This is a genomic window from Pseudorhodobacter sp., assembly GCF_034675685.1.
In the GTDB taxonomy this organism is placed as follows: Bacteria; Pseudomonadota; Alphaproteobacteria; order Rhodobacterales; family Rhodobacteraceae; genus Pseudorhodobacter.
Genome location: NZ_JAUCDA010000019.1, coordinates 1 through 115,343, shown reverse-complemented (window position 1 = coordinate 115,343; position 115,343 = coordinate 1). Strand labels below are relative to the sequence as shown.

Genomic DNA, 115,343 nt, shown 5'->3' with positions numbered 1-115,343 from the left:
CCAGCCTGTCGGAACCGGAACCGGCCTATCACGGGCTGAAGTTCCATGAGGCACTGGGAGGCATGGCCTTTACCTTCCATTCCATCGCCATCGGCTTGCGCGATCTTGGCATGACCATGAACCCGCAGGGCGCGCATTATACCCTGATGGGGATTGAGACGCTTAGCTTGCGCATGGCCCGCCATGTGGAAAATGCGCAAAAGGTTGCGGCCTGGCTGGAAAAGCATCCAAAAGTGGCGGCTGTGACCTATGCAGGGCTTGACAGCTCTCCGTATAAAAAGCGGGTGGCCGTGGTGTGCCCCAAAGGGGCGGGGGGGCTGTTTACCCTGTCTTTGAAGGGCGGATATGACGCCTGTGTCAAAATGGTGTCTGGCCTGAACCTTTTCAGCCATGTCGCCAATCTGGGCGATACGCGCAGCTTGGTGATTCACCCCGCCTCGACCACCCATCGCCAACTTTCAGAGGCCCAGCAAGTGGCTGCGGGGGCAGCCCCCAATACCTTGCGGCTGTCGATCGGAATAGAGGACCCGGCAGATATCATTGCCGATCTGGAACAGGCCTTGGCAAAGATTTAAGGCAGGGACTGGCTTTTGGTGGCTGGCTTTTGGCACCATACCGTGCGCGCGTGACAGCGCGCACGGCCTTTTCGGTTAAGGCCTTACACCGCCAAACGCACCCCCGGCCGTTCCATCGAATTGCCGGGCTCGCGCAGATACACCTTGCGCCCGTCAAACGAAAACTGGCCATCGCTTGCAAGCCGCGCAACCACGCGCGACAGGGTTTCAGGCCGGACGCCCAATAGATCAGCAAGATCAACGCGGGTCAGCGGCAAAAGCATTTGCCTGCCCTCCTCACTGTCAAAGCCATGGATTTGCATCAGTTTGTGCAGCAGTTGCGACAGGCGCTCGGTGTTGGAACGGGTTGCGGCGGCAATGATATGCGCATGGCTGCGGTCAATTTCCTGAATACAACGATCAGCCAAACGGCCAAGCACCTCGGGCGAGCGGTCCATGATCTGCCGGACGCTGTGGCGCGGCACCATGCACACGCGTGAAGGCACCAACGCCTGCGCCTCGGTGTGATGCGGTTGCGCGGCCATGAACGACCGAAACCCGATGATCTCACCCGGATAGGCAAGCCGAAGCATCGTCGACTTGCCGTCGCCCTGATAGCTGCGAATACCGATCAAGCCCTTGGAAACGCAGTAAATACCAGAGTTTTCTTCGCCCTGTTCAAACAATATCTGACCCGTGGCAAGGGGGATGCGGTCAAACCCGCGGTTCAGCATGGGCAAGGCGGCACCGCTGACCGGTTGCCAGATGCTTTGATCGTGAAAGCCGCAGTTTCCACATGGGTGCTGAACGTCTATGTAATCGCGCATGGGCTGGCCTTTTTTATGGGCGGTATCATGATTTGTATACTGCGGCACACAGCTTGGCGCTATGCTTTGGGGCTGCGACCCTTCGTAACAGGTCAAAGATTTTGCGCCCTGTCTTGACGACCGTCAATGACATCCGGCGAATTCCCCCCGCATCCTCGCAAAACCTCAACTGCCCCCCCCTATTTGCCCCCCATCCGACAGCAAGTCGCCCGAGGCCCCCCGTGCAAGACATACCCGCAAAATCATGCCCTTACGCCGGCTTGCCCCTGCCACCGAAACCCGGCGGGCGACAGGGGCGCGTCGGCGTTCTGGCCTATTTCCGGCTGTTCCGGCGCGATATCCTGTCTGCACAGCCGCGTCATTTGTTCCGCGCGTGGATGGCCGAAATGCGCACGCCGTTCTTTCGCTCTTATCTGTGCAATGACCCCGAGCTTGTGGACCTGGTGCTAAAGCAGCGCCCCTTGGATTTTCCCAAATCCGAACGCTTGCGGGTTGGGCTGAAACCGCTGCTGGGCGAGTCGATCTTTATTACCAATGGTGCGGTTTGGGCCCGCCAAAGGCGCATCATTGACCCGGCGTTTGAGGGGGGGCGGCTGCGCCTTATCTTTCCGGCAATGTGGGATAGCGCCGTCGCCGCCGTTGCCCGGTTGCAAACAGTGGCCGATGGCCGCCCGGTAGAGGTTGAGGCCGAGGCCAGCCACCTGGCAATGGATGTGATCTTTCGCACCTTGTTTTCCGTGCCGATTGAAGATGAGACGGCAAGTGCCGCCTTTGCGGCCTTTCGCGCCCATCAACAGGCACAGCCTTTGGCCAATATTGCCGCGATCCTGCCGTTTCCGCGCTGGGTGCCGCGTTTTCATTCGCGCAAGACCCGCGAAACCGCGCGCACCATTCGCGACCTGATGGCGCAACTGACCCGGCAACGCGCAGCGCAGATCAAGGCAGGCACAGCCCCCGGCGATCTGGCGACCAAAATCATGACCACCCCCGACCCCGAGACTGGCCAGTGCTTTACAGATGAGGAAATGGTTGATCAGGTCGCGATCTTCTTTTTGGCGGGGCATGAAACCTCGGCTGCGGCCCTGGCCTGGGCCTTGTATCTTTTGGCGCTTTATCCCGATTGGCAAGACAAGGTGGCGGCCGAGGCCACCACCGCGATCGACCCGGCCCGGATCTATTTCTCCGCCCTGTCCAAGCTGCGTATTTCCCGCGCGGTATTTCGTGAAACCCTGCGGCTTTACCCGCCGGTGCCGATGTATGTGCGCGAGGCAGCGCAGCCCGAAACTTTCCGCACACGCGCTGTCAAACGCGGGTCGCAGATCATCCTCAGCCCATGGCATTTGCATCGCCACGAGCGGCTGTGGGACAATCCCGACGGGTTTGACCCCACCCGTTTTGACACAGCCGAAGGCAAGCAAAGCCAGCGTGACGCCTATATCCCGTTTTCTGCCGGTGCGCGCGTCTGTCCGGGGTCGGCCTTTGCGATGGCCGAGGGCACGTTGCTGTTGTCGATGCTGGTGCGCGCCTATCGGTTTGAACTGGTTCCCGGCCGCGAACCGATGCCCGTGGCGCAGCTTACCCTGCGGGCCCGCGACGGGATTTACCTGAAATTGACGCCACGTCTGCCAAGGGAAACCCCAGAATGAACCCTGACGCCCCTGCCCCGCCCGAAACCCAAAACCAAACCCTGCGGGCCTGGCCCTATTGGATAACACTCACTTTCGTGCCGCTGGTCTATCTGGCCGTTACCCAGGGCGGCTGGACGGTATTGCTGATCCCGGCCTATGGCTGGGTGCTGATGCCCGTGCTGGATACGGTTCTGGGCCGCAACCTGCGCAACCCCGATCCCGACACCCCCGAGGCAGATCTGTTCTGGTTTCGCCTGTTGACGTGGATATGGTTTCCGATCCAGTTTGTTCTGGTCTTTGGCACCTTGTGGTATCTGACCCATGTCGGCAGCTATTCGACACTGGAAACCTTGGGGATCATGTTTGGTATCGGGGTGACAACCGGCACCGTGGGCATCGTCTATGCCCATGAATTGATGCACAAGCCGCAGAAATTTGAACGCAACCTTGCCGATTTGCTGCTGGCGCTGGTGCTTTATGGCCATTTCCGCACCGAGCATCTTTTGGTACATCACCCCCATGTCGGCACGCCGCGCGACACCGTGACCGCGCGCTATAATGAGGGCTTCTTGCGGGCCTTCGTGCGGGTCTTGTGGACAGGGCCGGGGTCGGCGTGGCGCGCCGAGCGGGCCAAGCTGGCACGGGCCGGGCGCAGCCCTTGGCACCGCTCCAACCCGATCTGGAAATATACCGTGCTGCAATTGGCCTTTCTGGCTTTGGCCTGGGCGATTGGCGGCTGGATTGCCGTTGGCTGGTTTGTGTTTCAGGCCTTTGTGGCGGTCTGGCAGTTGGAATTGACCAATTACGTCGAGCATTATGGCCTGACCCGCCGCCATCTGGGCAAGGGCATATATGAGCCGGTGCAGCCCCATCATTCATGGGATTCGGCGCATCGGGTATCGGGCGCGCTGCTGATCAACCTGCAACGCCACGCCGATCATCACCTGCATCCGATGCGGCGCTTTCCCTTGCTGCAAATCTATGACGCAGCCCAGGTGCCGCAACTGCCCACCGGCTATCCACCGATGACAGCCCTTGCGATGGTTCCGCCGCTTTGGCGCCGCATGTTCAACCCCAAGGTCCGCGCCTGGCGCAAGCAGTTCTACCCCGATATCACCGATTGGACGCCCTATAAAAACGCCAGCAACCCTTCCCCCAAAGGCGCTGGCTAGGGCGGTCAGCCCCCTTTGCCCCCGCAGGGGCAAAGGGGCATTTGCTTTGGCTCAGGCAGGCACCGCCCCCGACCAATCCGCCCCACGCGCGCCGCGGATAAACCCGTCCGAAAGGCGCAGCCCCTGGGTATCAGCGTGCAGTTTTGCAACCATATCAGCGCCCGAAAGCCGCCCGTCCAGCAGATCCCGGAACAATGTGCAGATCAGCCCGAAATCGCCGGTCTGCGGTGACAATCGCAAGGCGCCAACCCCGGCCTGCGCCAGCGCCTCGGCCTGCAATGCCATGCAGGCATGCGAAATCCGACAGGGTTTGCACCCCGTTCATCGCCAGAAACGGCTGGCCTTCGCCGGTTGATACCGGCAGGCCATCGGGGTCATCCTCGCAGGCAAATTGGCAATTATCTTTGGGCCGCGCGTGCAGGCGCGCATGATAGCAGCGCCCCGAAATCGCAAGCGGCACGCGGCCGTAACCCCAAACCTCAACCTCCACCCCCACATCTTTCGCCGCTGCCGCCAGCGTTGCGATCAACTCCAGTGGCAATTCGGGGGGCAGGCAGATGCGCACCGCACCGCGCGTTGCAAGCCAGCGCAGGGTGCTTTCATTATAGACGTTCACCAAGGGCCCGACGCTGAACGGTGTGCCGGGCGGCAAATGCGCCAGCGCGGTCAGGTCATTGACCTCAACCTCTACCCCCATCTCGGCCAGTTCCGCCGTCATCTTGCGTTCGCGTTTCAGCGTGACCAGCGCAAGACTGCTAAGCGCCACGGTCTTGCCCGCCGCTTGCAACACCGCAATCGCATCGGGAATTCGGTCTTGAAAAAACGGCAGCCGCTTGGAGCAGACAACCTCGCCCAAGCTCACATGATCCACCGGGCTTTGTGCAAGATCGTCGTAAAACGCCGCCCAGGCATCGGCTTTCCAAAAGAACTGGTTCGGGCCAACGGTAAGTTTCATCGACTTATCTCCATATTTTCTTATAGGCGCCAGTGGTGCTGGCCTGTCCTTCGGACAATCGCGCCAACATCCCGGCGGGCATCGGGCGCCCTTCGGCCAAGGCATCAACCGCAGCGCGGAAATTCTGCACCACCTGCGCCACATAGGAGGCCGAGCGCTGCCGGCCCTCAATTTTCAGCGCCGTCACCCCGGCCTTTTGCAGTTGCGGGATCAGTTGTTCGGCGTTCAGGCTGACAGGGTCTTCAAACAGATAGCCGCTTTTGTCACCAGCGGTGAAATGGCCCTTGCACAGGGTCGGATAGGGGGCCGGTTCACCTTTCGCCGCGCTGTGAATCAAATAGCCGCCCAGGCGCGCATTCAAAACACCGCCTTCTTCGCGGTAATCGACATGGCTGGGCGGGGAACAAACACCGTTCATATTGGGCGATTTTCCGGTGGCATAGGACGAGAGCGAACAGCGCCCCTCGGCCATCACACACAGCCCGCCAAAGACGAATACCTCGGTTTCCACTTCGGTTTCCGCGTTGATCGCGGCGATTTCTGGCACTGACAGAACGCGCGGCAATACCACCCGCTTTACACCAAAAGCCGACGCATAGAAATTGACCATATCGGCATTGGCCGCCGCCGCCTGCACCGACAGGTGCCGCCGCAATTCGGGATGATTTTTCGCGGCATAATCCAGCAGGCCCAGATCGGCCAGAATCACCGCATCCGCCCCCAGATCAGCGGCATCTGAAACCGCATCATGCCAGATACGCTCGGCCCCGGCGCGGGGAAAGGTGTTGATCGCGATCAGCACTTTCGCACCGTGGCCATGGGCAAAGGCGATGCCTTCGCGCATTTCAACCCGGTCAAAATTCAGGCCCGGAAAATTGCGGGCATTGGTTTCATCGGCAAAGCCACAATATATAGTATGCGCGCCAGCCTTGACTGCGGCGCGCAAAGAGGCGGGCGTTCCCGCCGGACAGACGATTTCCATCAGTAAAACTCTCCATATTCCGGTCGTGTCAGGCACAGCCCGGTACGGGCCTGTGCCAAGCTGATCGCGCGCCCAAGCAGGCCCGCAAAGGGGCCAGACAGCGCTTGCAATTCCGCCCCGATATCCAGTTCCGCGTCATCAATCGCATTGCGCAGGGCCAAAACCGCCTCGGTGTTGCCTTCAATCACCAGATCGCGTGAGAAAAACAGCGCATCACCATCAAAGGCCCCATGCACCATCCCCAGCAGCGCCGCCAGGGGCCCGGCAATTCTGGCATCACCTTGCGGTGCGCTGCGGTGCATCGTCACATGCGGCCTGTTTGCGTTGGGACACAGGCAAATGACAAAGGGCAGATCGGTCGGGTCCAGCACAAAGCGCGCGTCGGCATAGGGGCCAAGCCTGCGAAACAGCGACGGATGGCGTTTGGCCACGCTGCGGGTCAGCGCAGAAAGCGCCAGTGAAAGCAGGGGCACCGGCAAGGGCCGCAAAGCAAAAGCCAGGATCGGGGGCATCGTTTCAATTGCCAAGGGGCGGGGCTGCATCAAATTTCCTTCACGCGGGTCGTTGCACCCGTCTAGCAAGCCCAAACCGCAAAGGCTTTGATATCGGTCAAGTTCTGGCACGCGACGCGCTTAAAACCGGATGTGGCGCCGGTTTTGCCAAATTGCGCAAGGCCGGCCACAAAAACAGCGCCCAGCCAAGGCTCCATGCCGCGACAGACCACGCCAGCCCTACAAAACCCAACACCTCGGCATCGGGAAAAACCAGACGTATGATCGCCGCAAGGCCAACCGATGCAAAACCGGCCACCTGCACCGCACTGGCCTGCAACCGCCCCGGCGCACGCGCCATGAAAGCGCGCCCGGCCACGGCCATGATCATCGCGCCCATAGCGCCCATGGTCAGGCCATGCAGGGCCATGGCAACCGCCATCACATCCGGCAGCAGCAGCGCGCCGCCCAGCACAATCAACCCGGTTGCCAGCCACGCCCAGGCAAGCCAAAGCAGCATCAAATCCAGATGCGCAAACACCCCATTCCTGAACCACGCAAAGCCACGAAAGGCTTGCAGCGCCCCTGCCGCCAGCACCGCCGCCCCGGCCAGCGCTGACATCCCCATACCCAGCCCCCCAAGCGCCAGCAGAACAAGCCCGCTGGCCAGCGCCCCAAGGCTGCGGTGCGGCAAGACGCAGCCATCCGTTCCCTGAAAGCGGCTGTTGATGAACGCCGGCACTGCCCGCCCGCCAACCACAGACAGCATCACCGCGAATCCCAAAACCAGCGCCAGCCCGAAACCTTGATCCGATACCCCCGACTGGCGTCGCACCAGCCATGCCAGATCGGCCACAGCCAAAACCACTGGCACCCCTGCCAAGGGCAGTTTTTGCCATGACCGGGTGTGCCACAACGGCGGCAGCACCAAAACCGCAAGCCCAAGCGGGTAGAGGCTGACGCTCAGCAGCAAAACCGGCCCCTGCACCTCGGCCAGCATCGCGCCGCGCCCAAGACCCCAGGCCAGTACCAAGAGCACAAGCGGCAATCGCCCGATCCGGTGGCGGCTTTTCGGCCCCGTCCAACTGGGCAAGGCGATCAGCAGATAGCCGCCCAGCGCCGCCCCTGCCATGCCGAAAATCAGCTCATGCGCGTGCCAGAACATCGGGTCATTTACCAAACCCGGCCAAACCCAGACCCATGGCACCAGCATCGCCCAAACCCCCATAAGCAAGAACAAAGGCTTATGGGGGGAGGCCGGGCGCCTATGCGGTTTGGGTTTCAAAGCGCGGAAACAGCACGTTTTCTTCCAGATGGATATGCGCGACAACATCGTCGCCCAGCTTGCGCAGGCCAGTATAAAGGGCGGTCCACGACCCGCAGGCGCCTTCGGGCAGGGTCAGGCCATGGCTGGCATGTTCAACCCCACGCAAAAGATCAGTCGCGGTGTGATGATCGTCGCGCATCACCGCCAGCGGCGCGGCCAGTGCGGCGGTATTACCCGCCCGCATCAAGGGGAACAGAACCCGCTCTTCTTTCATCATGTGGCTGTCCAGCTCATCATGCAACGCGATCAGTGCGGCGGTCAGGCCAAGCGGGGCCTCGTCATGGTCGCCATGCACCGTCTCAACCCGCTGCGCCAAGGGAATAAGGCTTTCCAATTCGCGGCGATGGGTTTCGTGATAGCGGGCCAACACATGGTCGATCAGGGCCAGCGTTTCCGTCGGGGCATCGCGGTTCGCGGCCTCTTGCAGCGCAAAAAGCTGTGCCAGCAGGGTTTCGGGGTCAAGGCCCTGGCCCTTTGCCGCTTCGGCCAGTGGCATCTTGCCGCCACAGCAAAAGCTGATACCGGCCTGGCGGAACAATTCGGCCGCACCGGGCATTTCGGCGGCGATGTCGCGGACTTGGGTTTCCAAGGTTATATTCATCATGGGTTTCCTTCTTTTGGGGGTGCCCAGGCTTGGGCTTGGGCAGGGGCAAGGCGCAGCAAATCCACTGCGCGGGCGGCGATTTGGGCGGTGATTTCTTCGGTGGTTTGCGGGCGCAGATAAAAGGCGGGCACGGGTGGCATAATGATGCCGCCCATCTCGGTCACCGCCGTCATATTGCGCAGATGTGCCAGCGTCAGCGGGGCCTCGCGCGCCAGCAACACCAAGGGGCGGCGTTCCTTTAGCTGCACACCTGCGGCGCGGGTCAGCAGGTTGTCATCCAGCCCGTTGGCAATCGCCGCCAGGCTGCGCATCGAACAGGGTGCCACGATCATGCCCGCCACAGGGTAAGAGCCGGAGGCGATTGTCGCCCCCAGATCGGTGATCGGGTGCAAACGGTCCGACATTGCCACCAATTCAGCATGCGCGCCCGCGCCGATTTCAAGCGTCAAAGTGCGCTCGGCCATGGGCGACAGCACCAGATCAATACCCACACCCGCGCCGCGCAGCACCCGCGCCGCCGCCAGCGCCAAAGCCGCGCCTGACGCGCCGGAAACACCCAGAATCACCCGCCCGATCATCGCGCCCCCCCCAGATGCCGCGCCATCAACGCGGCCGCGCGCGCCTCATGCGCCGGATCAAGCGCCATCACCCGGCCCCATTCGCGCGTGGTTTCCGCCCCGATCTTGTTGGTGGCGTCAATGCCCAGCTTGCCCGCCAAACCATCACGCGGGCTGGAGAAATCCAGATAGTCCATCGGCGTATTTTCCAGCAGCATGACATCGCGCGACGGGTCCATCCGCGTCGCCATCGCCCAGACCACATCATCCCAATCGCGCGGGTTGATATCTTCATCCACAACCACAATCGTTTTCGTATAGGAAAGCTGCGCCAACATTCCCCACAGCGCCATCATCACGCGCCGCGCCTGCCCCGGATAGCGTTTGGAGATTTGCACCACGGCCATGCGGTACGAACAGGCCGCAGGTGGTAACCAAAGGTCGCGAATTTCAGGGATTTGCGCGCGGATCACCGGCAGGGCCAGCGTGTTGAACACCTCGCCAATCACCGACGGCTCATCCGGCGGGCGGCCTGTGACCGTGCTCAGGTACAACGGATCGCGGCGATGGGTTATGGCCGAAATCCGCATGACGGGGAAATTCTCAACCGAATTGTAATAGCCGGTGTGGTCGCCAAACGGGCCTTCGGGGGCGGTATCATTGGGGTGAACCCAGCCTTCAACCATGATCTCGGCATGGGCTGGCACCAAAAGCGGCACGCTGCGGGCGGGCACAAGCTGGGTCCGCGCGCCGCGCAACACCCCGGAAAACGCCAGTTCAGACACGGTTTCGGGCAAGGGCAGCGCCGCCGCCAGCAGCGTTGCCGGGTCTGCCCCCAAGGCAATCGCAACCGGCATCGGCTCTCCTGCCTGGGCCCAGGAACGGGCATGGGCGGCACCGCCGCGATGCGCCAACCAGCGCAGAATAAGGCGGTCCGGCCCGATCACCTGCGCACGGTAAACCCCCAGATTATACTGTGCCACGCCGTCCGGGGCTGACCCATGCGGCCGCGTGACAACAACCGGCCAGGTGATCAACGGCCCCGCATCCTCGGGCCAGGGGGTTTGCACGGGGATCTTGCCCATATCGACTTCGGCATCCACCTCTTGCACCGGCGCGTGGCGCAGCAGTTTGGGGCGTGTTGCCAGGGCCGCTTTCAGCATCGGCCAGCGTGACAGGGCATCGCGCATCCCATCCACTGGCGGCGGGCTGCGCAGGGCAGCAAGGAACGCGCCAAATGCCGGCACCTCATCCAACATCAGCCCAAGACCTGCCGCAACCCGTTCCGGCGTACCGAACAGATTACCGATCACGGGCATGGCAGCGGCATTGCCATTCGCGCCCAAAGCCGCATCAAAGCGCAAGATCGGGCCTTTGGCGCGCAAGGCGGCCAATTGCACCGCGGTCATTTCATGCTTCAGGTCGATCTTGTCAGGCAGGCACAGAAAATCATCCTGTTCCTTGGCCCAAGCCAGGAAGGCACGCAGATCAATAAAGGCGGGCAAACTGCGGATATCGGGCCTCAAGGTTCACTGCGGCTGTCCTAGCAGGGCCGATCGCTGCGGGATTTGACCTTTGTCAATACGACACAGAATTGTTGTAAAAAATCCAGCCCTGCCCTTCGTGGCAGGGTCGACAGCAATTTGACCCTTGGCAGGGTCTGCAACGGCTTGACCCTTGGCAGGGTCTGCAACAATTTGACCCTTGGCAGGGTCGGGCCAGTCAGAACACTGGCAATCTGTCAAACCACGTGCAAACCCACAGTCAGGCCCCTGGGCATTTCGGGCGGCATATCGGGCAAGGCAAGCGCAAGCTGCGCAAGCGAAAAGCCCCAACCCTGCGCCCCGACCGTCAGCATCACAGTGCGCGTTTCCGGCAGATCGGCAAGCGTATGAGAAAGGCAAAGCTTTGGCTTTCTTCCCTGCCAGGACGCCTCGAAGCAGCGCGCAAATATTACCAATTGCGTCACGCTATAGGCCATGATCGCCCGCTCGCGGGCGCGGCCTTTCAAACGGATCACATCAATACCGGCGCGCGTGGGGGCAAACTCACTGATCCCTGCCAACAGGTCAATCCGGCCGTGCTGGGTAACCTGCAGCGTCACCGTTGAATGGTCCTCGGCCATGGTCAGCGCAAAGGCGGTCTGCATCGGATGGCTTGCCCCTTTCAGGCGCTGAACAAAACGGGCAAGCCTTTGATCGGGCGGCGGCAGGCTTGAAACCTCGTCCAGCGCATCAAAACCTGCAATCGCCGCGTCCAACCGCTGCAACGCCCGATTTCGATCAAGGTTACGTTTGCGTTTGGTGCTGTGGTTGGACTGCAAAATCGGCCATTTGACCCGGCCCCGCAGCCAGCCCAGCGCCCGGCCAAGCTTTCCCCTGGCCGGGATCGGCCAGTTCATTTCCGACAAAACCGAGGTCGCAAGGGACGGCGCTGTATCGGGCAATGCGGCGCGCGCGACCGGAATCGCCTGCGCCACCGCCCTGTCAATCTGCTGCGAAACGCCGGTGATCAGGGCTTGCGCCTCTGGCACCTTGGCCCAGTTTGCAACCGCCCCCCCCGATGACCGCAACGCAAGCGTGGCCATATCCAGCTTTATCTCCGTCAGGACAAGCGTTTTGAGATCATCCAGCTTTGGAAGCATGGCTGTTGCCTCTGCCATCCGGGGCGTTTTCATCCAAAGATGCCCATCAAGACAAACCCAATCGCCCCCGCCCTTTGCCCCCCCGCCCTTTGCCCCCTCAGGCAAGGCCGAGCGCAGCCCCCCCGAGGCCGCGACGACAAAGCGCATTTGCGGTTCGGTTTCCATCATTGCCCCCCTTCGGCAAGCAGGGCGTCAAACTGGTTTTGCGTCAAGGCGCCTGTCGGCTCCAGCCCCTGTTCCCTTTGCCACTGGCGCAGCGCGGCCCGCGTGATCGGCCCAACCGCACCGTCAATGCCACCTGTATACAGCCCAAGTGCCGCCAGCGCCGCCTGCACGGCCCGCGCATCCGCCTTTGTCAGGGGCTTAAGCGGGCTGTTATCGGCTTTCCCCAAGGCTGGGGCAAGCTGGGGCGAAAACGCAGGATCAGCCGCAGGGTGCGGCGCTTGTTGCGGCACCTGTTGCGCGTCGGGGCCCGAACCCGGTTGCGCTGCATCTTTTTGAACCGCAGGCGCAAACGGGCCTGCCAAGGGGGCGATCGGGACTGCCTCTTGCGCAACAAGCCGTATCGCGTGGTCAGTATTGACGCGGTAAAAATCCTGCTCGGTAAGCAAAAACACCGACCGACGGTTGCGCCCTGCGAAAAGCGCGATTGGCCGCCCCTCGGTCAGACCCGAGACCGAAACACCAAGCGCGCCCCCCGCCCCCAGATCAAACCCTTGCGCCGTCACGGCAACGGCCAGTTGCCCCGCCCTGTCCGGCCAGCCCGCCGCATTGGCAAGAAACCGTGGTCGGTCGGTCACATCCATCACTTCGACCCAGGTCAGCGCCTTTTCAACCTCGGTGCAAGGCACCACTATCTGCACGCGGCCTTTCTGGCCTTGCAGGGTCAGCGTGGCCTTGTTCGGGTCGCGCATTTCAATCCGCAAGACCGGCATCCCCTCTGGCAGCCGCGCCGCAACCGCCTGCACCGCAGGGCATTGTGGCGGCCCAGCGCTGGCCCCGGCCAAAAGCGCCGGGCCCACAGGCAAGACCCCGTCCGCATCCACGATTTGCGGCGCGCCGCTGGCGCTGCGCATCAACGCCACCGGCTTGTCGCGCGCATAAAGGCCCTGCGCCCCCCGCGCACCGATCACCGTGGCCCCGATCCGGGTCGGAACGATAATTTCCCCGCTTGCCATCCCCATTGGCGCGCCGGTGGCGATCAGATCGGCAAAACGACCGGCCTCCAACACCCTGCGCATTGCCACGCCATTTGCGGCGGTTCCGCTGGCTTGCGGGCCGCTCTTGCCCTGATGCCATTGCCAGATCGTATCGCCGCCGGTCCAATCGCGGCAGGCTTCTGCCCGGCGCAACGGCCCTGCAGCGGGCATCACCTGATTGGTTGCACCCTCAAGGCACAACAGCCCTGCCCCATCCGCATCCCGATCCGAGGTCAGGCCCGTTACCGCCCCCGGCTGCTGCCCCGCCCCGCGTGTCGCTGCCTGCACTCCGATTTCGCCTGCGGGATGGCGCCACCATCCGTCAAGCGACACCAGTTCAACCTTGTCGCCGAACGGGGCGGCGATATGCATATAATCATCCAGCGACAAGCGCCCGCCATCCAACCCGATCGGTTCGCCCTTGAAGACAATCTCAAGCGCGCCGCGTTGGCCCGGCACAGCCCCCGTGCGCGCCCAGGTCCAGAACTCTGGCACGTCGACCAAAACACGGTCTTCAAACGGGTCATCCGCCAGCCGGGCAAACGCAGCGCGGTCCACCGATGCCGCCGGGTTGCCCGCAAACACCCGCCCATCGCCACAGCGCAGGGCGATCGGCCTATCCGCCTGGCGTGGCGCGGCCTGCACGGTGCCATCCCACATCTCGATACGGTCCAGCGTGCAATCGGCAAATCCGGCCCGGTCATCAGGCGTCGCCAGCATCAAGCCAGCGGGATCAATCGCCAATGCAGAACGCCCCACCATCCCCGCGACCCCGGCAGCGGTAAAAGCCTGCACCCCGCCACCCGCCGCCGCCAGCCCCTGCACCGTATCCACCGGCAACCGCCCCGCCCCCCACGGCAGCAGATGCCAGACATCATCCTGCCCCCGATAGTGTGCCACAGGCACGCCCTGTGCCAGCCCGATCCGCAGCCGGGCCGCATCCATTGGCAAGAAACCGCGTGCCCGCTCGGTCAGGCTTTGGGCCTGCGCCATGCCCTCGGCGTTCCAGCCGGCTGGGGTTGCCAGCAGCGCCCCCGTGCCGATACCGTGCAGCCCCTTGGGCAAGCCTTGCCCCTGCCCTAAAAACGCATCCGCCGTCTGGCACTGAAAGCCTGTCACACCCTCCACCGGGTCCAGCCGCACAGGGTGCCCGCCTTGCAGCCGGGTTGCGATGGGCGCATCGGCCCACAGCTCTGCCTCGATGCCTGCGCACCGCGCCCGGTCGCGCAGGCGGTCATGCGGCAGCCCGCCCCGCAGCGGCAGGCTTATGCCCCGCGTCGCCCCATCCGAAAGCAGATATTGCCCATCCACCCGCCCATCGCCTTTGGTCCAACGCCAAAAATCATTCTGCACAACGCGGCGTCTGGCCAGCCCGCCCGCATCGGCGCAGGCCTGCGGCGCCGAGATCGCATCGGGCAGTTCAAGACAGCCCCCGCGCGCGGTTTGCGCCAAAAGCTGCCGGGGCAAAGCATCTGGCCTGCCCAGCACCGGCACCGGGTCTGCTGTGCCGGGACCCGTGGCAAAAACAGCATCAGAGGTGGCAAGCCCCGCCGTTTCGGTCAGCCTGCGCAGGCCAAAATCAGTACCCAAAAGCAGCTTTCCCGCCTCGACATGCAGCGCACGCACCCGGTCAAACGGCAAAACCTCATCACGCGCCCAGTCAAAGGCCGCCGCGTGCGGGGTGCCATCAAGCCCGGTCACATTCATCACCGCCTCGGCAAGGCCGTGCCGAAACGACAGCGCAATCGGGCCAAGCTCGGCTGCGCGCCTGTCTGCCCAGGGTTGCCGGCCGGTTTTCGGCGGCACCCAGCGCTTTGCGCTGCGGTCCCATTCCAAACGCCCGGCGGCCGTGTTGGCCCAGATCACCGATTGCCCTGCCGCCACCGCCAGCGCATCCAACACCGCCGCCCCGCCGGGGTCGGGCGCCTGTGGCGGCGCAAGGGTGGCTGCGGCCAAAAGCCCGCTGGCCGTATGGGTGCCGCTGCCCGTCACCAAAACCACGCCCGCGGTATCGGCGGCCATCGCAACCAACCTGTCAGCCTCAAAGGCAAGCCCATGCCCGGCCACGCGCCAACCTTCGGCGGCGTTGATCGGCACCACCTCGGCCCGCCCGGCCACCCGCTGCCAGCGCCGCCCGCTTTCTTGCGCCAGCAGGCGGGTGCTATCGGGCGGTTGCGCGGGCTGCCATGTGCCATCGGGCGCACGGGCCTGCCAAGCGGCCCCCTGCGCGGCAAAAAGCTGTGCCCCCTGCTGCCCCAGATGATCGGTTCCCACCGGCACCCGGTCCGCGCCTTGCAAGCTGTTGACCGGCACAAGGCCAAGCGGGGTCAGCAGCACCGCTTGCCCCGAGCTCGCGCCGATCCCCGCCCGACTGTCAAAGGAAAACCCGCGCGGGCCAAAGGCGGGCACGGGCTGCGCCCCCACATCCAGCGTTGCCGTAACGCCACCACCGCGCAATCGCTCGGCAAAGGTCAGCGGCCCGCTGGCGGCCTCGAACCGGTCCATATCAGCAGAAATCGCCCCGGTAACCGCATCAACCCCCACCCCCGGCAACAAGAAACGCCCATGGGCCAGACCGTTTGCGGGGGCAAAGGGCTGAGCCAGCACAGGGGTTATGCTTGTGCCATCCTGAACATGCCACAGCCCATGCCCATTCAGCCAGGCAAAGCGCTTGTTGCCCAGATAGGCCGCGCGCCCCGGATGTGCGGGCAAGAAAAGACCATCGACAAGTGCCTGTTCCAATGGCAGGCGAAGCGCTGTCGCACCGGTCCCGAAACGCACCTGGCGCGCCGCCTTGTCCCAGCCAAGCCAACCCAGATCGAACGTGGCCCAGGGCTGCAACAGGGTGCTGCCCTCAAGCGATACCGAAGGGACAGGGCCACGGATCAAAAGCTGCCCCGATGGGCTGTTGTCAATAACCGGCGGTGCCAGCCATGACCTGCCCCCCAGCACCGCGACCCGCTGCCGCATATCCGAAAGCCGGGCCAAGGCTTGCGGCATGTCGGGCAGCATTTGGCGCAATGGCGCGCGCGACACTTCGGCCAAACCGTCATCAAGCGTGATTTCACCTGCGGTCGTTATCAGGGTTGGCGCAGATGGCAGGCCGTCAACCTGCAACAAATGCACAGCGGCAGGCAGGCGCAAGGGGCTGTGTACAGTGGCCTGACAGGGCTGCGGCACAGGTTTGGGCAGCGCAGCAATCGCGCGGGCCTCATTGGCGCTGCCGCCACTGCCACCAACGGGCAAGCCATTGGGCGCCAGCAAGGGCTGCGGCAGGGGCGCGGTGCATTGCGACACCCAATCAAACCGAAGCGCGCCAGATCTGGCCAGCGCCCACCAGCCGCGCCGCACAGCGCCCTCTATGGTCAGCTCGCCCGGATGCAGGGCCACCGTATCAAGCGGCAGCCGCAACACGGGGTCGATGCTGCGTGCAGCCTCATGCGCCCAGATGCCACCCTCGGGGGTCAGGGCATAAACCTTGCCGTCCCGTGCCAGCGACGGGGCAAGCAGCGCGTCACCTGTGGGGGCGAATACCTTGTTTTCACGCAGCCGCAGCCCCTCGGGCGTGGTCAGCGCCAGCCCGGCCCTGTAGGGCTGTAGCGCCTGCACCTGCGGCAAAACCTGTTCGGCCTTGCCATTGGCAAGGCGCCACAAGGGCCGGCTCGGGCCTTCCCACAGCAGCACCTCGGCCCCGGTCGTGAACAGCCGTGCCGCATCGGTAATCAATGGCCCGGCAATCTGGCCCAACAGGCGGGCATCCGCCCCCAGATGCAGCAGGCGGTCAGGCTGCAACAGATAGCTGTCAGCGCCCCCAGCCGGTTCCCCAGCCGGTTCCACGGCCCGAATGGTGTCGGCCGTCATGGCCAGCGGCGCTGCGGTGGTCAGGCTGCAACGGGTCTGATCCGCAGCGGTACAGCGCCAGAGCGCCAGATCGGCGTCGATGCGCCACAGGTTGCCATCGCGGGTCAACGCCCAGTCAAAATCGGTCCCCGGCACATAGCGCCAGCTTGCGGCATCAAGCGCAATCCCGCCCCTTACCCGATCGGCGTTGATACCATACACGGCCAAAGGCGCCGCCGGATCGCCATCGACCAGCAGCAGTGGGGCCGCGCCCTCGGCACGCGCCAGTGACCAGGCCTGTTGCGCCCTTGGCAGCGCGACCCGGCCCAGAAAGGTCATGCTGTCCTTGCGAAACACTTCCAGATGCTGCGTGCCCAGCACCGCAAACAAGCCACCGCTGACCTGCATGTCGATCACTGTTTCGGGCGGCACCGATATGATCGGCAGGGGCGGAAGGGCCAGCCGGGAAAACGCAAGCCCCTCTGCCACCCTTTCCCCGCGCCACCCTGCGCCATCGCCATCCCAAACCGTGGCAAAGACGCCGGCCGCACCGGCAGACACATCAACGTCAACCTCGGCAATCTGCGGCGGCGCATTGGCAAAGGGCAGACGGCCCCATGACCGCGCCCCGGTATCATAGCGCCACAGATCGGTTTCGCCTGCAAAGACCACCTCGGAGATTTGCGGATACACCCGGCGCAGCACCGCCGGGTCGGGGGCGGTGTTCGGGGCTGCCAGAACCGGGCGCACGCTGCCGCCCTGCCAGCGCTGAACCGCGCCATTCGGCAGCAAAACATGCACGGCACCCGCCACAGTATCCACCGCCAGCGCCCTTGCCGCAAGATCGGTTTGCCACCGGATCGCCAAGGGATTCGCCGCGCAGCCCGTCTGAAGCGGCAGGTCAGCCAGCAAAATCGACCGCAGGCGCCCGCCATCCAGCCGCAGCAAATGCCCGTCCAGAACCTCTAGCCGGCTGTCGGCCCCCCCCGCATCATCAGTCAGACCGGACCAGCGGCGCTGCGCGGGATCATAGATCGCCGCCGCCGTCGTGGTCAGCACGAACACCCGCCCATCCGGCAAATCACGCGCGTCGATCAGCGCGCCGCCCGGTGCCTCGCCGCCCAGAAACAGGCAACTGCGCCCGTTGCCCAATTCCACCGCGTGCAAGCGGCCATTTTGCCGGGCAAGGTACAGCGGCCCATTCGGCCCGGCCCATGCCCCCAAGACCGTTTCGGTCTTGGTTGACACCACGGTTTCGCCGAAAAGCAATTGCCCACCCGAGGCCCAGATCGGTACGCCGCCCTGCACCGAAACCATGCGCACATCGCCGCGCCCCCCCGACCATGCCGCCGTGAAGCGGCGCAGATCCGGCGCATAGCGGATCACCTTGCCATTGCCCGCCAGATAAAGCTGACCCTGCGCAACCTGCGCATCTGTCACCTCATCGCGTGCGATGGGTGCGCCCGGCCCCACACCCGACACGGGTTCCCAATCGGGCCCATCCCGCTGATACAGCGCCCCCGAAGGTGTAAGCGCGTAAAGATGCTGCTGCCCCAGCGCCAGATCGCTTATCTGGCTTTCCGGGCCTTCAAACGGCCCGAACCAGCCGCGCTCCGCCAGATCATAGCGCCAGATCGCATTCGCCTCGGCAAAAAACAGATTGTCCTGGGTTCCGGCCATTGCTTGCGGTGCCAGCGACTGTGGCAAGGGGCGCCCGGTCAGGGGTTCGGCGGCGTTGGGCGTGCCTGCCAACACCCGAAACGCGGCACCGTCCTGGGTCACCACATCAAGGCTATCACCTTGCGCCTGTGCAGATCGCAACGGGGTTTGCATCGTCAGATGGGCCGAAAACAGAACCTGCCTGTCGGGCCAGTCGCCCGCAAAGACGCCCAGATAAACCTGCCCCTTTGCCATATCAATCGCCCAGATCCGGCCATGCGCCGCAAGCACCCTGACCGAACGCGCATCCGCCAGCCCACCCGCCAATGCCGCCACCAATGCAGGCGGCAGGCTGGCCGGGTCTTGAAATGCATAGCGCCGCGCCTTTGTGTCATGCAACAGCGCGCCCTGTGGCCCCAGCATCACCACCGTTTCCCCCACCTGAGCGCCCGCCACAAACCGCACACCGACAGGCAAACCGGGGTCCGCAAAGGCAAGCGTAACCGGCACGGCGGGGGCCAGATCAAGCACCGCCCCGTCGCGGTTCAAGCCCAGAACCTGCCCGCCTGCGATTGGCAACACCTGCCTCAATGGCACCGATAATTTGCGGTCGTCACGCAGGTTTCCGCCGCTGATCGTCGCAAAACGACTTGCTGCGGCGAAATGGATCACCGTTCCATCGGCACTGGCGTGATAGGCATCAACCGGGCGCGTTTCCAGCGCCTGCCAGTTGCGGCGCACCGGATCATAGACATGCACCCCGGCCTCGCCCAGCACAACCAACCGGCCCGCCTGCATTGCGGCATGGTCAACCCGGGCCTGCGACAGGCCGGGCGACAGCGCCGTCTCACCCGCCAGCACCGACAGCACACCGCGCGGGCTGACCGACAGGATCGACAAGCAGCCGTCACCTTGCGCGCAGCCCCCACGGCGCAGGGCAAGCAGGCCGCCATCAGCCGTCAGGTTAAGATCATAGATATCCCCCTCGCCGCCCGCCACCGCCTCACGCAGCGGGGGGGTAGAGGGGGTAACGCGCTCCAGCCCGGCAGGGCCGCCCAGCCAGAACGCACCGGCGGCAAAGTGGATGCGCGTCGGCGCCATTTCGGCAGAGCCGCGCGCGGGCAACGGGTACCAGCCCCCAGCGTGCTGATCAAACAGCCCAAGCCCCTTTGCCCCAGCCGCCGCAAGCATCCAGCGCCCATCTGCCGAAACCGCCCAGGCCACAAGATCGGCCTGCGCGACCGCCGTGCCGTCCGGGCCAATCCAGCCCGCATCCGCCAGCACCACCTGCCATTGCCCGGCCTTGCGCGCCGCAAGCCCGCCGCGATCGGTCACGGCAAAAAGCGTACCGTTCAAGGCACAGGGCGGCAAAGCGGCCCCCGGCTGATCGCCGCAGCCCTGCGACAGCAGCGACAGCGCCCCTGTCAGCCGGTTGTCTTGTGGCAGCGCTTCCTGGGAAAACAGTTCCGTTTCCGTATCATAGCGCAAATCGTACCATCTGTCCGGCCCAGAAACGCATCATCACCCAGCATCACCGCATCGGCAAAGGGGGCCGCCGCCCTGCGAAAATCCGACAATATCCGAGGGTCAGCGACAGGGGCCGCGACCGGCGGGTCAAAAAAGCCGCGCGTGCGCTCTACCGCCGCCAGCGTCCAGCCCAGCCCAGCCAACCCCAGCCCCGCCGCCGCCACAACCCCAAACAGCACCGGGTCCAATCGTTGCAAAGGGCGCGGCCAGTTCACCCGGCGTTGCTTGCCAGCAACCCACAGCTTTGCCGCTGTCTGATCCAGACCGCGCCACCGGGTCATGCGCGGCCTGCTTTCATCGGGCGTTCACGGCCGGTTAGCGCAAACACCTCGCCCCTGATGCGGGGGCCGATATGGTCGGCAAATGCCTCGGCCAAAAGATCGTTTGCGCCGGGGTGATGGGTTCTTGCCTCGGCCTGCGCCGCCCAGAACTCAAAGGCGATCAGCGACTCGGCCTCGGCCAGCCTGATCGTTTCGGCCGGGTCCGCCCCGGCACGCCGTCGCGCCCAGACATCGAACCAGACCAGATAACACGGCTGACCCGTTTGCACGGCGGCCAGGGCGGCCAGCAAGGTGTTCACCGCTGCCGTGGATGCATCGCAGCCCCCGCCCGCCAAGCCATCAGCAGCCGCAACGGATGCGCACGGCCCCAGCGTTGCCCTGCGGCAATCCTCGGCCAGCGCGCGCCATTTTGGGGCCGCAAGCCCCGATTTCCGGGCGATGGTTTCCACCAAGGCGTCATCACTAACCCCACCGGCGGCAACACCGCCTGCACCTGCCCCCATAACTGCGGCAAGACGCAGCAGGCACAGCGTTTCCAGCGCTGCAACCAGATCGGCCTGCCGCCCTTCGGATAGCTGCAGCGCCACCTGTTCGCGCCTCAGTAAAGCCGCCAGAGGCCCGGCACCCTGACCAGCCTCGATCGCACAGATCACGGCAATTCGCGCCGCATCGCGCAAGTCCACGGCCACGCTGCGCACTTGCCCCGCCCGCAGCCCAACCCGCCGCAAGCTGCCATCCCACAACACCAGAACCGGGGCCGCCTTGCTGCGCAGCAACAGCCCGATACCCGCCGTCTGCGCCCGCCGCAAAGGTGCCGCCATGCCCAGATATTCAACCAGCACAAGCGCCGACAGCCCCAGAACCGGAACCAGCCAGACCAGCCCCCCCGGAAAAGGCGCAACCCAAAGCAAGCCCCGCAGCGGTAGCCAAACCGTGTCATGCATCACATATACCAGCCGGGCCGGGCCATCGGGCCGAAACCAGACCGTAGCCACAGCCGCCACCAGCAGACCGGCCAGGCCCAGCATGGCCGCCACAACGCTTGCACGGCGCAGATAGGGCCGCGCCCGACCGGGCACGCGCAAACCTGCACGCAACATGCTGGACCGGCCCGCAGCCGCCACCTGATCGCCCAGCTTCGGCTTCGCCGCCAGTTTGACAGCAGGAACTGGCAGTAAGGGGGGCCCGGCAGTCATTGCGGGCCCCACTGGCCTTGCAAGGGGCCGGGTGCAGCGGGCGCAGGCGATACTGGCTGGGTTTGCGCCAGAGACAGGAAGAACCCGACAATCTCAACCCGCCAATGCCACAGCGCCCAGCCCCCCCCCCGCAACAACGGCAAGCCCGAACAGCCCCCAGACCACCGACCTGTATTTTGCCCAGACCAGTTGCCAAAACAGCCGACGGCGCAAACGCCGATGCGCGGCCTCGACCGGCTGTATTTGCGCAGCCGCATCCGAAGTCAGACGCCGCGCCGAAACACGCATGGCGCCATAGTCAAGCCGCTTGGCAAACTCTGCATCAATACGGTCGCCGGCGCGGGTGATATGCGCCGCCCTTTGGCGCATATCGGGTACCGATGGCAGAGCCGCCGAAAAGGCCGCCTCGGTTTCGGTAAATGCCTGATCAAGGCGCGCTATGGCCGCGTTTGCCCCCCTTTGTGTCATCGGCTGCGCAACCCTTGCAGCAGCCGCTCAATCTCGGCGCGATGCTCGGCTATGCGCGATTGCGCATCGACAAGTGTGCGCTCGCCCGTCTCGATCTCGGCCAGGACATCGCCTACGAATGCAAGGCGGCGGGCCGCCTGCGCGGCGGGCACATTTGCCAGATGCTGTGCCGTGCGCTCGGCCTTGGCCAAAACCTCATGCGCCTCGGTGACGACAGCGTCAACACCCTCGATCCGGTCCCTGGCCGCAACCAGAAACGCCAGCGCCCGCCGAATACGGTCATGGCTTTGCGTGATTTCATCCGCCACTTCGTCCATCAGGGCGCCGATCTGCGTTGACAGATCTTCTTTCCCTTTGGTCCAGGCCCCTGCAAGAGTCGCAAGATCGCCCTGCACCCGGTCGGTCAACTGGCGCGCGGCCTCGCCTTCATACAGATCCTCGGCAAGGCGCGTCAGCACCGCCGCATCCGCCAGACGCGGCGAACGGACCAGCATGTGATCATTGATCCAGCGCAATTGCAGGTGCAGGGGCGCGAACCACGCCGCATCCAGCAGGTCCACCTCCATATCAAAGCCAGCCTCGGCGGGGGGCGAAAAGACAAAAACCGGGCGTGCCGCCTTGTCCTCGAGCACGGGGGCCGCGTCAGCGAACAGGTTGCCCAACACCAGCCGCATCGTCTGGTCAAGCTGCCCGCCGAACGAGGCGACCGGCGGGTCAAGATGGCTGCGCAGCGGCACAAAGATCAGCGGCTCACCTTCGGCCCCGGTCATGGCGGCGGCAGAGGGGGGGTCAACCCAATAGCAGATCGGCCTGTCTTCGGTTTGCCCGCGCCAGTAGAATTCCGGCAAATGCCCCTCAATCGCCACCACAGCCGGGTCATACATCACGAAATGCGCAGGCCCGGCGCGGCCTGCGGCATGGGCGGTGGCAAATGTCAGGCCCGCGTCAAGCTGCATCGCGGGGGGCATCCGGCGCAGCCCGTCAACAAGGGCGGGCAATTGCGCATCGCTGAACCGCAACAGGCGCAACTGCGGCGCGGCCAGGGCGCGGATCAGTGCAATCTCGGCTTCTCGTTCCTCGATTTCCTCGCGCAACTGTTCCACATCGGCATCTTCGCGCATCCGGTCTGGCAAGGGGCGCAGCGCCATGCGGTAGCCAACCGGGAACCGACGATCCGCGATCTGGGCTGCAAGCGACTCGGCGGCGGCCTGTGAAGGCTGCACATCAAGCAAGCGCAACGACAGCCAGTCGCCCGTATCCGGTGCGGTTACCAATGTTTCAGCGGGGATAAACGCGGCCTCATGCGGCAAGGCATAGGCCGTCACCCCGGCAAACAGCAGCAAATCGGCATCGGCAGCAAGCTGCCCGGCCGCGACCAGCCCGCGCAAAACATGCCCGGCAAAGGCGCGGGCTTGCACATTCAGCCCCCGCCCATTGGCAAGGAACAGCGTACCGCCCGGCGTCTCTACCGGGGCCAACAACGTCAGGCCTTGCTTTTCGGCAGCGATACCCGCGCGCAAACCGTCCAGCGTTGCACCATCCTCGGATATATCAGACAGCCGCAGGATGGCGATGGTCTGCGTTGCATCCGTTCCCACGATCAAAGCCGCGTGACGGCTGCGGCGGATGGTGGTTGCGGCCAGGTCTGCGACTTGCTCTGGCGGCCCTGCGATGACCGCCAGTTTTTGCACCTGCAACGGCTGGGTGCCATCGGCAGGTTCTGCCGCCAGATACAGCACCGTCATCGCCGCAGCCACCACATCCAGCGTTTCGGCAAGATCACGCGACGCGGCGCCGATCTTTGACAGATCACGCGACTCTTGTGTGGCCGCCTGCAACGCCACCGCAATGGCGTCACGCAGCGCGCGAACCTTGGCCTCGGGGTGATGGGGGGGGCTGTTCCAATGCGGCAAGAACAGGGTCATCGTGCCATCTGCACTAATGGCACAGCGCAGGTTCGCTGCCTGCGCTGCCGCAAATTCCGGGGCCAAAGCGGCCATGAAGGCCAACGCTTCATGCGAGCGCAGGGCCGCAAGGCGCATGACTTGGCGGTTATCGGCCATCCAGCGTCTCCAGCGTCAGGTCGATCATCCAGGCCGACAACAGGCCCAGGGTCTGCGACAGGCAAAGGGCGGCGTCTGCCTCATCGGGGGCTGGCAGGTCAATCTGGCTGAGGGCAGGCGCGTCGCTGATCGCGGTAAAGACCGCGCCGCGCGTCAGGCGTTCGGGGTATAACAGGGCTGCAAACAGCGCGCCCTCGCCTGCATCTTGCCGCAAACCGGCCCGCAACTGGGCCCGCAGCGCGGGCCAGTCAGCCAAGGCACGCGCGCCCTCAAGGCCAGCGGCAGGAAGACAGACCAGCACCAGATGGCGCGCATAATCAGCCGGGCGCGGCACGGGCGCAGGCCCCGTGCGCTTGCGGCGCATTCGGCGCGCGCGGTCTTGCAAGCGCCCCAGCCCCAGCCCGGCAAGTGCGGGCAAATGCCCGGCAAACCCATCGGCCGCCGCAAGCGCATCCGCGCCCGGCAGCGTATCGACAAAGCCCGGCAACAGACCCGAGCGCATCAGCATATCGGCGCGCTGCGGCCCTGCAAGCTGCATCGGGTCCAGCCCCGCACGCAGACTGACATCTTCGGTCCGCAGCACCGCGGCCATCGGGCAAACCGGCCCGGCCTCGGCCCAGATCAGATCGCTATGCGTCAACCCCAGTTGCGACAGGATCAGCCGCAGCCGCAGCCCCGCATCGGCCCAAGCGGCCTTGACCAGCGCGCCAGCGCCACTGGCGCCTTGCGCATCGCAAAAGCACAGTGACAACAGATCGCGCTTGGGGTCGCGCAATGGCGGGCGGTGGCGCACCAGCACCCCTTCATGCAGCAGCCGGTTGGCAAGCACGGGGATCGGCATGATCAGTTCCGAAAACACCGCATCCGGGAAATCTTCAATCCGGCGCGAGGCGCGGATGCCCGCAACGCCGCCTTCTTTCGGGCGAATCCCTGACCGCTTGCGCATGGATTTTGCCCGCGCCCGTTGGCGGCGCTGCCGCGCAAGGGGGGCCTCTTGAAATTGGGGTTCTGTCTCGAACAGCAAGCGGCACAGGGCGGCGTCAGGTTCGGGCAACAGGCGGCGCGCTTGCCCGGCCACGGGGCGTACAAGCCCTGCCCGCACCTCGGTTGCATGGGTGGCCGCAGCGTGCAACGCAACCCCGGCCACCACCCAAAACCCGCGCCCCATAACCGCAGCATCGCCAAGGGCGGCGTTCACCGCAGCCTCGATCTGCCGTGCCTGATCGCCCGGCGGCGCCTCATCCGCAAGGCCAAGGTCGGCGGCCCCGAACAGGGTAATCTGCCCGACCCGCCGTGCCGCATGGCGCAAAATGGGTTCGGCCACGCTTACGGCAAAAATCGGCATGGCTGCCGCCCAAAAGGCGCTGCCCACCTGCCCCGCAATCCCCAGCGCCTCACCCGCCCGCACAAAGGCGCGGCCCCAGTCCTGATCGGCACCGGGGGTCGGGGTGCTTTCAAGCCGGGCCAAAGCCCGCGCCAGCCGGGGGGTAAGTGGCACATGCCGTTCATGGAATGCCGCCAACACCCCCTGCGCACGGGCAGAGGTGGCCCGACCAGCCCAGCCATTCGGCCCTGCTATGCGCATCCCGACAGAAGGCATCACTTGCCCAACAAATGGTTGCGCAGCTTTGTCACTGTGCCGGTATCTTCGGCATCCAGCCCGAAATCCAGGATCACGGCCAGATCAATCGGTTCGATGCTTGGCGCCTCTCCCTTGGCGCGGGCTTGGCGCATCAAACTGTTTGCAAGGATAACGCCCGAAAATTTCACCAGCCGCCGGTTCGACATTTGCGACAGGTCCTTGCGGCGCAGCTCTGCCACGATATCGGCAAGGCGGCTGAACAGCGGGCTGTCTTGCTGAATGGTCAGCGCCCCCGAATGGGTCAACGCATCTACCGTATTGCGGTAGCTGTCAAAATCTTCCAACAGGCTAGAAAACTCATGGTCTTCGGGGCCGCGTTTGGGCGCATCATGTGTTTCTTGCCAGGCGGCACTCACCAGCGCCGCAAGCCTATCGGGCTGTGGCCCGACATTGTCCAACCGGCAACGCAGCAGAAATCGGTCATAGACAGCGCCCAGACCTTCTTCGCGCGGCGGCTGGTTGGTGGCGGAAAACAACAACCGCATCGGCGTGCGATGCACCATGCCCCGGTCATGAAACTTGCGCTCGTTCATGAAGGTCAGCAGCGCGTTCAGAATGGCACTGGAGGCATTGAAGACCTCGTCCAGAAAGACAACTTCGGCTTTTTGCATCATGCCGGCATCGGCGCGCAGCATCGTATGGTCATTGAACAGCTTGCCCAGATCGTAATAGCCAAACAGCTCTGACGGTTCGGTGAACTGGGTCAGCAGATATTCAAAATACCGGGCGTCCTTTTGTTCTGTTCCAGTCTTTTCTCCGGTGCCGCCGGCAAGTGTCAGCGCCTCATCCTCCAGCACGCCAACCAGATTGCAAAAGCTGCGCACCAGCCGCGATTTCGCCGTTCCGGGCGGGCCGATCATCACCATCGCCTCGCCGGTCAGGGCCGCAAGAATCATACAATCAACCGCAGATCCCATCCCGTAAAACCGCGCGTTCAGCCTTGTTTCAAGGTCGACCAAGGCCGCAAACGTCGTGCGGTGGCGGCTGTAGATTTCAGAAAGTGTTTTGGGATCAAACATATGCAAAGACTCAAAAGGGTGCGGTGATCATAGGAGGCCGAGGCGCAGGTATTGGCAATAAGCGGGCAAGCCATTTGCCCAATCAAGGGCAACTCTGGGGTCGTTTTCTGTGGCCGGTTGCGCAAATACAACAGCCCCCTGGCGCAGCAAAGGCAAGGTACGGATTGCATCGGGCAGTGTGAACGCGGCATTTCCAGCGGCCTGCTGCAACACCCACTGATCCCAGAATGCCGCCCAGCCCGCCTCGGCGGCAAGCGCCCCGGCAAGGCCCGCCACGCCTTGCGCGACCGCTGTGGGCTTTGCCAAACGCCTGTGCGCGGCAATCAAGATCAGGTAACAGGCAGGTGACAGAACCGGCACGGGGGCCGGATCGGGGTGAAACAGAACCCGCGCGCCCAGATGATCGCGGATCATGGTCACCGCGCTGCGGCGAAACGCAACATCGCCAAAGGCAAGACCTGCGAGTGCGGGACCAAACGCACCAATGCCCGGCGGGGCCAGCGCGCAGCCTTTGCGCCGCCAGCGCCAGACAAGCCTGTCACGCAGGCGCGCAATCCGCCCGACCGGCACAGCCCCCGCCACCAGCGCACGGCTGACAGCCAGATCTTCATTGATCTGGCCAAACAAAAAGCGGCGCTGCAGCAGACGCAGGGATTTGCGGATGGTCCTGCCCTGCACCTGCGCTTCACCGAACCAGTCTGCCAGCGGATCTGCCGCAGGCCGCGCAGGATATGGGGCTGGCGGTTGGATGGCACCCAAAGCCTCGGCAAGCGCCATCAGCGCCAGGTGGCGAAGCACCGCCGCCGCCGGGGCCGGATCACGCCCCGCAAAGGCCGTGCGAAAGGCATCATCGCCAAAATTCATGGTCACTGCTTGCCCCCTGTCATGGCCGCGTTCCGCCCCCCCAAAATGCGCCCGCAAGCGCTATCAGCGCAAGGGCAATCAGCCAGGGGTGCAAGGCAACCGACGCGCCACGCACCTGCGCAGGCGCCAATTGCGCAAAAGCACCGCTCAGCATTTGCCCGCCCGTGGCTTGGGCAATGCGCGACAGGGCGGAATGGTTGACCCCAAAGGCAAAGGCTTCGGTCATGCTGCCCGCCTCGGCGCCGGGGCGCGCAGGCAAAAAGAGGGGAATGCGCTGGGTGCTGCGCCCCGGTTCTTCCAGCACAAACGTAGCGCGCGCCGCTTCGGGGCCAAGGCGCAGCTCTACTGTGCCTTCAAACTGGCCCGGCTCTCGGACGGGGCGCAGCCCCAGGCCCTGAACCGTGCCTGCCCCCCCCTGAATACTTGCCGACAGGGTTTTCGGCAAATCCCCCGCCCCTGCAAGGCCCGCCCCTGCAAGAATAGCCACCGAAACCGTCAAACGGCTGTCTTGCTGGGTCAGCCGGATGTCATAACGCTCGCTCTCATTCCAGCCTGTCAATCGGTCCAGCATCGCGGTTACCGCCGCTTGGCCCTGCGGGTCGCTGGCCCAGGACGGCGGGATCGCGGATAAAAACACACCGGTCGCAATTGCCGGCCTTATGGCATCCCGCCGGAATGCCAGCACCGGATCGGGTGGCGGGCTTGCGTGAAGGCTTTCCACCACCGCATCCACCCGCGCGAACGCGATCGCCACCCCCGCAAGCGGCAGTGGCGGCGCCAATACGCCCGCGCCTTCGGCCCCCCGAGGGGTAAAACTTTCGGGCCGGAAATACTCATCACGCTCCTCAGGTTCGAAATAGCGCAGGGTCAGGCCACTGGCCGCGCTGCCTTCGCGCAACACGATCTCTTCACCCCAATCGGCCACCCCATTCGGAAAGGCCATGCCAGCCGTTGCAATGGCAGTGGTAAAGCATTTCGGGCTGGTCTTTGGTGGATCAAAGTCACCATCCGACAAAAAGAAATAGGCGCAATAGTTGGTGGCAAGCCCCGCCGCCTGCTGCAAGGTGCGCTCGGGGGCCGTGCCGCCCCCGGCGCCAAGCGCCGCCACAAAACCACGGGCCGCCGTCAGGCCGGCAGCATCGGCATTGCGCCTGCCGAACTGCGGGTTTGGCCCGTCAGAAAACGGCAAGATTGCCAGCGTATCATGGGGGCGCAACTGATCCATCACCGCGAAAGCCGCGGTTTTTGCGGTGTGCAGCGGGCCACCCGCCATCGAACCCGACACGTCAATCATGATCACAATATCGCGGGGAGGTGGCTCTTCGATGAACTTGCGTGGGTCGCTGTCAACCGGCAAGACAGGCGACAGCACCGAGGCATTCCAATCGGCAATCCGTTGCGGCCTGTCGCGCGCCCCGCGCACCGGACCATTGACAATAAAAATGCCCGTGCCTGCCGCTGCGCGCAACAAATCCGCGTCAAACCCCGCCGCAAAATCATCCGGCGACAGCGAGTCGATGACCACCACATCAAACCCGGCAGCATCAACCGGGGCCAAAGGATCGCCGCGCGTCACCTGCCACAGCGCCCGATCAAGCCCTGCCACAAAGGGCGCAGGGCCGTAAACCAACACCCTGGCAGGCCCGCGCACCAAGGTATAAAGTGTTCGCTCCTGCTGGCCATTTGCCGCGTCAAAACCCACGCGCACATGCCGCAGACCACGGCTGGCAAAAACGGTTTCCAGCCGTGCCGGGCGCAGGGTTTGCCCTTTTGCCACAGACATCTCGGTCTGCGCCGCGCCATTGGAAAACATCAGCCGGCCCGCGCCGGAAAGTGTCGCGCGCAGCACCGCAGGCCGGCCCACCTGCTGATCCGGGCCAAGATCGGCGGCAACCAGCCCTGCCCCCGGCGCAGCCGCCCCCGCCGCCATCACATGCACCGGCACGCCCATGCTGCGCGCCTCGGCCAGAAGCGCCTCGGGCACAGGGGCGTCAAAATGGCCATCGGCAAGCAGATACACCGCCCCCCGCCCGCCCGCAGCACGAATCCTGTCCAGCGCCGCTTCCAGCCCGGCGACGCCGTTGCTTTGCGGCGCGCGCGAAACGGTGACACCGCTGCGCAGCATACCGGGCAACTGGCCCAGCGGTGCCGCCGCCCCGCTGGACACCGCACGGCCAAAATGCAGCACCTGCCCCTGCCATTGCGCAGCGGTTTCGGGCGGCAGTGCCGCTATCACCGGCTCCAGCCCGCTGGCAAGCTGCGCCAGGGCGGCGCGCGCCACAGGCTCATCACGCCAGACGCTTTCCGAGCCGTCGATCAGGGCAATCGCCAGCCCGCCCTCGCCCGCCGGGGCATCGTTGCGCCATTCTGGCCGGGACGCGGCCAGCGCAAGCGCCGCTGCGGCCAGAATGAAAAGCGCCGCGCCAAAGGGCGCACGGCGGTTTCCCCGGCGCCATTCCAGAACGCAGACCAAAAGCACGGCCAGCCCAACAGCGCCCCCGGCAGCGGTCGCCAGCACCTCACCAGACCATCCTGCGCGGCAACTGACTTGCCCGCCAAACAGCGCAACCCGCCCCGCCAGATCACACAGCATGCCGCATCCCCCGCCACAGCATCAGCCCCCGTTCAGCCAGCAAGGCGGCAAGGGCGGCAAGCGCCAGCAAGGGCCAGACCGGCGCGTCTTGCACAGGCCTGGGGCGCGGCGCGATCCGGGCAAGCGCGGGGGGGGGGGGCAAGCGCCCGCGCGGTATCGCTTTCTTGCGCGGCATTGGCGATGGTTTGGCCCTGCGCATCCAGCCATTCCATGCCCGGCACCACGCTGCCCCGGCCCGCAAGATCGGACAGCGCCGTAAAGAACAAGGTCAGCGACAAGGCTTCGATCTCGGCGCCATCGCGCATCGGGGCGGGAACTATCAAACCCGGCGGCGTTGCCCGGCGCGCGATATAAACCGCACCCGCCGCATCGGTCAGAACCGGGGCAAACCCCGGCGGCAAGGCCCCTTGCAGCGGCCGGGGGGCGAGCCGTTCGAATGTATCAAGGTTAAGCGCGGCCAGAACCGCCGTATCTTGCACGAAAGCCCCGATCCGCCCCGTTGACCCCGCGTTCGGCCACCCCGGATAGACGGCCAGCAGCGGATGGGCAAAATCTTTGGGGGTCAAGCCTGCCAGATCAGCCACCAGCACCGCATCCCCCCCCCCCCGCCTGCGCGCCGCGCGGCGCAGAAAGCCCCGTCATGCGCCAGTCAAGCGCCATGCCCTGAAACGCGGGCACATCAAAAGCCAAACGGTCGTCACCGCCATATGCGCCCCCCGTGCCAATCACCGCAACGTAGCGCCCGGCCCCCTCTGGCTTTGCCTCTCCCAGCCAGACCTGATCGCGGTCGAGTGACGGGTGCACAGCCACCGGCACACGGCCCCCCGGCCCCTCCAGCCACACAACCGGCGGCGGCACGGTGCCAAAGCCTGCCACAACCAGCCGGATCAAGGCGCTTTTGCTGCCCAGCCCCGGCGGGGTGAACGACACACCGCGCAGACCTGTGTTGGGCATCGGGGCCCCGATCTGATGCCACAGCAGATCGGGGGCATCGGGTGGCGCCCCGATGACAGGCCAATCCATCGCAGGCTGGCGCGCATCGGTCAGCACCAGCACATGGGTCAGCGGGCAATCGCCCTCGGCCCGGGCGGCCGCATCGACAAGCGTGGCCACCTCGCCGCCCTCGGGCTGAAGTGTCGCGCGGGAAACGGCCTCGGTCAGGCCGGTTGTGCCAGCCGAGGCCCCCACCAAAATCACCTCGGCGCAGGTATCTTCACCGCTTGCAGCGGCAAGCTGCGCCAAGGCCGCATCGGCCACCGCCCGCGCCGCATCAAGCCTTGTGCCCCCCGCCTCGGGCAAGCCCATGCTATGCGTGACGTCCAACACAATGCGCAGCCCGATACCCGCCCCCGCAGCGCCCATGCCGCCAGCCCAGCGGCGGTCCATATCCAGCATCAACGCGGCAAGGGCCGCCAGCACGGCAAACATCCGTATCCAGAACCCGGCCGATCGCAAGGGAACGGTCAGCGCAAACCGCTGCTCGGCCTGATCTGAAATCGGCGGTTCGGGCAACAGCCGCGCAAAGGACAGCTTTACCGCCACCGGCGCACGGCGCTGCATGTGCCAAACCAACAGCCCCACACCCGCCCCGGATGCCAATAAAAGTGCCAGCATCACAGGCCCCCACGCGCGGCCACGCCGCGAAAGATCGCCGAAGGCGGGAAGCTTTTCACAAACAGCGCTGCCATTCCGGCCATGTCCACCCCTTGCGGCCAGATCACCGGGTCAGGCCAGACGAGGCCGCCACGGGCCCAAGCCTGACGCAGACCTTGGTGGTGATCGGCCACCCTTGCCCGCAGACCGCCAAGCACATCAGCCCCCAAAAGCCGCGGTGTGTCGCCATAATCACGGCCTTCCACAGGTGCCAATCTGACAGGCACAGGCTTGGCGGCTGCAAATTTGGCGGGCCCCAATTCAACAGCCCCCCCCAGGCCCAGCGCCGCAGCTTCCATTGCCAGCGTGTCCAGCTCCATCACGAAAAACGCGCGCCGCGATTGTTGCGCGGCCAGCGCCAGCCGCGTCACAGCGCCCGGCGCATCCGCGAACAACAGGTCAGACAGCAGCACAACCGCACTGGCCGGTTTCAACCGCGCGACCAGCGCCTCGACCTTTGCCACCGGCTCGGCCGCCAGCGGGGCGCTGACGCTTTGCCATATCTCATGGGCAAAACGATGCGCCGCTTCGGGCACGGCGCGGCCGCGTGCCTTGCGCGGGGCGGCATCTTGCGGCCCGAACAGCGTCGACAAGATCACATCATCCCCGGCCTCTGCCGCCACCTGCGCCAGACAGCGCATCGACCACAGCGCATAAAGCAGCTTGGGGGCCGCCACCGGCAGGCGCATCGCGGCGCGCACATCGACGACAAGGACCAGCGTCATCCGTTCCTCGGCCTCGAAGGTCTTGACGATCAGGTCGCGATTATCGCCGCGCCGCAGCGAGGCCCGCCAATCCACCGCCCGGATATCATCGCCCCGCTGATAGTCGCGGTAGTCGCGAAATTGCAGGCTTTGCCCCTGTTTGCGCCGCAAATGCGCGCCAAGACTTTGGGCAGGCACCGTCTTGCGCAGGGCCAGCCGCAGCTTTTGCAGGCGATCGACAGACAGCGGCGGTTCGGTTGGGTCCGTCATGTCAAAGCGGGTTCAGCGCGCGCATGCTGGCCAGATCGGCGGCAAATCGCGCGTCATAGCCGCGCGGTTCGTCGCCATGGCTCAGGTCTGGGGCGGCGGCCTGGGCAAGCGCTGCGATGTAATCATCAAGCGCGCGCGCCTCGGCCCCAGCCGATCCCAGCTCAAGGTCTTGGTAATCATGCCGAATTTTCAAGCGGTGTCGCAGCACCGGCACCACGACAGCCGCAAGCCCGCAGCGCTCCAGACCCGGCAGCAGTTCAATGCTGTCAGGCCGGGCCAGATCAACAGCCGCCCAGCCCACAGCCGCCTTTGCCAGCGACGCGGCGGCGCGCGGGCCAAACGGATAGGTGATCTTGGTGCCCACAAGGGCACGCAACGCCGTCATGCGCTTTTCGGACAGGTTTGCAACATGGTCAAAGCCGCCATTGCTGGCCTGTACGATGTTCACGATATGGGTTTTCACCACAGCCGAAAGTTTAAGCGACATCACGGCGCGCGATGCAAGATGCAACCGCGCCAGGGCCGCATCCGCCTGCAGGCTTGCCACCGCCTCGGCCATCGGTTCATGGGGCGGGGCCAGCTCTTTGTCCATGATCTGGCCGATGACGCCGGCACCCGGCATCTGCATCAGGATCTTGAACATGAAACGATCAGATTGCGCCTCGGGCAGGTCATAGGTGCCATCTTGATCTATCGGGTTTTGGGTAGCCATCACCATGAACGGGCTGCGCACCCGTTCGCGCCGCCCGTCAAAGGTCACATCTGACCAGGCGCGCAGCGGCTTTGTTTCCCCCAGAACGGTAACCTGATACTCGGCCATCGCCTCCAGCATCGCGGCCTGGGTCTTGGGGGTCGCGCGGTTGATCTCATCCGCCAGCAGCAATTGATGAAAGATCGGCCCGGCCTTGAATTCCAGCCTGCGGCTACCGTCTTCGGCGGGCATCAGTGTGCCGGTGATATCGGCAGGCATAAGATCGGGCGTGAACTGGATGCGCCCGACGGCGTCGCGGCCCAGCCCCAGGGCCAGCGACAGCGCCCGCACCAGCGCCGTCTTGCCAAGGCCGGGGTTGCCCTCAAGCAGCACATGACCACCTGACAACAGCGCCACCAGCAGCGCCTTGACCACGGGTTCCATCCCGTACATCTGCTGGTCATGCACGGCGGCAGGAATGCTGCGCAGATAGTCTATATCGCCGCGCCGAAGGTCATAACTCATTGGTGTCACTTTCCTCAATCAACTATCAGGTCCGAAATCCAGGCGGGCAGTCTTTGCCGCAGCAAAGGGCTCGCGGGCAGATCAGGCGGTAAAGTCGCGTCTTCGTCAAGCCGGGTTTCGACCGTGTCGGGCGCATGGCCCGGCGCGGCAAACAAGGCTTGCTGTGATCCGACGGTCAGGGCCTCACCCGGATCAAGGGGCGTGGCGGCAGCGGTCACCCCCCGGTTGACCGGAACCGCATCGGGGGGAACCGGCCCGTCAGTCGCCACCCCCATCTCAGATGCCCCTCCCCCGTCCGGCAATACATCAGATAACGGCGAGGCATCAAGGCCCGCCCCATCGGCCTGTGGCCCCGCTTGCGGGCCTGCGCCCCCCTCGGCACCCTCGGCATCAGCCTGCCCGCCCGCGCCGTCAGAGCCCGGCTGTAACGGCGCTGCACCCGCTGCGCCCTGCTCAGCCCCCGCCCCATCGGCCTGTGGCCCCGCTTGCGGGCCTGCGCCCCCCTCGGCACCCTCGGCACCCGCGGCATCAGCCTGCCCGCCCGCGCCGTCAGAGCCCGGCTGCGACGGCGCTGCACCCGCTGCGCCCTGCTCAGCCCCCGCCCCATCGGCCTGTGACCCCGCTTGCGGGCCTGCGCCCCCCTCGGCACCCTCGGCATCAGCCTGCCCGCCCGCGCCGTCAGAGCCCGGCTGTGACGGCGCTGCACCCGCTGCGCCCTGCTCAGCCCCCGCCCCATCGGCCTGTGACCCCGCTTCCGGGCCTGCGCCCCCCTCGGCACCCTCGGCATCAGCCTGCCCGCCCGCACCGTCAGAGCCCGTCTGCGATCCTTTGCCGCCCGCGCTGGCTGGGTCAGTGCCTTGCCCGCCCTCGTTGGCTGGCCCTGAAGTTTCGGCGTTATCCCCGCTGTCGGGCTCGTCGGGGTTTGAACCATCGGTCCCCGAACCGCCCGCCGCATCCGGCCCCGTCTGGCTGGTTTCGGAAGGGGGCGGTGGCTGGTCTTGTGCTTCTTGGGGGGGCGGCGCGTCTGCGGGGGCGGGGGGGGCATCCAGCCCCAAGATGACACCCGGCGCGGGCAAACGCGGCACCCAACTGTCGGGCAACCATGCCGCACACGCCCAGGCCACAAGCGCAAATGGCAAAGACGCCGCAAAAACCGGCGCAACCGACCAGAGCCGCCACCGCGCATCCGCCGCCACCGATGGGCCGCATTGCGACAGGTCCGGGCGCACCAGCCCGTCACTGTCCACCGCATTCAAATAGGCGGTTGCAACGCTGTCCGCGGCGGCGGCGCCCCGCGCCGTAGCAATCCGGGCCCCGAAAACCCAACCCGCCTTGGGTCGCCGCCAAAACCCAACCGCCTGCGCCAGCCTGCGCTGTGCGCCCCCCGCAACAAGCCGTTCCAGCATGCCGCCAAGGCTGTGCCCGGCCACAAGCTGCACTTGCACAGCCCAAAGCGATGGCGTCAGCAGCGCGGCCACGAACGCCGCCTGCACCGCCATCCCCGGAAGAACAAAGGCCACACCCGCAGCAACAGCAAGCAGCGCACCGATCGCCAGGGCCTGTAGCCCGGCAAACCGCAAAGCCGCCAGCCGGCTGACCCGGTGGTCAAGCCTGCCAAGGGTCAGCGCCTCTGCACGATAGGCGCGAAAGCTGCGCCACAACTGAACGATAGCACCAGCAGCCAAAATGGCACCAGACAACCCAAACACAGCCGAGGACAGCCCAAGCCAAAGGCCCGCGCCAAAGCCACTGCGCGCCAGAATGACTGACATCACAGCCGCCAGACAAGCAACGCCCCAGATTGCCCGCAGTAGTTCACCCAAAGGACAACCCTCATTTTCGCAGCCTTTTGCAAACTCAGGGTAAGACCTAAAACCCACAAAACCTCAAGGGAATTTGTGGCGGCCAAAGGTCATTGCTGCGCGTTGCGCTGCGCCAAAAGGCAGTAACTACTTTGGGCCTGCGGGCCAGACCCAAGCCGTTTGCGCCTTTCTGCGGCTGCGGCCCAGCCAGCCTTTTATCTGCGCACCGGGTCCGCGCGATGACCGCACGGCATTTTGCAGACGGCAGGTCGGGTTGCACCCGGCGCTGCGCCTGAACGCCGCGGCTATCTGTGCGGCGGGCTATACGGCGGGGCTTGCACGCCGCTTTGCCCGGTAGGCCGAGCGTATGAATGCTGCGATGAACACCGCCGTCAAAACCAGAATTACGGTTGGGGCCGGGGCGCTGTCGATGAAAAAGCTAAGGTAAACCCCCAGAAAACCCGAAACCAGCGTCACCGCCACCGCCACAATCAACATCCGGTCAAACCGTTTGGTCACCAGAAACGCAATCGCCCCCGGCGCGATCAGCAAGCCAATGGACAAGATGATCCCCACGGCGGCAAGCGTGGCGACAATGGTCAGCGAGATCATCGCCAGCAGGCCGTAATGCAGCGCGCGCACAGGCAGGCCCACGGCCTGTGCCTGAATGGGGTCAAAGGCATGCAGCATCAGGTCGCGCCGCTTGGCAAGAAGTACCACTGTAACCCCCAGCCCGATCAGGCCTGCCGTCCACAGATCATTGCTGCCAACCCCCAGCATGTTGCCAAACAGAATATGATCCAGATGCACATCGGTCTGAATTTTCGTATACATCACGATGCCAAGCCCGAACATGCCCGAAAAAACGATGCCCATGACGGTATCTTGTTTGACCCGGCTGTTCTCTTTTAGAAAGCCCGTCGCCAGCGCGCAGAACATGCCGGCTGAAAACGCGCCGATAATCAGCGGGATATGCAGCAGATAGGCCAGAACCACCCCCGGCAGCACGGCATGGCTGATCGCGTCACCCATCAGCGACCAACCCTTGAGCACCAGATAGCATGACAACAGCGCCATCGGCACCGATATCATCGCCATGATCAGGAAAGCGCTGTTCATGAACGCAAATTGAAACGGTTGGATCAGCGCGTCGATCATGCTGCCCCCTCCAGCACCTTGGCGGCGCGACGCCGGGCCGCCAGATAGCCATGTTTAGGGGCAAAGGTGAAGGCCAGCAGAAAGATCAGCGTTTGCAGCACCACGATCAGCCCGCCGGTTGCCCCATCCAGAAAGAAGCTCAGATAGGCACCGACAAAGCTGGTGATCGCGCCAATGGCCACGCTGAGCATCAGCAAACGCGGGAAACGATCGGCCAGAAGATAGGCCGTGGCCCCCGGCGTCACCACCATCGCAATCACCAAAAACGCGCCCACGGTTTGCAGCGCGGCCACACAGCAGGCCGACAGCAAGGTAAAGAAAACCAGCTTCAACCTGCCGGTATTGATCCCGATAGAGCGCGCGTGGTTTTCATCAAAGAACGTCACCATCAGGTCTTTCCATTTCGCCAGCAGCACCGCCAGCGACACGAAACCGATGATCGCCAGTTGCAGCGTATCTTGCGGGGTGATCGCCAGAATATTGCCCATGGTAATGGTCTGCACCGAAACCGACATTGGCGACAGCGACACCATGAACAGCCCCAGCCCAAAGAATGAGGTGAAAATCAGCCCGATGATCGCGTCTTCCTTCAGGCCCGAACGCTGGTTCAAAAACAGCATGGCCCCGGCAGCAAGACCGCCAGCGGCAAAGGCACCCAAGGCAAAGGGCAGGCCCAGCATATAGGCCCCCGCCACCCCCGGCACGATGGAATGGCTAAGCGCATCGCCGATCAGCGACCAGCCTTTCAGCATCAGATAGACCGACAAAAACGCGCAAACCCCGCCGACAAGCGCCGAAACCCACATCGCATTGGTCATATAACTGTATTGAAACGGCAGCAGCAGGGTTTCCATCATTCTGCCCCCCGATCTGCGGTTTTTTCATAAATCACGAACGGCTTTTCATCATCGGTAATCACCGAAACCGAACGGGCATCATCATCATCATGCAAATCGGCCCCGCCCAGAACGAAATGCCGCAGCACACCGCCAAAGGCCAGTTCAAGGTTTTCGCGGGTAAAGGTGGTTTCGGTCGGGCCGTAGGCCAGCACCGTGCCTTTCACCAAGACAGTGCGGTCGCAAAACTCGGGCACTGACCCCAGATTATGGGTAGATACCAGCATCACCCGCCCCTCGTCGCGCATCTCGCGCAGCAGGGTTATTATGGCGTCTTCGGTTTGCACATCAACGCCGGTGAACGGCTCATCCAACAAGATGACCTTGCCATCTTGCGCAAGGGCGCGGGCCAGAAACACCCGCTTGCGTTGCCCGCCCGACAGTTCACCAATCTGGCGCTTGCGGTAGTCGGTCATGTTCACACGGGCCAGCGCCGCGTTGACGGCGGCATGGTCGGCGGCGCTGGGAATGCGAAAAAACCCCATCTTGCCATAACGGCCCATCATCACCACATCTTCAACCAGAACCGGAAAAGACCAGTCCACCTCCTCGGCCTGCGGAACATAGGCCACAAGATTGGCCCTCAGCGCGTCTTTTACCGATCGGCCCAGAATTTCAATCTCGCCCCGCGCCACCGGCACAAAGCCCATGATCGCCTTGAAGATCGTGGATTTTCCCGCGCCGTTCACCCCCACCAAACCAGTGATGGACCCGGTCGGCGCCTCAAAGCTGGCATCGCGCAGCGCGGTCAACCCATTGCGATAGGTAACGAATACCCCCTTTGCAGAGATGCCGATTGTGGCGGGACTGGCAAGTTGCGTCATGGGGTGTATCCTGTTGGGCGGTGTGACGATTCAGAGGCATTTTACCCCGCTGCGCCAGCGCACAGCGGGGCCACGAGATTGGTTATCGGGACAAACCATCGACAATTGTCTGCGAAGTGACGCGCAGAAGATCAATATAGGTCGGCACCGGGCCATCGGCCTCGGTCAGGCTGTCTACATACAACACCCCACCATAGCGCGCGCCGGTTTCGCGCGCGACCTGTTTGGCCGGGTTCTGGCTGACCGTGCTTTCGCAGAAAATCGCCGGAATGCTGTGTTCGCGCATGGCGTCGATTACCTTGCGCACCTGTTGCGGCGTGCCCTGCGCATCGGCATTGATCGGCCACAGATACAGTTCTTTCATCTGGAAATCGCGGGTCAGATAGCTGAACGCACCCTCGCAGGTGGCAAGCCAGCGGTGCTGTTCGGGCAGCGCCATTACCGCATTGCGCAGCGGTTCAATGGCCGCGGCAATCTCGGCCTTGTAGGTTTCGGCGTTGGCGGCATAGAGGGCGGCCTGCGCCGGGTCATATTTCGACAGCGCGTCGCGGATATTGTCCACATAGATCAACGCGTTTTCAAGGCTCATCCAGGCATGCGGGTTTGGCTTGCCGGTATATTCACCCTCGGCGATACTGACCGGCACGATGCCATCGGTCAGCGTTACACTGGGAACATCTTTCAAATTGGTAAAGAACTGCTCGAACCACAATTCAAGGTTCAGCCCGTTCCACAAGATCAGATCGGCGTCATGCGCCCGGATGATATCGCCGGGCGTGGGTTCATAGCCATGAATTTCGGCCCCCGCCTTGGTGACGGATTCCACCACCGCCGCATCCCCCGCCACATTGCGCGCCATATCGGCGATGATGGTAAAGGTTGTGATCACTTTGAACTTTGCCTCTTGGGCAAGGGCCGCCTGCCCCATCATCGCCGCCATTGCGGCCCCCAAAAGCAAGGTTCGCACGTTCAGTCTGACCATTCCCGATCTCCGCATGGTTGAACATATGCAAATGAGTATGATAATCACTTGCAACTGTAAACAATAATGATAATCATTCGCAAAGATAGTTGCAGGTGAGAATGAGGAGGGGAAAATCTGGCATGAGCACAGCGAAAAGGGCGACAAACAGCCGGGCGGAAAAAATGGCGGAAAAGCATGTCGCAGACCTGCAAGATGCGGGCCTGCGCATAACGCCACAACGCATCGCCATATTGCGGGTTCTTGCCGAGGCCGAGGATCACCCCGATGTCGCAGAAATTCACCAGCGCGTTCAGGGCGATGACCCAAAGATTTCCATCGCGACGGCGTATCGAACCGTCGCGGCACTTGAACAGGCGGGCATGATTCACCGGCATACCTTTGAAGGTGCCAGTGCGCGGTTTGAACGGGTGAACAAGAAACATCACGATCACATTGTCGATCTCGACACGGGTGAGATCGTGGAATTTCACTCTGATCTGATCGAGCAATTGCAAGCCGATATTGCTGCGGCCCTGGGGTATGAGCTTGTTCATCATCGGTTGGAACTGTACTGCCGCAAACGCCCGCAAACGCCCTGACGCGGCACATCACCAGCGGGAAAACACACCGGCAACAGGCCCCACAGGCGATGAACGGCGGGGCCTTTGTGACTGCCTGTCGGGCGTAACCGCCTGAAACCGCACCAAGGCCCTTGCCGTTGGAACCGCCCTTGACCGTATGCGCCGGCGGTCACATGATCGCCGCAGGCCTGACCCGGCTTCAAATTGGATTTTGGCACCGGCGGGCAGGCACATCAACAAACAAGGCACCAGAATGAACGCTACGCGCCCCCCTATCGCAGATCCCGTCAACGCGGCCTTTGCGGGCCAAAGCGCGACGGTCGCGGCCCGCAGGCAAAGCTTTGGGCTTGGTGCACGCCGCGACGCGCTTGGCCAGCTTGGCACGGCGATACGCCGGAACGAAGCCGCGCTTGTTGCCGCATTGGCTACCGATTTCGGCAAACCCGAAGCCGAAGTGATCCTGACCGAAATCTTGCCGGTGATGCAGGAATTGCGCCACACATCGCGCCATCTGCGGCGCTGGATGCGACCGCGCCGGGTCGTGCCGACGCTGGCAACCTTTGGCACCTCGGCCCGCGTGCGGCCAGAGCCGCGCGGCGTCTGCCTGATTATCGCGCCTTGGAATTATCCGTTCAGCCTTGCGATTGGTCCATTGATCTCGGCGCTTGCGGCCGGCAACAGTGCGATTATCAAGCCGTCGGAACTGACACCTGCGACCTCGGCCCTGATTGCGCGGCTGATAGCCGAAACCTTTCCGCCCGAGCTTGTTACTGTTATCGAGGGCGGCGTTGATGCAGCCGAAGCGCTGCTGGCCTTGCCATTCGATCACATCTTTTTCACCGGCAGCCCGGCCGTCGGCAAGATTGTCATGGCCGCCGCTGCGAAAACGCTGGCCTCGGTCACGCTGGAACTGGGGGGGAAATCGCCAACGATCATCGGCCCGGACGCCGATTTGAAGGCTGCGGCGAAATGGGTCGTGTTCGGTAAATTCGTCAATGCCGGCCAGACCTGCATCGCACCCGATCACCTTTTTGTCCACAGCTCGGTCAAAGCGGCGTTTGTGGCCGAATTGCGCAGCCGGATTGACGCCACCTATGGCAAGGGCGGCCGCAGCCCGCATCTGGCGCGCATCGTGAACGAAAAGCATGCCGCGCGGCTGTCAGCCCTGCTGCGCGATGCGGCGGCCAAGGGCGCGCGGGTGATCCTGGACGGCGGCGCGGATAGCCGCCACATAGGGCCAACGCTGATAGAGGCGATCACCCCCGAAATGCAGATCGACCACGAAGAAATCTTTGGCCCGATCCTGCCAATCCTGCCCTATGACGACCTTGACGGGGTGATCCGCCAGATCAACGCGCGCCCCAAGCCACTGGCGCTGTATATCTTTGACGGGCAGCGCGCGCGGGTTGACCGGATCATCGCCGCCACCAGCTCCGGCAGCGTGGGCGTCAATCTGACAGTGGCGCAATTTTCCCATACGGGCTTGCCGTTCGGGGGGGTCAACGCCTCTGGCATCGGGGCGGCGCATGGGCATTACGGGTTTCGCGCCTTCAGCCATGAAAGGGCCATTCTTGCCAATCATTTCTCGGCGCTGCCGCTTGTCTTTCCGCCCTATACAGACCGGGTGCAGCGGCTGATTACCCTTTTCAAGCGCGTTCTGGGGTAGGCCATGTTCGATTACATCATTGTCGGTGCCGGCTCGGCTGGCTGTGTGTTGGCCAACCGGCTGTCCGCGAACCCAAAGACGCGGGTTTGCCTGATCGAGGCGGGGGCGGCGGACAAAAGCCCGTTCATCCATATTCCGCTGGGCCTTGCACTTTTGGCGCGCATCCGTTCGGTGAACTGGGGCTATGATACCGCGCCCGAGGCGGCCCTGAACAACCGCCGCCTGTATTGGCCAAGGGGCAAGACGCTGGGCGGTTCCAGCTCGATCAACGCGATGATCTATATCCGCGGCCACCCCGCCGATTATGCGGGCTGGGAAAGGGCCGCCGGGCCGGAATGGGGCTGGGACCGGGCGCAAAAGCTGTTCTTGCGCATGGAGGGCAATACCGCCCTGTCAGCCCCGCATCACAACAAGGGCGGCCCCCTGACCGTCAGCAATCTGCGCGATGTGAACCCGATGAGCCGCGCCTTTATTGAGGCAGGCATCCAATGCCAGTTTCCAGACAACCCCGATTTCAACGGTGCAAGCCAAGAGGGTGTAGGCCTGTTTCAGGTCACACAACGCGGCGGTAAACGCCTGAGCGCCGCGCGGGCCTTTCTGGACCCGGTGCGCCAGCGCCCCAACCTGACCATTGAAACCCGCGCACAGGTTGAACGGGTGCTGTTTGACGGGCGGCGCGCGATTGGGGTTGGCTTGCGCGGGCGCGCGGTGCGGCTGAACCCCGGTGGTGAGGTGATCTTGTCAGGCGGCGCTGTCAATTCGCCGCAGCTTTTGATGCTGTCGGGCATTGGCCCTGCGGCAGAGCTGACACGCCACGGCATTGCGGTGCTGCAAGACGCGCCCCAGGTCGGCGAAAATCTGGCCGACCATCTGGATATCTCGGTCATGGCCGCAACCCTTGGCCGCGCGCCCATCGGCATCGCGCCAAGCTTTCTGCCCCGTGCTATCCGCGCGGGCTGGCGCTTTGCCACGCAAAAGGCAGGAGAGCTGACCTCTAACGTCGCCGAGGCCGGGGGCTTTGTCAAATCTGATCCCTCACAGCCCCGGCCCAACCTGCAATTCCATTTTCTGCCCGCCTATCTGCGCGACCACGGGCGCAAAACATCCTGGGGATACGGCGTAACGCTGCATGTTTGCGATCTTTTGCCCAAAAGCCGGGGGCGAATTGGCCTGACCAGTGCCGACCCGCTGGCCCTTGCCCGGATCACCGCGAATTACCTCGACCATCCCGACGATATCGCGGTCATGCTGAACGGGCTGAAGATTGCCCGCCGCGTCATGGCCGCCCCCGCAATGGCCTCGCAGATCAGGGCCGAGGTTTTGCCCGGCGCCTCGGTGCAATCGGACGCCGATCTGATCGCCGACATCCGGGCGCGGGCCGAAACGATTTATCACCCGGTGGGCACCTGCCGGATGGGGCAAGACGCGGCCTCTGTCGTTGACCCGCAAGCGCGGGTGCGCGGTGTCACAGGGCTGCGGGTGGTTGACGCCTCGATCATGCCCGCACTCATCGCCGGAAACACCAATGCGCCAACGATGATGATCGCGGAAAACGTGGCTGACATGATGGTGGGGGCGCGGGATGAGGGCATCAGCGCCGCATAGGCCGACTACTTCCAGCACGGCTGGCGCTGCTGTTTGCTGGCAGATGTGATGACTGGCAAATCTGAAAAAATACCGCCTTGGAGGGGATCGGGGCCTTCTGATAGGGTGGTGATCAAGGCAATTCAGCCCCTGCCCACAAAACGCAAAGGCCTGTGATGACAGCATTCCTTGTTTCCGAGCTTCGTATCGGCCAGATCCGGCCTCTTGGCCCGAACGGCGTGGCAAGCGGCATTTTCAAACACCCTGTTACGGGCGGCGTCATGGCGCAGACCTTGGGCCTGCAAGGCGATGCCCAAGGCGACACCCGCCATCACGGCGGGCCGGACAAGGCGATTCATGCCTATGCCGCGTGCAATTACCCGCGTTGGGCAACCGATCTGCCCGATCTGATGCCGCATTTCACCCCCGGCGCCTTCGGTGAAAATCTGGTTGTTCAGGGCGCAGATGAGGCTGATATTGCGCTGGGTGACCAGTGGCAGATCGGGGATGCGCTGCTGCAGGTCAGTCAGGGGCGGCAGCCATGTTGGCGGTTGAACCTGCGCTTTGGCAGGCCGGACATGGCCGCACGGGTGCAAGGCACGGGGCGCACGGGCTGGTATTTTCGGGTTTTGCAGGCGGGTATGATTGCGGCTGGCGACACCGCAACCCTGAAATTGCGCCCACATCCAGACTGGACGATCACGCGCGTCTCGGACCTGCTGTATCAAGATTGCCTGAATACCGAGGCGCTGGCTGCATTTGCCGCCCTGCCCGGCCTGACCGAAAGCTGGCGCATGCTGGCCCAGACGCGCCTTTCAACCGGCACGGTCGAAAGCTGGTCGCGCCGCATTGAAACGCCAGCGTAATTGGCGAAGTTAGCGGCCGCAACGGGCCATCCCCCCGGGTGGCGAACAGGCTAAGCGGATGTCTTGCAGCGCAGGCCGCGCTTTGGCAGGCGGGCCATGCCGAACCATAGCCAAAGGCAAGCCCCCCGGCCCAGGCGGCGCTGTAGACCCGATCCAAACTTATATCAACCTGATATTACGCTTGAAATTGCGCCGCATATTGGGTCTTGTGGTCGCAATCCATGGGGAACGGGGGAGCCTATGCTAATCAAAGCGATCGACGGCCTGAACGAGGCCATCGGAAGGGTTGTATCTGTCGTTGCAATCATTTTCGCCGCGATCATCATTTTTGATGTCGTGATGCGCTATGTTTTCAACGCGCCGACCCGCTGGGCGTTTGATGTGACCAAACAGCTTTACGGTTTCTATTTCGTCATGTTGGGCGGCTATGCCCTGCGCCATCAGGCCCATGTGCGCGTCGACCTTGTGACCGAGCGGCTTGGCCTGTTTGCACGGCGCTGGGTTGAAGTGGCCGGATATGCCATATTCTTCTTTCCCTTCGCCTGGGTTTTCATGACCCGTTCATGGGATTTCGGCCTGACCTCGTGGAACCAGGGTGAAACCACCTATGGCTCGGTTCAGTTGCCGGTCTATCCGCTTAAACTTGCCATGGCTGCGGCTGCGGCGCTTTTGTTCCTGCAAGGCATCGCCGAAGTGCTTAAACTTGCCCTTGGCCATAAGGTTCCCCACCATGACGCCTGAAATCATTGCGCTTTGCATGTTCGGCTTGCTGCTGCTGGGCCTGTTCATGGGCCACCCGCTGGCTTTTGTTCTTGGCGGTACTGCCGTATTGGGAACCCTGATCGCGGGCAAGCCGATGGTGCTGGGCATCGTTATCAACCGGATTTTTGGCGATGTGCTGGAAAATTTCGCGCTGATTGCCATTCCGCTGTTCATCTTGATGGCGCGCTTTCTGTCTGACAGTGGCGTGACCGACAAGATGTTTGAAAGCCTGCGTTTGCTGCTGTCGAACGTGCGCGGCGGCCTTGCGCTGGCGGTGGTGTTCATCTCGATCCTGCTGGCGGCCACCACCGGCATCATCGGCGCATCCATCACCGTGATGGGCGTCATGGCGCTGCGGCCGATGCTGCAATACGGCTATTCGCCAACGCTGACGACCGGCGTCATCGCCGCCTCTGGCTGCCTTGGTATCCTTATCCCGCCGTCGATCATGCTGATCTTGATGGCCTCTTACTCGCCTCTCTCGGTGGGGGAACTGTTCGCGGGGGCGATGATCCCCGGTGTGCTGTTGGGCCTGCTTTATGCGGTCTGGGTGGTGATCGTGGCCATCTTTGACCCCAAATCCGCCCCGGCCGTGCAACCTGATGAACATATCTCTCGCGCGGCCTTGCTGCGGATGCTGGCGATTGAGGCAGTGCCGCCGCTGTTGCTGATCCTTGGCATCCTTGGCTCGCTTCTGGCCGGTATCGCCACGGCGACCGAAGCCTCGGCAATCGGTGCCGTGATGGCCTTGCTGATCGTGATCTTGCGTGGCAAGTTTGAGCTGAAGACGTTCTATTCCGCCATGCTGGAAACCGGGCGCACCTCGGCGATGATCTTGTTCATTGTGGTTGGCGCCACCGCCTTTACCGGGGTGTTCAACATAACTGGCGGCCTGCGCGCCACGCAAGAGATCATCCGTGGCCTGGATATGGCGCCCTGGATGCTGATCGCGATGATGCTGTTCATCGTTTTCATTCTGGGCGCGTTTCTGGACTGGACCGGCATTGTGCTGCTGTCCTTCCCGATTTTCCTGCCGATCATTCAGGAAATGGATGTGAATCTTTTGTGGTTCGTGGTGCTGATGGCGCTGGTGCTGCAAACCTCGTTCCTGACGCCGCCGTTCGGCTATGCCCTGTTCTACCTGCGCGCCATCGCCCCGAAAGAGGTGCGAACCGGGCAGATCATTGCGGGCGTCGTGCCCTTCATCGGGCTTATCATTTTGATGTGCCTGACCGTTGCTGCCTTGCCGCAACTGGTCCTGTGGCTACCCGCAACCCTGTATAACAACTAACCAACAGAGAGGACTTTACCATGAAAACCACCCATATGATTGCGGCTGCGGCCATGTCGCTTGGCGTCGCAAGTGCGGCTGTGGCGCAGGAAAAATGGACCATGACCACCACTTGGCCAACCTCGCTTGAGCTGATCGAGATTGACAAGCACTTCGTCGATCTGGCCAACAAGCTGACCGGCGGCGACCTGAGCATCGAATTCTTTGAAGGTGGCGCGCTGGTTCCGGCCGGTGAGGTGTTTGGCGCGGTTGAATCCGGCACCATTCAGGCCGGCGCTGACTGGCCGGGCTATTGGGCTGGCCGCAACTCGGCTTTCTCGCCTTTGGCAACCACGGCTTCGCTGTTCAACGCGGTTGATTACGTCAACTGGATTCAGCAATGGGGCGGTGCCGAGCTGTACAACGAAATCTATGGCAAATTCGGCATGGTCTACCTGCCCTATGGCGTAACCAATAACGAAATCCGGTTTCCGCACCAATAAAAAGATCGAAACGCTTGACGATCTGCAAGGCATGCGCCTGCGCCTGTCCGGGTTGGAGCAGGGGCGTTTGCTGGAAAAACTTGGCGGTAGCCAGGTGTCCATGGCCGGTGGCGAGATTTATCAGTCGCTGGAGCGCGGCGTGATCGACGGTGCCGAATTCTCAACCCCGAACGTCGACTTCTCGGGCGGCTTCCAGCAGGTCACCAAATTCTGGGCGACACCCGGCTGGCATCAATCTGCCTCTGTTTTTGGCGTGATGATCAACAAGGCGTCTTGGGATGCCCTGTCGGCTGAAACCCAAGCCACGCTGAAAGTTGCGGCCGATGCCAACCTGATCTGGTCACTGGCCTTTACTGAAAAGCGCGCGACCGAGGCCTATCAGCAGTTCAAGGATGCTGGCATCGAAATCACCCGTTATGACGATGCCGCACTGGCAAAAATTCAAGAGATGGCAAATACGGTCATCGAAGAAACCGCCTGCGAAAACCCCGACAGTGCCAAGGTCTACCTGAGCCAGGTTGAGTATCTGAACGATTACGCCAAGTGGCGCGATGCATCGGCCCCCTTCAACCTTGGCCGCACCCCCAACGGCCCCGACGTTGAAAAACTGCGCGCCTGCGCCGCCAAGTAAACCGACAGCCGTATGACCCAACGAAAGGCCCGCCATATGCGGGCCTTTTGCATTTTTGGCCGCATCTGTCGTATTGCGCGGAGCCGCTATTCGTGGCAAGCCGCCTGACAAAAGCTAAACCAAGGAGTTGCCATGCGCGTATTTGCAACAGCGGTTCGGGCAATCTGCGGATTGAACGCGCTGGTTGGCCATGTGTTTTCCTGGCTTTCGCTGGGGATTGTCGTGATTTGTTTTACCGTTGTGGTGCAACGCTACCTGTTTTCGACCTCATTCGTCTGGATGCAAGATCTGTACATCTGGCTGAATGGCGCGATGTTCACGGCGGTTGCCGGTTTTACGCTGATGCGCAACGACCATGTGCGCGTTGACATTTTTTACCGCCCCGCAAAGGCGCGCACCAAGGCGATTGTCGATCTGGTTGGGGCCGTGGTGTTTTTGCTGCCGTTCTGTGCGGTTGTCTATGTCTATTCCATGCCTTTTGTGATGCGCGCCTGGGGCTATGCCGAGGCATCGGCGAATGTGGGCGGCATGCCGGGGCTTTTCATCCTCAAAAGCTTCATCATCGTTTTCGTCGGCTTGCTGGCCCTTCAGGGGGTTGCGATTATCCTGACCTCTTTTCTGGTGCTTGCGGGGCGGTCTGATTTGTTGCCTGTCGCGCAGCGCTATGACGGGGCAAGCCCGCTGTCTGACAACGAAGGGGCTGCCTGATGGATCCTGTTCTGATCGGAGAGCTTTTGGCCGGGCTGATGTTTTTTGGCATCATCGGCTTTTTGCTGCTGGGGTTTCCGGTGGCCTTCACCTTGGCGGGGGTTTCACTGTTGTTCGGCGCTGTCGGCATGTTCTTTGGCGTGTTTGACCCGTCAAACTTCGGCGCGCTGCCCAACCGCTATATCGGCTTCATGACCAGCGAGGTTCTGGTCGCCGTGCCGTTGTTCATCTTTATGGGGGTGATGCTGGAACGCTCCAACATCGCCGAGCAATTGCTGCTGACGATGGGCAAGCTGTTTGGCAGCCTGCGCGGCGGGCTTGGCATTTCGGTGATCATCGTGGGCGCCATGCTGGCCGCATCAACCGGCGTTGTCGGGGCTACGGTGGTGACGATGGGCCTGATATCGCTGCCGGCCATGCTGCGGGCAGGGTATGACCCCAAGCTGGCAACCGGCGTCATCTGCGCCAGCGGAACCCTGGGGCAGATCATCCCGCCATCAACCGTGCTGATTTTCATGGGCGACATGCTGTCGGGCATCAACAGCCAAGTGCAGATGGCCAAGGGCAATTTCGCGCCCACGGCCGTTTCGGTGGGCGATCTGTTTGCAGGGGCCTTGCTGCCCGGTTTCCTGCTGGTCGGGCTTTACCTTGCCTATACGATTTTCAAGGCGATAACCGATCCGCAAAGCTGCCCCGCCACACCCGTTCCAGCCGAAGAAAAGCAAGACCTGCTGCGCGAGGTTGTCGTCTCGCTGATACCGCCGCTGCTGCTGATCCTGTCTGTGCTTGGCTCTATCCTGGGCGGCATCGCCACCCCAACCGAGGCGGCGTCGGTCGGGGCCGTCGGCGCCATGATCCTTGCCGCGCTGCGCTGGCGCTTGTCCTTTGCGACGCTGCGCGAAACCACCGTGGCCACGGCGACAATCACCTCGATGGTTTTTGTGATCTTGCTGGGCGCATCGGTGTTTTCGGTCGTGTTCCGGCTGATGGGCGGCGACAATCTGGTACATGAGTTTCTGCATAATCTGCCCGGTGGCACGCTGATGGCGGTTGCCGTGGTGATGGCGATCATGTTCGTGCTGGGCTTTATCCTCGACACATTCGAGATCATCTTTATCGTGATCCCGATCACCGCCCCCGTGCTGTTGATGCTGGATGTCGATCCGGTCTGGTTGGGGGTGATTGTGGGGGTGAACCTGCAAACCTCATTCCTGACACCGCCCTTTGGCTTTGCGCTGTTCTATCTGCGCGGTGTTGCCCCCGATGACCTGCCGACTTCGGCAATCTACAAGGGCATCATGCCGTTCGTGGCGCTGCAAATCCTTGCCATCGCAATCCTGTTCATCTTTCCCGGCATCGTGACATGGCTGCCACGGCTGATTGCGGGCTGAGAGGTTTTGCCTGTGATCTGAAGCAACAGATCAGCGCCGGTTTTGCCAAGAACAAGAAAGGGCCCGGCGCATTTGCCGGGCCCTTTCCTTTGGTGCAAAGCTGGCCTCAGTACTTGAGGAATTTCTCACGCGCCACAGTATAGGGCATGTCAATCTTTTCGGTCCGCTCGCGCACAAGGCCCAGCGCATCGACAAAGCTTTCCGCGGTCTTTTTGACCAACGGGTCATCACTGGCCAGCAATTCCTGGATCACCTCGACCGAGGCTTTTGCCCCTGCTTCCATGATATCATCGGGGAAGTTGCGCACGATCACGCCATGATCATTGACCAGCGTGCGCAACGCGCGCGGGTCGTTGGCAAAAAAGTCAGACGAGACCTGATCGTATTCCGCCTGTGCAACATCGCGAATGATCGCCTGCAGGTCTGCGGGCAGTTCCTGATATTTTTTCTTGTCGACGACCAGTTCGGTTGCCAGACCGGATTCCACGAAAGACGGCATGTAGTAGTTCTTGGCAACCTGATGGAAACCAAGCGCCAGATCGTTATAGGGGCCAACAAATTCGGCCGCGTCAAGCGTGCCGGACTGCAAGGCCTGAAAAATCTCGCCCGCCGCCATGTTGGTCACTGTGGCGCCCAGCTTTTCCCAGACACGCCCGCCAAGCCCCGGTGTGCGGAACCGAACGCCTTTGATATCTTCCAGGCTTTTCAGTTCATTGCGGAACCAACCGCCGGTCTGTGTGCCGGTGTTGCCCGACAAAAAGCCCTGAACGCCGAACTGATCATAGATTTCATCCCAGATTTCCTGACCACCCAGATAGCGCACCCAGGCCGTCAGTTCGGGCGTGGTCATGCCATATGGCACGCCCGTAAAGAACGAGAGCGCGGGCGATTTGTTCTGCCAGTAATAGGCGGCACCATGGCTCATCTCGGCGGTGCCGTCGATGACCGCATCAAGCGATTGCAACGGTGGCACCAGTTCACCCGCCGAATAGACCTGAACCGTCAGCCGACCGCCCGACGCGGCGGTCACACGGTCAGCAAGCCGCTGCGCCCCCACACCAAGACCGGGAAAGTTTTTTGGCCAGGTTGTGACCATCCGCCATGTGATATTACCCTGCGCGATCGCTGGCGCAGCAAGCCCGGCAGCGGTAGCGCCGACACCAGCGATGCCCGCGCGTTTGATAAAAGAACGACGATCCATTTGACCTCCCAAGAAAAAATAGCACACCGGATCGGTTTAAGACCGCTTGCGGCATGGCGGCTTTGCGGCCTGCGTCCACAGCTAACGGTTTCACCGTCGAAATGTCCAGATGCGCGGATGCGGAAAGTCACGGGTGCGCCGCCCAAAGCTGCGGCGAATGGGCGCGACACTGCGGCGCGCCCATTTGTTCAGATGATGCCCATGGCATCCATTGCCTCGGCGACACGGACAAAGCCGGCGATATTGGCACCAAGCACATAATTGTCCGGTGCTCCGTATTCTTCGGCGGTTTCGTGACAGATTTCATGGATACCATACATGATCTCGGCCAGTTTCTTTTCGGTCTTGTCAAAGCTCCAACTGTCGCGGCTGGCGTTTTGCTGCATTTCCAGCGCCGAGGTTGCCACCCCCCCCGCATTCGCTGCCTTGCCGGGCGCAAACAGCACGCCGGCGGCCTGAAATATCTGAACCGCTTGCGGCATGCATGGCATGTTGGCCCCTTCGGCAACCGCAATCACACCGTTTTCAATCAGGGTTTTGGCAGCTGCTGCCCCCAGCTCATTTTGTGTGGCGCAGGGCAACGCAATCTCACAGGGCACATCCCAGATTGACCCGCCTTTGACAAAGCGCGCAGCGCCGCCTTTCAGGTCGACATATTCCGCAATCCGCCCGCGCCGCGTTTCCTTGATCTGTTTCACAAGGTCCAGGTCGATGCCGGCCTCATCCACGATATAGCCGCCCGAATCCGAGCAGGCGATGACCTTGCCGCCAAAGGCCATGATTTTTTCCATCGCATAAATCGCCACATTCCCCGACCCCGAGACAACGCAGCGCTTGCCGTCAAAGCCAGTGTTCCGACGTTCCAGCATGGATTGCACAAAATAGACCGTGCCAAAGCCCGTCGCCTCTTTGCGGGCGCGTGACCCACCATAAGACAGCGCCTTGCCCGTCAGAACCCCCGCCTCGTAGCGGTTGTTCAGCCGCTTGAACATGCCGAACATAAAGCCGATTTCACGCGCACCGACGCCAATATCACCCGCCGGCACATCAACATATTCCCCGATATGGCGGTGCAATTCGATCATGAAGGATTGGCAAAAACGCATCACTTCGCGGTCGGATTTTCCCTTGGGGTCAAAGTCTGATCCGCCTTTGCCGCCCCCGATGGGCATCCCGGTCAATGCGTTCTTGAAGGTCTGCTCGAACCCCAGAAACTTGATGATCCCCACATTCACCGACGGGTGAAACCGCAAGCCCCCCTTGTAAGGCCCAAGCGCCGAGTTGAACTGCACCCGAAAGCCGCGGTTGATCTGGACCTGATTTTTATCATCAATCCATGGCACGCGGAAAATGATCTGGCGTTCAGGCTCGCAGATCCGCTCGATCAACGCCTCGTCAGAATATTGGGGGTGCCGCTCGATGACCCGACCAAGGCTTTCCAGCACCTCGCGGGCGGCCTGATGAAATTCGACCTCGCCTGCATTTCGGTGTTCAATCGTGCGAAGGATCGGTTGCAGTTTTTCAGCGATATGGTCCAAGGGTCACTCCTTCGTAAGTTGCTGCCCTTGACTTCGCGCAAGATCATCGAAAATGCAATGGCGCTTGCGCGACAGCGCATAAAAACCAATCCCGCCGCCGCCTGCCCCGTTAAGCGCGCAAACCAAAACGCGGCGACAGTTGCCTGTCGCCGCGTGGCGGATCAAAACCCGTGGGCGGCATCGCGCCGCCCTTTTTCATCTGTTGCTTGTACCGCGAAACAGCGATTGGGCGGTATAGACAAGGATAGCCGCGCCAATCGCCCCCATGACGGCCACCCCCAACAGCACGATCAAATCCACCGGCCCGCCGATGTCACGCAGATGCGAGTCGGTCATGGCCTGCACGAACATGACGGCGGCCACGGCACCAAAGGGCATCGAAAGCTGGGCCATCAAGAATTTGCGCATCGACAGTTCCCGGTCACGGATCAGCACATAAAGATAGGCGGCGGTAATCAGCACAGCCGCCGCGACCATTCCCCAAAACAGGCCGCGCCCGAAAATATCTTCAAACACGGCGATCATTGTTTCTAATGTCAGGTTTTCCATTTCATTCCCCCTCAGGCCTTGCCGCGCAGCATTGCATTATAGGTGGCTTTCAGCGCCACCTCTTTCATCAGCCAACTGATCCACAGTTCCTCCAACGGCGCTATGATGCCCGGAAAAGAGGGTTTGAGGTTGTTGTGATAGTCAAACTCCACCAGCATCGCGCGGCCAACCCGCGTGATCAGCGGGCATGAGGTGTACCCATCATAGGCCGCAGTTCCCTCTTTGCCCTGAAGGGCCGCGATCAGGTGATCTTCGACCACAGGCACCTGCCATTTCACCGAAGCGGCGGTTTTGCCCTTGGGCACGCCCGCGACATCGCCCAGCGCAAAGATATCGGGAAAGCGCAGATGGCGCAGGGTTTGTTTATCCACCTCGACCCAGCCCTGATCGGTCCATTTATCGGCCCAGCTCAGCCCTGATTGGCGGATCACATCGGGGGCGCGCTGCGGCGGAACGACGTGCAGATAATCATAGCCCATCTCCTTATCGCCTTCGGGCGTGGCAAAGGTGGCGATCTTGCGGCCGGCATCAACCGCTTTCAGCACATGGCTGTAATGCGCCGCGATGCCGCGATCCTTGAACAGCATCCGCACCTTTTCCGAAACGATCGGCACACCGAACAGCGCGCCGTCATGGGCGGCATAGTGCATTTCATGCTTGCCCTTGCCCGCCGTGCGCGTCGCAATATCCTCGATCAGGAAAGTATGTTTCAGCGGCGCACCCGCGCATTTCATTTCTGTACCGGGGCGGGTGAACAGGCCAACGCCCCCCGATGACGCAAAGGCGGATGCGGCCTGCCAGGTCTTGGCGGCATAGTCGGGCCCGGCATAGAGCGCGCCAATGCCATTGGCCCCGACCATATCCAGCGAGAACCCCTCGATCGCGCCATGGTCCAGCACAAGACCGGGGGCGACAATCAGAAAATCATAGGCCAGCGTCTGGCCGCCGGATGTGGCTACGGTTTTGGCAATCGGGTCAATGGCCGCTGCTGCCTCGGCAATATAGCTGATGCCTTTGGGCAGCCAATCGGTGGTGCGCGATTGGGTGTAGGAGGCCGGTTTCAGACCCGCTGCAACCAAGGACAGGCCGGGCTGATAGCGATGCTCGGCGCTTGGATCAACAACGGTGATTGCCGCCCCGTCCAGCCTGTCAACCAGCCTGTTGACCAGCGCCGTGCCCGCAGCCCCTGCGCCGATGATGACAATCCGTGCCTTGGTTTGCAGCTTTGCCGCCGCAGCAGGTTGCACCGCTGCGGCCAGGGCAAGGCCGCCAATACCCAGCCCCAGAAAGCCCCGGCGCGAAGCCAGAAATTCATCACGTTTTGTCATGTCTCATCTCCCCTATTGTTTGTCGCAAGCTTTTGGAAATCAGTTGCCAACCTTCTTTCAACTCCTGCCTCAGCGCGTTTATCACCGCAACAACACCGACCCAAAGGCAGGCGCGCCAAGATCGCCCACCTGCCTTCGGGGCAAAGCGTAAAAGCGCCGTCTGCCCCTTTTTGTGCGCGCAAACCCGGCAAGGTGCTTGCCCGCCCCCCGCATCAAGTCTTTCGCGGGGATGCCAGAATATCAAGCCATGCCGTGCCGTAGCGCTCAAGATTAAATTCAATTATCAGAATATATTCAGAAATCAAGGGTGCAGCATTGATCTGGGTCAATCTTCACATAATTTTAACAGGCTACATGGCCGCCCCACAGTGGCGCCGCCAAAGCACGGGCCCAACAGGACAGCCATTGGCCACCTTGCGTTTGCCTTGAGTCGGCGCAACAGACAAAGCCTTGGAATGCGGGTGTTTCATACACAAGAGAAGTAATCTAAGGCAATGAAAATAATATCGAAAATATAGATCCCTTTCAACTCTACCTGCCATATTTCAAGCTCGGCTGGGCTATCATGTCAGGCCCTGCCGAGCATGGCACACCTTCACGCCTTGGCGCGGCGGCACGACACGCGGGCCTTGCTGGCCAAATGTTCGGCGGCCCAGCATTGCCCGGTCTGCGGCAAGCGGTGCCTGCGGGCAGACAGTATCGACTGTTTTTGGCTGAATACTTGCCGCATACCCCTTCCATTAAGGCTATATCAGGTCAATTCGCCCGATGAATGACCAAATATGGGCCATTTGAGCCGCACGCCTGCTGAAATCGCGGCAAAGCCCCTGGCATGTCTCTGCCCCCTTGGCATCCGGGCGGGCCGCGCGTATAGGCTTTGGCCGGACACGAATGGAGCCCCGGCATGCAAGGCAGCGCGAACCTCAACCTGATGAAGAAGGCGGCCCGCAAGGTTGGGCGCGCCCTGGTCAAGGATTTCCGCGAGGTGGAGAACCTTCAGGTATCGGCCAAAGGGCCTGGCGATTTTGTGACGCGGGCCGACCGCGAGGCAGAAAAAGTGCTGCGCGAGGAGTTGCTGGGCGGCCGCCCGACCTATGGCTTTCTGGGCGAGGAAAGCACCGAAACCGAGGGCGCAGACCCGACGCGCCGCTGGATCGTGGACCCGCTGGACGGCACCACCAACTTTCTGCACGGATTGCCGCATTGGGCAGTTTCGATCGCGCTGGAGCACAAGGGCGAGATTGTCGCCGGTGTGATCTTTGACGCCGCCAAGGATGAGATGTTCTGGGCGGAAAAAGGCGGCGGTGCCTGGATGAACGAAAGCCGTTTACGCGTTTCGGGCCGGCGCAGCCTGATTGAAAGCATTTTTGCGACAGCAGTACCGTGCAGCGGCAAGGGCACATTGCCCGCAACCTTGCAGGATTTTGCCCGCCTGGCCCCCGTAACCGCCGGTGTGCGCAGTTGGGGTTCGGCCGCGCTGAACATGGCCTATGTCGCAGCAGGCCGGTTTGATGGCTATTGGGCGCGTGGCGTCCAGCCCTGGGACATCGCTGCCGGCATCGTGCTGGTGCGTGAGGCGGGCGGTATGGTGTCGGCCATCCGCGAGGGTGACGAGCCTTTGGTGAAAGGGTCGATCATTTGTGGCAACGCCCCCCTGTTTGAGGGGTTCCGCAAAGTTATTCGCGGGGAATGACAGGGCCAAGGTGCCTCTCCTTGAACCGCGCTCAGATATCGCGGCCTGACACACAGGATTTCAACATGGTATGGGGTGGGCTGTGTTTCACGTCAAAGTCGAACCGCTTTACTGCATGCCCCAATGGCCAATGACGGTTTCAGGTATTTTGTCAGGATAAAATCCGGGGCGCTGTTTTGCGATAGCCGACGCGAAGGGGGGCGGGGCGAATGAACAGGTTTCACTGGCACCCCGAGGCGCGGCTGTTTGGGGCCAATGACCATGCGGCCCAAGGGTTTGCCCCTGCTTTTGACGCAATCTCTGAAACAAAGGGTGTGGCGGTGCCGCGCCCTTTTGGCGTTCTGGGCGGGTGCCCCGAGCGGCCCGTGAATACGGCCTTGCAGCGTGCGTTCGGCCCAGCCCCGTTTCGGATTGGCGCGCCCGATGCCCCTGCCCCGGCTTCAGGATTTGAGACGTTGACCTCTGGCAGCACCGGCGCGCCACGCCGGATTGCGCGAACCGTGGGGTCTTGGCAGCGCAGTTTTGCGGTAAATTCAGGGCTGTTCGGCCTTGGGCCGGGCGCGCGGGTGGCGGTGCTGGGGCGATTGGTGCAATCGCTTTCGCTCTATGGCGCGGTCGAAGGGCTGAGTCTGGGCGCCGCTGTGCATGTGTTGGATGGAATGCGCCCGGATCGGCAGCGGGCGGCCCTGGCTGCGCGCAGAATTGGGGTACTTTGGGCCTCGCCGCCGCAGTTGCAATTGTTGCTAGAGGCGGGCGGGCCAGACTTGCCGGATCTGCGCTTTGTGCTGGTGGGGGGGGCAAAGCTGGATACCGGGTTGCGGGCGGGGGTGGCGCGGCTATGCCCAGGCGCCAAACTCCGCGAATTTTACGGCGCGGCCGAGGCCAGCTTTATCAGCCTGGCAGATGATGAAACGCCGGACCATGCGGTTGGCCGCCCGTATCCGGGCGTAGAGATCGGGATTGGTGGGCCTGCCGGCAGGGCAACACAGGGCCGTGTTTGGGTTCGCAGCCCCTATCTGTTTTGCGGCTACGGCGGCCCGAATGCAGGCGTGGCCGAGTGGCGCGATGGCTGGCTTGGGCTTGGCGAGGTCGGTCGGATCGAGGCCGGGCAGTTGGTGCTGTTGGGCCGGATTGACCGGATGGTGACCGTGGCAGGACAAAATGCCTATCCCGAGGCGATGGAGCTGTTTTTGCTGACCCTGCCGGGGCTGATGCGGGCCGCTGTGGTGCCGCGCGCCGATGGGTTGCGCGGGCATGTGCTCGAGGCTGTTTTGATGGGCGTGGGGGATGAGACGCAGATCCTGGCAGCGCTGCGGGCGCGGTTTGGGGCATTGGTTGCGCCAAGGCGTGTGCGCTGGCGCCAGGATTGGCCGGTTCTGGCCTCGGGCAAGACCGATTTGGCGGCATTGGCGCGCGGGGATTGCACGGGGATTGAATGAGCAGCGCTTTCATCATCGCCGCACGGCGCAGCCCGGTAATGCCTTTGGGCGGGGCCTTTGCCCGGATGGCAGTGCACCAGTTGGCGGCACCGGTAATGCGTGCCTGTCTGGCTGATGCCGGGATCGAAAGCGGGCGCGTGGATGAGGTGATCTTGTCCAATGCGCTGGGGGCGGGGGGCAATCCGGCGCGGGTGGCGGCGTTGGCGGCAGGCTTGCCCGAACGCGTGGCCGGGTTGAGCATTGACCGGCAATGCGCAGGCGGCCTGGATGCGGTGATCCTGGCACGGGCCTTGGTGGAAAGTGGCGCGGCCGAGGTGGTGCTGGCTGGCGGCGCCGAGAGCTATTCCCGCCGCCCGCTGCGGTTGCGTACAGACCCTGACGGCGGCGCGCCCGTACCTTACGATGCGCCGCCGTTCACGCCCTGGCCCACGCGCGATCCGGGGATGCATAGCGCAGCGGCGGCCCTGGCAACGCGTCTGGGGGTGCCGCGCGCGGTGCAAGATGCGTTTGCGGTTGCGTCACATGCACGGGCCATGACCGCACTGCATCCCGAGATTGTCGCGATTTCCGGCCTGGCGCGGGATGGGTTTACGCGGGCCATGACGCCCGCACTGGCTGCACGGGCAAAGACGATCGAGGGCAGCATCACCGTGGCAAATGCGGCTGTAGCAGCGGATGGGGCAGCGTTTTGCCTGGTGGTCTCGGCGCGGATTGCCGCATCGGCGGCGCGCAGCCTGCGGATTCTTGGCGGCGCGACCGTGGGCGGCTGCCCACAAGAACCCGGGCTTGCCCCCTTGGGGGCGATTGCCCGGGTTCTTCCCCCCCGGCTGCTGCTGGCGCGCAGTGAGATCATGGAGGCCTATGCGATTCAGGCCATTGCCTGCATTCAGGGCGCGGGGCTGGACCCTGCGCGCGTGAACATTGGCGGTGGGGCATTGGCGCGCGGGCACCCGATCGGCGCGTCGGGCGCTGTGCTGGTTGCACGATTGTTTGCGGATTTGGACAGCGGCTTTGGCCTGTGCGCGATTGCCGCCGCCGGGGGGGTCGGGTCGGCGTTGCTTCTTGCGGCGTAACGGCAAAGGCGCGCGCCATTCAGGCCCCCATCTCTTTGACCGCCTCCATCGCGACATGGGTCGAGGTAGAGGCAACATGCGGCAGCGAAGATATCCGCTCGCCCAGGACCCGCCGGTAATCCTGAATATCTCCAGTGCGCACTTTCAAAAGGTAATCAAATCGGCTGGCCATCATATGGCACTCTTCGACCTCGGGAATCGCCAGCACGGCCTTGTTGAACGCTTGCAACGCGCTTTCGCGGGTGTCCGACAGCCGCACCTCAACAAAGGCCACATGGGCCTGCCCCATCTTGATCGGGTCAAGCTGGGCGCGATAGGCCGTGATAACCCCGGTTTCTTCCAAGCGTTTCATGCGGGCCTGGGTCGGTGATTTTGACAGGCCGATACGGCGCGCAAGCTCGGTCGCGCTGATGCGGCCTTCGGTGGCAAGCACCCGCAGAATCGCCTGATCAAAGCGATCCAGTTCAAACGGCGCTGATGGCATCTGCATTCCCCCTGCAATCGGCCTGCAATCGGCCAAAACGCCTGCCGATTGACGCAAATCGGGACGAATGGCTTTTGATTCCCGCGTATATTAGGAGAAAGAGGAGAGTTTGCCCATGCCCCGCGATTCTATTGACACTGCCTGGACCATTGTAGACCAACACGCCCTGCGCCCCGAGGCCGCACTGGTGCGCGAGATGATCGCCGAGGCGGGTTTGACACCCGATGACCGCGCCCGCATTGCCGCACAAGGTGCAGATCTGGTCCGCGCGATCCGCGCCAGTGCCAAGCCGGGGCTGATGGAAGTTTTTCTGGCCGAATACGGGCTGTCAACCGATGAGGGCATTGCGCTGATGTGTCTTGCCGAAGCGCTGTTGCGGGTGCCTGATGCCGATACGATGGATGCGCTGATCGAGGATAAGATAGCCCCGTCCGACTGGGGCAAGCATCTGGGCAAGTCTGCCTCAAGCCTGGTGAATGCCTCAACCTGGGCGCTGATGCTGACGGGCCGCGTCCTAGACGACCGTCAGCCCGGTATCGCAAACAGCCTGCGCGGAGCGGTCAAGCGTTTGGGAGAGCCAGTGATTCGGACCGCCGTTTCGCGGGCGATGAAAGAAATGGGCAAGCAATTCGTTTTGGGCGAAACCATTGAGGCCGCGATGAAACGCGCGCGGGAATTGGAGGGCAAGGGCTTTACCTATTCCTATGATATGCTGGGCGAGGCCGCGCGCACCGAACAGGACGCGCGGCGCTATCATCTGGCCTATACGGCGGCGATCACGGCAATTGCCAAGGCGGCAAAGTCGCAAGACATCCGCGACAATCCGGGAATTTCGGTAAAACTTAGCGCGCTGCATCCGCGCTATGAGGTCGCAAAGCGTGGGCGGGTGATGGAAGAACTGGTGCCACGGGTGCGCGCACTTGCAGGTCTGGCCAAGGCTGCCGGGCTGGGGTTCAACATTGATGCCGAAGAGGCAGACCGTCTGGCGCTATCGCTTCAGGTGATCGAGGCGGTGCTGGCGGATAAGGCCCTGAAGGGCTGGGATGGGTTCGGCGTGGTGGTGCAGGCCTATGGCAGGCGTGCGGGGCCGGTTATCGACTGGCTTTATGGCACAGCAGAACGGCTGGACCGCAAGATCATGGTGCGTTTGGTCAAAGGTGCCTATTGGGACGCCGAAGTAAAGCGCGCGCAGGTCATGGGGCTGGAAAGCTTTCCGGTCTTTACCCGCAAACAGGCGACCGATGTGTCTTACATGGCCAATGCCAAAAAGCTGCTGGGCATGACCGATCGGATCTATCCGCAATTTGCCACCCATAACGCCCATACCGTTGCCGCCATTCTGGATATGGCCACCGACAAGCGCAGCTTTGAATTTCAGCGCCTGCATGGCATGGGCGAGCGGCTGCATGATATCGTGTTGGCGCAAGACGGTACGCGCTGCCGGATTTATGCCCCGGTGGGGGCGCATCGCGATTTGCTGGCCTATCTGGTGCGGCGCTTGCTGGAAAACGGCGCGAACAGCAGTTTCGTGAATCAGATCGTGGACGAGGCCGTGCCCCCAGAAGAGGTTGCCGCCTGCCCGATTGCAGCAATGGAGGCGATGACCCCGGTGGAAAGCCCGATTTTGCGCACGCCGCCACGGCTGTTTGGCACGCGCGACAACTCGCAGGGCTGGGATTTGACCGACAGCCGCGATCTGGCGGCAATCGAGGCGGCGCGTGGCCCGTTTGAGACCACGTTGTTCGAAGCGCGCCCGATGCTTGCGGGATCGGTTGCGGGGGGCAAACGCTGGGCGGTGACCAACCCGGCAACCGGCGCTGTGGTGGGGCATGTTTTGCCCGCCGCCGCCCCCGATATCGAAACCGCTTTGGCAGCAGCGACCCCTTGGGATGCAGCCCCGGCCGAGCGGGCTGCAGTGCTGCGCCGTGCCGCCGATCTGTATGAGGCCGAGTTTGGCAAAATCTTTGCCTTGCTGGCGCGCGAGGCAGGAAAAACCTTGCTGGATGCCGTGGGTGAATTGCGAGAAGCGGTTGATTTCATGCGCTATTACGCCGATCAAGGCGAGGCGCTGACCACGCCGGCGCGCGGTGTTTTCACCTGCATCAGCCCGTGGAACTTCCCGCTGGCGATCTTCTCGGGGCAGATTGCGGCGGCTTTGGCGGCGGGCAATGCGGTGCTGGCCAAACCGGCGGAACAAACCGGGTTGATTGCTGCCTTTGCGGTGGAATTGCTGCATAAGGCGGGCGTGCCAGAGACGGCCTTGCAACTGTTGCCGGGCGAAGGTGCGGTTGTGGGTGCAGGGCTGACGGGCGATGCCCGCGTCAAGGGCGTGTGCTTTACAGGATCAACCGAGACCGCCCAGCGCATCCGCCGCAACATGGCCCAGCATATGGACCCGACCGCACCACTGATTGCGGAAACCGGGGGCCTGAATGCGATGGTGGTCGACAGCACCGCGCTGCCGGAACAGGCGGTGCGTGATATTCTGGCCTCCAGTTTCCAGTCGGCAGGGCAACGCTGTTCGGCGCTGCGCTGTTTATATTTGCAGGATGATATTTCTGACACCGTCAAGGAAATGCTGTTCGGCGCGATGGATGACCTGGAAGCGGGCAACCCCTGGGATCTGGCGACCGATGTCGGCCCGGTGATTGATGCCGAGGCACAGGCCGAGATTCGCGCCTATATCGAGGCGGCACGCGCCCAGGGGCGGGTGCTGAAAGAGGGTACGGTGCCAGAGAATGGCACATTCATTCCGCCAACGGTTATTCAGGTGACGGGCATTGCGGATATGCCGCGCGAAATCTTTGGGCCTGTGCTGCATATTGCGCCTTGGCGCGCCGGTGGGCTGAACAAGGTGATCGACGATGTGAACGCGATGGGCTACGGGTTGACCTTTGGCCTGCACAGCCGGATTGATGACCGGGTAGAGCGGGTAGTGGCCCGGATCAACGTCGGCAATACCTATGTGAACCGCAACCAGATCGGCGCGGTCGTTGGCAGCCAACCCTTTGGCGGCGAGGGCCTTTCTGGCACAGGGCCAAAGGCGGGCGGGCCTGATTACATCGCACGGTTTACGCAGGTGGCGGCACCTGTGCTGGATGGCGTTGCCGCCACCTGCACGCAGGCCGATGTCGAAAAGTCGTTGCACGCCGAGGCCACTCCGCGCCGAAGCTTGCATGTGCTTGACCTGCCGGGGCCAACGGGCGAATCAAACCGGCTTTCGGCCTTTGCCCGTGCGCCGCTGTTGTGCCTTGGGCCAAACCGCGCACAAGCCTTGGCACAGGCCGAAGCCGTTCGCGCACTTGGCGGTGAGGCTGTCGAGGCTGCTGGCCTGCAGGCCACCGCCTTGACCCAACTGGACGGCTTTTCAGGTGCGTTGTGGTGGGGCGACAAGGATCAGGGCCGCGCCTATGCGCAGGCTTTGGCAGCCCGCAAAGGGGCAATCTTGCCGCTGATCGGGGGCATGCCCGATGCCGCGCATGTCCGGCTGGAACGTCATGTCTGCATCGACACCACCGCATCGGGCGGCAACGCGCAACTTCTGGCCGAAATGGGAGAAGCGTGAGCCGGGTTTGAACAGGGCTTGACCTGTGGCTGCGGATCGGGAAGTTAGAAGCGATGTTTCCGATCCGCGATCATAACCCTTCGGGGCGGGTGCCCTATGTCACTTATGGCCTGATCCTGTTGAATGTCGGGATTTTCGCAAGCTATTGGCTGACCGTTCCGAATGAGCCCCGGCTTGCCATGTTCTTTATTGAATGGGGCGTGGTGCCGCGCCGCGTGATGGCGGGGCATGGCGTGCATGGGCTGTTCACCTCGATGTTTCTGCATGCGGGGTTGATGCACTTAGCCGGTAACATGCTGTTTTTATATATCTTTGGTGACAATCTGGAAGATATTCTGGGGCATGCCCGCTATCTGGGGTTTTACCTGTTGTCCGGGCTGGCCGCAGCCGGATTGCAGATTTTTGCAGATCCAGCCTCGGGGGTGCCGATGATCGGGGCCTCGGGGGCGATTGCGGGGGTGATGGGCGGCTATCTGCTGCTGTTTCCCCGCGCCAAGATTGATATCTTGTTGATTATTGTAATCTTTTTCCGGATTTTCCCAATTCCGGCCTGGGTGATGCTGATCGTCTGGTTCGGGTTGCAACTGCTCAGCGGGTTTTCTGTATCCGGTGATGACGGCGGCGTCGCCTATTGGGCACATGCGGGCGGCTTCAGTGCCGGGCTTTTGATGATGATTCCAGTGTGGATCGGGCTTGGTGGTCCGGCGTTCTGGAACCGAACGCGCGGGCAACCGCCGCACCCGGTCGCAAAATATCAAACCGTAACATCCGGCATCCCACGCGTTGGACGACGCAAATGAGGGCTGGCAAATAAAAAGGGGGCGGATTGCGCCGCCCCTAAGGTTCCAGGGTCGTTTCAAAAACCTGTCTGCCGCAGCCTCAGGCCACGTTCTGCAAAGCCACTTGTGGCGTTACACCAAGGGCGTGGCAGACTTCACGGGTCAGGTGCGGCTTGTTCAGGGTGTAGAAATGCAAATCCTTCACCCCTTCTTGCATCAGCGTATCGCACAGCTCGGTGCACAGGGCGGTTGCCAGCAATTCCTCGCGGCCGTCGCGCTTGGCGGCAGCAAACGCGTCATCCAGCCATGCAGGAACTTGCGTGCCGCAGCGGGCAGCGAATTTCTTGGTGCCCGCCCATGACTGGATCGGCAAGATACCCGGAATAATGGGGGCGGTGATCCCTTCTTTGGCGCAGGCATCGCGGAATCGCAGGAAAGTTTCCGCCTCAAAGAAAAACTGGGTCATGGCGCTGGTCGCCCCCGCGTCGATCTTACGCTTGAGAAAGCGCACATCGGCAAGGCTGTCGGCGGCATCGGGGTGCGGTTCGGGGTAGGCGCCGACGCGAATGGTGAATTTTCCGGTCTTGGCCAGCGCCGAAACCAGCTCTACCGAAGAGGCAAAACCATCGGCATGGGGGGTAAAGCGCGGCGCCCCTTTGGGGGCATCGCCACGCAGGGCGACAATTTCTGTGACCCCTGCCGCAGCATAGCTTTCGGCGATCTCAAGCGTTTCGGCGCGGGTCGCATCAACGCAGGTCAGATGTGCCGCCACGTTCAGCCCGTAATTATTGGCAATCGCGCCCACGGCCTCATGCGTCAGTTTGCGCGTCGTGCCGCCTGCCCCATAAGTCACCGATACGAAACTGGGGTTCAGGGGCGCCAGCGTTTGCACTGTGTCCCACAGCCGGAACGAGGCATCCAGCGTTTGCGGTGGGAAAAATTCGAATGAGATGTTCGGTGTCTGGGTCATTATATAAGCTCCTGCTCTGACCCCTCTTGTCGCCGATTTTGCGATGTGAGACAAATTCATTATACTAATCATGTTTATGAGGTTGACCACATAATGCACATAGAGTTCCGCCACCTGCGTACCATCCGGGCCATTCATCAGGCCGGCGGCCTTGCCCGTGCTGCCGATATGCTGAACATGACGCAATCCGCGCTAAGCCATCAAGTCAAAGGGTTGGAGGATCAGGCCGGGGTGGAATTGTTCGTGCGCCGCTCCAAGCCGCTGAAACTGTCGGCGGCGGGAATACGGATGCTGCGGCTGGCCGAACGGATTTTACCCGAGATTGACGCGCTGGAAGAAGAGTTTCGCGGGTTGCGATCGGGCAAGACCGGGCGGCTGCATATCGCGATCGAATGTCACGCCTGTTTTGAATGGCTGTTCCCGGTGTTGGAACTGTTCCGCCGCGCCTGGCCCGAGGTGGATGTGGATATTCGCGCAGGTCTGGCCTTCGAGGCCCTGCCAGCCTTGCAGCGCGAGGAAGTGGATCTGGTAATCTCCAGCGATCCCATAGCTTTGGCGAATGTGGTTTTTAACCCGCTGTTTGATTATCACCCGATGTTCGTTGCCAGCGCCCAAAACCCGCTGGCGAAAAAACCGATGATCGAGGCCGAGGATTTTCGCGACCAGATGCTGATCACCTATCCGGTAACGCGCGACAAGCTGGATGTGTTCACCGAATTGCTGACGCCGGCCAAGGTGGAACCCCGCGGCACACGGGCGGTAGAGCTGACCGCCGTAATCTTGATGCTGGTGGGGTCGAACCGGGGGGTTTCTGTGCTACCTGATTGGGTGCTGCGGGATTTGCGCAGCAACGCAGATTATGTGACGCGTCCATTGGGGCCGCAAGTGATCACAAAGCGCCTTTATGCGGCGACGCGCGACGAAGACGCGACCAAACCTTTCATGGCACATTTCCTGAAACTTGGGCGATCTGAGCCGGTAAAGCTGCAACGCGGCTGATCAGGCCGTGCGGCGAACTCTTGCTGTTACGGCGTTTCGTCTTTGACTTGAAACGCTTTGTCAAGCTGCGTTCCAGCCCCCATCGCACCGTCGGCATTCTGTGGCGGCAGGGTCAAGCCAAAGCCTGCGGTATTTCCTGCAAAGGCTGTTTCGGGGCATCGGCCAAAATCCAGTCGCGAAACTGCCGGAATGCCGCAATCTCAAGGCTGCGCTGCGGATAGGTCAGCGCATAGGGCGTGCCCGAAATCATCGACCGGGCCGAGGCCAGCCGCAATCCCCCCGCAGCAAGGTCAGGCGCTACAAACAATTCCGGCACCAGCGCCAGCCCAAGCCCCGCCCGTGCCGCCGCCAGCACCATGCCGAACTGTTCAAACCGCGCGCCGCGCAAAATGGTGATCGGGTCCAGCCCCGCGTTCAAAAACCAATCAAGCCACAGGTTCGGCCGCGTTGCCTGCTGCAACAATGGCAGGCGGGCCAGATCGGCATCTTCCAGCTTTCCCACCTTGGGCAACAGCGCCGGGGCGGCCACCACGACCAGCCGCTCCTCGGCCAGAATATCCATCTGCGCGCCCCGCAGCGGGGGTTGCGCCCGGATAATGGCAACATCGCGCGGGTCACGTTCAAAATCCAACGGGGTCAGGGTGGCGGTCATGTCAAAGGTGACCTGGGGCGCAAGGGCGGCATAATCTGACAATCGCGGGATCAGCCAAAGGGCTGCAAAGGTCGGCAACACCGCCAACCGCAGCACATCACGGTGCCCGCCAAAGGACATGACGGTGAGCGCTGCGCGGTCCAGATCGGCCAGCAGCCGCTCGGCCTCGGGCAAAAGCGCGCGGCCAGCATCGGACAGCACAAGACGCTGGCGGATACGGTGAAACAGCGCCACCCCCAGCCGCGCCTCAAGCGTGGTCAGCGCCCGGCTGATCGCGCTTTGCGTCAGCCCAAGGGCTGCGGCGGCGCGGGTGGCCGTGCCGGTGCGGGCGGCTTGGACAAAGGCCTGAAGTTCGGGCAAGGTGGGGGTATAGGCGTGGCGCATCCCCTGACTTTATGCGCAAAGCTCATCAACTTGCAAAGCTTATTCATTTGAATACGGGTCGGTTTGCGGCTATTTACAGCCAGACCCTGCTGAAATGGAGCCGCGCGATGGACAAGCCAAAACTGAAAGCCAAGGATGCCCCCGATCTGGGCCGTTTCGATTGGGAAGACCCCTTTCGTATCGACGACCAATTGACCGAAGAAGAACGGATGCTGCGCGATGCTGCCCGCACCTATGCCCAGGAAAAGCTGCAACCCCGCATCACGGCCGCCTATCGTGACGAATCCACCGATCCCGGCATTTTCCGCGAGATGGGCGAGATGGGCCTTTTGGGTGTGACCGTGCCCGAGGAATACGGCGGCATTGGCGCCTCTTATGTGGCTTACGGCCTGATCGCGCGTGAGGTGGAGCGGGTGGATTCGGGCTATCGCTCGATGATGTCGGTGCAATCCAGCTTGGTGATGTATCCGATCTATGCCTATGGTTCTGAAGAACAGCGCAAGAAATATCTGCCCAAACTGGCAAGCGGCGAATGGATTGGCTGTTTTGGCCTGACCGAGCCTGATGCAGGCTCTGACCCCGCCGGGATGAAGACCGTCGCCAAGAAAACCGCCAATGGCTATGTTTTGAACGGCGCCAAAATGTGGATTTCCAACTCTCCCATCGCCGATGTTTTCGTGGTCTGGGCGAAATCTGACGCGCATGGCGGCAAGATTCGCGGCTTTGTGCTGGACAAGGGCACGAAGGGGCTTTCGGCACCGAAAATCGGTGGCAAACTTTCTTTGCGCGCCTCGATCACCGGGGAAATCGTATTGAAGGATGTGGAAGTGGGCGAAGATGCCTTGCTGCCACATGTCGAAGGCTTGAAAGGGCCGTTTGGCTGCCTTAACCGGGCGCGCTATGGCATTTCATGGGGTGTTCTGGGCGCGGCAGAGTTTTGTCTGCATGCCGCCCGCCAATACGGGCTGGACCGCAAGCAGTTCAACAAACCCATTGCGCAAACCCAGATTTACCAGCTGAAACTGGCAAATATGATGACTGATATTTCGCTGGGTATGCAGGCCAGCCTGCGCGTTGGGCGGCTGTTGGATGAGGCGAATGCCGCACCAGAGATGATCTCTATCGTCAAGCGCAACAATTGCGGCAAGGCGCTGGAAATCGCCCGCCATTCCCGCGACATGCATGGCGGCAACGGGATTCAGGAAGATTACCAGATCATGCGCCATATGGTGAACCTTGAAACGGTGAATACCTATGAAGGCACCCATGACGTGCACGCCCTGATTTTGGGCCGTGCGATCACCGGCTTGCAGGCGTTTTTCTAAGACCATTCCCCCTCCGCCGGCTACAATTCGGCGGAGGGCCCCTTGCCTGCGATGCGCAGGCATAGCGCCGCCAAGGGGCGCGCACCCCATCTGATCACCGCAGATTTTGTCCGATCCCCGAGTGGTTCATCAAGCGTGAAACCGCCAAAGCGTTTCGCCTTGAATCTGGCGCATCTATCGCGGCCTTAAGTCTTGGATTTCAACGCGGTATGTGATGGGCTCTGTTTCGGGTCAACATCAAAACGCCATGATGATATCGGGCCCAGATACCCGATCATTCCATCAAATAGCCCCCATGCGCCCAACCCGCCACGCCATTTATCATCTCGACCCGTCGCCATGCGCCTTGCGCATCCAGCAGGCGCACACGGTCGCCGGGGTACATGCGGCGAATGATATCATAGCCCGCCCCCGGCCCGGCGCGCAGGTTCAGATAGCCGTCATTGGTTTGCGTGACGGTAAGCAATTGACCGAATGCCAGACGCGCCTCAAGAAATTTTCCCGAAGTCCAGCCCATGCGCCCGGCTTGGTGCTGCACGCGGTACCATGTGCCGCTCACCTCCAGCACGTCAACCGCATCACCGGGATACATGCGCTGCAAGATGTCGAACTGCACCCCCGGCCCCGTGCGCAGGTTCAGATAACCGTCATTGGTTTGCTTGACATACAGCGTTTCCGCCGCTGCGCCACAGGTCACAAACACGGCCATCGACGCCACAAGGAACGCCGCCGCAAACATGGAAAAAATGCGCTTCTGCATCCTATGCCCTCCTCAACGGTTCCCCCTATCACAGCAATCTGCGTAGCAAAAAACAAGCTGTCATTTTGGAAAGGGATAAGGTTTCGGGTCAGGACGGCTTTGAAAGCGGCGGCCTTCGCCATCGCGCAGCCGCGATTTCCCAACGGTTCTCATGGCGACTGCGATAACCCTTTGCCTTTGGGCGCAACCGCCGCGCCCCTTTTCAGGGGTGCGGCCCGGCCCAACCTTGAGGCGCTTTTTGCCTTGGCAAAACGCAACGAATGGCGGGAGAGGCCCCTTACATCTTTTCCATCGCCTTGCGAATATGCCGGTTGCCGCCATGGGTCAGCACCCAGCGACCCATACGGCGGGCAAGCTCTGGGTGGCCTTTGTCCAAGGCCCGTTTGAACAGCTCTTTTTGATAGCGGGCAAACCCTTTGCGCGCCCGCAGCTTTTGGTAAAACTCCGCTTCGCTCAGGGTGCCATTCAACGCGGCCAGCACGATGGGCGACAGAATTCCCATCTGTTGCAGGCTTGACCCCAACCGATGCCCCAACAGCGGCGCGCGCAGTTTCACCACGTTCGCGGCGTTAAAGCGGTTCACATGGCCTGCATCCAGCGGCTCATAGGGGTCATAGATCAGCGTGACCCGCCCCGCCGTGGCCGACACATGGGCCGCATCGCCATACGGCCCCGAAAAATCCCGGCCCCAAGCGGTTTTATACCGCGTCTCGAACGGCACCAGCGTTTTGTCCAGCGTTGATTGCGGTGAGATTGCCACCACATCCGCCCCAGGACAGGCGAGCGCAAAGGCGCAGGCCCCATAGGCGCCCATTGATGCGCCGTAAAACACCACGCGCTTGAAAGGCTTGAAAAACCCATTTTCTTTCAAGTCATCAAACTGCGCATACACCCAAGGGTCACGAAACCAGGTCCAGCCCGCCGCCGTCACCCCCAGCATCGACCAGCCCTGTTTCTCAATAAAGGCAAACCCCCAAGGCCGCTTGTCATCGCGTTTTTCCATCGCGATATCAAGGTTGTCAAACGTCACCACCAATGTATCCGAGCGCTTGATGAACAGCATCGCATGCTCACCCCCTTCGCGGTAAAACCCGTCCTTGCCCGCCAGGCCAGCAGCGATTTCGGCCCAGCTTTCTTCGGCTTGCGCGACCATCGGAACGATGACATCCGAAGCGGTAAACAAAACCCGATGAATGTCTTTGCCACCCTCATTTCGGCTGCTCAGTTGCGCAACCGTGCCGCGCGGTCTTAAAAACGGATATGCGCCCGAACCCTTGCGGATATCGGTAATCAGGCAGCCCGACGGGGCAAGGCCACGGTTCAGAACCACGTCCAAAGGGCCAATCTTGTGCACATCGCCAAACCCCGACAGGTTGGTGACAAGCTGCGCTGGCACAAGATCTTCTGGCTTGGCCACCACCCGAATCCGGTCAAAGGGCACGCCGTTATCGGTCAGGAATTGCCGATAGGGGGCGACCCAATCGGATGGGGTTTCCGGCCAACCGCCCTTGGGGTCAATATCAATCAGGTCAATCGCACAGCCCCATTTGCCCCAGGCCGCCAGCGCTGTGGCCTGCGCCGTGCCGCCGATATCGGCAAAGCGCCCCACAGCATCCAGTGGCACCAGCCCCACCAGCCCCGCATCAAACACATGCCGCCCCCGGCCCGTGATCGGCGCGGTTTCGGGCTGGATATCATGGCGGGCCAGCAAGGCGGCCAGATAGCTGCCCTCGGGCGGCACGCCACCATGCCGCCGCCCCAACTCGCGTTTGTTCGAGGCCCAAAGATGCAGCGCCGTGGTCCGGGGCGACAACAGCTTTTCCAGCTTGCCTGCGGGGCGCAGGAATTTCAGCCGATCGGGAAAGGTGATCGGATAAAACGCGTCGAGCGGCTGCACCTTGTCCAAAATCTGATGTTTATGGGCAAAATGCGTTACCATCAGCGGCCCCCAGACCCCCCAGGGCTGCTGGCTGACATGCACCGGCGCGCCTGCTGCGGCTGCGGCGCGGTATTCCTCTTGCAGGCTTTGTTTCAGGAACGGCGGCACCGCGTGGCGATCTTGCATGAAATCCAGCATATCGGCCAGCATCGCGCAATCCGCAGGCAGGCCCAGCACCGCATTATTCACCCGGTGTTCGCCCGGCAATTCAAACCCCAGCACATAATCGCTGTCATAGGCCATGGGCCGGTGGCAATACACATCGGTATCAACCCAGATCATGCCGGGGTTTTGCGCGATCATATGAATGCGGAAATAATCGGCAAACAGCGCGAAACTGTCTTTCTTTTCATATTTGATAAAATCATCGGTATCGAGAATGTCGCGCCCATCGCGACAGATAACCCCTTCCGGCACATTCGGAATATCTGCATAGGAAAAAAGCGTGATCTTCTGGCCTTGGTCCACAAAGCTTTTCAGGCAAAGCTGCTCCATCCAGCTTAGACTGCCGCCGATCCAAACTGTGCCAACCTCGCGTATCCGTGCCATTCTTTGCTGCCTTGCTGTTGTCTGGCCACACCCATGGCCTGATTTTTTTCTGGGCGTCGTTGCGGTGGTCTGCGCCCGGTCACTGATGCAGATATCGCGTTTCGACTTTGACTTGAAACATAACCTACCACATAACGCGTTGAAATCCTTGATTTCAGACAGCGATATGTAAGAAAGGCCTCAAGGCAAACAGCCATAAAGATACAATCTGTCGAAATTATGATGATTTGCCAATGGCTAGCGGTGATTATCCTCAGGGTTTGCTTGGCCGGTGCATCATTTCCGTGATAAACCCATCGGGCAAAGGTGGCATAAGGTCGCTTTTCAGGGATGAATGGGGCAAGTTATGGGCAAGAAACCCACAAAACCGGCTGAGGAAATTGGCCAGATGCTCCACCGCCAATTGGGCGCGCGGGTGTTGGGTGCCGATGGTTTGGGCCTGCTTTTGGAAACTGTGCGGGTTTCATCCAGCCGTGTGCATCTCTTTTTCGGCAATGGCACCAGAATTGACAGTTTTGCCCCCGACCCGGTTGCGGGCTGCGCTGTGCCGCTGGATTTACGCGATGTCTCGGGCGCGGCAATGATAGCCGTCGAGGCCGAGGGCGCGGTGGTTTTGGCGCGGGCCGATGGCACAACGCTGGAACTGGAGGCGACACCAGCGGAATATGCGTATCTGGCGGGGCGCAATTGCCTGCTCGGCTTTCGGACCGAGGAAAGCCCGGCGCAGATTGCCGAATGGCTGGGCTATCATGCCCGCCATCACGGCGCGACAGGGGCGTTGATTGTGAACCGCCTGCCCGATGCCAACCCGGCGCGTTGGGCGGCAAAGCTGGCCAACGCGATGAAAGATATTGATATCCGCCTTGTGCTGCTGGATTGTCCGGTGCCACTGGGCAAGCCGGGCTATGGGCCGGAAAACCACCCTTTCCTTGCCCCCGATGCCCCCGGCAAGGACCGCATGGAGCCGCCAGCGCCCGACCCGTGGCGCGCGCCTTTGGGCGAAGGCCTGATCTTTGAGGCGGTGAAATGGCGGTTTTTGGCCGCTGCCCGCGCGGTGCTGACGCTGGATGTGCCAGATATTCTGGCCCCGCCCCCCGAGGGTACAGAAAATGCCTTTGACCAATGCGTCACGGCCAGAAATGGCGTGATCTTGCTGGCGGGTCAGCGCATTTACCCGTGGCGCGTGCGCAATGGCGCAGAGGCGCTGTTTGGTGACCATATCTGCGCGCCGTTCGATATTGGCAAGCCGGTGATGCGCTGGGGCGTCGCCCCGAAAAAGGCGGGTTTGTCAAACACATGGCGGATGATGCGGGTGGCCTATACCAACCCGGACCCGCAGTCGGCCCTGCCGTTTTTCCGGGCGATGGCGATCAAGGTGCCGGGGCGCAATGCCTCGGAACTGGCCCCCAAGACCTCATTGGTTGAAAGCGCCGCGCTGGTCGCCATGGCCGAACACGTCTTCTTCCATAAACCCGTTCGTGCCCCCGTTTCGGAAATGAAGGCCGCGCCCAAAGCCGCAACCCGCGCCGGGCGCACGGCGATTGTGACAACGATGAAAAACGAAGGCCCGTTTATCCTTGAATGGCTGGCCTATCACCGCGCGATCGGTGTCGATGATTTCCTGATTTATACCAATGATTGCACCGACGGCACCGATACCATGCTTGATATGTTGCAAACCAAGGGCATCGTGCAGCATCGGGTAAACCCGTTCGTTCCGGGCGGCCAGCTAAAGCCACAGCACGCGGCCTTGCAGGCGGCGGAATCCGAACCTGTGATGCAAGACTGCGGCTGGGGCATCTGCATGGATGTGGATGAGTTTATCAACATCAAGATCGGTGACGGCACTTTGAACGCGCTTTACAAAGCGATGGGCGAGGCGAATATGATCTCGCTGACCTGGCGGCTGTTTGGCAATAATGATGTGCACGGCTATAAAGACCATTTCTTGCTGGAGCAGTTCACCGCCTGCGCGCCCGAGGTGATCCGCAAGCCGCATCAGGCTTGGGGATTCAAGACGCTGTATCGCAATATCGACATCTATAAAAAGCTGGGGGTGCATCGGCCCAAGGGCTTGATCCCTGATCTGTGGGACCGGGTAAAATGGCTGAACGGGTCAGGCAAGCCCCTGCCCCGCACGATGTTCCGCAATGGCTGGCGCTCTACGCTAGAAACTTATGGCTATGATTGGGTCAGCCTGAATCATTACGCCGTTCGCTCGGCTGAAAGTTTTTTGGTCAAGCGTGATCGGGGCCGGGTGAACCATGTCGATCGGGATCAGGGATTGAACTATTGGTTTCGGATGAATCATAATCTGCAACAAGACCAATCCATTCAACGCATGATCCCCTTGATGCGGGCCGAATATGACCGGCTGATGGCCGACCCCGATATCCGCGCGGCGCATCAATTTTCTGTGGCGTGCCACCGCGCCAAGATTGCGGAGCTGCTGGAGACGGAAAACTATCGCACCTTCTACGCCGAGCTGACAGGCGCGCGTATGGAACGGCTGTGCAAATTGCAGCAACATTTTGGGTCGGCAGTGTTTTCTGCCGGCCCGGCCGTTATTCCCGAGGATTTGCATGAACGCGACCTTGCCCCGGATTTTTTCTTTACGGTAGAACATGATGGTGAGGCCGGGCATTGAGCGGGACAGGGTTTCCAAACACCGGCTTTGGCGGCCTGCCGAAGCGCTGCCGTGCCTCAGGGGCCGTGGCGAAAGGGGGGCCAGCCAAAGCTGACTTGTCACTATACCGCCGCACCGCAGGCAGCGGGCGCCTGGATCAAGGGAAATATCCAGCGCTTTTCCAGAAACGCCTGATAGAAACGCGGCCCACTGGCGCGCGCCTACAGGCAGACCCGGCAGAAAGGCTGACCACATGCGCGCCCTCGCCATTCTGACACTGCGCAATGAAGGCGCATTCATTCTGGAATGGCTGGCGCATCACCGGGCCTGTGGCTTTACCGATTTTCTTGTATTTTCCAATGATTGCACGGATGGCACCGATGCAATCCTGGACCGATTGCAAGAAATGGGGCACCTGACCCATATCCGCAACGATGGCCCGCACAATGAGGGGCCGCAATGGGCGGCGCTGAAAGCGGCCGACAAACACCCGCTGGTCAAAGCGGCCGATTGGATCTTGGTTTTCGACATTGATGAGTTCGTCAATATCCATGTGGGTGACCACCGCTTGCCCGCGCTGCTGGCCGCCCTGCCCCAGGCCACGGCAATTCCGTTGACGTGGCGGCTGTTTGGCAATGCGGGCCTCATCGGTTATGAAGATCGTCCTGTCACAGAGGTCTTTACCCGGACCGCCCCTGCCGTGCTGCATTGGCCTTGGCGGGCGGCGCTGTTCAAAACGCTGTTTCGCAATGATGGCAGCTATGAAAAGCTGGGCGTTCATCGGCCACGCAGCCCGCGAAATACCGATGCCCAGCGCTGGTTTGATGGGACGGGGCGCGAATTGCCGCCCGAGTTTCACCGCGGGCGCATTTTCTCACCTTTTGGCCGTGACAATTACGGGCTGGCGCAGTTGAACCATTATGCCTTGGGGGCGATGGAAAGCTATTTGGTGAAATGTGACCGCGGGCGCGCCAATCGTGACGCCTCAAACTTTGATCTGGGCTATTGGGCAGAACGGAACTTCAGCGAGGTGGAGGACCTGAGCATTCAGGCCCTTGCCCCCCGCAGCAAACCGCTTTTGGCCGAGTTGCGCGCCGACATTGTCCTGAATGACCTGCACCAAAACGCGGTGCTTTGGCGCAAACAGCGCTTTGCAGATTTGATGCAGGATGAAAACTGGCGCGAGTTGTTCGGGCGGCTTATGCTGTCACGCCCAGCCCGGTGCTTGACCGAAAGTCAGGCGCGGCTGATCTGGCAGCACGGGGCCAAACCGAACCCCAGGGTTTGACCCCAGCTTGGCAACAATCCTGACTGGCTGTTTCGCAAAAACCCGTTCATGCCACCGTATTGCCCAGATCTGCGCCCCTTTTGTGCCACGTCACGCAGGCATATATATCTTTACAGTCAAATTGTGCCGAAACCCGAATAGTGTGAGTGGTAAATTCCCTATGTCCCAAATTGAAGAGACCAAAGCCTCTGCCCCCAAACCTGCCCAGCCCTTTGACCGCGCGCGATGGCTGGCTTTGTTGCGTGAAATGGGCGAGGGTTCCGGGGCGTTCGAGGCGTTGGGCGAACATCACTGGGCAATCTTGAATGAAGACGGCAGCACGCTGGTTGTCAGCTTTGATCGGCTGGAAGATATACAAGCGCTGGAACCGGGCCAGATGCCGCATATTTTTGGCCAGGCCACGCAAAACGGCTGGTCACATCTCAGCCTGATCAGCGAAGGCGAAACCTGGTATCGTGACAAGGCGGTCTTTGCCTATCTGGACAGGCTGGTGGATACATCGTTCTTTGACGATTATGACCGCGTGGTCTTTTATGGCACAGGCATGGGCGCCTATGCGGCGGCGGCCTTTTCGGTCGTGGCCCCTGGCTGCACCGCTTTGCTTGTGCAACCCCGCGCCTCGCTCGACCCCGAGATCGCCGGTTGGGATACCCGATTCATGCACGCCCGCCGCCTGAATTTCAATGATCGCTACGGCTATGCCCCCGATATGATAGAGGGGGCCAACCAGGTGTTCACCCTGCATGATCCTTATATGCGGCTGGATGCGATGCATGTAGCGCTGTTTCGCAAACCCCATGTCATCAACCTGAAGGCACGCTTTCTGGGCGACAGTGCAAGCGCGGCTTTGTCTGAAATGGGAATTTTGCCAAAGTTGGTGAAGGCCGCCTGCGAGGGCAAGCTGACAGCCAGAACCTATAGCAATCTTTGGCGCGAACGCCGCGGCTTTGGCAGCTATCTGCGTTGGATTTTACGGGCCTGTGGCGAGGCGGGCCACCCCAGACGCGAAGCCATGATCTGCCGATCCGTGACCAGCAGGCTACGCGCCCCTGGATTTCGTAAATATCTGGAAAGGCTTGAAAAAAGCGGCTCACTAGAGGAACAATAACCTGCCCCGTTTGTAAACCCGGCCTGTTGATACACCGCAACAGCAAACAAAAAGCGCCGGGCACGGCCCGATTGTGCCTGTGCGCGCCTGGCTTTACCGTATTGAAACGCAGCCACCCCCCCTGCCTCGGGATTGGCGGCGCCAAGGTGGTTTCAATCGGAACTGGAGGCGCTACAGGCCCAAGCCCTGTGGCAAAAGAGGCGATCAGGGCATTGCGCGATTTTCGGCTTTTGTCTCTGGAAAACGCGCGGCGAATAGGCTAGCGCTTGGCGCCATGACACATAGCCTTACCATGCCCCGCCCCGATGACTGGCACCTGCATTTGCGCGATGGCGCAGTGCTGCACGGCGTGCTGCCCGAAACCGCCCGCCATTTCGCGCGTGCGATCATCATGCCCAATCTGGTGCCGCCGGTGGTCACGCTGGCCGATGCGACCGCCTATCATGCCCGCATCATGGCAGCCTTGCCAAAAGGCATGACGTTCGAGCCGTTGATGGTGCTGTACCTGACCGAAGGCACAGACCCGGCTGATGTCGCCGCCGCGGCTGCATCCGGGCTGGTCAAGGCCGTGAAACTTTATCCTGCTGGTGCCACCACCAATTCCAATTCCGGTGTGCGCGACTTTGACAAGGTGCGCCCCGTGCTGGAAAAGATGGCCGAAATTGGCCTGCCGCTGTGCGTCCATGGCGAGGTGACCGACCCCGAGGTGGATATTTTCGACCGTGAGGCGGTGTTCATTGACAGCGTGCTGGACCCGCTGCGCCGCGCGACGCCCGGCCTAAGGGTGGTGATGGAACATATCACAACAATGCAAGGCGTCGCTTATGCCCGCAGCGCTGGCGATGATCTGGCGGCGACGATCACCACACATCACCTGATCCTCAACCGCAATCATATCCTGGCCGGGGGGATCAAGCCGCATTATTATTGCCTGCCGGTGGCCAAACGCGAAACGCATCGGCTTGCCCTGCGCGCCGCCGCCACGTCGGGCGAGGCGCGGTTCTTTTTGGGAACAGATTCCGCACCCCATGTTGACGCGCTGAAAGAACATGCCTGCGGCTGCGCCGGTTGCTTTACCGCCACCAACACCATGGCCCTGTTGGCCCATGTGTTTGAAGAGGAAGGCGCGCTGGACAAGTTGGAACATTTTGCCGCCCGCAACGGTCCCGGCTTTTATCGCCTGCCCGTGAACGAGGCAACGATCACCCTGACAAAAGGTGAGCCCGCCAAATGGCCTGATAAAATCCTGACCGAAGCAGGCCCCGTTACCGTTTTCAACCCCGGCTTTCCCGTGCACTGGCATGTGGACTGCTGATCCCGCATCTGTTCCCCCACACCCGCCTTGGGCACACGACCTGTCCGCACAGCCCTTGGCGGGGATAATTGAAAACAGATGCGGCACAAAGGACCAAAGCAATGATCCCCACAAGCTTTCCGCCCGCCGCTGAAATCTCTCGCTTGACTGCCAAGATGCTGTTGGAAATCAAAGCGGTGCACTTCAATACAGCCGCGCCGTTCACGCTGGCCTCGGGCCTGCCAAGCCCGACCTATATTGATTGCCGCAAGTTGATCAGCTATCCGCGCATCCGGTCCACCTTGATGGATTTCATGGCTGTCACCGTCATGCGCAATGCCGGGTTTGAGGCCTTCGACAATATCGCGGGCGGCGAAACCGCGGGCATTCCCTTTGCCGCTTTGGTGGCCGAACGCATGGCGCTGCCGATGACCTATGTGCGCAAAAAGCCCAAAGGTTACGGCCGCAACGCCCGTATCGAAGGGGTGATGACCGAAGGCCAGCGCGTGCTTTTGGTCGAAGATCTGACCACCGATGGCGGCAGCAAGCTGTCCTTTGTCGATGCCATCCGCGAAACCGGCGCAAGCTGCGCGCATACCGCCGTGATATTTTATTACGATATTTTCCCCGATACGGTGCAAAAGCTGGGCGATCATGGCGTGACATTGCATCATCTGTGTACATGGTGGGATGTGCTGGCCGAGGCCCGCGCCAGCGCCGCCTTTGATGAGGCAACCCTGACCGAGGTTGAAAGTTTCCTGACTGCGCCCCGCGCCTGGCAAGATGCCCACACAGCGAAACCCTGACGCCAAAGTTACCCCCAGATATTTTTTTGCGGGCGCTTTGGGGACAACCCGGCCAAGAATCGCCGATCTGGCGGGGGCCTTTGTGGTTTTCCGCAAGATATGGTAGGGTTGGGCGTGTATTCTACAAGTCTTGCGGTTTTCCACAGGGTTTCGCTATGGTTATCCACAGAGTTATTGGCCTTTCAGGCCAGCACATTCATGGCGTAGAAGACAGGCGGGCAGATAAAGAGGTAGGTCATGAACGAAATCGCCGCGATCAAGCACACACTTCCAGCACAGGTTGAAACGGCATCCCTGCCCCATAACATCGAGGCCGAGCAGCAACTTCTGGGCGCGATCCTGACCAATAACGATGTCTATGACCGTATTTCCAGCCTTGTGAAGGCCGAGCATTTCTATGACCCGGTCCACAGTCGGATATTTGAGATTGCCGCCGCGCGCATTCAGAAAAACGCCCTCGCCTCGCCCGTCACCCTGAAGGCGTTTCTCGAAGATGATGCGGGGCTGAAAGAGCTTGGCGGGCCATCTTATCTGGCGCGGCTGGCGGGTGCTGCGATTTCCAGCTTTGCGGCGCGCGATTATGCGCAGATGCTGTATGATTTGGCCGTGCGGCGCGAATTGATCGGCCTGGGGCGCGATATTGCCGCCAAGGCCGCCAAAGTAGATGTCGCATCCGAGCCCAAAGAGCAGATAATCGAGGCCGAACAGCGGCTCTACAAACTTGGTGAGCAGGGCGTTGCCGAACGCGGATTTCAAAGTTTTCTCAAGGCGGTAACCGAGGCTGTCAATGTCGCCAACGCCGCCTATCAACGCGATGGCGGGCTGGCGGGCACGTCAACCGGGCTGATTGATCTGGATAAGAAACTTGGCGGTTTGCACCCGTCGGATTTGCTCATTCTTGCCGGGCGCCCGTCGATGGGCAAAACCTCGCTTGCCACCAATATCGCGTTCAATATTGCCAAGGCCTATAAGCGCGGCCGCCTGCTTGACGGTTCGGAAGGCGCGGTAGAGGGCGGGGTTGTCGGCTTTTACTCTCTGGAAATGAGCGCCGAACAGTTGGCGGCGCGGATCTTGTCAGAGGCGTCCGAGGTGCCTTCGGAACAAATCCGGCGCGGCGACATGACCGAGGCCGAGTTCCGCCGCTTTGTCGAGGCCGCCAAAAGCCTTGAGGCCTGCCCGCTTTACATCGACGACACGCCAGCCCTGCCCATCTCGCAAGTGGCCGCCCGCGCGCGCCGCCTGAAACGCACCCATGGTCTGGATGTTTTGATAATCGACTACCTGCAACTGCTCAAAGGGACCGGCAAGGGCGAAAACCGGGTTAACGAAGTGTCCGAGATTACCCAGGGCCTGAAAGCCATCGCCAAAGAACTGAACATCCCCGTCATCGCCCTGTCGCAGCTCTCGCGTCAGGTCGAGTCGCGCGAAGACAAACGCCCGCAACTCTCCGACCTGCGCGAATCCGGCTCGATCGAACAAGATGCCGATGTGGTGATGTTCGTCTACCGCGACGAATATTATAAAGAGCGTGAAAAGCCGGGCGACCATGAGTTGGAAAAAATGGCACAATGGAAATCGGTGATGGAAAGCGTCTATGGCAAGGCCGAGGTCATCATCGGCAAGCAGCGCCACGGCCCTATCGGTTCGGTGGAACTATCCTTCGAAGGCAAATTCACCCGCTTTGGCAATCTTGTCAAAGCCTGGCAAGAAGGCAGCGACCAAGGCTATTGACCGCAAAAGAGGGGCGTGGCATTGGCTCGGCCGCAGCCCCGTCTTTTTTCATCTTGGCTGAAATACCTGAATCGGCCCACCCCAAACGCATGCCATCGCGGGCCTGTACCGCCCCTTGCCACAAAGCCACGGCAGTGCCGCGCGCAGGGGCCTCAATGGCCCCAAGCGTGGCTCCCCGCCGCCGCCCATCCAAAGGCCTGCGGCAAGGGGGCCAATAGCTGCGGCAAACGCCGATTCCTCTTGACCTGAAACCACAAGCAGTCAAAACAATCTTATGTCTACAGCAACCCTCTCCATCGACCTCGACGCAATCGCCGCCAACTGGCGCGCGCTTGATCGTTTATCCGGCGCCCACACCCAGACAGCGGCTGTGGTCAAGGCCGATGCCTATGGTTTGGGCGCGGGCCGGGTTGCACGGGCGCTGGCCACGGCCGGCGCGCGGCGCTTTTTCGTGGCCTGCGCCGAAGAGGGCGCCATCTTGCGCCAGGCCCTTGGCAATGGCCCGCAAATTTCGGTGTTTTCCGGCCATATGGCTGGCGACACCGATATGATCAGTGACCTTGGCCTGACGCCGATGCTCAATTCCATTGAACAGATCACCCGCCACCTTGAGGCTCTGCCCGGCCATTCCTTTGGCATCCAGCTTGATACCGGAATGAACCGACTTGGCATGGAAGCAAGCGAATGGGAGGCGGTTGCGGCTTTTGTGCTCGACGCGGGTCCTGAAATCCTGATCAGCCATCTGGCCTGCTCGGATGAGCCAGAGCATGAGATGAATGCCTTCCAACTTGCCGAGTTTCACGCAATGACCGATGGCATTGATGTGCCCCGCTCGCTTGCCGCAACCGGGGGCATCTTTCTTGGCCCGGAATATCACTTTGATCTGACGCGCCCCGGCATTGGCCTATATGGTGGTCTGCCCTTTGAAGAGGCCCTGCCGGTGGTCGCCCTGTCGCTTCCCGTGATTCAGTTGCGCGAATTGACCATCGGCGAAACCGTCGGCTATGGCTGTACCTGGGTCGCCGAGGGCCCGTGCCAGATCGCCACGGTTGCGGGCGGATATGCCGATGGCCTTTTGCGCGCCCTTGGCAATCGCGCCGTGCTTTGGGCGGGCGATGTGCCCTGCCCCGTGGTTGGCCGGGTGTCGATGGATATGATCACGGTTGACGTCTCACATCTTGAACAGGCGCCGCGCACGCTTGATATCCTTGGCCCACAGCAATCGGTTGATGATCTGGCCGAGGCCGGCGATACAATCGGCTATGAGATTTTGACAGGTCTGGGTGCGCGCTATACCCGTCGCTATATTCAGGGCGCGTCCGGCTAGCCTGCTCTGGGCCCAAGGGCCAGCCCCACTTTGCGTCCTTGCAGCCCAGAACGCGGCCGCAAGGCCGCAGGCGACCAACAAAGGAACCCGCACACCATGCAAGGATTCGCCCCGCCAGCCCGCCCCTACGCCAAAACGCCGCCAGCAGCCCTTGCCGCCGGTCTTGTCTGATGGGCGCGGGTCAGGCGATTCTGATCTGGTTCATCGGTTCCGGCATTGCCTGCGTTCTGCTTCTGGCTTGGGCGGCGGTCGTTGGGTTGGGCGCAGGGCGTCACCGCGCCCTTGCCATGACCCTGCTTGCCCTGACCGGGGCCTTGGCAATACTTCCCAGCGGTCTGGACCGTTTGCGCAAAGACATGATGTTTCCCTTTTCACCAGCCCTGTTTATCGGGGCGACGCTATGCCTGCTTGCCGCCGGGATTTTGCTGTGGAAAATGCGGCGCACGGCCGAGATGCGGCGCAGCGCCGATCTGGGGCTTGCTGCCTGCCTGAACCTTTGGCTGGCCCTTTGGGTGGTATTGACGCCGCTGTCGTATTTCTGAGCCTTGGGCCAAAGCAACCGACGCATCCCAGCTCTGGCCCGCAAAAGCAGTAAAGCCACCTTGACGCCCCGCCGTGCCTTGCCCAAGTTGCGGCAGGGTAGCAAAGGGCAAAGCTGGTGAAACGAATACGCGCGGTCTTGATTGCCGTGAACCTGTCCTTGTTGGTCCTGTTCCCGCTGTCCTGGTTTGCGCCGATGCTGCGGGCGGGTTTACTGCCGTTTTTCGGGCTTTCGGAAATTTCCGTAGTCTCGGGGCTGCAGGCCCTATGGCAAAAGGATGTGGTGCTGGCGCTGCTTGTCACCTTCTTTGCCATCTTTGCGCCCTATCTCAAGACCATCGGGCTGGCCTTGATGCAGTTTCGGCTACTGTCGCCCCGTGTGGCCCCGGCGCTGCATATTTTGGGCAAGCTGGCGATGGCCGATATTTTCCTGATCGCGCTTTACATCATTCTGGTCAAAGGCATCGGGGTGGCGCGGGTTGAAACGGCCTGGGGGCTGTATCTGTTCAGCGGCTGTGTTTTGGCCTCGCTTGCCTGTTCATTACTTGGGTCAAAGCGCTGAACACCGCGGTTTTTCCACATATCGCCCCTGCGCAACCGCCAAACAGCTTGCACCTTGGGCTGGGGCATTGCATCAAGGCGTATGGCAAAATCATCCGCTGCTTTCACCTGTACTGCCTGCGGCGCCGCCCATAAAAAATGGGCCGGGCGCTGCGAGTCGTGCGGCGCGTGGAATGCGGTGATTGAAGAAGCGCCGCTATCGGCTGGCCCGAAATCGCTTGGCGGCAAGGGCCGCACCATCGCGCTGACCGATCTTGCCACCCAATCCGCCCCGCCCCCCCGCGCAATCTGCGGTATGGATGAATTTGACCGCGTTTTGGGTGGCGGTCTGGTCGAGGCCTCGGCCATCCTTGTTGGTGGCGACCCCGGTATCGGCAAATCGACGCTGCTGCTGCAAGCCACCGCTGCTTTTGCCCGCAATGGGGTGAAATCCATGTATATTTCTGGCGAGGAGGCTACGGCTCAGGTGCAGATGCGCGCCCAACGGCTTGGCCTTACCGATGCCCCCGTGATCCTTGGGGCCGAAACCAACCTGCGCGACATTCTGACCACGCTGGATGCAGAACGCCCCGGCCTTTGCGTCATCGATTCCATTCAAACCATGTGGCTTGATACGGTAGACAGCGCCCCCGGCTCGGTTTCGCAAGTGCGCTCTGCCGCGCATGAACTGGTGACTTTTGCCAAAAAGCGCGGTGTGGCGATTATACTGGTGGGCCATGTCACCAAAGATGGCCAGATCGCAGGCCCGCGCGTGGTTGAACATATGGTCGATACCGTCTTGTATTTTGAGGGCGAGCGCGGCCACCACTTCCGCATCCTGCGCGCGGTGAAAAACCGCTTTGGCCCGGCGGCGGAAATCGGCGTGTTTGAAATGACCGGCGACGGGCTGGCGCAGGTCACCAACCCTTCGGCGCTGTTTTTGTCGGACCGCGACAAGCCCGCCCCCGGATCAGCCGTTTTCGCCGGGATAGAAGGCACGCGCCCGGTGCTGACCGAGATTCAGGCGCTGGTTTCGCCCTCGCCCCTGGGCACTCCGCGGCGCACGGTTGTCGGGCTTGATAGCGGGCGGTTGTCGACGATTCTTGCCGTGCTGGAGGCGCGCTGCGGCATCCCCTTTGCGGGGCTTGATGTCTATCTGAACGTGGCTGGCGGTATGCGTGTTTCAGAACCCGCCGCCGATCTGGCCGTCGCTGCCGCCCTGCTTTCGGCGCGCGAAGATGTTGCAATTCCGCCAGATATGGTGCTTTTCGGTGAAATCAGCCTGTCGGGCGCGTTACGTCCCGTCTCTCAGACCGAAAACCGGTTGAAAGAAGCGATGAAACTTGGTTTCACACAGGCAATAGCGCCCTCTCGGTCAAAAATGGCCGGGGTTGATGGGATGACTGTCCGCCAAATGCCGGATTTGACGGCTTTTGTGGGCGAAATGTTCGGGGCTGGTTAACGCACCCCAAGGGAGAATGTGATGGAAGGCTTTACCCTGATCGACGGTGTGGTTGCACTCGTCATCGTCTTGTCGGCGGTGCTGGCCTATTCGCGGGGCTTGGTACGCGAATCGCTGGCGATTGCCGGTTGGGCGGGGGCGGCGGTGCTGGCCTATGTCTTTGCCGCCCAAGTGCAGCCGCTGGTCAAGGAATTGCCGGTGGTTGGCAAGTTTCTGGCCGATAGCTGCGAGCTGTCGATCATCGCAGCCTTTGCTGCGGTTTTTGCCATTGGTCTGGTGATTGCAGCGCTGTTTTCACCGCTGCTGTCGTCACTGGTGCAACGCTCGGTGCTTGGTGGCCTTGATCAGGGGCTTGGTTTCCTGTTCGGCGTGGTGCGCGGCGTGCTTTTGGTCGCGGTGGCCTTCATCGTTTATGACCGCGCTGTGGCGGCAAACACCGTGCCGATGGTTGACAATTCGCGGTCGGCCAAGGTCTTTGCCTCGTTCCAGTCCAATATCGACGATACGATCCCTTCGGACGCGCCGGGCTGGATTGTGGCGCGGTATGAGGCGCTGACCAGCGTTTGTTCGGCCCCGGAAACACCTGCCCCGGCACCCGCCACCGGCAACTGACGCATTGCGCACGATCAAGACGTGACACTCCGCGCCAGAGCGACTAAACGAGGGGCATAATTTGCCCTTCGGATTCGGAGCCACCCTATGCGCCCATTCCTCGCCCACCCGTTCGACAGCGACAAGTTGCACGAAGAATGCGGTGTGTTCGGTGTGATCGGTATGGCAGACGCCGCCAGCTTTGTCGCCCTTGGTCTGCACGCCTTGCAACATCGTGGACAAGAGGCGGGCGGTATTGTCACCTACCACCCCAACGCAGGCTTTTGTTCAGAGCGCCGCTTTGGCTATGTCCGTGACAATTTCACCAAAGCTGATGTGATGCAAACCCTGCCCGGCACCATTGGCATCGGCCATGTGCGCTATTCCACCGCCGGGTCGAAAGGGGCCACCGCGATTCGGGATGTGCAGCCGTTCTTTGGTGAGTTTTCGATGGGCGGTTCGGCGATTGCCCATAACGGCAATATCACCAATGCCATCGCCCTGCGCAAAGAGTTGATCGAACGCGGGTCGATCTTTCAATCTTCGTCTGACAGCGAATGTATCATTCACCTGATGGCAAAGTCGATGGGCCGCACCATCCCCGACCGCATGGAAGAGGCGCTGCGCAAGGTCGAAGGTGCGTTTTCCATCGTGGCAATGACCCGCACCAAGCTGATGGGCGTGCGTGATGCGCTGGGGGTGCGGCCCTTGGTGCTGGGCAAACTGGGTGAAGGCTGGGCGCTGGCGTCGGAAACCTGCGCGCTGGATATTATCGGGGCCGAATTCATCCGCGAAATCGAACCGGGTGAAATGGTGGTCATCTCCACTGAAAAAGGGGTCGAAAGCCACTTCCCTTTCCGCCGCATGAAGCCCCGTGGCTGTATCTTTGAACATGTCTATTTCTCGCGCCCCGATTCCATCCTTGGCGGTCGTTCGGTCTATGAAACCCGCCGTCAGATCGGCGTAGAACTGGCCCGCGAAGCCCCGGTTGACGCCGATCTGGTCTGTCCCGTCCCTGACAGCGGCACCCCGGCGGCGATAGGCTATTCGCAAGAAAGCGGCATCCCCTATGCGATGGGCATCATCCGCAACCAATATATGGGCCGCACCTTCATTGAGCCGACCGAACAGATCCGCAATATGGGCGTGCGCCTGAAACTGAACGTCAACCGGGCGCTGATCAAAGGTAAACGGGTGATCTTGGTGGATGATTCCGTGGTACGCGGCACCACGTCGCGCAAGATCAAGGACATGATCATCGACGCCGGCGCGGCCGAGGTCCATTTTCGCATCGCATCGCCGCCCACCGCCTGGCCTTGTTTTTACGGGGTCGATACGCCCGAACGCGCCAAACTTCTTGCCGCCACCATGACCGAGGAAGAAATGCGCGAATGGATCGGCGTTGACAGCCTGAAATTTGTCTCGCTCGATGGGCTTTACCGCGCGGCAGGCGAGGCTGCGGGCCGCAATGCAAAGCACCCGCAATATTGCGACGCCTGTTTCTCGGGCGAATACCCGGTTGCGCCATCCGACATGATCGAAAAAGGTTTTGAGATGAAAACGGCAGACTGACCCTTTTCATCTGGTAGAACTATCCAACGCGCTTTGCGGCGCAAAACTCTATGCCGGACGCTCTGCCATGAGCCCCCTGCACGCCCCTCGAAAGTCCAGACCATGACCCAAAAAATTGCCCTCGTCACCGGTGCCTCTCGCGGGCTTGGGGCCGCCATGGCCGAAGAATTGGCCATCAGTGGCTGGCATGTGGTCGCTGTGGCCCGCACCACCGGCGGGCTGGAGGACGTGGATGACCGCGCCAAAGCGGCAAGCGCCCCCGGCGGGCTTACGCTTGCCCCGATGGATATCACCAATGATGACGCCATGCGCCACCTCTGCCGGTCCATCTTTGATCGCTGGGGCGGCATTGACCTGTGGGTTCACACCGCCATCCACGCCGCCCCCATGGCCCCCGCAGGCCATATCGACGTGAAGGATTGGGATAAATCGGTTTCCATAAACCTGCGCGCAACCGGCAGCCTGATCCCGATGGTGGAACCCTTGCTGCGTGCGCGCCCCGGCGGCACGGCCTTGTTTGTCGATGACCCACGCGCCGGCGAGAGCTTCTTTGGCGCGTATGGCGCAACCAAATCAGGGCAAATCACACTGGCACGGTCTTGGGCTGCCGAAACCGTGAAAACCGGTCCCCGCATCGTTATCGCAGCCCCTGCCCCCATGGCCACCGCTATCCGTGCCCGGTTTTTTCCCGGCGAAGACCGCAAAGCGCTTGCCACCCCCAAAAGCGAGGCAAAGCGCATCTTGGCCGCCCTGTGAGGTGATCCCGTCCAGCCACGGGCTGTTGGCGATCACCCGCCAAATCCAAATCGTCAAAATATCCCCCAGCAGCACAAAGCCAGCACCAACCGGGGTCGCAATCGCCCATTGCGGGCGATTGCAAACCTTCAGCGGGGGCCGGCTTTAGCCCGGCAGCCCCTATGTGAAGTATATTTTATACTGTGACCGGATCAGGGCATCTATAGCCGGGTCAATCTGGCGCCCAGCCTTGGCCAGAATTGCATTTTTCCGCTCTAATGCCTTATCCAAAAGCAAGGGCTTCCCCGCCTCGTTCCACTCTTTCGGTGACATGCGGTTGCCAACAGCCGGGTAGATATATTCCGTCTGCATAAGCTTCAACGTCTGATCCGACCCCAGATAATGCCCCGGCCCGCCCAAACACACCTCTTTCATCGCATCTATCGAGGTGCTGTCCGGCGTCACGTCAATGCCCCGAACAAGCCGCATCGCCTGGCCCAGCAAATCATCCCCCAAGACAAGGCTTTCCATGCAGAACCCCAGCAAGGATGCATGCATCCCCACCGCCTCATAGCACATGTTCAGCCCCGAAAGCCCCGCCAGCGCGTTGGTGATGCCCTGCTCCCAGCCCGCCTGCATATCTGGCAGTTTGCTGTCCGAAATCCCAGAGGCCGCCCCGCCCGGCAGGTCATAGAACCGATGCATCTGCGCACAGCCCGCCGTCAACAAGGCCTGCTCTGCCGATCCACCCGACATCGCCCCGGTTCGCAAATCCGACACAAACGGCCAGGTGCCGAAGATGCACGGCGCACCCGGCTTGATCGCATTCGCATAAACCACGCCCGCCAAACATTCCGCCACCGCCTGCACAATCGTCAGCGCAATCGGTGCCGGGCTGGTCGCCCCCGCCTGCCCCGCGCTCAACAGCAGCATCGGCATCCCCCGGCGGATACAATCCTCCATCGTGATGCAGCTTTCTTCGGCGAACTTCATGGGCGGAACCACAAAACAGTTGGAGTTGGAAACAAACGGCCGCTCCAGCCATTTTTCTTCGCCCCCCGCCACGGTGTAAAGCATATCAAAACAGGCTGCGACATGGCTGGGATCGCTGAACGACGTGCCCACATGTTTGCGCGTCCCTGAAATGGCACCATACAGCGTGTTCAGGTCCATCTCCAGGTTGTCAACCACATCGCGGCATACCATAGTGCGCTGATAGAAATGGATATTATCCAGATTATCGACCAAACGCGCCGCATCATACAAGTCTTGCGCAGTACTTTCCCGGTACTCCAGCGTGAACGGATCCACGATATGCACCGCCGCCCCCGCCGTGCCAAAATGCACATTGCTGCCCGACAAATGCAGATCATGTTTGGGGTCACGCGCATGCAGCGTGATGTTTCGCGCCGCCTTGGCCAACATATCCTCGACCAGGGCCCGCGGAAACCGCAGCCGCCCGTCATCCCCCTGCACAGCCCCCGCCGCCGTCATGATCTCAACACCCGAGGGCGGCGCCTGACTTAGCCCGATCTGCTCCAGGGCCTGCAATGCACTTTCATGAATCTGCGCGACCCCGGCCGCACTCAGCGGCTTGTACTGGCCCCCTGGCATGCCTGCCCGCACCGGGCGTAGCCCCTCTGCCAAGGGTGCCGAGCGCAACGCCACCCGGTTCGCCCGGCCACCAGCCCGCCCGCTCCGCGCCCGCGCAGGCTCACAAACTTCTCCAACCTCAACCATCCCCTTGCCCTTTCTTTACGGCAAAAATACCCTGGGGTTGCCCATTCGGCGCCATTGGTTCATGCCCAATGGACGACGGGCAGCGCCCCAGCCCCACCTCAGGTCACATCCGCACCCGCTCTGATTTCGGGTCATACATCGGCACCAACGATGCATCGGCGGCAAAGCGCCGCCCCGCCACCTCAATCTCATAGCTTGATGCCAAAACCGCCTCCGCACTCTCTCCCACGCAAGCCACATAGCCAAGGCCCACAGCACCGCCCAAATGATGCCCGTAATTTCCGCTCGTGATCGGCCCAATGATCTGCCCATCCCGCACAATCGCCTCATTGTGGTACAGCATCGGCACCGGGTCGCGCAGCTTGAACTGCACCATCCGCCGCGCCAGCCCTGCTTCGCGTTTGCGCAAAACCGCCTCACGCCCGATAAATTCGCCCTTGGCGGTTTTCACGGCAAAGCCAAGCCCCGCCTCCAGCACATGATCCTCATCCGTGATATCATGGCCGAAATGGCGATAGCCCTTTTCAATCCGGCACGAATCCAGCACATGCAACCCGCACAGCTTCATGCCCAGATCAGCCCCCTCCAACGCTTCAAACACATGGGCGGCCTGATCGGTTGAAACATAAAGCTCCCAGCCCAACTCGCCTACATAAGTCACACGATGCGCCCGGGCGAGGCCCATGCCGATCTCTATTTCGCGTGCTGTCCCAAAGGGATGCGCCGCATTGCTAAAGTCCGCCGGGCTTACCGCAGCCAACAGATCGCGGCTTTTCGGCCCCATTACGCACAGCACCGCCTCACCCGCCGTCACATCGGTGATCACCACAAATTCATCCGACAAATGCCGCCGTAACCATGACAGGTCGCGCTGCAACGTCGCCCCCGGCACCACCAGCAGATAGGCCGTTTCCGACAGCCGTGTCACGGTCAGGTCACTCTCAATCCCGCCGCGCGCATTCAACATCTGGGTATAGACAATCCGCCCCGCGTCCACAGCCACATCATTCGCGCAAAGTCGTTGCAAGAAAGCACAGGCATCGCGACCCTCCACCCGGATTTTTCCAAAGGAGGTCATATCGAACAGGCCCACACCTTCGCGCACGGCCTTATGTTCCGCCGCTGCATTCTCAAACCAGTTCTGCCGCCCCCAGGAATACGCGTATTCACGCGCCTGCCCTTCAGTGGCAAACCAGTTCGCCCGCTCCCAGCCTGCAACCTCACCAAACACCGCGCCGCGTGCGGCCAACGCCTCATGCAAAGGCGAACGCCGAACCCCGCGCGAGGTTGCCATTTGCCGATACGGAAAATGATCCGCATAAAGCAGGCCCAATGTTTCCGAAACCCGCTCCTTCAGATAGCTGCGGTTGCGCTGGAACGGCTGCGCGCGCCGAATATCCACCTCCCATAAATCAAACGGCGCTTCGCCTTCTGTAATCCAATGCGCCAGCGCCATCCCCGCGCCGCCAGACCCTGCAATCCCGACCGAGTTATAGCCAGCCGCAACCCAATACCCGCCCAGTTCCGGTGCCTCGCCCAGATAATAACGATCATCGGGGGTAAAGCTTTCCGGACCATTAAAGAAGGTATGGATTCCGGCAGCCTGAAACAGCGGCATCCGCTCCATCGCCGCCTCAAGAATCGGCTGGAAATGGTCCCAATCCTCGGGCAAAGTATCAAACTCGAAATCCTCGCGAATCCCCTGCATGCCCCAAGGCTTGGCTTTAGGCTCGAACGCGCCAATCATCATCTTGCCTGCATCGGATTTATAATAGGCACATTCATCCGGCACCCGCAAAACCGGCAAATGCCCCAGGCCCGCAATCGGCTCGGTGATCAGGTAAAAATGCTCACAGGCATGCAGCGGCAGGGTCACGCCACTCGCCTCGGCCAAATCCCGCCCCCACATCCCGCCGCAGTTGATCACCACATCCGCCGCAATATGGCCCGCCTCGCCCTCCACCACATAGTCCACCCCCGTCACCCGGCCCGATGCTTGCCGAACCCCGGTCACCTTCACCCCCTCCAGCACCTTGGCCCCACGCATCCGCGCCCCTTTGGCCAGCGCCATTGCGATATTGGCCGGGTCGCATTGCCCATCCAGCGGCAAATGCACCGCCCCCACCACATCCGAAACATTCAGATGCGGATACATCGCCTTGACCTCGGCAGGCGAGATTTCCGCCACCTCCACCCCGAAAATCCGCGCCGTAGTCGCCTGGCGCAGCAATTCCTCATGCCGCGCTGCCGTCAGTGCCACCGAAATAGACCCAACCTGCCGCATCCCCGTCGAAATTCCGGTCTCTGCCTCCAGATTCACATAAAGATCTGCCGAATATTTCGCCAGGCGCGTCATATTGACCGAGCCGCGCAATTGCCCGATCAGCCCCGCCGCATGCCAGGTTGTCCCCGATGTCAGCCGCTTGCGCTCCAGCAGCACAATATCCGTCCACCCCGCCTTCGCCAAATGATAGGCAACCGAGCAGCCCGAGACCCCCCCGCCAATAATCACCGCCCGCGCGCTCTTCGGAACCTCAACCATCCCTTTGCCCTTTCTTTTCGGCAAAAATATCCTCGGGGGGTCCGGGGGGCAGAAGGCCCCCCCGGCTCTTGTTCTGAACGGCGGGGCAGAAAGCCCCCCGGCCTTCTACGGGCAAAGGCCCCCCCCTCTTTTCTCGCCCCCCGGCAATGTTTTCAAGCGCGAATCCGCGTGTTCTTGGGGTCCCACATCGACACGTCCTCTTGCACTACGGCCCGATGCCGCTGGCCGAAAATTTCGATCTCCAGCTCAACACCCGCCTCTGCCAAATCGCTTCGCAACATCCCCAGCGCCACACAAGAGCCGACCCGATGCCCGAAATATCCGCTGGTGGTTTCACCAACCACCATACCGTCATGCCAGATCGTCGACATATAGGGCGGATCATAGGGCCCTGCGTCCACCTTCAGCGCGACAAACTGTTTGCTCACACCGCGCTGCTTTTCTGCCTCCAGTGCTGCCTTGCCGCGGAACGCATGCCCCCAATCGACAAAGCGCTCCAGCCCGCCCTGCAACACCGTATAATCCGTCGAAAGATCGCCCTTCCACGCCCGATAGCCCTTCTCGATTCGCAACGAGTTCAGCGCGAACATGCCAAAAGGTCGCAAGCCATGGCCTGCGCCCGCCGCCATCACCGCATCCCACACGCGCGGCGTATCCGCACAGCGCGAATGCACCTCCCAGCCCAATTCCCCGGCAAAGCTGACCCGCATCAGCACCACATCAGCCCCGGCGATCACGGCGTGCTGCCAGGTCAGCCAAGGCAGGCTCAAATCCGCCTCGCACACCTCTGCCAAAATCGCGCGGCTTTGTGGCCCCGTCAAAATCTGACAAGACCAGTCATCAGTCTCATCCGTCAGCACAAGGTTTTCCGGCAAGGTCGAAAGCAACCAGTCCCGGTCATGCGCCTGCGCCGTGGCTGCGGTGATCAGCATCACCTCATCTTCGGCCACCCGTGCGACCGACATCTCGGTCACAATCCGCCCCTTGTCATCGGAAAAATAGGCAAGCCCCAGCCGCCCGACCTTTGGCACCCGCCCGGTCATTTGCGCCGCCAGCCAGTCTATGCACCCCGGCCCCGTCACCCGAAAGCGCGAAAACCCCGGCAGGTCCAAAATCCCCGCAGCATCCCGCACGGCCTCACATTCCGCTTTTACCGCAGCAAACCAAGCCCCCTCGCGCTTCCAGGTCTGCGCGCCCTCTGCCGACAGATCATCCCCGTCGCGCGCATACCAATTCGCCCGCTCCCAGCCATTTGCCGCCCCGAATTGTGCGCCCAGCGCTGCCACCCGATCATGCACCGCACTCAGTTTCCTGCCGCGCCCTTCCGGCCAGGCAAAATGCGGAAAATGCATCGCGTATTCATGGCCATACACTTCCATGCCCTTGGAAATACAATAGCTTTCATCTTCGAATCCGGTAAATCGGCGCGGATCGCAGGACCACATATCCCATTCGGTGGTGCCTTCGGTGACCCATTCAGCCAAAACCTTGCCCGCGCCCCCGGCCTGACAAATCCCAAAGGTAAAGACACAGGCTTCAAACGCATTCGGCACGCCCGGCATCGGCCCGATCAGCGGGTTTCCGTCGGGTGTATAGGGAATCGGCCCGTTGATCACCTTGGTCAGCGGCGCATCAGCCAGCAATGGCACCCGCGCCATCGCATCCTCGATATACCACTCCAGGCGCTCCAGATCGTCGGGGAACAACTGAAAACTGAAATCGGCAGGGAAGGGATCATCCTTGGTGACCCAATGCGCCTTGCAGTTGCGCTCATAAGGGCCAAGGTTGAAGCCGCCTTTTTCCTGCCGCAGATAATAACTGCTGTCGACATCGCGCAGCAGGGGCAATTTCTTGCCGGTCTCGGCGGTATAGGCCGCCACCTCTGGCACCGTGTCAAACAGCATGTATTGATGGCTCATCACCATCATCGGAACGTCACGCCCAAACATTTTCCCCACTTCACGCGCATAATATCCGGCCGCATTAACCACATATTCGCACCGCACCTCGCCTTTGTCGGTGACGATAACCCACTCATCCGCCTCTCGCCGCACGGCCGTAACCGGGCAAAACCGCTCTATCCTTGCGCCCATCATCCGCGCGCCCTTGGCCAGCGCCTGGGTCAATTGCGCCGGGTCGATATCGCCATCATTCGGGTCATACAAAGCGCCCGCCAAACCATGCGTTTCCAGAAAGGGATAGCGCGCCTTGATCTCCTCGGGGGCAAGCAATTCCAGTTCCATGCCCTGATAGCGGCCCATTCCCACCACGCGGCGAAACTCGTCCATCCGCTCGGCGCTATGGGCCAACCGCACCGACCCCGTGACGTGATAATTCATCGGATAATCCACCTCGGCCCCAAGGCCGCGGTAAAGCTGTGCCGAATAGCGCTGCATGTTCATGATAGACCAAGATGCCGAAAACGTAGGCACATTCCCAGCCGCATGCCAGGTAGAGCCCGCCGTCAACTCATTCTTTTCAAGCAGCAGACAATCCGTCCACCCCGCCTTTGCCAAATGATACAGACACGAGGCCCCAACCGCCCCGCCGCCAATAATCACCACCCGCGCCGATGTCGGAAACCCCGTCATACCCCAACCCTTTTTTTCCTGTTCAAAACCCTGCACGCCGATCAGGCCGGGTTGCCCCCCGAAGCCGACCGCCTGCACAGTGTCAGCGTGGACTATCGTCCCAAATACAAACTCTTTCAATTCGGCAAATCCGGGGCTATCAATCGAAAAACCCGATTAGGTGACCAGATGCAACCGGATCAAATCGAAACCTTTCTCGACCTGGTGGACAGCCGCAGCTTCAACCGCACTGCGGAACGCCAGGGCTTGACGCAATCCACAGTATCGGGCCGCATTGCGTCGCTTGAAACGGCTCTTGGCGTGCGGTTGTTCACCCGGTCCCGCGCCGGTACCGAGCTGACCACCGAAGGGCTGAAATTCGCCCCCCATGCCCGTATCCTGCGCCATGCCTGGGCCGAGGCCCGCCACAGCGTCACCCCCACGGGCGAAGCCGTGATCAACATCCGGCTGGGCATCCAGTCCGACCTTGCACCGAACCACCTGGGCCACTGGATGCAGGGATTCCGGCGCTACTTGCCCGATTGCGCTTTCTATATTGAACCTGATTTTTCTGCCCAGATGTGTCGGGATCTGACGGCGGGTGCGTCTGATTTCGCGGTGCTTTACACCCCTTACGCCTCGCCGGATCTGCATTTTACCAGTCTGGGCGAAACCCGCTACCGCCTGATTTCCTCTGAAACAGACCGCCGCGCCGGCCTGCGCCCTGCCACCTATATTCGCGCCAATTTTGCGCCCGCCTTTGACATGCATCACCGCATGGCCCTGCCTGAACTGCAAGAAACCCCGATTGCGGCGGGGCAAAGCGCGACCATCGCGGGCTTGCTCAGCAGGCTTGGCGGCTCGGCCTATTTGCTGGATGTGGTGGCCGAAGAGTTGATTGCCTCGGGCAACTTTCGTGTGGTCACTGATGCGCCGATCATCCGGCAGCCCGTGCATGCCGCCACCCACCTGCGGCACCGCACCTCAAAACTGCACCGGCACCTGTTGCGCGTGGTGCAGCAAACCTTTGCAGCCGCCTAAATCGACCCGCAGCCGGGAAAACCGAAAACACGGGCCTGCCCATGCAAAAAGGGCAGCCAAAGACGATGAGAGCGCGGCTTGGCACTGCCCCTTTTCCTGGCAACCCGTGGTAGCTGGCAACCCTTGGCAGGTTTACGCGATCTCTATCGAGAATTTCTCGATCACGGTATTGGCCAGCAGCTTTTCGCACATGGCTTTCACCTCGGCCTCTGCCGCGGCTTTATCTGTGCCCGCCAGGTCCAGTTCAATGACCTTACCCTGACGCACAGCGGTCACGCCGTCAAAGCCCAGGGTTCCCAGCGCATGGCGCACCGCCGCGCCTTGCGGGTCCAAAACACCGTCTTTCAGCATGATATGAACACGAGCTTTCATCTTATCGGCCTTTCAGTTGATCAGGGTCGGCTTGGTGGAATGCGTTACATTTGACGGCAAAACCCCCAAACGCCGTGCAAGTTCGGTATAGACATCGGCAAGCGGAATCGGGTCGCGTTGCTGGTCGTCGCGTTCCGACAGGTCCAGCCCGCGCATATCCCACAGCCGGCAACTGTCGGGGCTGATCTCATCGGCCACGATAAGCCGCATGAACTCGCCTTCCCAGACGCGCCCCACTTCCAACCGGAAATCGGCCAGCCGAATACCTGCGCCCAGCATGACGCCGGTCAAAAAGTCATTCACCCGCAGGGCCAGCGCGATGATATCATCCAGATCCTGCTGGTTGGCCCAGCCAAAGGCAACAATATGTTCTTCGGACACCAGCGGGTTGCCCAGCTTCTCGTCCTTGAAGTAATATTCCACGATCGGCCGTGGCAAGGGCGTTCCCAGCGGTATCCCCAACCGCTCGGTCATCGCGCCCGCAGAATAGTTGCGCACCACGATTTCCAGCGGCAATATCTCGGCCATCCGAACCATCTGCTCGCGCATGTTCAACCGTTTGATGAAATGCGTCGGCACGCCGATGCTGTTCAGCCCCGCCATGAAAAATTCGGACAGGCGGTTGTTCAACACGCCCTTGCCCTCGACAGCGGCCTGCGGCGGGGTCGCGGCCTGCGACCCGTCATCCTTGAAATACTGGATAAGCGTTCCCGGCTCCGGCCCCTCATAAAGGATCTTGGCCTTGCCTTCATATACTTTTTTCCGGCGCGCCATGCGATCCTCGATAAATAGCCCAATGTCGAACCACCCGACAGCCAAAGGCCGGGGCGCCCCACTCCTCCGCGCTATAATCCAAGCGCCCCCCAGTCGCAAGCCAGTCGCAAGCCGGGGCGGCGCCCCCGCCCCCGCGCGGCATGCGCCCCGGCTTGCGCCCCTCTTGCAGCCCCCCTCTTGCAGCAACGGGCTTTGAAGGGCATATCAAGGGTAAGCAAACCAAGGGAAAGGGCCAACCATGACCACATTCGACGACCGCGCACATGCGTTTGAGGCGAAATACGCCCATGACGCCGAAATGCAATTTCGCGCCGAGGCACGGTGCAACAAGCTTGTTGGCCTTTGGGCGGCTGAAATTTTGGGAAAAACCGGCCAAGAGGCCACCGATTACGCCATGACCGTTGTCGCCGCCGATTTTGAAGAGGCCGGCAATGAAGATGTTGTGCGCAAACTGGCCGCCGATCTGGATGGCAAAATTGGCCCGGATGAAATCAGGGCGAAACTGGCCGCGACGCTTCCCGTTGCCAAGGCCCAGTTGATGGCCGAACTCTAGGGCCCTTTTGCGGGCGCTTTCATCGCGCCCGCCCCCCCTTCGGCCATGACGTGATTGGCCCGACCGGCCCAGAAAAAAATTGCCTCCCCTCGCCAGCCGTGGCAAACGAGGGGGAAACAAAGCCGTCTTTGGCACGGCTCCCTTCGGCGTAAGGCAGGACAGATCATGACCAATGCACTGACAGAACTTTTGAACAGCCGCGACTGGTTGCTGGCCGATGGCGCGACCGGGACCAACCTTTTCAACATGGGCCTCGAATCTGGTGAGCCGCCCGAGTTCTGGAATGTCGACAGACCCGAAAATATCCGCAAACTGTACAAAGGCGCGGTTGATGCCGGGTCAGATATATTCCTGACCAATACCTTTGGCGGCAATGCCAGCCGCCTGAAGCTGCACAAGGCCCAAGGGCGCGTGCTGGAACTGAATCGGATCGGTGCCGAGATTGCCCGCGAAGTGGCGGATGCCTCTGGCCGGTTGATCGTGGTTGCAGGGTCTGTCGGCCCCACGGGTGAGATTTTTGAGCCCATGGGCACCCTTACCCATGCCGCTGCGGTCGAGATGTTCCACGAACAGGCCGAGGGGCTGAAGGCGGGCGGGGCCGATGTGCTTTGGGTCGAAACCATTTCCGCCCCGCAAGAATACAAGGCCGCCGCCGAGGCCGCGCGCCTTGCCGGTATGCCATGGTGCGGCACCATGAGCTTTGACACCGCAGGCCGCACGATGATGGGCACCACTTCGGCCGCGATGGTCGATATGGTGGAAAAGCTTGACTATCCGCCGCTGGCCTTTGGCGCGAATTGCGGCGTAGGCGCATCGGATCTGATGCGCACCATGCTGGGCTTTGCCGCTCAGGGCTCTGAAATCCCGCTGATCGCCAAGGGCAATGCGGGCATCCCGAAATTCCATGACGGGCATATCCACTATGATGGTACGCCCGAGTTGATGGCCGAATATGCCGTGCTGGCCCGTGATGCTGGTGTCAGGATCATCGGCGGGTGCTGCGGCACCATGCCCGAACACCTTGCGGCAATGCGCGCCGCGTTGGAAACCCGCCCAAAAGGCCCGCGCCCGACGCTGGAACAAATCTCGGCAGCACTCGGCGGATTTTCTTCGGCCTCTGATGGCACCGGCGACGATGCCAACGCCCCCAAACGCGAACGCCGTGGCCGCCGCGGTTAAAGGGCGCGCCAGCCGGCCCCATAGTGGGCCGATGGCAGTTTGACAGGGTTTGCCCCCTATCCGCACGCCAGAGCGGGTGCAAAACCGCCTTAAAACAAGCGCAACTGATCGCCGGGCCGCGCGGGCGGTGCGAACAGATCACAGCGCAGCGGCGGTTGGTGCAACGTCAGCCCCAACCGCCCCAGCGCCAAGGCAAAGCGCTGCGCGATCAAATCAGCCCAAAGGCCGCGGCCCCGCATCCGGGTGCCAAAACCTGCGGTATACACTGCCCCACCATGCAAATCCGCCAAGCGCGCCAACACTTTTTCGGCCCGCCCCGGCGCATGTATCGCCAGCCATTCACGAAACAGCGCCTCCACCTCACCCGGAAGGCGCAGCAAGATCCAACTGGCGGCCACCGCCCCGGCATCGCGGGCCGCCTCCAACACCGCTTCCATATCCATATCGGTCAGCCCCGGTATCACCGGCGCGACCATCACCCGCACCGGCACACCGGCATCGCTTAACCGCCGGATCATCGCAAGACGCCGCGCGGGACTTGGCGCACGCGGCTCCAGCGCCCGGCTTAAACCTGCATCAAGTGTCGTCATGGACACCCCTACCCGCGCCAACCCCACGGCAGCCATCGGCCCCAGAACATCCAGATCGCGTTCAACCAGCGTGCCTTTGGTGGTAATTGCCACCGGATGACGAAAGGCCGCCAGCACCTCCAACACCTCTCGCATCACGCGGTGGTCACGCTCAATCGGTTGGTACGGATCGGTATTCGTGCCAATCGCAATCACCGCAGGCTTATAGGTCCTGGCCCGCAGCTCTTGCGCCAAAACAGACCCGATCCCCGGCCGTGCAATCAGTTTCGTTTCAAAATCCAAACCCGGCGACAGGTTAAGATAGGCATGTGATGGCCGCGCATAACAATAGGCACAGCCATGCTCACAGCCACGGTAAGGGTTCACAGATCGGTCAAACGGCAGATCTGGCGAGGCATTATAGCTGATCGCCGAGCGCACCCGCTCTATCCGCACCTCGGCCTGTAACAGCCGCGCGTCCTCTTCCAGCGCCCAGCCATCATCAACGGCGACTCGGACCGCCCCTTCAAACCGTCCCGTCGCGTTTGACGTCACGCCACGCGCCCGCAGCCGCACCCCCCGCGGCACCGTACCAAGTTCGAACCCTGTCTCATCCTCTGACTGCGCCATTCCACCACGATAGAACAAAGGAGGAACGAATACCAGCTTTTCGCAGCATCAAATTGCAACTTGTCGGCTTTCACCCTGCCAATGTCGCAAACCGAAAAGTGGCGCGCCACCTTTGGGACCATTGAACAATCAGGGCAACGTGCAGGAGCATCCAAATGTCTGACGACGAAATCAACCTTTCCGACCTTTCCGATGACGAGCTGATCCTGCAAATGCATGACGATCTATATGATGGCCTGCGCGAGGAGATTGAAGAAGGCGTGAACCTGCTGATCACGCGCGGCTGGACACCCTATGATGCGCTGACCAAAGGGTTGGTTGCCGGTATGACCATCGTCGGTGCCGATTTCCGCGACGGCATCTTGTTCGTGCCCGAGGTGCTGCTGGCCGCCAACGCGATGAAGGGCGGCATGTCCATTCTGAAGCCGCTGTTGATCGCCACAGGCGCACCGCGCATGGGCAAAATGGTGATCGGTACAGTCAAAGGCGATATCCATGACATCGGCAAAAACCTTGTCGGCATGATGATGGAAGGTGCAGGGTTTGAGGTGCGCGATCTTGGTATCAACAACTCGGTTGATAGTTATCTTGCCGCGATTGAGGCTGAACAGCCCGATATCCTTGGCATGTCGGCCCTGCTGACCACCACAATGCCTTATATGAAAGTCGTGATCGACACGCTGAAAGAAAAAGGCATGCGTGAGGATTACATCGTGATGGTTGGCGGCGCCCCCCTTAACGAAGAATTTGCCAAGGCCATCGGTGCCGATGCCTATTGCCGCGATGCCGCCGTAGCCGTGGAAACCGCAAAGACCCTTGTCGCGCGCAAGCATAACCAAGCCCGCGCCTGACCCCATGCGAACAATGCCATAAAAAAAAGCCCCGGCCAAACCGCCGGGGTTTTTTCATTTCTAGCGGCCTTCACCTGTGGCGTTTCGCAGGTCAGCAGCTTTGGCACCCTTGCGCGCGGCTTGGCTTGACCGGCTTGTATCCCTGCCCCAAAACCCGGCTCATCCCGCCCTGAACATCGACGACCGGGCTGTCGACCAAAGCCGCAATTTGCCGCGCAGCGCGCGAAGTCCGGTTGCCCGTCCGGCAAATCAGCCCCAGGCGCTGCCCCGGCTTCAGATGCGGTTTGACCGCCGCCAAAAACGCATCCGGCGTGCTATAGGTCACCAGCAACGCGCCGTCGACAACGCCGGTTTGCTTCCATTCTTCCGGGCTGCGAATATCCACCAAAAGCATGGTTTCATCTGTCGCCAGCGTCGCCCCCGATGGGGCCTCAAGCGTTACGTTTTGCGCTTGCGCGCCGCCGCTATAATTGGCCATCCCCACGACGATCACGCCGCCAATGGCAACCGCCGCCAAGACATAAATCCAGACCGACATCAGGCCACCCTCTCGGCTTTGTCGCCAACGCTTTGTGGCAGGGCCTTGGTCAGGCATTGAAATTTGAACATATAGGCCATTGCAGGCTCCCTCTGATCATAGATTTGCCCTTAATATTCACTTTTTCATATATGTAAACCACTGTTCTTCAGGCCCCCCGACCCAGCCACATCTGTTTTGGCCTGCCCATACATCAGCAGGAAAATTATTCAGATGTTTTTCAATTACTTACATGGCATCACAGAAATATGCGCGCAAACCAAAGCCTGCGCGCACGCGCCTTAGCCACCCATTTTATCTTGGGTCTTCGTTTTGAAATCATCGGCATCATGCCGCTCATGCAGCTGCATATCCGGCGATCCGTTGGTTTTGTTCACCATCCGGCCCCGTTGCACAGCCGGGCGGGCATCAATCCTTTCGGCCCATTCCAGCACGTTCTTGTAAGAGGTCACATCCAGGAACTCGGCTGCATCATATTGCCGCCCCAGAACCAGTTGCCCATACCAAGCCCATATCGCGATATCGGCAATCGAATAACTATCCCCGGCGATATAATCGCGCTCGGCCAATTGCCGATCCAGAACATCAAGCTGTCGCTTGACTTCCATCGCAAACCGATTGATCGGGTATTCGAATTTCTCAGGCGCATAGGCATAGAAATGCCCGAAACCGCCGCCCAGATACGGCGCTGACCCCATTTGCCAGAACAACCAGTTCAGGCATTCCGCCCGGCCTTCAGGGTCGCTGGGAATGAAGGCCCCGAATTTCTCGGCCAGATGCAGCAAGATCGACCCGCTTTCAAACACCCGAACCGGCTTTGCGCCGGAATGGTCCATCAAGGCGGGGATCTTGGAATTCGGGTTCACCGCAACAAAACCCGAGCCAAATTGATCGCCATCCCCGATCTTGATCAGCCAGGCATCATATTCCGCGCCCTTGTGCCCTGCTGCCAGCAACTCCTCCAGCAGCACTGTCACCTTCACGCCGTTCGGCGTGGCAAGGGAATACAGCTGAAACGGATGCTTTCCGACCGGCAGTTCCTTATCATGGGTCGGGCCCGCGATGGGGCGGTTGATGCTGGCGAACTGGCCGCCATTTTGCGCGTCCCACGTCCAGATCTTCGGGGGGGTATAATCGGCCATCGCAGTATCTCCTGTAAACATTTTGCAGCAATGTTAGACACCACTTCGCATCAGAGGACTAGAGCCGATGACGCTTTCCCCGTTCAACCCGCCGTGTTCGCCGCTTGGCTTTATGCCCGCTTGACCCTAGATTTGACTCATGTTGTTTTTTGAATGAGGCCAGCATGCCCCCTCGCGTCATCCTTTGGCTGTTCCTGATCGTGATCTTCGCGGCCGGACTTACCATCGCGGCCGCGCAATGGCTTGGCCTGCCCACGGCACTCCTTGGCCTCGGCTTTGCCGGGGCTTCCCTTGCCCTTCGCCTGAGGATGGATCGCAAATGACGGTAAAACCCGATGACGTCATTTTGACCGAGAAAGGCCTGCCGCCAAGCGGCGGTGGCCGGGTTTTACTGATCGCATGTGGTGCGCTGGCACATGAAATTCTTGCCCTCAAGGCGTTGAACGGTTGGGACCATCTTGACCTGCAATGCCTGCCCGCCAACCTGCATCTTTGGCCCGATCGCATCCCCCCTGCAGTCGAAAAAACAATCCTTGAGCGTCGCGCTGACTATGCCGATATCTTTGTCGTCTATGCCGATTGTGGTACTGGCGGTGAATTGTTGGAAATGTGCAAGAAACATGGGGTTGAAATGGTGTCTGGCCCCCATTGCTATTCGTTTTTTGAAGGGAACAAGGCCTTTGCCGTCAAGGCCGAAGATGAGTTCACGGCCTTTTACCTGACAGATTTTCTGGTTCGTCAATTCGATGCCTTCGTCTGGAAACCTATGGGCCTTGATCGGCACCCCCAACTCAGGGATATGTATTTCGGCAATTACACCAAGCTGGTTTATCAGGCCCAAACCGACAATGCCGCCCTGGATGCCAAGGCTAAGGAATGCGCCCGCAGGCTTGGCCTTGCCTATGAACGCCGCTTTACCGGCTACGGCGATCTGGCGCCTGCTTTGGCGGCATTGAAACCATAGCTTTCCCTGCCCCGGCCCATGTACTAACGTGGCGCAAACCCTGCCGGAGGCCGCATGACCCTTGAACCCGCCCGCTCTGGATCGGCCGACTGCCCGCCACCAAGGCAACTTGTGGGATATGCTGGCAGTGGCCGTTCCCCTGCCAGGAAAAATCAAGCCCGCAAACCCTTGCCCCGCGCCAAACGCACCGGGGGCAGCGCAACCCTGAACAATCCGGGCCAGGGGGCGCAACGGGCATGACAGCCACAACAGCCGAAGAATTTCCACGCGTATTCGCCAAATATTGGGGCGCGCGCGATGCCGCTGCGCTGGCGGGCCTGATGGCCGAAGATGCCGATATGCTTAGCCTGACTGGCGGCTGGGCCGAAGGGCGCAAGGCCATAGAGGCCCTGCTGACCGAGGAGTTGCTGGGCGGGTTCAGCCACTCGCGGCTGGTGACCGGCAAAACCCGCCTGCGGGTTCTGGGCCCCGGTGCTGCGGTCTTGCAACAACGCTTTGTGCTGTCGGGCTTGGTGGATTCGGCAGGGCGCGATATTGGCCGCACCGGCGCAATCTTGATTGCGGTGCTCGTTGCCAGGGCTGGCGGTTGGCACGCGATAACCCTGCAATTTTCAGCGGTTGAGGGCTAGCGCGTGTCGGGCTTAATCGGCCTCATATCCTGCAGCTTTCAACAAGCTGTGCATTCCTGACGGCTGAACAGGGTGCAGACATGGCCAACAGCCTGCCAAAGCGGTTCATATGTTCGGGCAACGGCCGTTCGGATTTCGGGCCTTCACCTTTGAGAAAACCATCTCGATTGGATTGAGATCAGGCTTACAGGGGGGGCCAAGTACAAGCACCGACATCGCCGGGGTGCAAAGTCGGTGCAAGCTGCGTTTTCATCTAAAGGGCGAACAACTCGGGGTGCATGGCCCCCTGATCATCTGCGGCCGCACAAAGCGGCGCCATCAAGTTTTGGACACGTCTGGCAACCAGCGCAGATCAAAGCGTTTCACCGTGAACCTGACCGTATATCGCGCCTGTCATCAAGGATTTCAAAGCGTTATGTGATGGCCCGTGTTTCAAGTCAAAGGCGAAACGCCACAGGCCCTTTACACGCGAAGCCGTTCACCGGCCGGGTCATAGGCGCATCGGTCCATGACTTTGGCCCGGCTTCGTTTTCCAAAGGCTTCAATCTCGACCTCGGTCAGGGTCATGTCGTCCCCCTGCAAATAGGCAAAGACAATCGGCGCGCCGATCGTATGCCCAAAAGCACCGCTCGTTGTCATGCCGATCACCCGCCCCCCGCTGATCACCGCTTCAGAGCCATAGACGGGCAAAGGATCATCCAGTCGGAACTGCATCAGCCGCCGCTCAACTCCGCGCTGTTTTTGCGCCAACAACGCATCGCGCCCCTGAAAATCGCCTTTCTTCAGCGCGACCGCAAAGCCAAGCCCTGCCTCCAGCGGGCTGTCATCGGGGGTGATATCAGCGCCCCAGTAAAGATACCGCTTTTCCATGCGCAAACTTGAAATCGCCTTGTATCCGACGTTGACTATGCCACAGCTTTCCCCTGCGTCCCACAAACGGCCATAGACATGCGCTGCATATTCCGGGGCAACATAAATCTCCCAACCCAACTCGCCCATATAGGTAACCCGTGCGGCCATAACCGGGGCCCAGCCGATATGAAGGTTGCGGCAGGTCATGTAGGGAAAATCGGTGTTGGCAACATTGTCTTGCGTCGCACATTCCAACACTTGCCGCGCCAGCGGGCCACACAGGTTGATAACCGCATAGCCCGACGTCACATCCTGCATCACCACAGAGCCGTCCCGTGGCATATGGCGCGCGATCCAGTCACCGTCGCGGGTGCCAAAGCCGGAACCGGTGACCACAAGAAAGCGGTCCTCGTCGCGGCGCATGATCGTAAGGTCCGATTCAATCCCGCCACGGGGGTTCAGCAACTGGGTATAGACCACCGCCCCCGGTGCCTTGTCGATATTCCCGGCCGCAAGCCATTGCAGATAGGCCGCTGCCCCCGGCCCCTTCACCTCGAACTTGCTGAATGAGGATTGGTCGATAAGTGCCACGCCCTCGCGCACCGCCCGACATTCGCGCCCCACAACGCCCGCAGAGGCCGATTGTTCGAATGTTTCCAAAGGCGGCTTGGCTTCACCGGCCTGCAAGAAGTAATTTGGCCGCTCCCAGCCAAATTTCACCCCCATTTCAGCCCCTTGTGCAATCAGCGTGTGGTGCAGCGCCGAGCAACGCAGCGGCCGGCACGCCGAGCGCTCCTCCTCTGGCCAGGCGACGGCGTAATATTTTGAATAGGCCTCGATCGCGCTGGCACGCAGGTATTCCAGCCCGGTGTGCGGTTGACCGAAACGACGTAAATCAAAGGCCCAGAGGTCCATTCCGGGGTCGTTGTGCAAGATCCAGTTGCTCATCGCCCGCCCGACCCCGCCTGACGCCGCGATGCCAGAGGTAAACCCACAGGCAATGAAAAAATTGTCAAGCGTTCCGGCCACGCCCATCACCGGCTCACCATCCGCCGAGATCGGAATGGGGCCATTCACGACGGTACGGATTCCAAGCTGGTTCAGGATGGGGATGCGCGCGCTTGCCCCTTCGATCACCTCAGCGATACGGTCCAACTCTGCGCCGAACAGTTCCTGCCCGAAATTCATCGGCAGTTTGCCGCGGCCAAACACGGCACGGGTTTGCTTTTCCCAGCCCCCGATGGCCATTGCCCCCGGTTCGGGCTTTACATAAAAATTCGCGTCGGGGTCGCGTAGCGTTGGCAGGTTATCCGGGACCAGTGGCGATTTCTCGGTTACCAGATATTGATGTTCAACCACCGTCACGGGCAAATCAATGCCAGCCATTTCACCAAGCTGGCGCGCCCAAAGCCCGGCCGCATTGACCACGATTTCACAGCCCACCGCCCCCTTGTCCGTTTCCACCGCCGTGATGCGCCTGCCGCTGATCTTTAGCCCCGTCACCGCAGTATCTTCGATTATTCTGACGCCCCCGGACCTGGCCCCTTTTGCGTAAGCCTGTGTCAGCGAATAGGGATCAACATAGCCATCGCCTGCAATCCATGTCGCCCCTTTCAAACCCTGCACATCGGCCAGCGGGAACAGCTTTTTCACGTCATCGGGGCCAATCAGGTCCATGCCGAAACCATAGCTTTTGGCGGCTGTCGCGGCACGCTTCAATTCCTGCCAGCGCGCTTCCGAGGCCGCAAGCCGCAGGCTGCCGACGTTCCGCCAGCCCACATCCTGCCCGGTTTCTGCCCCGATCCGTGCACAAAGTTCGGCGCTGTACTGCATCAGGCGCGTCAAATTCACCTTGCTGCGCAACTGCCCCATAAGGCCCGCCGCATGCCATGTGGCCCCTGAGGTCAGCTTGCCTTTATCAAGCAACAAGACATCCTTTTCACCCGCCAAAGCAAGGTGATACGCGATAGAAGCGCCAATGGCACCGCCACCGACGATGACAATACGGGCATGGCTGGGAAATGTGGGGGCCATGTGAAAACTCCTTGCACGGCAGATAGGGATAAGATGCGCTTGGGGCGCGCCGCCTTAGGCGTGGGTCAGGGCGCGACGTCTTGACGTCATGCGCCGCTCTCGGCGCAGCCCGCCCGTTGCAATGCGCGGTGTCCAGCCTTCAGGCAGCGTTGCCTCTCCGGCGACGATGCCGGGAAAGGCTGCGCGAATACGGGCATCGGTTTGCGTGTCCAGCGCGGCGCGGTTCGGGCTTGTCAGGATCGACATCGCCTTGTCCAACGCCCGGTCATGGATAGAATGTGAGCCGGCCTCCGCCCAGGTTTCGCGCAGCTGGCGGTCGGCCATCTCTGGCATGAAGGTCGCACTCAGCATATCGCGCAAGGTCATGGCCGAATCTGCAAACATCCCCGCCGGGCCAATGCGCTTTATATCCTCGATCGCAAGCGCATCCTCGGAAAAATCAAACCCTGACCGCACCCGTTTGACCATTTGCGCAATTTCGTTGTCGATCACGACCTGCCCGAAATCAAACGACATCAGCGCATCCAGCAACCCCCCCATGACAATGAAATCAACCCCCGACAGCGCCCCGATCATCGGCGACATGCCCTTTTCAAACCCGGCTTGCGCATCTGAAATCTTGGCGTTTGTCAGCCCCAGATACCCGCCGGACGGCACATTGTAAAAACGCGCCATCTGGCAAACCAGCGCGTTCATGATACCCACCTCGATCCCGCCCGGCGCATAGGCCCCATCGCGAAGATCGGCAAAAACCGGAAGAAAGTTGTAAATCTGTTCGGTGCCGGGGCGCGACATCTGGGCAAGGCAGGCCGCAGCAAGCCACTCGGCATTGATCAGCGCCAGCATACCGGGCATGGAAAGCGGTGTATTGATGCCACCCATCGGCGCAACCGTGCCATAGGCCGTCACGCCGTTCTCGGCAAAGAACATCAAGTTCTCGGTGCTGTCGAAATCCATCGTCAGCGGGGTGACAATGGAACAATAGCCGAAATTGATAAAGGGACGTTCCCAAAAGGCCTCTGGCGACCCGGCGATCAACTCACCAAGTTTCAGGATCTGCCGCGCCTCATCGGTGTTAAGCACCGAGGTCCGCACCGGCTTCAGGCAGTTTTTGAGCGCCGGATAAAACCGTGACAGATTGAACTGATTTTCGGGGGCGTCATCAGCCAGAACCGAGATTGAGAAAACGTCGAAACCGTCAAGCTCGTTCACCACATGGCCGATGCGCGCAATATCGTGCGAGGTGGCGCGGCGGGTCAGGCCCGTGACCGGGTCCACGATGTCGGGGGCCGAACTTGCCGTGGCAATAACCGGCAGTTTTCTGGGAAAGGTCACGTCATAGCGCGGGTCGCGGCCGCGCAAAGTGATCGTCGGGGGTATCATCGCCCGATATTTTTCGACGACTGCGGCAGGCAGGCGCACACGCTCATTCGGCTCGTCAACAATCGCGCCATGTTCGGCAAAACGACGGCGCGCTTTTTGGTTGCGCACCAGCAGCCCGACCTCCTCCAAAATCTCAAGCGAGGCTTCATGGACGCGCACAACTTCTGACATCTCAAGAAAGGTAAAGAACTGCATGGCTTTCTCCCATCATCCCTGTAGCGAAAGTGTAGGGTAGAATTTCGCTTGCCGACAAACGGCAAATCCTGCTAGCTCACATTAGCATAGCTTATGTGAGCGCCATGGCGAACCGGCACCAACTCAACTCTATCCGAACCTTCGATGCCGTTGCGCGGCGCATGAGCTTTTCTTTGGCGGCCGAGGAGCTTTCGATTTCACAATCCGCCGTCAGCCAGCAGGTCCGTCAGCTTGAGGCGGATCTCGGCTCTGAGCTGTTCATCCGCCACAATCGTTCCATCTCATTGACTGAAAGCGGGCGCGCCTATTTCGGCGTGGTCCGTGAGGTGCTGGACAGGCTTGATGCCGTGACACAGCAATTATTTCCAAAAAAATCGGCGCGAACACTGACGGTGCGCTGTACACCCAGCGTGGCTGCGCTCTGGCTTTCCCGCAAGCTGCGCAATCTTGGGCAAATCATGCCCGATGTCGATGTGCGGATTATTACGCTGGAAAATTCGCTGGATGGACGGCACCGCGCCTGGGATATCGAAATTTTCCGGGGTCGCTTTCCCGAAGATACGGACGCCGACACCGAGAAACTGTGGGATGCTGAAATTCTACCGGTTTGCGCGCCAGCCTATCTTGCAAGCGTTGGCTGCGTTCATCTGCCGCAGGATCTGGCCCGATGTGATCTGATCCACACATTGGGGTATAAGAACGATTGGCACCGCTGGTTTCGCACATTCGCCCCAAGCAGCGCCAAAGCACCAACAGGCCTTGCGGTGGATGGCATGTTGATCGCGATTGATGCCGCCGAGAATGGCGATGGTATTTTGCTCGGTCGGCGCCCCCTTGTGGACCCCTATCTTGCTGATGGACGGTTGGTGCGGGTGTTTCAGGCCAATTATTCGCTGCAATCGACCTATCTTATCCGGGTCAATCACAAATCGGCAAGCTGGCGGGCGGCCCTTCGTTTGCGCGACCTTTTGCAGGCCAAACCCCTTGCCGCCGATAGCGCCGGGCGAACAGAGGGCGCACAATAAGGCGTTTCGAAAACAACGTGATACAGGGTTGATCGCCACTGCCCCACGGGCGGCCAGTGCGGCAGGGTATTGGCGATTTAGGTTTTTTTGACCAAACCCCATCGGGGCGGCCGCTTGCGCAACCGCCCCTTTTGTCGCAGGTCTGCAGGGTTTTCGGCCCGCCTCAAATCAAGGCAACGCCATTAGCGCACTGAATTACAATGGCTATCCACCACCCGCTGCACCATCGGCGCGAAATGCGCAAAGGGTGGGGTTTGCATATCGGCGTGTTTACCGGCCTCATCCAGATAGCGAACCTGAATAATCTGCTCCAGGTTGGGGTTGCGCTGAAATTCGGCCACTTCATCCGCATTCATCGGGCCGCCTTGCAGGCCAAGCGTATGCACCGAGGCAGCCGACAAGCGGTTAAAATACTCGGGCTTTGTTGCGCAAAGATAGCGTTTTGCGGCGACGTGATAGCGCACGCAATCGGTGACGAGGCTGGGGAAATAGGGGGCCAACACCTCGGCCCCGGCGTCTTCGTGGTGGCGGTCCTCAACGTCGTCGGGGTGATAAGTGCCGAATTCCGATGTGAAATGCCCGATGTCATGCAACAGGGCGGCGACGATAACCACCTCGGGGGCGTTGGCGCGTTCGGCAAGGGTCGCCCCTTGCAGCATATGCTGGGCCATGGTCACCGGTTCACCCAAGTATTCTTCGCCGCCACGCCGTTCAAAGATATCGCCCAGAAACGCAACGATGGTTTGCGCGGAAAGCTCGGTCATTCCGCGGCCTCCAGGGTGGTTTGCATCGCGGCAAGGGTAGAGTTCAACCCATCCCTGTCGGCATAGCAGCCCTGCAGCCACCGCGTTCCCGCCCCGCTATAGCCTTTGCGCGCGTGCAAAACCCGTGTGTTATCAAGCACAAAGCTTTCACCGGGGTTCAGCCGGAAGGTCACTTCCATCGCGGTATCGTCAATGATTTCGGCAAACCTGCGATAGGCGGCGTAATAGGCCTCCATATCCTCAAACGGCACATCGGTGATCGCCGCAGCCGAGCGGTTGTTGAACCGCACGCCGATCAATTCGCCATCCGGGGCCAGCTCGATCATCGGGCGGCGCGATTGCAGCCGCACCCCAGCCTCGCCCGCATATTCAAACCGGGCGCAGTATTTGGCAAGCAGCGCAAAGCCTTCGGGGCTTTCATCGCGCAGCCGCAGCGCACAGGCAAAGCCATCAACCACCATATTCTCACCACCCGCCGCCGAGGATTCCAGGCAATAGAGCACCTGCACCGTCGGGACCGGATCACGGTAGGGGTTGTCGGTATGGGCCTGCAGGCCAAGGCCGGTATAGGCGAGGTTGGTCGGGTTTACCTCGGTGCGCACCTCGAACTTGCGGCCATAATTGGTTTCACGGACATAGCCAAACAAGTCCACCACCTCAAACAAGGCGCCATCGTGCAACGGGCCATCGGTCAGCTTGCCAAAGCCATAGCGCGCGACTTGTGCCAGCCAGTCGCGTTTTGCACCCGCATCCGCCTGAATCTGCGGCAGGCTGGCCACCGGAACCGCGCCCATCAACCCCGCATTCCACGGCTCTATCTGTGGCGCTGTCCAGCCCGGCAACCGGGCCTTTTCGATGTCATAGCTTTGCGCCAGCAGGTCTGGGATGTCAAAGCTGACCGCCTTGTTTTCCGGTTGAAAAACCAGTTTCAGGTTGCGCCCCTCCACATGCGCCGTGCCGATATGGGTGTCGCGCGGAATATCAGCCAAGGTGATCAGCCGCTGCCCGTTGCCCGGCGCGCGGGTTTGCGCATCCCAAGCGTTGTCACGCAGCCATATCGCATGAAACCGCGCAGGCCGCTGCCCTGCTTGTGTCAGGGTCAAAACTTGCCCATCGGGGCCTAGGGTCACATCAAACATCATTGCCTCATCATTTGAATTCATTGGCATACTGGCGTGAAATCATATAAATACAATACATCAATACAGCGTCTAAGCAGTGGTTTTCCTTATGTCACAACGCCCTTTGCCCCTTGAATGGGTTCGCGCCTTTGAAACCGCCGGGCGCCTTGGCAGTTTCGTGGCAGCAGCCGAGGATCTGTCAATCACGCAGGCCGCCATCAGCCAACGCATCGGGCACCTGGAGGCGCGTCTGGGCGTGCGCCTGTTCCTGCGCAAGCCGCGCGGCGTGACCCTGACGGTTGAGGGCGAAGCATGGTTGCCGTATATCACCACCCATCTGCGCGCGATCCATCAAACGGCCGATGATCTGTTCGGCCATGGCCCCCGGCAGGTCACGATTGCGGCCAGCGCCTCGGTCATTCAGGCTTGGCTGGTTCCGCGCTTGGCGCATGTGCAGCCCGCCGACAGACTAAGTTTTTCCTTTTCCACCATGGTTCTGGCCGAGGATTTCGACAAAGGCGGCGGCGTTCAAATCCGCTATGGCAGTGGGCCTTGGCCGGGATACCGATCGGCCAGACTGTTTGACGAAGAGCTTGCCCCCGTCGCGCATCCCGATCAGGCACAGGGCGATTGGCACGCAAAACCGCGAATTTCGCTTTCGGGCCCAAGGCCAGGCTGGGCCGATTGGGGCCCCATCAGCGGCCCCGCACCCGAGCTGCGCTTTGACAGCTTCATCGCCGCACTGGCCGCAGCAGAGGCCGGGGCGGGTGTGCTGCTGGCGTCCTTGCCATTGGCGGCGGCGTCCCTGGCTGCAAGCCGTCCCTGGCTGCAAGCCGGGTGGTGCGGCTGGACGCACACAGCCTTCGCCCCTCCGCAAGCTATTGGATGCTGGCCCAGCCCGACCAATGTTCAGAGACGAAATGGCGCGCCCTGACCCAGGCGTTTTGCGAAGGCGGCGCCTGAAACGACCCCAAACCGTTCCGCCCCAGACGGCGCCCTCACCGCCCGCGCCAGCCTTGGGTTTTCCGCAACATCCGGCGTGAGGCAAACATATGCAGCAAGCGCGCCCCGGCATTGGTATAGAAAATCATCATCCCCATCGCTGCCGCAGGGGCAATATCGCCTGCATCATCCATGTTCAGCACCGCAACCGAGGCCAGCGCGGTATGGGTGGAATAAAGGAACACCACCGCCGACACGGTCGTCATCGCATTGACGAACAGATAGATTGAAATGTCGAGGATCGCCGGCAGGCAAACCGGCACAGTCACCCGCACGAACAGCCGATAGAACGGCTGACGCAACGAACTCGCCACCGGCTCAAACTCGGCGTCGATCTGCTTTAGGGCCGTCAAGGCGGTCAGGTGCCCCACGGTGTAGAAATGCGTCACGGTCGAGACGACCAGAATCGTCATCGTGCCGTAAATCGGATGCAAAGGGTTCGCCGGATCGTTGAAGAAAAAGATATAGGCCAGCCCCAGCACCATCCCCGGCACCGCCATCGGCAACATGGCCAAAAACTGGAAAACCCCGCGCCCGGTTCTAAATCCGTCGATCTTTTCCACCATATAGGCCCCGGTGAACACAATCACGGTGCCGAATACCGCCGTCATCAACGCAAGTTTGATCGAGTTGTAATAGGCCGCCCAGCCGCCGCCGTCAGTACGATTGAAATCGTAGTTCTTCAAGCTCAGACTAAGGTCATAGGGCCAGAACTGCACCAGCGCCGCGTATTGGCACACCAGGATAAGCCCCAGAATGAACACCGTCATCGCGCCGCACCACAGCAGGCACAGCGCGTCGAAATGCCTGTTGGCTTTCGGCTGATAGGGAACGGAGCGCGCCGACAGCAGTGACACCTGCTTTTTCTGAACCTGCCGGTCGACGATAAAGGCCAGCACAGCCGGAACAAGCAAGATCACCGAAACCACGGCCCCCATCTCAAAATTCTGCTGGCCGATCACCTGCTTATAGATGTCGATCGCAAGCACATTATATTGCCCCCCGATCACCTTGGGCAGGCCGAAATCCGTGATGACCAGCGTGAAGGTCACGAAAGCGGCAGAGATCAGCCCATAGCGCGCGCCGGGAATCGTGACCGTCCAGAACGTTCGCCATCTGCTGGCGCGCAATGAGTCCGCCGCCTCATACTGGCGTTGATCGGCAATCGACAGCGCGGTGGATATGATGATCATCGCATGCGGAAAGGTGAAAAACACCGAGCCAATGACAATTCCGATCGGCCCATAGATCGTTTGCCCCATCAAGACCGCTTTTATGACCCCCTGATTGCCGAACAGATAGATCAGCGCAATGCCGGGCAACAGCGATGGCACAAGGATCGGCATCATCGCGACCAGCTTGAAAAACCCTTTGAAGCGCATCATGCTGCGGTTCAGCGCATAGGCAAAGCCAAAGGCCGCCGCCACGGTCAGCACGGTGCTGATCAGCGCGATAAACAGCGAATTCTGGATTGATGAGAACAGCGCCGGGTTTGAAAAATACTCAAAATAGTTCTGCACCCCAACCGATTTGACAGGACGCAGGTTGATCCGGCGAAAGGTGTTGCCGTCGTATTCTTGCCATTCGGTCGTGTTTTGCAAATCAAGCCCGACCAGATAGGGCGCGTCCGGGTCAGTGCCACGCAGGCGGTATTTCACCGGGCTGCGAAAGCTGAAATCCGGGAATAGCGCCGTTGCAGCCAGCCGCCCATCCGATGATGTGCGCAGATCCTTGGCACCAAAAACCTTCAGCTCTGCGTTAATGGCGGCTGCCGATTGCGCAGGGCCGAAAGTGCCTGCCTCATCGCTGACCTGAAATTCATAGCGACCCAGATCAAAGCCATAGGTCACAAAGCTTTTCGACAGCATCGTATAAAGCGGCAAGGCCAGTGCCACGATCAAATACAAGGCGATCACGGCCATAAAGGCGCGCTTTATCATGCCGTCTCGGTCAAGCTTCAGCGTGACATTGCGCCCGGAAGGAAGGCTTGTGTCTGACATGTTATGTCCTTTCCGCAAACACAAGAACCCGCTCGGCAGGCAATTCCACTGCCATTTCAAGCCCCGGCTTCAAGTCCAGGCGCCGCACGGCGTTGATCGAGAAATTGGCGATCAGGTCTTGCCCGCCCAAAATATCCGATTGCAGGTGGCAGCGCCAATAAGACCCAAGGAATTCCATATCCATCAGCCGCGCAGGCAACAGGTTTGCGACCCCATCTCCGGCTTTGGTGGACAGATGTGGCACCACATCTTCTGGCCGGACCGCCACAGTCACAGCAGCCCCTTCCGCCACGCCTTGCATTTTGGTCGTCAGCGAAACCGAGCCAAGCGTGACGCGCCCGTTCTTATAGGTCGTGGCAACCTTGTTCGTCTCACCGATAAAATCGGCGACAAACAACGAGGCGGGTGCGCGGTAAATCTCGGCCGGGGTGCCGATCTGCTCAACCGTGCCGTGATTTATCACCACGATGCGGTCAGCCATCGAAAGCGCCTCTTCCTGGTCATGCGTAACCATGATCGTCGTCACCCCAAGCTTGCGCTGCAATTCCTTGATTTCATGCCGCAGATGCACCCGCACCTTGGCATCCAGTGCCGAAAGCGGCTCATCCAGCAGCAACAGGCCTGGATCAATGGCAAGGGCGCGGGCAAGGGCAATACGTTGTTGCTGGCCGCCCGACAGTTGCGCGGGGTACTTCTCGGCCTGCTCGGGCAAGCCAACCAGCGCCAGCAATTCAGCGACCCTGGCCTTTATGGCCGCCTTTGGACGCCCCGTGTTTTCCAACCCAAAGGCCACGTTGCGGGTCACAGTAAGGTTGGGAAACAGCGCGTAGGATTGAAACACGATCCCATAATCGCGCTTGGACGTGGGCAGGTTCGAAATATCCTGCCCTCCCTGAAAGATCTGGCCGCGCGTTTGCGGATCCAACCCCGCAACCGCCCGCAAAAGCGTGGTCTTGCCGCAACCCGATGGGCCAAGGAAACAGATGAATTCACCCTTGCCAATATCAAGATTGATATCTCTCAGGGCGACAAACTCACCGAATGCTTTCCATAGACCTTTGATTTGCAGGTAAGATTTGGATTTGTCTGACATGATGGGCTTTCTGAATAGGGCATGGGTTGGGGCACCGCAGCGCAGCGCCCCCAGGTTTCAACATCAAACGATTGGGTTCAGCCCTTGGGTTCGGACTTGGTTTCGTACCGCTTGGACCATTCCTCAAGGATTTTGGTGCGGTTGTTCGCCGCCCATTCGAAATCATTGTCGATCATCGCCTCGGTAATCCCTTCGGGGAAATACTCTACCGCCTTGGCGATGCCGGGAATACCAACCACGGCATAGCCGACATTGTACATTTCCATCGCCTTGGGTGTTATGCTCCAATCCAATAGCGTTTTGGCGGCCTCTTCGTTGGCGGTGCCTGCAACGATCGCAACCGCTTCCATATCCCAGCCAACACCTTCTGACGGAACGATAATGTCAATCGGCGCGCCTTCGGCCTTGGATTTGGCCCCGCGGAACGCAAAAGACACACCGATCACGGTTTCCCCCGCAGCGGCCATTTTACAGGGCTTCGACCCGGAATGGGTATAGGCCGCAATGTTCTGATGCAGGCCGTCCATATATTCCCAGCCCTTGTCCTCGCCAAATATCTGTAGCCAGGATGAAACGTCCAGAAAGCCCGTGCCAGACGAGGCCGGGTTAGGCATGACCACATGGCCCGCATATTCCGGCTTTGTCAGGTCCATCCAGCTTGTCGGCGCGGCCATGCCCAGCTTGCCGCCTTCGACCGTGTTATAGCAGACGGCCGCAACCCAGGCATCCATGCCAACCCAAGAGGGTGGGTTGTCGCTGTCTCTGAAGTTGGCAGACAACTTGTCCAACCCGGCAGGCGCATAGGGGGCCAGCATGTCTTCGGTCTTCAGCACCAAAAGCGAGGTCGCAGCAAGGCCCCAAACCACATCAGCCTGCGGATTGTTCTTTTCTGCCAAAAGCTTGGCGGTGATAACCCCGGTTGAATCGCGCACCCAGTTGATCTTGATATCCGGATGGTCTTGATTGAAGGTTTCCGCATAGCGGGCAAGGTCTTCGGCCTCAACGGCCGTGTAGACCGTCAATTGCGTTTCGGCCAGCGCAGCATTCGCGAACAATGCCGAGGCGGCAACGGTCAGGCATAGTATGGATGTCTTGGTCATGGTCATTCCCCTGTTGGGCTGGATGTTATCTGTCGGCGGTATTTTGGCCGGATTTTCCGGCATCTCCACCGTGGTTACTCAGGTCTTTTTGTCGTAGATCTGTAACAGCGCAGTGATATTTGAAATGAACTTTCGCGAAGGTAAGTCTGGAAACTACGCCTGAATAAGTAAAGTCTATTTTTCTTTTATATGTATAAATGAAAACGATACCTCCTATCTGCGCTGAGACTTGGGGGGCAACAAGCTGGCCACGGGCAAGGCCCACCCTGCGTCTCGCGCAGGGCAGTTTTTT

92 protein-coding genes and 1 pseudogene (1 of these 93 running past the window's edge) are annotated in these 115,343 nt (G+C 61.3%); 41 read left to right on the top strand and 52 right to left on the bottom strand.

The features are described from left to right. Positions 1-575, top strand: the end of a protein-coding gene (locus VDP61_RS17155) for an O-acetylhomoserine aminocarboxypropyltransferase/cysteine synthase family protein (protein ID WP_323008083.1). It extends 712 nt beyond the left edge of the window; 575 of the gene's 1,287 nt are visible here — the last part of the coding sequence; the start codon falls outside the window, past its left edge; the stop codon is at positions 573-575. Between the two features lie 83 nt (positions 576-658). On the opposite strand, the gene VDP61_RS17150 is transcribed toward VDP61_RS17155, so the two are convergent. Next, entirely contained in the window at positions 659-1,381 is a 723-nt protein-coding gene (locus tag VDP61_RS17150; protein WP_323008082.1) for a Crp/Fnr family transcriptional regulator, read from the bottom strand. Positions 1,382-1,602: 221 nt separating this feature from the next. Between VDP61_RS17150 and VDP61_RS17145 the strand changes: the two genes are divergently transcribed. Both VDP61_RS17145 and VDP61_RS17140 read left to right on the top strand, forming a co-directional pair. Continuing rightward, the gene (locus tag VDP61_RS17145; protein ID WP_323008081.1) at positions 1,603-3,027 is read left to right on the top strand and encodes a cytochrome P450; all 1,425 of its coding nucleotides are present in this window, start codon (positions 1,603-1,605) and stop codon (positions 3,025-3,027) included. Continuing rightward, on the top strand, positions 3,024-4,181 hold the full coding sequence (locus VDP61_RS17140; protein ID WP_323008080.1) for an alkane 1-monooxygenase: 1,158 nt from the start codon (positions 3,024-3,026) through the stop codon (positions 4,179-4,181). Before VDP61_RS17145 ends, VDP61_RS17140 begins: the two co-directional genes overlap by 4 nt. A gap of 154 nt (positions 4,182-4,335) precedes the next feature. Here the strand turns inward: VDP61_RS17140 and ubiV are convergent, their stop codons facing one another. The 26 genes from ubiV to VDP61_RS17010 all read right to left on the bottom strand — a co-directional run bounded on the left by ubiV (position 4,336) and on the right by VDP61_RS17010 (position 39,597). Continuing rightward, entirely contained in the window at positions 4,336-5,136 is an 801-nt protein-coding gene (gene ubiV / locus VDP61_RS17135) for a ubiquinone anaerobic biosynthesis protein UbiV (RefSeq protein ID WP_323008079.1), read from the bottom strand. A 4-nt stretch (positions 5,137-5,140) separates the two neighbouring features. Continuing rightward, positions 5,141-6,118: a ubiquinone anaerobic biosynthesis protein UbiU gene (ubiU, locus tag VDP61_RS17130; protein ID WP_323008078.1), complete on the bottom strand. Its 978-nt coding sequence runs from the start codon at positions 6,116-6,118 to the stop codon at positions 5,141-5,143. After that, positions 6,118-6,660 (bottom strand): ubiquinone anaerobic biosynthesis accessory factor UbiT, encoded by a 543-nt coding sequence (ubiT, locus tag VDP61_RS17125; RefSeq protein ID WP_323008077.1) that lies wholly within the window; start codon positions 6,658-6,660, stop codon positions 6,118-6,120. Before ubiT ends, ubiU begins: the two co-directional genes overlap by 1 nt. 67 nt (positions 6,661-6,727) lie before the next feature. Continuing rightward, positions 6,728-7,942, bottom strand: a complete 1,215-nt coding sequence (locus VDP61_RS17120) for an NnrS family protein (protein WP_323008076.1) — start codon at positions 7,940-7,942, stop codon at positions 6,728-6,730. Further along, entirely contained in the window at positions 7,875-8,540 is a 666-nt protein-coding gene (ric, locus tag VDP61_RS17115; protein WP_323008075.1) for an iron-sulfur cluster repair di-iron protein, read from the bottom strand. Before ric ends, VDP61_RS17120 begins: the two co-directional genes overlap by 68 nt. Then, a complete protein-coding gene (locus VDP61_RS17110; protein WP_323008074.1) occupies positions 8,537-9,118 on the bottom strand; it encodes a UbiX family flavin prenyltransferase in 582 nt (193 codons plus the stop codon). Before VDP61_RS17110 ends, ric begins: the two co-directional genes overlap by 4 nt. Then, positions 9,115-10,611, bottom strand: a complete 1,497-nt coding sequence (locus VDP61_RS17105; RefSeq protein ID WP_323008194.1) for a UbiD family decarboxylase — start codon at positions 10,609-10,611, stop codon at positions 9,115-9,117. The genes VDP61_RS17110 and VDP61_RS17105 overlap by 4 nt, the downstream gene beginning before the upstream one ends. Positions 10,612-10,838: 227 nt before the next feature. Continuing rightward, entirely contained in the window at positions 10,839-11,906 is a 1,068-nt protein-coding gene (locus VDP61_RS17100) for a hypothetical protein (RefSeq protein ID WP_323008073.1), read from the bottom strand. Continuing rightward, positions 11,906-19,927 (bottom strand): peptidoglycan-binding domain-containing protein, encoded by an 8,022-nt coding sequence (locus VDP61_RS17095; protein ID WP_323008072.1) that lies wholly within the window; start codon positions 19,925-19,927, stop codon positions 11,906-11,908. Before VDP61_RS17095 ends, VDP61_RS17100 begins: the two co-directional genes overlap by 1 nt. Continuing rightward, positions 19,864-20,247: a hypothetical protein gene (locus VDP61_RS17090; protein ID WP_323008071.1), complete on the bottom strand. Its 384-nt coding sequence runs from the start codon at positions 20,245-20,247 to the stop codon at positions 19,864-19,866. Before VDP61_RS17090 ends, VDP61_RS17095 begins: the two co-directional genes overlap by 64 nt. Continuing rightward, the gene (locus VDP61_RS17085; RefSeq protein ID WP_323008070.1) at positions 20,244-21,443 is read right to left on the bottom strand and encodes a hypothetical protein; all 1,200 of its coding nucleotides are present in this window, start codon (positions 21,441-21,443) and stop codon (positions 20,244-20,246) included. The genes VDP61_RS17090 and VDP61_RS17085 overlap by 4 nt, the downstream gene beginning before the upstream one ends. A gap of 93 nt (positions 21,444-21,536) precedes the next feature. Further along, entirely contained in the window at positions 21,537-21,911 is a 375-nt protein-coding gene (locus VDP61_RS17080) for a hypothetical protein (RefSeq protein ID WP_323008069.1), read from the bottom strand. Then, the gene (locus VDP61_RS17075) at positions 21,908-23,974 is read right to left on the bottom strand and encodes a hypothetical protein (protein WP_323008068.1); all 2,067 of its coding nucleotides are present in this window, start codon (positions 23,972-23,974) and stop codon (positions 21,908-21,910) included. The genes VDP61_RS17080 and VDP61_RS17075 overlap by 4 nt, the downstream gene beginning before the upstream one ends. Continuing rightward, complete coding sequence (locus tag VDP61_RS17070; RefSeq protein ID WP_323008067.1) at positions 23,964-25,574, bottom strand: hypothetical protein; 1,611 nt, start codon at positions 25,572-25,574, stop codon at positions 23,964-23,966. Before VDP61_RS17070 ends, VDP61_RS17075 begins: the two co-directional genes overlap by 11 nt. Continuing rightward, positions 25,574-26,635, bottom strand: a complete 1,062-nt coding sequence (locus tag VDP61_RS17065; protein WP_323008066.1) for an AAA family ATPase — start codon at positions 26,633-26,635, stop codon at positions 25,574-25,576. Before VDP61_RS17065 ends, VDP61_RS17070 begins: the two co-directional genes overlap by 1 nt. Positions 26,636-26,662: 27 nt before the next feature. Continuing rightward, positions 26,663-27,505 (bottom strand): hypothetical protein, encoded by an 843-nt coding sequence (locus VDP61_RS17060; protein ID WP_323008065.1) that lies wholly within the window; start codon positions 27,503-27,505, stop codon positions 26,663-26,665. 13 nt (positions 27,506-27,518) lie between these two features. After that, entirely contained in the window at positions 27,519-30,092 is a 2,574-nt protein-coding gene (locus VDP61_RS17055) for a VWA domain-containing protein (RefSeq protein WP_323008064.1), read from the bottom strand. Between the two features lie 32 nt (positions 30,093-30,124). Further along, positions 30,125-30,676, bottom strand: a complete 552-nt coding sequence (locus VDP61_RS17050) for a hypothetical protein (RefSeq protein ID WP_323008063.1) — start codon at positions 30,674-30,676, stop codon at positions 30,125-30,127. Further along, the gene (locus VDP61_RS17045) at positions 30,669-31,706 is read right to left on the bottom strand and encodes a hypothetical protein (RefSeq protein WP_323008062.1); all 1,038 of its coding nucleotides are present in this window, start codon (positions 31,704-31,706) and stop codon (positions 30,669-30,671) included. The genes VDP61_RS17050 and VDP61_RS17045 overlap by 8 nt, the downstream gene beginning before the upstream one ends. After that, complete coding sequence (locus VDP61_RS17040) at positions 31,706-32,719, bottom strand: DUF58 domain-containing protein (RefSeq protein ID WP_323008061.1); 1,014 nt, start codon at positions 32,717-32,719, stop codon at positions 31,706-31,708. Before VDP61_RS17040 ends, VDP61_RS17045 begins: the two co-directional genes overlap by 1 nt. A 1-nt stretch (position 32,720) precedes the next feature. Continuing rightward, positions 32,721-33,935, bottom strand: a complete 1,215-nt coding sequence (locus tag VDP61_RS17035; RefSeq protein WP_323008060.1) for an AAA family ATPase — start codon at positions 33,933-33,935, stop codon at positions 32,721-32,723. Positions 33,936-33,949: 14 nt separating this feature from the next. Next, complete coding sequence (locus VDP61_RS17030; RefSeq protein ID WP_323008059.1) at positions 33,950-35,758, bottom strand: hypothetical protein; 1,809 nt, start codon at positions 35,756-35,758, stop codon at positions 33,950-33,952. Between the two features lie 300 nt (positions 35,759-36,058). Beyond that, positions 36,059-36,895 carry a metal ABC transporter permease gene (locus tag VDP61_RS17025; protein ID WP_323008058.1) on the bottom strand — a complete coding sequence of 279 codons (837 nt, stop codon included), beginning with the start codon at positions 36,893-36,895 and terminating at the stop codon, positions 36,059-36,061. Continuing rightward, positions 36,892-37,752 (bottom strand): metal ABC transporter permease, encoded by an 861-nt coding sequence (locus VDP61_RS17020; protein ID WP_323008057.1) that lies wholly within the window; start codon positions 37,750-37,752, stop codon positions 36,892-36,894. Before VDP61_RS17020 ends, VDP61_RS17025 begins: the two co-directional genes overlap by 4 nt. Beyond that, positions 37,749-38,615 carry a manganese/iron ABC transporter ATP-binding protein gene (locus VDP61_RS17015; RefSeq protein WP_323008056.1) on the bottom strand — a complete coding sequence of 289 codons (867 nt, stop codon included), beginning with the start codon at positions 38,613-38,615 and terminating at the stop codon, positions 37,749-37,751. Before VDP61_RS17015 ends, VDP61_RS17020 begins: the two co-directional genes overlap by 4 nt. A gap of 82 nt (positions 38,616-38,697) precedes the next feature. Then, positions 38,698-39,597: a metal ABC transporter substrate-binding protein gene (locus VDP61_RS17010; protein ID WP_323008055.1), complete on the bottom strand. Its 900-nt coding sequence runs from the start codon at positions 39,595-39,597 to the stop codon at positions 38,698-38,700. 122 nt (positions 39,598-39,719) lie between these two features. Here VDP61_RS17010 and VDP61_RS17005 point away from each other — a divergent pair, with 122 nt between their 5' ends. The 9 genes and pseudogenes from VDP61_RS17005 to VDP61_RS16965 all read left to right on the top strand — a co-directional run bounded on the left by VDP61_RS17005 (position 39,720) and on the right by VDP61_RS16965 (position 49,541). After that, entirely contained in the window at positions 39,720-40,178 is a 459-nt protein-coding gene (locus VDP61_RS17005) for a Fur family transcriptional regulator (RefSeq protein WP_323008054.1), read from the top strand. Between the two features lie 235 nt (positions 40,179-40,413). After that, positions 40,414-41,826: an aldehyde dehydrogenase family protein gene (locus VDP61_RS17000; RefSeq protein WP_323008053.1), complete on the top strand. Its 1,413-nt coding sequence runs from the start codon at positions 40,414-40,416 to the stop codon at positions 41,824-41,826. A 3-nt stretch (positions 41,827-41,829) separates the two neighbouring features. Then, positions 41,830-43,431 carry a GMC family oxidoreductase gene (locus VDP61_RS16995; protein WP_323008052.1) on the top strand — a complete coding sequence of 534 codons (1,602 nt, stop codon included), beginning with the start codon at positions 41,830-41,832 and terminating at the stop codon, positions 43,429-43,431. A 155-nt stretch (positions 43,432-43,586) separates the two neighbouring features. Beyond that, complete coding sequence (locus VDP61_RS16990) at positions 43,587-44,276, top strand: MOSC domain-containing protein (RefSeq protein ID WP_323008051.1); 690 nt, start codon at positions 43,587-43,589, stop codon at positions 44,274-44,276. A gap of 240 nt (positions 44,277-44,516) precedes the next feature. Further along, on the top strand, positions 44,517-45,017 hold the full coding sequence (locus VDP61_RS16985; RefSeq protein WP_323008050.1) for a TRAP transporter small permease subunit: 501 nt from the start codon (positions 44,517-44,519) through the stop codon (positions 45,015-45,017). Beyond that, on the top strand, positions 45,007-46,329 hold the full coding sequence (locus VDP61_RS16980; RefSeq protein WP_323008049.1) for a TRAP transporter large permease subunit: 1,323 nt from the start codon (positions 45,007-45,009) through the stop codon (positions 46,327-46,329). The genes VDP61_RS16985 and VDP61_RS16980 overlap by 11 nt, the downstream gene beginning before the upstream one ends. A 35-nt stretch (positions 46,330-46,364) precedes the next feature. Then, positions 46,365-47,442: pseudogene (gene dctP, locus VDP61_RS16975) on the top strand (TRAP transporter substrate-binding protein DctP). 132 nt (positions 47,443-47,574) lie between these two features. Further along, positions 47,575-48,150: a TRAP transporter small permease subunit gene (locus VDP61_RS16970; protein WP_323008048.1), complete on the top strand. Its 576-nt coding sequence runs from the start codon at positions 47,575-47,577 to the stop codon at positions 48,148-48,150. Further along, the gene (locus VDP61_RS16965; RefSeq protein ID WP_323008047.1) at positions 48,150-49,541 is read left to right on the top strand and encodes a TRAP transporter large permease subunit; all 1,392 of its coding nucleotides are present in this window, start codon (positions 48,150-48,152) and stop codon (positions 49,539-49,541) included. Before VDP61_RS16970 ends, VDP61_RS16965 begins: the two co-directional genes overlap by 1 nt. A 106-nt stretch (positions 49,542-49,647) precedes the next feature. On the opposite strand, the gene VDP61_RS16960 is transcribed toward VDP61_RS16965, so the two are convergent. From VDP61_RS16960 to VDP61_RS16945, 4 genes are all read right to left on the bottom strand, one after another. After that, positions 49,648-50,742 carry a TRAP transporter substrate-binding protein gene (locus VDP61_RS16960; protein WP_323008046.1) on the bottom strand — a complete coding sequence of 365 codons (1,095 nt, stop codon included), beginning with the start codon at positions 50,740-50,742 and terminating at the stop codon, positions 49,648-49,650. A 188-nt stretch (positions 50,743-50,930) separates the two neighbouring features. Then, on the bottom strand, positions 50,931-52,280 hold the full coding sequence (gdhA, locus tag VDP61_RS16955; protein ID WP_323008045.1) for an NADP-specific glutamate dehydrogenase: 1,350 nt from the start codon (positions 52,278-52,280) through the stop codon (positions 50,931-50,933). A 195-nt stretch (positions 52,281-52,475) separates the two neighbouring features. Then, on the bottom strand, positions 52,476-52,829 hold the full coding sequence (locus VDP61_RS16950; protein ID WP_323008044.1) for a DUF5368 domain-containing protein: 354 nt from the start codon (positions 52,827-52,829) through the stop codon (positions 52,476-52,478). A gap of 11 nt (positions 52,830-52,840) precedes the next feature. Continuing rightward, positions 52,841-54,157: an FAD/NAD(P)-binding oxidoreductase gene (locus VDP61_RS16945; protein WP_323008043.1), complete on the bottom strand. Its 1,317-nt coding sequence runs from the start codon at positions 54,155-54,157 to the stop codon at positions 52,841-52,843. Between the two features lie 904 nt (positions 54,158-55,061). On the opposite strand from VDP61_RS16945, the gene VDP61_RS16940 reads away from it, so the two are divergent. The 3 genes from VDP61_RS16940 to VDP61_RS16930 all read left to right on the top strand — a co-directional run bounded on the left by VDP61_RS16940 (position 55,062) and on the right by VDP61_RS16930 (position 58,362). After that, positions 55,062-55,850: an inositol monophosphatase family protein gene (locus VDP61_RS16940; protein WP_323008042.1), complete on the top strand. Its 789-nt coding sequence runs from the start codon at positions 55,062-55,064 to the stop codon at positions 55,848-55,850. Between the two features lie 209 nt (positions 55,851-56,059). Further along, positions 56,060-57,289, top strand: a complete 1,230-nt coding sequence (locus VDP61_RS16935) for an AMP-binding protein (protein ID WP_323008041.1) — start codon at positions 56,060-56,062, stop codon at positions 57,287-57,289. Next, complete coding sequence (locus VDP61_RS16930; RefSeq protein ID WP_323008040.1) at positions 57,286-58,362, top strand: thiolase family protein; 1,077 nt, start codon at positions 57,286-57,288, stop codon at positions 58,360-58,362. Before VDP61_RS16935 ends, VDP61_RS16930 begins: the two co-directional genes overlap by 4 nt. Before the next feature lie 19 nt (positions 58,363-58,381). On the opposite strand, the gene VDP61_RS16925 is transcribed toward VDP61_RS16930, so the two are convergent. Beyond that, complete coding sequence (locus VDP61_RS16925; RefSeq protein ID WP_323008039.1) at positions 58,382-58,846, bottom strand: Lrp/AsnC family transcriptional regulator; 465 nt, start codon at positions 58,844-58,846, stop codon at positions 58,382-58,384. Positions 58,847-58,961: 115 nt separating this feature from the next. On the opposite strand from VDP61_RS16925, the gene putA reads away from it, so the two are divergent. After that, the gene (gene putA, locus VDP61_RS16920; RefSeq protein WP_323008038.1) at positions 58,962-62,411 is read left to right on the top strand and encodes a bifunctional proline dehydrogenase/L-glutamate gamma-semialdehyde dehydrogenase PutA; all 3,450 of its coding nucleotides are present in this window, start codon (positions 58,962-58,964) and stop codon (positions 62,409-62,411) included. 53 nt (positions 62,412-62,464) lie between these two features. After that, positions 62,465-63,211 (top strand): rhomboid family intramembrane serine protease, encoded by a 747-nt coding sequence (locus tag VDP61_RS16915; RefSeq protein WP_323008037.1) that lies wholly within the window; start codon positions 62,465-62,467, stop codon positions 63,209-63,211. Positions 63,212-63,290: 79 nt separating this feature from the next. Here VDP61_RS16915 and metF read toward each other — a convergent pair whose 3' ends face one another. Further along, positions 63,291-64,160, bottom strand: a complete 870-nt coding sequence (gene metF / locus VDP61_RS16910; RefSeq protein ID WP_323008036.1) for a methylenetetrahydrofolate reductase [NAD(P)H] — start codon at positions 64,158-64,160, stop codon at positions 63,291-63,293. Between the two features lie 93 nt (positions 64,161-64,253). Between metF and VDP61_RS16905 the strand changes: the two genes are divergently transcribed. Beyond that, positions 64,254-65,159: a LysR family transcriptional regulator gene (locus VDP61_RS16905; RefSeq protein WP_323008035.1), complete on the top strand. Its 906-nt coding sequence runs from the start codon at positions 64,254-64,256 to the stop codon at positions 65,157-65,159. 112 nt (positions 65,160-65,271) lie between these two features. Here the strand turns inward: VDP61_RS16905 and VDP61_RS16900 are convergent, their stop codons facing one another. Further along, positions 65,272-66,195: a LysR substrate-binding domain-containing protein gene (locus VDP61_RS16900; RefSeq protein WP_323008034.1), complete on the bottom strand. Its 924-nt coding sequence runs from the start codon at positions 66,193-66,195 to the stop codon at positions 65,272-65,274. Between the two features lie 107 nt (positions 66,196-66,302). Between VDP61_RS16900 and VDP61_RS16895 the strand changes: the two genes are divergently transcribed. Continuing rightward, positions 66,303-67,520: an acyl-CoA dehydrogenase gene (locus tag VDP61_RS16895; protein ID WP_323008033.1), complete on the top strand. Its 1,218-nt coding sequence runs from the start codon at positions 66,303-66,305 to the stop codon at positions 67,518-67,520. Between the two features lie 274 nt (positions 67,521-67,794). Here VDP61_RS16895 and VDP61_RS16890 read toward each other — a convergent pair whose 3' ends face one another. Next, entirely contained in the window at positions 67,795-68,280 is a 486-nt protein-coding gene (locus tag VDP61_RS16890; protein WP_323008032.1) for an SH3 domain-containing protein, read from the bottom strand. 277 nt (positions 68,281-68,557) lie between these two features. Beyond that, positions 68,558-70,768, bottom strand: a complete 2,211-nt coding sequence (locus VDP61_RS16885; RefSeq protein WP_323008031.1) for a hypothetical protein — start codon at positions 70,766-70,768, stop codon at positions 68,558-68,560. A gap of 346 nt (positions 70,769-71,114) precedes the next feature. On the opposite strand from VDP61_RS16885, the gene VDP61_RS16880 reads away from it, so the two are divergent. The 13 genes from VDP61_RS16880 to VDP61_RS16820 all read left to right on the top strand — a co-directional run bounded on the left by VDP61_RS16880 (position 71,115) and on the right by VDP61_RS16820 (position 86,409). Next, positions 71,115-73,415: a glycosyltransferase family 2 protein gene (locus tag VDP61_RS16880; RefSeq protein WP_323008030.1), complete on the top strand. Its 2,301-nt coding sequence runs from the start codon at positions 71,115-71,117 to the stop codon at positions 73,413-73,415. Between the two features lie 232 nt (positions 73,416-73,647). After that, a complete protein-coding gene (locus tag VDP61_RS16875; RefSeq protein ID WP_323008029.1) occupies positions 73,648-74,682 on the top strand; it encodes a glycosyltransferase family 2 protein in 1,035 nt (344 codons plus the stop codon). A 160-nt stretch (positions 74,683-74,842) separates the two neighbouring features. After that, complete coding sequence (locus VDP61_RS16870; protein WP_323008028.1) at positions 74,843-75,790, top strand: phosphoadenosine phosphosulfate reductase; 948 nt, start codon at positions 74,843-74,845, stop codon at positions 75,788-75,790. 274 nt (positions 75,791-76,064) lie between these two features. Then, the gene (gene pyrC / locus VDP61_RS16865) at positions 76,065-77,105 is read left to right on the top strand and encodes a dihydroorotase (RefSeq protein ID WP_323008027.1); all 1,041 of its coding nucleotides are present in this window, start codon (positions 76,065-76,067) and stop codon (positions 77,103-77,105) included. Positions 77,106-77,206: 101 nt separating this feature from the next. Beyond that, positions 77,207-77,890: an orotate phosphoribosyltransferase gene (locus VDP61_RS16860; protein WP_323008026.1), complete on the top strand. Its 684-nt coding sequence runs from the start codon at positions 77,207-77,209 to the stop codon at positions 77,888-77,890. A 237-nt stretch (positions 77,891-78,127) separates the two neighbouring features. Beyond that, on the top strand, positions 78,128-79,621 hold the full coding sequence (locus VDP61_RS16855) for a replicative DNA helicase (RefSeq protein WP_323008025.1): 1,494 nt from the start codon (positions 78,128-78,130) through the stop codon (positions 79,619-79,621). Positions 79,622-79,895: 274 nt separating this feature from the next. After that, positions 79,896-80,948 carry an alanine racemase gene (gene alr, locus VDP61_RS16850; protein WP_323008024.1) on the top strand — a complete coding sequence of 351 codons (1,053 nt, stop codon included), beginning with the start codon at positions 79,896-79,898 and terminating at the stop codon, positions 80,946-80,948. A 170-nt stretch (positions 80,949-81,118) separates the two neighbouring features. After that, positions 81,119-81,490, top strand: coding sequence for a hypothetical protein (locus VDP61_RS16845; protein ID WP_323008023.1), 372 nt, complete (start codon positions 81,119-81,121; stop codon positions 81,488-81,490). Positions 81,491-81,606: 116 nt separating this feature from the next. Further along, positions 81,607-82,050, top strand: a complete 444-nt coding sequence (locus tag VDP61_RS16840) for a paraquat-inducible protein A (protein WP_323008022.1) — start codon at positions 81,607-81,609, stop codon at positions 82,048-82,050. A gap of 81 nt (positions 82,051-82,131) precedes the next feature. After that, on the top strand, positions 82,132-83,490 hold the full coding sequence (gene radA / locus VDP61_RS16835; protein ID WP_323008021.1) for a DNA repair protein RadA: 1,359 nt from the start codon (positions 82,132-82,134) through the stop codon (positions 83,488-83,490). Positions 83,491-83,511: 21 nt separating this feature from the next. Further along, positions 83,512-84,102: a CvpA family protein gene (locus tag VDP61_RS16830; RefSeq protein WP_323008020.1), complete on the top strand. Its 591-nt coding sequence runs from the start codon at positions 83,512-83,514 to the stop codon at positions 84,100-84,102. Between the two features lie 87 nt (positions 84,103-84,189). Continuing rightward, complete coding sequence (purF, locus tag VDP61_RS16825; RefSeq protein WP_323008019.1) at positions 84,190-85,653, top strand: amidophosphoribosyltransferase; 1,464 nt, start codon at positions 84,190-84,192, stop codon at positions 85,651-85,653. Between the two features lie 102 nt (positions 85,654-85,755). Continuing rightward, positions 85,756-86,409 (top strand): SDR family oxidoreductase, encoded by a 654-nt coding sequence (locus tag VDP61_RS16820; RefSeq protein ID WP_323008018.1) that lies wholly within the window; start codon positions 85,756-85,758, stop codon positions 86,407-86,409. Positions 86,410-86,568: 159 nt separating this feature from the next. Here the strand turns inward: VDP61_RS16820 and VDP61_RS16815 are convergent, their stop codons facing one another. From VDP61_RS16815 to VDP61_RS16805, 3 genes are all read right to left on the bottom strand, one after another. Beyond that, a complete protein-coding gene (locus tag VDP61_RS16815; RefSeq protein WP_323008017.1) occupies positions 86,569-88,128 on the bottom strand; it encodes a trimethylamine methyltransferase family protein in 1,560 nt (519 codons plus the stop codon). Positions 88,129-88,231: 103 nt separating this feature from the next. Further along, on the bottom strand, positions 88,232-90,670 hold the full coding sequence (locus VDP61_RS16810; RefSeq protein ID WP_323008016.1) for an FAD-dependent oxidoreductase: 2,439 nt from the start codon (positions 90,668-90,670) through the stop codon (positions 88,232-88,234). A gap of 152 nt (positions 90,671-90,822) precedes the next feature. After that, on the bottom strand, positions 90,823-93,261 hold the full coding sequence (locus tag VDP61_RS16805) for an FAD-dependent oxidoreductase (protein WP_323008015.1): 2,439 nt from the start codon (positions 93,259-93,261) through the stop codon (positions 90,823-90,825). Between the two features lie 168 nt (positions 93,262-93,429). Between VDP61_RS16805 and VDP61_RS16800 the strand changes: the two genes are divergently transcribed. Then, positions 93,430-94,281 (top strand): LysR family transcriptional regulator, encoded by an 852-nt coding sequence (locus VDP61_RS16800; protein WP_323008014.1) that lies wholly within the window; start codon positions 93,430-93,432, stop codon positions 94,279-94,281. Positions 94,282-94,413: 132 nt separating this feature from the next. On the opposite strand, the gene purS is transcribed toward VDP61_RS16800, so the two are convergent. After that, positions 94,414-94,653 (bottom strand): phosphoribosylformylglycinamidine synthase subunit PurS, encoded by a 240-nt coding sequence (purS, locus tag VDP61_RS16795; protein WP_323008013.1) that lies wholly within the window; start codon positions 94,651-94,653, stop codon positions 94,414-94,416. A 12-nt stretch (positions 94,654-94,665) separates the two neighbouring features. Beyond that, the gene (locus VDP61_RS16790) at positions 94,666-95,427 is read right to left on the bottom strand and encodes a phosphoribosylaminoimidazolesuccinocarboxamide synthase (protein WP_323008012.1); all 762 of its coding nucleotides are present in this window, start codon (positions 95,425-95,427) and stop codon (positions 94,666-94,668) included. 238 nt (positions 95,428-95,665) lie between these two features. On the opposite strand from VDP61_RS16790, the gene VDP61_RS16785 reads away from it, so the two are divergent. Continuing rightward, a complete protein-coding gene (locus VDP61_RS16785) occupies positions 95,666-95,980 on the top strand; it encodes a DUF1476 domain-containing protein (RefSeq protein ID WP_323008011.1) in 315 nt (104 codons plus the stop codon). 165 nt (positions 95,981-96,145) lie between these two features. Next, entirely contained in the window at positions 96,146-97,159 is a 1,014-nt protein-coding gene (gene bmt, locus VDP61_RS16780) for a betaine--homocysteine S-methyltransferase (protein WP_323008010.1), read from the top strand. An 89-nt stretch (positions 97,160-97,248) separates the two neighbouring features. Here bmt and VDP61_RS16775 read toward each other — a convergent pair whose 3' ends face one another. Beyond that, entirely contained in the window at positions 97,249-98,358 is a 1,110-nt protein-coding gene (locus tag VDP61_RS16775; RefSeq protein WP_323008009.1) for a PA0069 family radical SAM protein, read from the bottom strand. A gap of 155 nt (positions 98,359-98,513) precedes the next feature. Between VDP61_RS16775 and VDP61_RS16770 the strand changes: the two genes are divergently transcribed. After that, complete coding sequence (locus VDP61_RS16770; protein WP_323008008.1) at positions 98,514-99,209, top strand: B12-binding domain-containing protein; 696 nt, start codon at positions 98,514-98,516, stop codon at positions 99,207-99,209. 91 nt (positions 99,210-99,300) lie between these two features. Here the strand turns inward: VDP61_RS16770 and VDP61_RS16765 are convergent, their stop codons facing one another. Both VDP61_RS16765 and yghU read right to left on the bottom strand, forming a co-directional pair. After that, on the bottom strand, positions 99,301-99,747 hold the full coding sequence (locus tag VDP61_RS16765; protein WP_323008007.1) for a rhodanese-like domain-containing protein: 447 nt from the start codon (positions 99,745-99,747) through the stop codon (positions 99,301-99,303). Between the two features lie 281 nt (positions 99,748-100,028). Then, positions 100,029-100,889, bottom strand: a complete 861-nt coding sequence (gene yghU, locus VDP61_RS16760; protein ID WP_323008006.1) for a glutathione-dependent disulfide-bond oxidoreductase — start codon at positions 100,887-100,889, stop codon at positions 100,029-100,031. A gap of 164 nt (positions 100,890-101,053) precedes the next feature. Between yghU and VDP61_RS16755 the strand changes: the two genes are divergently transcribed. From VDP61_RS16755 to VDP61_RS16745, 3 genes are all read left to right on the top strand, one after another. Next, positions 101,054-101,212: a hypothetical protein gene (locus VDP61_RS16755; RefSeq protein WP_323008005.1), complete on the top strand. Its 159-nt coding sequence runs from the start codon at positions 101,054-101,056 to the stop codon at positions 101,210-101,212. Continuing rightward, on the top strand, positions 101,209-101,853 hold the full coding sequence (locus VDP61_RS16750) for a DUF1638 domain-containing protein (RefSeq protein WP_323008004.1): 645 nt from the start codon (positions 101,209-101,211) through the stop codon (positions 101,851-101,853). The genes VDP61_RS16755 and VDP61_RS16750 overlap by 4 nt, the downstream gene beginning before the upstream one ends. A gap of 236 nt (positions 101,854-102,089) precedes the next feature. Further along, positions 102,090-102,482: an SgcJ/EcaC family oxidoreductase gene (locus tag VDP61_RS16745; protein WP_323008003.1), complete on the top strand. Its 393-nt coding sequence runs from the start codon at positions 102,090-102,092 to the stop codon at positions 102,480-102,482. 462 nt (positions 102,483-102,944) lie between these two features. On the opposite strand, the gene VDP61_RS16740 is transcribed toward VDP61_RS16745, so the two are convergent. Continuing rightward, complete coding sequence (locus VDP61_RS16740) at positions 102,945-105,368, bottom strand: FAD-dependent oxidoreductase (protein WP_323008002.1); 2,424 nt, start codon at positions 105,366-105,368, stop codon at positions 102,945-102,947. 54 nt (positions 105,369-105,422) lie between these two features. Further along, positions 105,423-106,946: a trimethylamine methyltransferase family protein gene (locus VDP61_RS16735; protein WP_323008001.1), complete on the bottom strand. Its 1,524-nt coding sequence runs from the start codon at positions 106,944-106,946 to the stop codon at positions 105,423-105,425. 104 nt (positions 106,947-107,050) lie between these two features. Here VDP61_RS16735 and VDP61_RS16730 point away from each other — a divergent pair, with 104 nt between their 5' ends. Beyond that, complete coding sequence (locus tag VDP61_RS16730; protein ID WP_323008000.1) at positions 107,051-107,971, top strand: LysR family transcriptional regulator; 921 nt, start codon at positions 107,051-107,053, stop codon at positions 107,969-107,971. A 182-nt stretch (positions 107,972-108,153) separates the two neighbouring features. Here VDP61_RS16730 and VDP61_RS16725 read toward each other — a convergent pair whose 3' ends face one another. Further along, positions 108,154-108,735, bottom strand: a complete 582-nt coding sequence (locus VDP61_RS16725) for an HD domain-containing protein (RefSeq protein WP_323007999.1) — start codon at positions 108,733-108,735, stop codon at positions 108,154-108,156. Beyond that, on the bottom strand, positions 108,732-109,874 hold the full coding sequence (locus VDP61_RS16720) for a TauD/TfdA family dioxygenase (RefSeq protein ID WP_323007998.1): 1,143 nt from the start codon (positions 109,872-109,874) through the stop codon (positions 108,732-108,734). Before VDP61_RS16720 ends, VDP61_RS16725 begins: the two co-directional genes overlap by 4 nt. Before the next feature lie 91 nt (positions 109,875-109,965). Here VDP61_RS16720 and VDP61_RS16715 point away from each other — a divergent pair, with 91 nt between their 5' ends. Further along, positions 109,966-110,790: a LysR family transcriptional regulator gene (locus VDP61_RS16715; RefSeq protein ID WP_323007997.1), complete on the top strand. Its 825-nt coding sequence runs from the start codon at positions 109,966-109,968 to the stop codon at positions 110,788-110,790. Between the two features lie 64 nt (positions 110,791-110,854). Here the strand turns inward: VDP61_RS16715 and VDP61_RS16710 are convergent, their stop codons facing one another. The 4 genes from VDP61_RS16710 to VDP61_RS16695 all read right to left on the bottom strand — a co-directional run. After that, positions 110,855-112,858, bottom strand: a complete 2,004-nt coding sequence (locus VDP61_RS16710; protein ID WP_323007996.1) for a putative 2-aminoethylphosphonate ABC transporter permease subunit — start codon at positions 112,856-112,858, stop codon at positions 110,855-110,857. A gap of 1 nt (position 112,859) precedes the next feature. Beyond that, positions 112,860-113,951: a putative 2-aminoethylphosphonate ABC transporter ATP-binding protein gene (locus tag VDP61_RS16705; RefSeq protein WP_323007995.1), complete on the bottom strand. Its 1,092-nt coding sequence runs from the start codon at positions 113,949-113,951 to the stop codon at positions 112,860-112,862. A gap of 77 nt (positions 113,952-114,028) precedes the next feature. Next, complete coding sequence (locus VDP61_RS16700; RefSeq protein WP_323007994.1) at positions 114,029-115,051, bottom strand: putative 2-aminoethylphosphonate ABC transporter substrate-binding protein; 1,023 nt, start codon at positions 115,049-115,051, stop codon at positions 114,029-114,031. 25 nt (positions 115,052-115,076) lie between these two features. After that, positions 115,077-115,343: hypothetical protein (locus tag VDP61_RS16695; RefSeq protein ID WP_323007993.1), on the bottom strand; the 267-nt coding region annotated here is incomplete at its 5' end.

Bases quoted from the DNA above. Each gene is read 5' to 3' on its own strand.
- VDP61_RS17150 (WP_323008082.1), bottom strand. From the start codon at position 1,381: ATGCGCGATTACATAGACGTTCAGCACCCATGTGGAAACTGCGGCTTT.
- VDP61_RS17140 (WP_323008080.1), top strand. From the start codon at position 3,024: ATGAACCCTGACGCCCCTGCCCCGCCCGAAACCCAAAACCAAACCCTG.
- ubiV (WP_323008079.1), bottom strand. From the start codon at position 5,136: ATGAAACTTACCGTTGGCCCGAACCAGTTCTTTTGGAAAGCCGATGCC.
- ubiU (WP_323008078.1), bottom strand. From the start codon at position 6,118: ATGGAAATCGTCTGTCCGGCGGGAACGCCCGCCTCTTTGCGCGCCGCA.
- ubiT (WP_323008077.1), bottom strand. From the start codon at position 6,660: ATGCAGCCCCGCCCCTTGGCAATTGAAACGATGCCCCCGATCCTGGCT.
- VDP61_RS17120 (WP_323008076.1), bottom strand. From the start codon at position 7,942: ATGTTGTCGCGCATATCCATCTGGAAGAAAACGTGCTGTTTCCGCGCT.
- ric (WP_323008075.1), bottom strand. From the start codon at position 8,540: ATGATGAATATAACCTTGGAAACCCAAGTCCGCGACATCGCCGCCGAA.
- VDP61_RS17110 (WP_323008074.1), bottom strand. From the start codon at position 9,118: ATGATCGGGCGGGTGATTCTGGGTGTTTCCGGCGCGTCAGGCGCGGCT.
- VDP61_RS17100 (WP_323008073.1), bottom strand. From the start codon at position 11,906: ATGGAAACCGAACCGCAAATGCGCTTTGTCGTCGCGGCCTCGGGGGGG.
- VDP61_RS17090 (WP_323008071.1), bottom strand. From the start codon at position 20,247: ATGACCCGGTGGCGCGGTCTGGATCAGACAGCGGCAAAGCTGTGGGTT.
- VDP61_RS17085 (WP_323008070.1), bottom strand. From the start codon at position 21,443: ATGACTGCCGGGCCCCCCTTACTGCCAGTTCCTGCTGTCAAACTGGCG.
- VDP61_RS17080 (WP_323008069.1), bottom strand. From the start codon at position 21,911: ATGACACAAAGGGGGGCAAACGCGGCCATAGCGCGCCTTGATCAGGCA.
- VDP61_RS17075 (WP_323008068.1), bottom strand. From the start codon at position 23,974: ATGGCCGATAACCGCCAAGTCATGCGCCTTGCGGCCCTGCGCTCGCAT.
- VDP61_RS17070 (WP_323008067.1), bottom strand. From the start codon at position 25,574: ATGCCTTCTGTCGGGATGCGCATAGCAGGGCCGAATGGCTGGGCTGGT.
- VDP61_RS17065 (WP_323008066.1), bottom strand. From the start codon at position 26,635: ATGTTTGATCCCAAAACACTTTCTGAAATCTACAGCCGCCACCGCACG.
- VDP61_RS17055 (WP_323008064.1), bottom strand. From the start codon at position 30,092: ATGCTGTGTGATCTGGCGGGGCGGGTTGCGCTGTTTGGCGGGCAAGTC.
- VDP61_RS17045 (WP_323008062.1), bottom strand. From the start codon at position 31,706: ATGCTGGCACTTTTATTGGCATCCGGGGCGGGTGTGGGGCTGTTGGTT.
- VDP61_RS17040 (WP_323008061.1), bottom strand. From the start codon at position 32,719: ATGACGGACCCAACCGAACCGCCGCTGTCTGTCGATCGCCTGCAAAAG.
- VDP61_RS17035 (WP_323008060.1), bottom strand. From the start codon at position 33,935: ATGAGTTATGACCTTCGGCGCGGCGATATAGACTATCTGCGCAGCATT.
- VDP61_RS17025 (WP_323008058.1), bottom strand. From the start codon at position 36,895: ATGATCGACGCGCTGATCCAACCGTTTCAATTTGCGTTCATGAACAGC.
- VDP61_RS17020 (WP_323008057.1), bottom strand. From the start codon at position 37,752: ATGATGGAAACCCTGCTGCTGCCGTTTCAATACAGTTATATGACCAAT.
- VDP61_RS17015 (WP_323008056.1), bottom strand. From the start codon at position 38,615: ATGACGCAACTTGCCAGTCCCGCCACAATCGGCATCTCTGCAAAGGGG.
- VDP61_RS17010 (WP_323008055.1), bottom strand. From the start codon at position 39,597: ATGGTCAGACTGAACGTGCGAACCTTGCTTTTGGGGGCCGCAATGGCG.
- VDP61_RS17005 (WP_323008054.1), top strand. From the start codon at position 39,720: ATGAGCACAGCGAAAAGGGCGACAAACAGCCGGGCGGAAAAAATGGCG.
- VDP61_RS17000 (WP_323008053.1), top strand. From the start codon at position 40,414: ATGAACGCTACGCGCCCCCCTATCGCAGATCCCGTCAACGCGGCCTTT.
- VDP61_RS16995 (WP_323008052.1), top strand. From the start codon at position 41,830: ATGTTCGATTACATCATTGTCGGTGCCGGCTCGGCTGGCTGTGTGTTG.
- VDP61_RS16990 (WP_323008051.1), top strand. From the start codon at position 43,587: ATGACAGCATTCCTTGTTTCCGAGCTTCGTATCGGCCAGATCCGGCCT.
- VDP61_RS16985 (WP_323008050.1), top strand. From the start codon at position 44,517: ATGCTAATCAAAGCGATCGACGGCCTGAACGAGGCCATCGGAAGGGTT.
- VDP61_RS16980 (WP_323008049.1), top strand. From the start codon at position 45,007: ATGACGCCTGAAATCATTGCGCTTTGCATGTTCGGCTTGCTGCTGCTG.
- VDP61_RS16970 (WP_323008048.1), top strand. From the start codon at position 47,575: ATGCGCGTATTTGCAACAGCGGTTCGGGCAATCTGCGGATTGAACGCG.
- VDP61_RS16965 (WP_323008047.1), top strand. From the start codon at position 48,150: ATGGATCCTGTTCTGATCGGAGAGCTTTTGGCCGGGCTGATGTTTTTT.
- VDP61_RS16960 (WP_323008046.1), bottom strand. From the start codon at position 50,742: ATGGATCGTCGTTCTTTTATCAAACGCGCGGGCATCGCTGGTGTCGGC.
- VDP61_RS16950 (WP_323008044.1), bottom strand. From the start codon at position 52,829: ATGGAAAACCTGACATTAGAAACAATGATCGCCGTGTTTGAAGATATT.
- VDP61_RS16945 (WP_323008043.1), bottom strand. From the start codon at position 54,157: ATGACAAAACGTGATGAATTTCTGGCTTCGCGCCGGGGCTTTCTGGGG.
- VDP61_RS16940 (WP_323008042.1), top strand. From the start codon at position 55,062: ATGCAAGGCAGCGCGAACCTCAACCTGATGAAGAAGGCGGCCCGCAAG.
- VDP61_RS16935 (WP_323008041.1), top strand. From the start codon at position 56,060: ATGAACAGGTTTCACTGGCACCCCGAGGCGCGGCTGTTTGGGGCCAAT.
- VDP61_RS16930 (WP_323008040.1), top strand. From the start codon at position 57,286: ATGAGCAGCGCTTTCATCATCGCCGCACGGCGCAGCCCGGTAATGCCT.
- VDP61_RS16925 (WP_323008039.1), bottom strand. From the start codon at position 58,846: ATGCCATCAGCGCCGTTTGAACTGGATCGCTTTGATCAGGCGATTCTG.
- putA (WP_323008038.1), top strand. From the start codon at position 58,962: ATGCCCCGCGATTCTATTGACACTGCCTGGACCATTGTAGACCAACAC.
- VDP61_RS16915 (WP_323008037.1), top strand. From the start codon at position 62,465: ATGTTTCCGATCCGCGATCATAACCCTTCGGGGCGGGTGCCCTATGTC.
- metF (WP_323008036.1), bottom strand. From the start codon at position 64,160: ATGACCCAGACACCGAACATCTCATTCGAATTTTTCCCACCGCAAACG.
- VDP61_RS16905 (WP_323008035.1), top strand. From the start codon at position 64,254: ATGCACATAGAGTTCCGCCACCTGCGTACCATCCGGGCCATTCATCAG.
- VDP61_RS16900 (WP_323008034.1), bottom strand. From the start codon at position 66,195: ATGCGCCACGCCTATACCCCCACCTTGCCCGAACTTCAGGCCTTTGTC.
- VDP61_RS16895 (WP_323008033.1), top strand. From the start codon at position 66,303: ATGGACAAGCCAAAACTGAAAGCCAAGGATGCCCCCGATCTGGGCCGT.
- VDP61_RS16890 (WP_323008032.1), bottom strand. From the start codon at position 68,280: ATGCAGAAGCGCATTTTTTCCATGTTTGCGGCGGCGTTCCTTGTGGCG.
- VDP61_RS16885 (WP_323008031.1), bottom strand. From the start codon at position 70,768: ATGGCACGGATACGCGAGGTTGGCACAGTTTGGATCGGCGGCAGTCTA.
- VDP61_RS16880 (WP_323008030.1), top strand. From the start codon at position 71,115: ATGGGCAAGAAACCCACAAAACCGGCTGAGGAAATTGGCCAGATGCTC.
- VDP61_RS16875 (WP_323008029.1), top strand. From the start codon at position 73,648: ATGCGCGCCCTCGCCATTCTGACACTGCGCAATGAAGGCGCATTCATT.
- VDP61_RS16870 (WP_323008028.1), top strand. From the start codon at position 74,843: ATGTCCCAAATTGAAGAGACCAAAGCCTCTGCCCCCAAACCTGCCCAG.
- pyrC (WP_323008027.1), top strand. From the start codon at position 76,065: ATGACACATAGCCTTACCATGCCCCGCCCCGATGACTGGCACCTGCAT.
- VDP61_RS16860 (WP_323008026.1), top strand. From the start codon at position 77,207: ATGATCCCCACAAGCTTTCCGCCCGCCGCTGAAATCTCTCGCTTGACT.
- VDP61_RS16855 (WP_323008025.1), top strand. From the start codon at position 78,128: ATGAACGAAATCGCCGCGATCAAGCACACACTTCCAGCACAGGTTGAA.
- alr (WP_323008024.1), top strand. From the start codon at position 79,896: ATGTCTACAGCAACCCTCTCCATCGACCTCGACGCAATCGCCGCCAAC.
- VDP61_RS16845 (WP_323008023.1), top strand. From the start codon at position 81,119: ATGGGCGCGGGTCAGGCGATTCTGATCTGGTTCATCGGTTCCGGCATT.
- radA (WP_323008021.1), top strand. From the start codon at position 82,132: ATGGCAAAATCATCCGCTGCTTTCACCTGTACTGCCTGCGGCGCCGCC.
- VDP61_RS16830 (WP_323008020.1), top strand. From the start codon at position 83,512: ATGGAAGGCTTTACCCTGATCGACGGTGTGGTTGCACTCGTCATCGTC.
- purF (WP_323008019.1), top strand. From the start codon at position 84,190: ATGCGCCCATTCCTCGCCCACCCGTTCGACAGCGACAAGTTGCACGAA.
- VDP61_RS16820 (WP_323008018.1), top strand. From the start codon at position 85,756: ATGACCCAAAAAATTGCCCTCGTCACCGGTGCCTCTCGCGGGCTTGGG.
- VDP61_RS16815 (WP_323008017.1), bottom strand. From the start codon at position 88,128: ATGGTTGAGGTTGGAGAAGTTTGTGAGCCTGCGCGGGCGCGGAGCGGG.
- VDP61_RS16810 (WP_323008016.1), bottom strand. From the start codon at position 90,670: ATGGTTGAGGTTCCGAAGAGCGCGCGGGCGGTGATTATTGGCGGGGGG.
- VDP61_RS16805 (WP_323008015.1), bottom strand. From the start codon at position 93,261: ATGACGGGGTTTCCGACATCGGCGCGGGTGGTGATTATTGGCGGCGGG.
- VDP61_RS16800 (WP_323008014.1), top strand. From the start codon at position 93,430: ATGCAACCGGATCAAATCGAAACCTTTCTCGACCTGGTGGACAGCCGC.
- purS (WP_323008013.1), bottom strand. From the start codon at position 94,653: ATGAAAGCTCGTGTTCATATCATGCTGAAAGACGGTGTTTTGGACCCG.
- VDP61_RS16790 (WP_323008012.1), bottom strand. From the start codon at position 95,427: ATGGCGCGCCGGAAAAAAGTATATGAAGGCAAGGCCAAGATCCTTTAT.
- VDP61_RS16785 (WP_323008011.1), top strand. From the start codon at position 95,666: ATGACCACATTCGACGACCGCGCACATGCGTTTGAGGCGAAATACGCC.
- bmt (WP_323008010.1), top strand. From the start codon at position 96,146: ATGACCAATGCACTGACAGAACTTTTGAACAGCCGCGACTGGTTGCTG.
- VDP61_RS16775 (WP_323008009.1), bottom strand. From the start codon at position 98,358: ATGGCGCAGTCAGAGGATGAGACAGGGTTCGAACTTGGTACGGTGCCG.
- VDP61_RS16770 (WP_323008008.1), top strand. From the start codon at position 98,514: ATGTCTGACGACGAAATCAACCTTTCCGACCTTTCCGATGACGAGCTG.
- VDP61_RS16765 (WP_323008007.1), bottom strand. From the start codon at position 99,747: ATGTCGGTCTGGATTTATGTCTTGGCGGCGGTTGCCATTGGCGGCGTG.
- yghU (WP_323008006.1), bottom strand. From the start codon at position 100,889: ATGGCCGATTATACCCCCCCGAAGATCTGGACGTGGGACGCGCAAAAT.
- VDP61_RS16755 (WP_323008005.1), top strand. From the start codon at position 101,054: ATGCCCCCTCGCGTCATCCTTTGGCTGTTCCTGATCGTGATCTTCGCG.
- VDP61_RS16750 (WP_323008004.1), top strand. From the start codon at position 101,209: ATGACGGTAAAACCCGATGACGTCATTTTGACCGAGAAAGGCCTGCCG.
- VDP61_RS16745 (WP_323008003.1), top strand. From the start codon at position 102,090: ATGACAGCCACAACAGCCGAAGAATTTCCACGCGTATTCGCCAAATAT.
- VDP61_RS16740 (WP_323008002.1), bottom strand. From the start codon at position 105,368: ATGGCCCCCACATTTCCCAGCCATGCCCGTATTGTCATCGTCGGTGGC.
- VDP61_RS16735 (WP_323008001.1), bottom strand. From the start codon at position 106,946: ATGCAGTTCTTTACCTTTCTTGAGATGTCAGAAGTTGTGCGCGTCCAT.
- VDP61_RS16730 (WP_323008000.1), top strand. From the start codon at position 107,051: ATGGCGAACCGGCACCAACTCAACTCTATCCGAACCTTCGATGCCGTT.
- VDP61_RS16725 (WP_323007999.1), bottom strand. From the start codon at position 108,735: ATGACCGAGCTTTCCGCGCAAACCATCGTTGCGTTTCTGGGCGATATC.
- VDP61_RS16720 (WP_323007998.1), bottom strand. From the start codon at position 109,874: ATGTTTGATGTGACCCTAGGCCCCGATGGGCAAGTTTTGACCCTGACA.
- VDP61_RS16715 (WP_323007997.1), top strand. From the start codon at position 109,966: ATGTCACAACGCCCTTTGCCCCTTGAATGGGTTCGCGCCTTTGAAACC.
- VDP61_RS16710 (WP_323007996.1), bottom strand. From the start codon at position 112,858: ATGTCAGACACAAGCCTTCCTTCCGGGCGCAATGTCACGCTGAAGCTT.
- VDP61_RS16705 (WP_323007995.1), bottom strand. From the start codon at position 113,951: ATGTCAGACAAATCCAAATCTTACCTGCAAATCAAAGGTCTATGGAAA.
- VDP61_RS16700 (WP_323007994.1), bottom strand. From the start codon at position 115,051: ATGACCAAGACATCCATACTATGCCTGACCGTTGCCGCCTCGGCATTG.